The following is a 96776-nucleotide window of genomic DNA, read 5'->3' as shown; positions in this document are numbered from 1 at the left end:
GACACGCCGACGGCGACACCGCCGAACGGCTCGCCGACGCCGACCGCGACGCCGGCCGACGGGAACACGGTCGACTACTCGGAGCTGCCGCCGGCGTCCCAGGCGGCGTTCGACGACGCGCTCGACGGCCGGATATCGTTCGTGCCCGACTCGCCGTACGTCGAGGGGACCCACACCGCCGAGGCGGCGAACCCCTTCGGTGACCCCGATTTCGTCCGGAAAGACGGGCGGCTCTACCGGATCGAGACCGCGATGGACGGGCAACTGTACGCATCCTACAGCATCTACGCCGACCGTCTCGACTCCGCCGGGAACGTCTCCGCGACCGCCTACGGGGACCTCTCGAGCGAAGTCCGCGACGAGGTCCGGTGGGCCGTCGAGAACGGCTCGCACGACGTGCCGATGGGCAAGTGGCACTCGCTCCCGACGGAACTCGGGAACGCGTCGCACGTCCGATACGACGGCGAGACCTACGAGATGAGCTACGCGGTGGGCGACTACTGGGCGGTGACGATGACCGTCGAACCCGTCGAGTCGTCCGGGTAGCGCCGATCCCCGATACCCCGAACCCGCCGATTCGACGGCGTAGCGTCCTCCTGACTGTCGTGTTAGGCAGTGTGTATGTACGAAAAACATTTACAATAGGTAGCCATTGGCACACCTATGGACGACTACTTCGACAGGAAGTCGGTGCGGGTGGTCGTGATCGGCGTAGTGGCGATGGCGGCGATCGCTGTCGGCGCGGCGACGGTGACCTCGGCTCTCGACACCGGCGCGGCTCCGGTCGACCCCGGCGACGATAGAGAACCCGGGGAGCTGGATCCGCAGCCGGATCCGTCAGAGCCGTCGGACCCCGACCAGGGACCGCCGGACGAGGGGACGCCGGTCGGGACGCCCGGCCCTCCGGGTGACCCGGGCGACTTGAGCCGCTGCGTCCAGCCGCTGACGACCTGGTGGGGCGGGCTCGCCTACTTCGGCGTGTTCGCGGCGGCGGTCGGCCTGATCAAGCGCCGCTACACGTTCGGCGCCTCGTTGCTCGGGGTGTACGCGCTCGCGCCGCCCGTGTTACTGTCGTACTTCCTCTCGACGGACTGCCCGACCGTCGGCGGACGTGGGACCGGGCCGGGGAACGTCACCGGCGACATCTTCCCGGGTACCGGCGGCGACCCGCTCGTCACGAATCTCCCCGCGGAGGCGGTGCTGGGCGTCTTCGGCGTCGTCCTCGTCGGGACCGCTGCGGCGCTGTACCGCGCGTCGGGCGGCGACACCATCTCGAACATCGAGGAGCGCGACCCCGAGGCCGACGACGCCGACCCGTTCACGCCGCGGGACCTCGCCGCCGCGGCCGGCCGCGCCGCCGATCGGCTGGAGGAGCACAACGCCGACGTGGACAACGAGGTCTACCGCGCGTGGTGGGAGATGACGAGCATGCTCGACGTGGCCGACCCCGACACGGCGACGCCCGGCGAGTTCGCCGACGCCGCCGTCGCCGCCGGCATGGGCGAGGACGACGTGGCCGAGCTGACCCGGCTGTTCGAGGAGGTCCGATACGGCCAGCGGGATCCGGCCAGCCGCGAGAAGGTCGCCCTCTCGGTGTTCCGCTCCATCGAACACGCCTACGGTGAGCGAACCGACGAGTCTGACGAGGGTGGCCGTTAGCGATCAATTGCGCGCGGAATAGCAGCGGAGACCGCCACGTCGTATCAGTTTCGGCCACCAGCTCTCTCGACTGCGTTCGACAGTTCGCAGTGATCACGACTGCACTCGACGACACGCGCTGCACGCCCTCACCGCGCTCGCTAGCTGTCGAGTCTACTGGCGTATACAGCAAGCGACGAAAGCCCTCACCGCGCTCGCGGTCGCTGACCGGGATATCCGCGCTCTTTGCACTGTCCGCTCACGGCAACGCCGTTCGCTTCGAGGCGCTGCGCGCCTCGCACCGCGCGGATAGTGCCCGCTCAGACGACTACAGGCGCGAGCGCGCTTCGCCCTTTCAATCCACCAGGGACAGCAGCCCCTCGCAACAGCAACCGCCCCGCATAGCATCGCAGACGGCCACGAGCCTCCCCAGCCGATTCGCGACACACGAGTCGCGAATCCCTCGCGTGGCTCCGTCGCGCGCATGAACGCGCGCGACAGCACGCGCCGACCGCAGTACCCTTCCCTCGGTAACTCGGCACACACCTTTTGCACGCGCGACCCGAATATCGCGCATGCGCGCGATAGCCGTCGCGCTACTCGTCGTTCTCGCCGGCTGCAGCGCCCTGGCGCCCGGAACGGACCGGCCGACGGTGACGCCCGCACCAGCGCCGACCGACTCACCGCTCCCGCCGGGCGTCGAGTCGAGCGGTGTGACCGGTGCGTCGGCGCTGGCCGCCGCCCACGCGGCGGCGCTCGGGAACAGTAGCTACACGCTCGTCACGAACCGGACGGTCCGGACCGCGAACGGGTCGCTCAGGTCGGCGTTGATCGTCCGACTCGCGCTCTCGCCCGGCCCCTCCCGGGACTACCACGCGCGGGTGTCGGTCGACGGCCCGGCCGCGCCGCTCGTGATCGGCGAACCGCCGACGCGAGCGGAGTACTGGGCGAACGACGAGGTGTACCTCCGCCGCCGGACCGTCGACGACCGGACGGCGTACAGCCGCTACGACGACACCGACGCCTACGTCGGCACCTGGAGCTTCTGGCTGGGGACGGCCGCGCTCGACCTCGGACCGGAGACGGACCTGCGGTCGACGCTCCGCGGGTTCGAGACGCGAGTCGCCGCCGACTCGCCCGAACGAGAGCGGGTCCACCTCGTCGGGACGACCGCCCGGTCCGACGAGTTCGTCGACGACCCCGCCGAGGTCGAGCGCGTCGAGAACGCGACACTGCACGCGTTCGTCACGGAGTCGGGCTTCGTCGAATCGTACCACGTCGTCTACGACGCGACCCTCGACGACGGCGAGCGCGTCCGCGTCAGGCGGAGCGTCCGGTTCGAAGGCGTGGGGACGACGACCGTCGACCGACCGTCGTGGTACGACGAGGCGATGAGCGAGGGGTGAGAGCGCTGTCGCCAGCCTGGCGGTCCCGCGGCCGAACCGGTTCGGCGCCGGCCGTTTCCGGTACGGGGCCGAATCGACGGTATGAGCGACAGAGCCGCGGCCCTGTCGGCGCTCGCGGACCGACTGGCCGACCGTGAGGGCGTCGCCGACGCCTGGGCGGCAAAGAGCTTCACTGACCGCCTGTTCGTCGTCGAAGTCCCGTCGGAGGGGCGGCTGCCCGACGCGGTGCGCGATTGCCTCCACGACCACGGACTCGAAGAGGCCGACGAGGTCTACGGGATAGAGGGGGCCGACGACGCCGACTTCGCTGGCGACCTGACCGACGGGCGTCGCTACCGGTTCGTCGACGTGCGCTCGCGCGGCGAGATGCAGTCCTACGTCGTGGAGTAAACGGCGGAAAAACAGCGGGGAAGGGACGACGGGAACCGCCGACGCTCGGTTGTGATGCCTGACAGCGGTGGTTCGGGTCGGGCGTCGGGTTCGGACCGAGTGGGGTCGGCGCGCGGGCGGTTAGCCCTCGTAGCCGGCGTACTCCATGAGCTGGGAGAAGATATCGGAGTCCATGGCGTCGCGGTAGACGATGGCGCCGACCATGCCGCCGGGGTAGGAGTTACCGTTCATGGCGTGGAACACCTTGTGGCAGTGCATGAGGTAGATGCCGGGGTCGGCGTCGGCCTCGAACTCGACGGTCTTGCGCTCGGCGGGCGCGATGTTGAGCACGTCCTGCTTGTAGCGCGCCGCTTCGGGGATGGGTGAGCCGTCCTTCTCGACGACCTCGAAGCGGTGGTTGTGCGTGTGCATCGGGTGCATCATGTACCCGTTGTTGGCGAAGTGGATGCGGACGGTGTCGCCCTGCTCGACGATGACGGGCGAGCCGTCCTCGGGGTGGAGCGTCCGGGGCGCGGACTTACCGTTGATGGTGAAGACGTTGGGGTTGCGCTCCCGGGGCGAGTAGTCCACGTCCATCCCGGCCATCTGCTTGTTGAGGTCGTTGTCCCACTCTTTCATCGTCATGAACAGCTCCTGGTCGGCCTCCTCGTAGCCCTTCGGGTCGACGCGGAGGAAGCCGTACATCCCCATGTCGATGTGACGGTGAGTCTGGTAGTGACAGTGATAGAGGTGGGTGCCCGGGACGTTCGCGGGGATCTCGTAGGTGTGTTTCTCGCCCGGTGGGACGGTGATGCCCGTCGTCGTCGGGACGCCGTCGTTCTCCCAGGTCTTGCGCTGGCCGTGGAAGTGGACCGTGTGGGGGCGCTTGCCGTCCGTGTTGTCCAGCGTGACTTCCATGTCCTCGCCCTCGGTCGTTCGGAGGATGGGGCCGGGGACGGAGGGTTCGCGGTCGTCGGCCTGGAACGCCCACGTGGCCGGCAGATCGACGGGGCCGCCCATGTTTTCGAGCGGGTGGACCTCGTGGTAGGAGGGGACGCTGCGTAGCGTGACCTGGTTGCCCTGCTCGTCGACGTTGACGACCTGGGGCGGGGAGGTCTTCGGGAGGTCCGCGGGGTTGGTGGTCTGTGCGGGCGTGGAGCCCTGCGATTCGACCTCGGAGACGGTGACGCCGCTCTCTTCGGCGGGGGCGGCCTGGCAGCCCGAGAGCGCCATGAAGCCGGTCGTGCCGGCGGCGGCCTTGGCGAACTCGCGACGCGACATATCCGTTCCGGGCGCACCGATGTTGTCGGTCATGCTCACTTCGGAGTTGGCAGTGGTATCATAAAGGCCAGCAAGGGGATTCCCACGGTCTGAAAACAGCCCCCGGCATCGGGGGTCGCCGTGGTATACGCACGCCCGAACCGGTTCGCGCTCGGGGTCGGAGGACCGAACCGGTTCGGTCGGGGCAGCGAGCGCCTGTCGCGACCAGCGTGGTCCCAGGCGGGCGGACAGCGCTTTTGAGGCTGGCCCGTGGACGTAGCGGCATGTACGACGATATCCTCTTTCCGACGGACGGCAGCGACGCGGCCGAGTCCGCGCTCACCGTGGCTATCGCCGCGGCCGACGCCGACGACGCGACGCTACACGTGCTGTACGTCGCGGACACGAACCAGCCCAGCCTCGCCAACGTTCGAGGGCAGGTCACGGACGTGCTGGAGGGTGAGGGCCGCGACATCGTCGAGGAGGCGGCCGCCCGCGCCCGGAACGCGGGCGTCGAGACGGTCGACGAGGTGGTCCAGGGCGGACCCTCCCGGACGATCTGTGACTACGTCGACGAGCGGGGGATCGACCTGGTGGTGATGGGCACGCGCGGGAACCGCGACATCGAGCGGATCATCCTCGGGAGCGCCACCGAGCGGGTCGTCCGCAACAGCGCGGCGCCCGTGCTGGTCGTCCCGCCCGAGAGCGACCGTGAGTACCCGCCCGGGTCGGTGCTCGTCGGCACCGACGGCAGCGAGGGCTCCGAAGCGGCCGTCGACGAGGGGCTCGCCGTCGCCGAAGCCGCCGGCGCGACCCTCCACCTCGTCTCGGTCCTCGAATCGAACGTCCTCGGGATCGACATCGGCGACTCGCAGATCAGTGAGGCCCGCGAGCGACGCGAGGTTGAGGTGTTCGCCCCCGTCGGGGAACGGGCCGACGACCGCGGCGTCGCCGTCGAGACGGCGGTCGAGGAGGGCGACGTGGTCGACCGGCTCAACGAGTACGTCGCCACCAACGACATCGACCTCGTCGTCGTCGGTACCCACGGGCGGACCGGGATCGACAAGCGCATCCTCGGAAGCGTCACCGAGAACCTGATGCGCTCGGCGTCGGTACCGGTGCTGTCCGTGCGCGCGTCCGAGGAGTGAGGCAGGGCGAGTCCCGGGCGGACGGGGCGGTCGCGGGTGTCCGGTCGAGCATGGAAAGCGATTTAGCCGGTCGGGAGCCACCCTCCGACAATGAGTCTCTCCGACAGCGACCACGACCTGGTGGTCGAGGAACTGGGCCGCGAGCCCACCCGCGCCGAGGCCGCGCTCTTCGAGAACCTCTGGAGCGAGCACTGCGCCTACCGCTCCTCGTGGCCGCTTCTGTCGGCCTTCGATAGCGAGGGCGACCAGGTCGTCGTCGGCCCCGGCGACGACGCCGGCGTCGTCTCCATCCCCTCGGACGGCGACGAGACGTACATCACGATGGGCATCGAGAGCCACAACCACCCCTCCTACGTCGACCCCTTCGACGGCGCGGCGACCGGCGTCGGCGGCATCGTCCGCGACACGCTCTCGATGGGCGCCTATCCCATCGCGCTCGCGGACTCCCTCTATTTCGGCGACTTCGACCGCGAGCACTCCCGCTATCTCTTCGAGGGCGTCGTCGAGGGCATCTCCCACTACGGCAACTGCATCGGCGTCCCCACGGTGACGGGCTCGACGGCCTTCCACGACGACTACGAGGGCAACCCCCTCGTCAACGTCGCCTGCGTCGGCCTCATCGACGACCCCGACCGCCTCGTCACCGCCGAGGCCCAGGAACCGGGGAACAAACTGCTACTCGTCGGGAACTCCACCGGGCGCGACGGGCTGGGCGGGGCCTCCTTCGCCAGCGAGGACCTCGCCGAAGACGCCGAGACCGAGGACCGCCCCGCCGTCCAGGTCGGCGACCCCTACACCGAGAAACTCCTGATCGAGGCCAACGAAGCGCTGATCGACGAGGGTCTGATCGAGTCGGCCCGCGACCTCGGCGCGGCGGGACTCGGCGGCGCCTCCTCGGAGATGGTCGCCAAGGGCGGGCTCGGGGCGGACATCGAGCTGACGAACGTTCACGAGCGCGAGCCGAACATGAACGCCATGGAGTACCTGCTCGCCGAGAGCCAGGAGCGGATGTGCTACGAGGTCCGTCCCGGGAACGTCGAGCGGGTGAAGGAGATCGCCGACCGCTACGACCTGGGCGCCTCGGTCATCGGCGAAGTCACCGACGGCAATTACGTCTGCACCTTCGAGGGCGAGACGGTCGTCGACGCGCCCGCGGCGTTCCTCGGCGACGGGGCGCCGTACAACGACCTGCCGGCCGAGGAACCGGCGGAACAGCCCCGGGACCTGCCGGAGGGCGTCGCCCTCGACGAGGCGTTCGAAGCCGTCGTCGGCAGTCCGAACACGGCCTCGAAGGAGTGGGTCTACCGGCAGTACGACCACGAGGTGCAGGTCCGGACGGCGACCCCGCCGGGCGACGACGCGGCCGTCATGGCGGTCCGGGAAGCCGGAACTGGCCTGGCGTTCTCCTCGGGCGCCGACCCCAACTGGACGGCGGCCGCGCCCTACGAGGGCGCCCGCGCCGTCGCGCTGGAGAACGCGACCAACGTCGCCGCGAAGGGCGCGACGCCCCACGCCGCGGTCGACTGCCTCAACGGCGGTAACCCCGAGAAGCCCGACGTGTACGGCGGATTCAAGGGGATCGTCGACGGGCTCGCAGAGATGTGCTCGACGCTGGACGTGCCGGTCCTCGGTGGGAACGTCTCGCTGTACAACGACTCCGTCGCCGGCCCGATCCCGCCGACGCCGACGCTCGCTCTGGTGGGCGTCAAGGACGGCTACGAGGTCTCCGAACCGAACGATTCGGAGGGCAGTAGGGCTTCGCCCTACTCGGCACCGCCCGCCGCGCTGTCCGGCGAGGGCGACCTCCTCCTGGTCGGCGCGCGCTCGCTGGAGGGCGACGCCGAGGCGCGACTGGGTGGCTCGGAGTATCTCGCACAGTTCGGTGGCACCGACCGCTTCCCCGAGTCGCTGGACAACCCCGACGCGTTCGTCGACACGCTGGTCGACGTGGCCGACGACGAGGCGACGCTCGCGACCCACGACGTGAGCCACGGCGGCCTCGCAGTCGCGCTCGCCGAGATGATCTCGGACGAAGCCGGCGCCAGCGTCGATCTCGACGCCCCGTCGAAGGGGTCGCCCGCGGCGCTTCTGTTCGGCGAGCAGGCCGGCCGCGTCGTGATCGAGACGACCGACGCGAGCGCCGTTCGCGAGGCGTTCGACGGCGTCGCACCCGTTTACGACCTCGGGAGCGCCGACGACTCCGGGGCCCTCGGCGTGGCGCTCGCGGACGGCGACCTCTCCTACGGCGCGGCCGAGATCGCGAGCCTGCGCGACGTGATCGACCGGGAACTGGACTGACGACGGGACGGGAGTCGCCTGGCCGCCGCGTTCGGCCGGCGGGTCAGACCCGCTCGACTTTGACCCCGCCGCAGTTCCCGCACGTGCGGATGTTCATCGTCGGGTTCTCGAAGTACTCCTTCCCACAGCTCTGGCAGACGTGACTCGGCCCCACCGCCTCCCGTTCTATCGCCGATTCGTCCGCGCTCTCCCCCTCGTCGCCGAACAATCCGGTGATTCGCTTGAGTAGTGGCATTGTCTCTCTCCCACTAACACGTCGGTTAGCGACGGGAATAGGCGTTCGTGCAGTTACGTGTCGGGGTGCGTGTCAGTGGGTACCGCGTTACGGGTTCGAAGCGTGCAGGCCCGAATCGACCGCGACGGGACCACGGGGAGGAGCCGTACAGATCGCCGGCGACGGGGACGCGAGCGGGCCACCGTGGGGAAACGGCGGCACCGTCGGGCGCGATTCAGGGCAGCGCCGGGAGGAGCGCGCTACGCCGACTCGCCGAGTTCGGCGAGCGCCTCGTCGACCAGTCCGGGCACGTCGACGGACGCCTCGTCGTCGAGCAGGACGTGGAAGCCGACGCTGTCGCCGGGATAGAGGGCGATGCCGATCCTGTCTTCGGTGATGCGCACCTCGGACCTGACGCGGCTGCCGTACAGCTTTCCGCTCACCTCGGCCTGCCGGAGGTTGTACACCGCGTCTTGGTGCATCTTCTCCGGCGAGCGCGTGTCGACCTCGGCGACGAACCGCTCGAACCACTCCTCGCCGTAGAGGAACTCCGACTCCTCGTCGGTGAACCGGGTGACCGTCAGCAGACTCTCGCCCACCCGACCGCGCAGACACTCGACCAGTCCCTGGTACTTCGTGACACTCACGTTCGACGGGAAGTGAGCGGCCATGAAAACCGTTCCCACCGACTTCACCTACTGAAAGAGCCCCCCCGCAAGGGGAGTTCGGCCGGCGCCGGTCCGGCCGGCGCGGTTCCGCGTCGTCGATCGAAGCTCCGATTACCGTGTCGGACGGAGTTGGGGTATGCGACGCCGGGACGTACTCGCGACGGTCGCCGGCGCCACCGCCGTCGGTGTCGCCGGCTGTGCCGGGTCGGAGGCCGAGACGCCGCGCGCGTTCCGCGTCTCCAGCCCGGCGATAGACCCCGACGAGCAGTTGCCGACGCGGTTCACCTGCACCGGCGAGGGCGTCTCGCCGCCGTTCGCCGTCGACCGCGCCCCGGAACCGACCGCGGGGTTCGCGGTAACGGCGTCGTTCAACCAGGGCCCGATCACCGACAGGACGTTCTGGACGCTGTGGAACGTCCCGCCCGACCGCGACCGGATCCCCGCCGCGCTCCCGGGCGAGGCGGTCGTCGAGTCGCTCGGCGGGGCGCGCCAGGGGCGGCCAGAGGGCGGCGAGCCCGGCTACCTGTCGCCCTGTCCCCCTCGCGGGGAACCGTTCACCTACCGCTTTCAGGTGTACGCGCTCTCCGAACGACTGTCCGTCGAGGGCGGAGCGACCCACGACGACGCGAGCGAGGCGATCGGCAACGCCGTCCTCGCGAGCCGGCGGTTCTCCGTCGAGTACACGCGTCCGTCCTCGGATCCGGACACCGAAACCGCGTCGAACGACTGATATCGGGGGCTTCTAGACCAGCGCGATCGGCAGTGCGAGCGTGAGGGCGACGCCGACGAGCATGACGGCGATCCCGACGCCCACGTCGCGGCCGGTGTACTCGCTCTGCGGTGCCGTCGAGCGCAGCGGCGGCTCGCCGGACGGGAGATCCTTGTTCGCGGGGTCGTAGTCCGGGCGGTCCTCGTGTCCGTGCGCCGCGTCCTCGTGTTCGTCGACCATGGACGGGGATTCTTCCGGGGGCTACCTTAGCGTGTCGGAACGGAGTGGTGTGGTCGCCCGTCTCGGCGACCGCCCGCGGGGAGTCAGTACGTCTCCCGGAGGTGGCGCACCGAGAGTTCGTCTTCGAGTTCGGTCTCGACGAGCGCGTCGCGGCGACCGTCGTAGGCGTCGAAGGCGAGCGTCCGCTCCTCACCGGGCGCCAGGTGAACGAAGTTGTCGGAGAACGCGCCTGCCATCGTTCCGGGATCGAGTTCGACGAACAGCGCGGCCGTCTCCGCGGCGACCGTCACGTCGGCGCCGTCGATCTCGACTTCGAGGTCCGCCTCGGGGAGGTCGAGGCGTTTGTAATCCACGAAGAACGCGGTCGCGGGGTACGAATCGGGCGTTTCGCCGCTCGACTCTTCGCCCTCGAACGCCGCGCGGACCATCACCTCGGTCGGGTCGACGCCCTCGGGCAGGTCCTCGCGGCCGACGGTGGCCAGTTCCGCGCTCTCGTGGGGTGCGATATCGACCGCGACGGTCCCCTCGTGGACGACTTCGCCGTCGAAGGTGGCGACTTCGAGCGACACCTGGCCCGACAGCGACTCGGTCTCGTCGCTGGTGACCCACAGCGTCTGTGCGGTCACGTCGCCCCAGTCGACGCCTTCGGCGTCTTCGGCCTGGGCGTTGTCGACGCCGTCGCGGCCCTCGAAGGAGGGGTGAAAGGACAGCAGGACGGGCGCGAACTGCCGGCGGGCGGCGTACTGCTGGGCCTTCCACTTGCCGTCGTACTCGACCGACGACCACGACGCGACCGGCCACAGGTCGTTGAGCTGCCAGTACAGCGCGCCCATCGTCGTGGGTTTGCGCCGTCGCCAGTGTTCGATGGCGGTCGACATCGCCTCGGCCTGCAGCAGTTGCGAGAGGTAGACGAAATCGGAGAAGTCGAAGGGGAAGCGGAAGTAGTCGGCCATCCGACGGAGGATGGTGGTGTTGCCGCCGGGGTTGCGCTGGTGGTGCTCCATCATCGGCGACGTGGGGTTGAAGTCGCTCTCGTCGAGGACGGTTCCCAGCGAGTCAGTCGAGGGGAACGACTGGTAGCCGAACTCGGAGACGAACCGCGGCTCGGTGGTGAGGTAGTCCTCGAACGGTTGGCCCTGGTGCCACACGTCCCAGTAGTGGATGTCGCCCTTCTCGAAGACGTACGGTTCGAGCTCGTCCGGGCCGCTGGACGGGGATCCGGGCCAGTAGGTGCGCGAGGGGTCTTCCTCGCGACAGGCGGGGCCGACCGTCTCCTCGTAGAGGGCGGCGTAGTCGTCGAGGTGGTCCTCGTGGTGGTCGTGCTCGACGAACCAGTTCTGGGCGGCCTCCTCGTTCTCGTTGTTCGCGCACCAGACGGCGATGGAGGGGTGGTTGGCGAGCCGGCGGACCTGGTAGCGGACTTCCGCCTCGACGGTGTCGAGAAAGTCGTCGTTCGCGGGGTGGAGCGAGCAGGAGAACATGAAGTCCTGCCAGACGAGCAGGCCGTACTCGTCACAGAGGTCGTAGAAGGCCTCCTCCTCGTAGTAGCCGCCGCCCCAGACCCGGAGCATGTTCATGTTGGCGTCGGCGGCGCTGCGGATCAGGTGTTCGTAGCGCTCGTCGGTCACCTCGCCGTACAGCGGCGCCGTCGGGATGGTGTTGGCCCCCTTGGCGTAGACGGGTTCCCCGTTGACCTCGAAGTAGAAGGAGGTGCCCACGTCGTCCGGTTCGACCACGAGGTCGACCTCGCGGAAGCCGACGCGGTCGGAGTGAGTGTGATGATCCCGCCCGTCGCCGTCGCCGACGGTCACGTCGAGGTCGTACAGCGGCTGGTCGCCGTAGCCGTTGGGCCACCACAGCTCGACCGACTCCTCGTCGATCCCCACTGTTAGTTCGACCGTCTGTTCGCCAGCGTCGAGGTCGACCGACTCGGTGACGACGGTGTCGGCCACGTCGACGCGAAGCTCGTAGGTGCCGGCGCTGGGGGCGTCGACCCCGGCGCGGACGGTCAGGTCGATCCCGTCGCCGTCGTGGTCCTGCTCGGTCTTCGTGTAGCGCACGCGGGGTTCGGAGTAGGCGACGAGGGAGATGTCGCGGTAGATGCCCATCGTCGGGAGGCAGGGCCCCCAGTCCCAGCCGTAGTGACACTGTGCCTTCCGGATGAACGGCCGACCGGGCTGGTCGACGGGATAGCGGATACAGGGCACCTCGTAGGGGTACTCCGCGGCCCGCTCCTGGCCGTATTCGACGGGCGAGCGGAACGCGACGGTGATCTCGTTCTCGCCGGGAACGAGGGCGTCAGATACGTCGAACTCGTGGCCGACGTGCATGTTGACCGACTCGCCGACTTCCCGCCCGTTTACCGAAACCGTGGCGACGGTGTCGAGACCGTCGCACTGCAGGCGGACGCGGTCGTGGTCGAGCAGGCGTTCGTCGATGTCGACGGTGCGGCGGTAGGTCCAGTCGGACTTCCCGACCCACTGTACGTCGAGTTCGTTGTCTTCGACGAAGGGGTCGGGGATCGCGTCGGCGTTCAACAGATCCGTGTAGACGCCGCCGGGGACGGTGCCCGTCCGCCACTCGCCGCCCTCGCGGCGAAACTGCCACTCGCCACCGAGTGAACGTTTCTGCATATCCGGGAGTCGCCAGCGGACAGTAAAACCCTGCCGTCCCCGGAAGTCCGGGCCGGCGACTCACCCGGTTCGAGGGGAGGGGCTCCTCGCGGTCGCGTTTCCGGCGGTCGTGTTCCCCGCGGCCCCAGTCACTGCGTTCGCGTTCCCGTCGGCGAGGGCGTCGACGCGCTGGCGGTACTGTTCGGGCGGGACGACGCTGAGTGTCGTCCGCATCCGCGAGTGGCCGACGCCGCAGAACTCGGCGCAGTAGAGCCGATAGTCGCCCGGGTCGAGCAGGCGCGTGTGGAGCAGATTCCACTGGGCGGGGAAGGCGTCCTGTTTGAGCCCCAGGGCGGGGACGTGGACGGAGTGTAACACGTCTTCGGCCCGCACCTCGAAATAGACCGGCCGGTCGGTGGGCGCGTAGATCACGTCGGTACTCTCGACCGAGACGTTCGCGCCGGTGTAGCGAACGTCGTAGTCGAACTGTTCGGCGACGATCTCGATCTCGACGGCGTCGGCGGGTCGCTCGCCGGCCGGTTCCGGTGTCGCCGTGACGAACGGCGAGCCGAGCACGCCGTAGGAGACGACCGCGACGAACAGGAGTACGAACGCGGTCGCGACCGTCCAGCTGATCTCCAGCGTGGTGTTGTCCGGCGTCGGGACGGCGACGCCGCCGCGGAACCGCCACACGGCGTAGACGAGGACCGCCTCGACGAGCAGGGCCAGCGGAACGGCCACGAGCAGCAATCGGCGGTTGAGCGTCCGGATCAGCGCCTCCGTCGTCGAGTCGAACCCCGTCAGCGGGAGCAGCAGCCGACCGGCGACGACGAGGACGGCGATAGCGACGGTCACCACGGCGACGAGTCGGAGCGCCCCCCGCCCGCCGATCGCGTCGTCGCTGCTCGACAGGTCGAGGGCGCTCCCGCGGACCGGTTCGGCCGACGCGTCGGCACCGGCCGGGTCGCCGTCGGGGGCCGTGTCGTCGGTCGGTTCGTCGCCGTCGGTCCCGGCGTCGCGCTCGTCGCTTTCGTCGTCCTCGGGCGCCGCGTCGTCGACGGCGGGCGCGCGCTGGGTCGGACGACCGGCTGGATGGTGCCACTCGCGAGCGCGCTGGTCGGTCTCGGCGAGGTCCCAGACGTCGTCGTCGGTCACCGGCGGGCCGACGCGATAGGACTGTACCATGTTGAACACCCAGAGGACGGCGGCGAGGCCGATCAGGTACGCGCCGGCCGAGGAGACCTGGTTGAGGAGTTCGAACACTTGAGGGTAGGCGGCGTATCGCCTGGGGAGGCCCTCGGTGCCGGTGACGAGCATCGGCAGGAAGGTGACCGCGGAGCCCACCGACAGGACGAGCGCCTGGGCGACGGCGACGGGTCGGTTGTACCACCGGCCGGTGATCATGGGGAACCAGTAGTAACAGGCCGCGAACATGCTGAAGGGGATGACCCCCATCACGATGAGGTGGAAGTGGCCGACGACGTAGTAGGTGTCGTGGACGACGAGGTTGAACGGGATCGCCGCGAGGAACACGCCGGTGATACCGCCGACGACGAACAGGGCGAGGCCGCCGAGACAGAACAGCATCGGGGCGGTGAGCCGGACCCGGCCGTTCCAGAGCGTCGCGATCCAGTTGAACGTCTTGACGGCGCTCGGGACGGCGATGGCGATGGAGACGAACATGAAACTGGCCCGAACCCGCGGATCGATGCCGGTCGCGAACATGTGGTGGGCCCAGACGCCGAAGGAGAGGACGCCGATCGCCAGCGTCGAGTAGACGACGAAGCGGAAGCCGAACAGCTCCCGGCCGGCGAACTTCGGGAGGATGTAGCTGACCAGGCCGAACGCCGGCAGGACGAGGATGTACACCTCTGGGTGGCCGAAGAACCAGAACAGGTGTTGCCAGAGGATCGGGCCGCCGCCGTCGACGGCGAAGAAGGTCGTCCCGACGACCCGGTCCAGCAGGAGCATGACCATCGCGCTGCCCAGCAGCGGGAACGCGAACAGGATTATCCCCGACTGGGTGAGGATGTTCCACGAGAACAGGTCGAGGTCGGCCCAGGACACCTCCTCGCCGCGTTCGGAGACGATGGTCGCGATGAAGTTGATCGCGCCCATCGTCGTCGCGACGCCGCTGAGGTGCAGGCCGAGCAGCAGGAGGTTGACCTGCTGGTTGGGGTCCTGTATCGACAGTGGCGTGTACATCGTCCAGCCGATCCCCGGCGGCTCCAGCGCCAACAGCGGGTCGACGACAGTGCCCAGGCCGCCGAAGGGGGCCATGGCGTTGGGCGGGAGCAGTCCGAGGGCGCCTTCGAGGGTCTTGCCGATCAGTTCGGTGACGATCCCGGCGCGGGCGATCAGCAAGGCGGGGGGCAACAGCCAGAAGGCCAGCGCGTTGATCCGCGGGAACGCCATGTCGTCGGCGCCGATCAGTAACGGGATGACGTAGTTGGCGATGCCGGCGAACACCGGCGCGGCGAAGAAAAACAGCATCGTGATCCCGTGGGTGGTAAAGAGGGCGTTGTACGTCTCGGCGTCCCAGACGGAGACGGAGGCGGTCAGCAGTTCCGTCCGCATCATCATCGCGTCCATCCCGCCCCAGAGGCCGGCGACGGTCCCGAAGGCGAGGTAGAGCAGGCCCACGTCGCGGTGGTCGACGGTCGTCAGCCAGCGGAGCGGACCGAGCGGCTTCGCCCGCACCGTCCCGCCGTCGGTCGCCGGGGTGGCGTCGTCGGCTTGGGTGGCGTCCTCGGAGGGGACGGCGGGTTCGTCGCGTCGCTCCGGGGAGTCCGCGAACGGTTCCGTTCGGACCCAGACGATCGCCAGGAGGACACAGGGGACGACGACGGCGAGGCCGGCGAGGAGTCCGGACATGGGGGTGGCTATCGGGTGTTGCGAAAGGCGGGGGAAAAGTATGCGTCGGGGATCGGCCGATCGAACCGACTTACTCGCGGACGGGGTCGGCGTAGCGGTGGCTTACGCGTGTTCGTCGGCGAGGCTCGCGTACACCGCCCCGAGGACGAACCCGTAGACGAGGTGTGCGATCAGCGTGAACGCCACGAAGAGGACGACGATCGCGCCGGTGACGTCGCCGCGGCCGACGATAGCGAACGCGATCCACAGCGGGAGCGCGAACAGCATCCCCGCGACTGCGGGGTCCAGATCCAGCGGGACGTACGGCTTCAGACTCACGAACAGTAGCGGCCAGGCGACGGTGCCGACGAGCGCGTAGACGACGAACCCGGCGAAGAGGTTGTCCGGCACCCGGACGAACCGGGCGATGGCCGCGAAGATCCCGATAGCGTAGCGCGTCTGGATCTCGAAGATCGCCAGCGCCCCCGACATGACCATCGTCCCGACGGCTCCGGCGGCGATCGCGCTGACTGGCCGGTTCATCGTCCGGGCTATCGCCGATCCGCCCCAAAAGTATTCCCCGGATACCGCCGACGGACCCGGTCTCACGGTCGGGCGGCCTCGCGCCGTCAGCGTCGCGCTCGGGGCGGCGGCCCCGCCGGGGAGAGCGGATACCTTTTGCCGCTGCCCGCCCGAGTCGTACGTATCGATGGGACTGACGAAGCGGATCATCCCCTGTATCGACGTCGATCTCGACGACGACGGGGAGGCGGCGGTGTACACCGGGGTGAACTTCGAGGACCTGGCCTACACGGGCGACCCCGTGGAGATGGCCAAAAAGTACAACGAGGCCGGCGCCGACGAGTTCGTCTTCCTCGACATCACGGCCAGCGCGGAGGGCCGCGAGACGATGCTCGACACCGTCTCGCAGGTGGCCGACGAGGTGTTCATCCCCCTCACCGTAGGCGGCGGGATCCGAACCCGCGAGGACGTCAAAGAGACGCTCCGCGCGGGCGCGGACAAGGTGTCGATCAACACGGGCGCACTGGAGCGGCCGGAACTCATCACCGAGGGCGCTCGCGCCTTCGGGAACCAGTGCATCGTCATCAGCGTCGACGCGCGGCGCCGGTTCGACGAGCAGGGCGACCACTACGTCGAGGTCGACGGCGAGTCCTGCTGGTTCGAGTGCACGGTCAAGGGCGGCCGCGAGGGCACCGGGACGGACGTGGTGTCGTGGGCCGAGGAGGCCGAACAGCGCGGGGCGGGCGAGCTGTTCGTCAACTCCATCGACGCCGACGGGACGAAGGACGGCTACGACATCCCGCTGACGGGAGCGGTCTGCGACGCCGTCTCGACGCCGGTCATCGCGTCGTCGGGCTGTGGCGGCCCCGAAGACATGTACGAGGTGTTCACCGACGCCGGTGCTGACGCGGCGCTGGCGGCGTCGATCTTCCACTTCGACGAGTACTCGATCGACGAGGTCAAGCGCTCTCTGGACGACCGCGACGTACCCGTGCGCCTGTAAGATGAGCGGCGGTGACAGCGGGGGCGAGGACGGCGCGGCCGGAAGCGGTACCGGGCGGTCGGCCAAGTGGCGCTGCGCGTGGTGCGACAAGCCCCACGACCGGAACGACCCACCGTGTGACAACTGCGGCCACCACAAGTTCGAGAAGGCGGTCGTCCCGGTCGCGCCGGAGGACCCCGACCACGAGCGCGAGCCGGTGTGGGTCTGTCCGGAGTGCGGGCGGGTCCACCAGAAGAACTCGCCGCCGTGCAGCCGTTGCGGGAACGCCGAGCTGGAACGGCAGATCCCCGACGAGTCCGACTACGACGAGGAGCTGAGCGGCACGTCCTACTACGACCTGCTGGACGCCCGCTATCTCGTCGGGCTGGCGTTCGCGCTGGTCGCCGGGGCCGTCCTCGTGCTCGCGCTCCTGGGGGTTATCACGCTCCCCGGGATGGACAGCGTGCCGGGCAGCGCGGGGGAGTATCGGGGCGTGAACCTCGGTGAGACGGAGACGGCGTTGGTCGCGGCGGTGAACGACCGGCGGGCCGAGGCGGGGCTGTCCGAGTACGAGCGGAACGGGAACGTGGACGACGCGGCCCGGCTGTACAATCAGGGACTGGTGAGCGAGGTCGCGGGGACGGGGTCGATACCGAGCGGCGAGCGCCTGGGGCGGGCCCTCGACGGCACCTGCGACGACGGGGTCGAACGGATCACGCCGTTCACCCGGTCGTTCGACGAGGGCGCCGCGGCGCTCGACTCGCCCGAGGCGCTGGCCGGAGCGCTGGCCGACGGCTACACCGCCGAGGCCGGCGGACTCTCGGAGGCCGAGAGCGATCTAGTGGGGGTCGACGTCCACGCCGGTCCGGACGGGAGCGTCTACGCGACCGTGTTCGTCTGCTGACCGCCGAAAACCGAGGGCGGCCTGGGTTACTGGAGCCGACGGGCGATCCGGAGCGCGACCGAGGTGAGCGTGCCGAGCCCGGGTACCTTCGAGGACAGCGCCGCGGCGACGACCAGGAGGGCGCCGCTCTTGGGCCGGCCGCGCGCGAACGCCAGCGCGGCGTCGACGAGTGTGGAGACGATACCGACTTTGTTCAGCGAACCCGCGTTGAGATTTGCCATTGCTCTCGATAGGTGGGGCGTCCGACCGAAGTACCGCGTCCCTGCACTCGCAGGGGAGCGGCGAGCGGTCGGGCGGCGAAGCGTCCGCTATCGATCGCCAGTGAGAGGCCGCAGGTGACGGGGGGAACGGTCAGTCGGAGAGGATCGATACGTCGCCGGCGCTCTCGACGGCGGCGGGTTCGCCGCGTTCGAGGCGGTCGAGGCGGTCCATGATAGTGTGGACCTCCTCGCCCGTGGTACAGGGGGCGACGTGGCGCAACTCCTCGCCCTCGTACTCGGCCAGGCCCATCACGGGGAGGACGATGGCCGAATGGGGCTCGTCGGTCGCGTCGTTGGCGACGTCGTGTTTCTGGTAGAACGATTCCAGCGAGACGTTGTTCGACAGCGCCCACTGCTTGAACTCCGCGACGCGATTCAGGATGTACTCGCCCTCCTCGGTGCGGGCGCCCGAGGAGTCGCGGGCGATCTGCTTGCCCCAGACGATGACCGAGAATCCCTCGATCTCGTCCTCGGCGTCGAGGCGTTCGAGACGGTCGATGACCGCCTCCTGTCGGTTGTGGGCGCCGTCCGGGAGCAGCGACCGGACGTAGAGTTCGATCCGCGGCTGTGTCCCCGTCATCGTATCCTATCCAGCGACCGGGGAGATGAAAAAACTTCTGCTGTTTTTTCCGATTTACCTATGTTTGTGTTTGTCATGCCGGTAATACTCCCCCTTCGGTGAACGAACGTTAACTTCTGTTCCGGTCTGTGTTCGATATTTCGGTGAACGGATGGATTCGATTAAAGTCGTAGTATTATTCGACTATCGTCGAAATCCTCGTGATGGAGTCCCGATCGGATCCGGCGGGGTGACGGGCGGAGACGGCAGTTCGTCGCGGGAGCGTGGCCAGTCGTGGCAGTAAAGGCGGCGTACCACGCGGAAGGGACTCTGTAAACGGCGGGGTCGCGATCAGAGCGGGGGAGGACATCGGTTGGGGATCCGGAGTCGGCGGGCCGGATCCGACATTGTCGATTCGTGGGAGTGTTCGCCAAGTTTGAATAGTGTCGGCGTCGAACTCTCTGGATGGGAGATTCAGATGGATATTGCTGATATTGCCACCAGCGAGTACGTCACGGTCGACGTGGACGAGCGCTTGGGCAAAGTCCGGTCGAAGTTCGAGCGAGAGAACCCCAAGGGCCTGATCGTCACCGACGACGGCGAGTACGCTGGGATCGTCACGCAGAAGCAGCTGGTGCAGTCTCACATCGAAGACAACACGAAGGCCAGCGCGATGCTGCAGTCGGCCCCCAAGGTCGAGCGCACCGACGACGTGCGCGAGGTCGCCCGCGTCCTCGTCGAGGGCGGGACCAAAGTCGCGCCCGTCTTCGAGGCGGGCAGCCTCTGGGGGATCGTCACCGAGGACGCGATCCTCGAGGCGGTCCTCGAGAACCTCGACGCCCTCTCGGTCGTAGACATCTACACTGACGAGGTCGTCACCGTCACCGAGGAGACCAACGTCGGCCAGGCGATCAACCTCCTCCGCGAGCACGGGATCTCTCGGCTTCCCGTGCTCGACGAGGACGGGAACCTCTCGGGGATGGTCACTCGTCACGACATCGTCGACATCGTCGTCCGCGACATGGACAAGGCCACCCGCGGCGAGCGCGCCGGCGACATCGACCGGATGCTCGACCTGCCCGTCTACGACGAGATGTCCAGTCCCGTCGCCACGACGACCCTCGACGAATCGGTCCGCGACGCCGTCCAGCGCATGCTCGACAACGACTACGCCGGGCTCGTGGTCACGCCCGAGGGAACCGACAGCGTCGTCGAAGGTATCCTCACCAAGACCGACGTGCTCCGGGCGCTGACGTTCACCGAGGAGGAGCACATGGACGTCCAGATCACGAACATCAAGCTCCTGGACACGATCAGCCGCGAGGACATCCGCCAGCGCATCGAGCGCGTCGCCGACAAGTACCAGGCGATGCAGGTCCAGCACTGCCACGTCCGCTTCCACGAACACAAGGAGAAGCTCCGCGGCACGCCGCTGATCCGCGCGCAGATCCGCCTGCGCACCAACAAGGGCCAGGCTGCCGGCTCCGGCGAGGGCTACGGCGCCGACTCGGCGTTCGGCGTCGCCCTCGACAAACTCGAACGTAACGTCCTCGAACTCAAGGACGTCCAAGCCGACGAGGAGTACCGCGGCCAGCTGCTCCGCAAGCTCGGCGAGCTGTAAGGACTACACGAACGTCGACCGCGACGGCGAGCGGTCGGCCGACTCGGCGCCGAACCGATCGACGCCGCGCCGGCCTCCCGCCTCGCTGGGAACGCACGGACCCCCGCTTCTCGGTCGACCGACGACGCTACTCCGAATAGCCTTCCTGGAGGAAGGTGCCTTCCGTCTCGTAGACGTTGACCAGCTCCTCGACCAGTTCGGCGAGCGATTCGTCCTCTTCGAGGTGCCCCTCCATGCGCTCGGCGAGGTCGTCGTCGATCTCGATTGTGGTTGTCATGTGATACCGTAGCTACCGATTGGACGGCGAGGGAAAAGAACCTGATGGGGGTGACCGAGAGTGGACGGCGAGGGGGTGCCCGCCGAGTCACTCCGCGGTCGGGTCGCCGTCGGATTTCGGCACCTCGGTGGGGTCGCGGTCGCGGATCTGGGGCAGGCTCGGGTCCCGATGGGGATTGCGTCCGAACACTGCCCCGTGGAGGTCCTGCTCGTCCAGTTGCTCCCGGAGCGTCCGGGACAGCCGGTTGACGCTCGTCACGTCCAGCCCCACCAGATCCATCAGCGTCCGGTAGCGCGGGTCCTCCTTGATCGAGTCGAACCGCTCGTGGAGGTCGGCCAGCGATTCGGGCGGCTGCTCGGCGATCCACTCCTGATCCTGCAGCCCCAGGATGCGCTGGCGCTCGTCGTCGACGACGTGCTGGATCGTGACCAGCGCGACCTTCTGGATGGCTCGCTGGCTGCCGAAGACGGTCAGGTCCAGATCGGTCATGATGCCCAGCGCCCGGTCGCGCTCCCACGGCGTCAGCGCCAGCCGATTGCAAAAGGCGTGGGTGATCCGGGCCTTCTCCAGTCGGTGCATCCGCTCGGCGTGGCCCGCCATCGCCGGGTGTTGCTCGTCGTGCAGTCGCCGGAGGTTCTCGCTCACGTCCTCGTCGGGGTTCTCGGCCCGGCCGATGAGCGTCGCGCTCGGCGTCGTCACGTCCCAGCGCCGGAACGCCTCGTCTTTGACCGCCTCGACCCGTCCCAGCGACCCGTCGCCGGGTCGCGTGCTCACGTCGCGCTCCGCGCGCGGGTCGACCGGCTCGCTGCTGGTCCGCAGTCCGTGGTCGGCCGCGTCGCGTCCCCCGTTCATCTCGTCGGCCTTCGCCCTCGCGACTATAGAAACCTCCGGCTGGACGGCGGCGGAGGACGGCGAGAATCGATCGCTTCCGCTTACTATAGACCGTTGTGACGAGAACTACTTAAACAGCGACTCGAAAGGGATCCGAATCGTAATGGCCGGTCGGTGACGGAGTCTCCACTGGACGGTGTGGAACTCGACAGAACTCCTCTTACTACATCCCGTTGTGACGAGAGTGACTTAAAGGGTATCGGGCCAAGCCCGCTACACCGGTCCGCTCGACGCGGACGGACCGTCGGCTGGGGGGTCGTAATCCCCGCAGAACTCCTCTTACTGTATCCCGTTGTGACGAGAATGACTTAAAGGCCAGCAGGGCTAGCCTGTCCCACCGCTCGGATCGACCACGAACGAAGCGTCCGCCAGGCGAGATACGCTCCCCGCAGAACTCCTCTTACTGTATCCCGTTGTGACGAGAATGACTTAAAGAACTGGCGTCAACGCTCGGGATTCGTGAGGTGATAGAGGTGTTCGTACTCCCCCATGTCGCGCCCGTCTGCCAGTACCTCGCTCATGACCTGTTCGTGTTCCCGGTCTATCTCGTGGTCGGAGTCCTCGAACTGCTCCCAGACCCGGTCGATGTCCTCAGCCTCCATATAGTAGATCAGATGCGGTCCGTCGTCCGTGTGTTCGAGAAACGCCGACTCCGTCTGCACCCTTTCGTCGCGCAGCGTCTCCTCGGCCTCGTCTCGGCGGTCTCGGACCTCGGCCATCCACGTTTTCAGGCGGTCGACTTTGTCCTCCTGTACCCGCTGTTTGACCATCACGACATCGGTCATTCTGTCTCGACGATACGTCCGCTCTCACGTATCGTTTGGGTGGCTGTGCGACTCTGTATCACACATGGGGACACTGTCGCGACGCCGTGACTGTTCGGAGAGGGTTGCGTATCGAACGGCTACCCGGAGCTTCGATCCCCGAATAGTGATATTCGCCGACGGCATCTAGTGGGACATGCCGGAAGAATCTGCAGTCCGTCTCGTGAATTTTCTCGAAGAGCAGGCGGGCGAGTACTTGCGCGGCGCGATTCACTATTCCGGAGACGAGTACGTCTCACTGTACATGCGAGACGACGTCGACGCGCTGTATCCGCCCGAAAAGATGGAGGAACTGACCGAGTACTATCGACGGGAGAATCAGAGTCGAACTGTCGAAGAGCCGTTCGACCTCGGGACGAACCACTGTACGGTGAACTTCTACGACGACGCGATACTGTTCCACTTCACGCAGGGTGACGAACTGGGAACGGTGATCACCCTCGAACCCGAAGCGGGCCGGGATATCGTGACGTTCATCACGGACTGTCTGGAGCAGCTCCACTACAACTCCCCACAGGAGATCCCCAGGGCACCGAACTGGCTGAAAGGGTGACTGCCTCGCGCACGATTCACTGTCGGTAGCGTATCCGAGCGAAGCGGACGAGGACACCCGAGCGAAAACGGTGGGGTACCTACTGGAAGCCGATGCGACCGCCCGAGCGGCGCTGCTGACCCCGGTTGCCACCGCTCTTGAACTCCTCTTCCATCTGCTCGTAGTAGTCGCGGATGTCGTCGGTGATCGTGGGGCGAACGTTGTCCAGCGCCTGGCGGAAGTGGCGCATGTCGACGACCTCGGCGTCGTCGTCCTCGCGCAGGGCCTCGATGGCGGCCTCGCGGCCGATGGATTCGAGGTCGGAACCGACGAAGCCCTCGGTTATCTCCGCCATCTCGCGCAGGCTCACGTCGGGCGAGAGCGGCTGGTCCTCCGTGTGGATGCGGAGGATCTGCTCGCGGCCCTCGATGTCGGGCTCGCCGATCATCACCAACCTATCGAACCGACCGGAGCGGATGAGCGCGGGGTCGATCATGTCCGGGCGGTTGGTCGCACCGATGACCATCACGTCTTCCATGTCCTCCAGCCCGTCGAGCTCCGTGAGGAGCTGGTTGACGACGCGCTCGGAGACGTTACTGCCCACGTCGCCGCCGCGGCCGGGCGCCAGCGAGTCCAGCTCGTCGAAGAAGATCACCGTCGGGGCGACCTGCTTCGCTTTCCTGAACGTCTGGCGGATGGCCTTCTCCGACTCGCCGACCCACTTCGACAGCAGCTGCGGACCACGCACGCTGATGAAGTTGGCGTCGGTCTCGTTCGCGACGGCCTTGGCCATCAGCGTCTTCCCGGTGCCGGGCGGCCCGTACAGCAACACCCCCGACGGCGGGTCGATCCCCATCCGCTGGAACTTCTGTGGCTTGTTCAGCGGCCACTCGACGGACTCCTGGACCTTGCCCTTGGCCTCTTCGAGCCCGCCCACGTCGTCCCAGGAGACCTTCGGCAACTCGACGAGGACCTCCCGCATGGCGCTCGGACTCACCTCGTTGAGGGCCCCGCGGAAGTCCTCGCGCTTGATGATCATCCGGTCGATCAGGCTCGGTGGGATGTCCTCCTCGTCCAGATCGATCTCCGGGAGGTACCTGCGCAGCGCCTTCATCGCGGCCTCTTTCGTCAGACTCTCGATGTCGGCGCCGACGAAGCCGTGGGTCTCGTCGGCGAGCCGACCGAGCGTCACGTCGTCCGACAGCGGCATGCCGCGGGTGTGGATCTGGAGGATTTCTTCCCTACCCACCTCGTCGGGGACGCCGATCTCGATCTCGCGGTCGAACCGACCCGGGCGACGCAGCGCGGGGTCGACCGAGTCGACGCGGTTGGTCGCGGCGATGACGATGACCTGGCCGCGCGATTCGAGGCCGTCCATCATCGTCAGCAACTGCGCGACGACCCGGCGTTCGACCTCGCCGGTCACGTCCTCGCGCTTGGGGGCGATAGAGTCGAGTTCGTCGATGAAGATGATAGAGGGGGATTCCTCGCTGGCGTCCTCGAAGATCTCCCGTAACTGCTGTTCCGATTCGCCGTAGTACTTGGAGATGATCTCCGGGCCGGCGATAGAGAAGAAACTCGCGGAGGTCTCGTTGGCGACGGCCTTGGCCAGCAGCGTCTTCCCGGTGCCGGGCGGGCCGTGCAGCAGGACCCCCTGGGGCGGCTCGATCCCGAGTTTCTTGAAGATCTGGGGGTGTTTCATCGGGAGCTCGACCATCTCCCGGACGCGCTGGATCTCGTTCTGGAGGCCGCCGATGTCCTCGTAGGTGATCCCGCCGCCGGTCTTCTCGAAGCCGGAGATGGGTTCCTCGCGCAGCTCGACCTCGGTGTCCTCGGTGATGAGACAGACGCCCTCGGGCTCGGTCTCGACGGCGATCAGGGGGATGGCCTGGCCGGGCGAGCGCATGAACGGATGGTTCGTCGAGGACATCACCGGGACGATGTCGCGCTCGACGACCGGCCGCTTGAGGATCTGCCGCTTGACCATGCCGGCGGCGTCGGATCCGAACTGGACGCTGGCCTCCTCGGGCGGCGCGAGGACGAGCTTGTCGGCCTTCTCGGCGTCGGCCTTGCGGATCTCGACGCGCTCGCCGATCCCCACGTCGGCGTTCTGGCGCGTGAACCCGTCGATGCGCACGGTGTCGGTGTTCCAGTCCTGGCGGTCCGCGCGCCAGACCTTCGCCGCGGTCACCTCGCTACCCTCGATCTCGATGATGTCGCCGGGAGAGAGCTTGAGGTGGAGGAGCGTGTCGGGATCCAGCCGGGCGATGCCGCGCCCCGAGTCGTTCGGGTACGCTTTCGCCACTTCTAGTTGCACTTCGTTCATAGTGGAGTGGGAGTGTGTCTCACTCAGGTACCCCCGCGGATATGCTTTTTGCCTCCGGCGGTTCCCTCGGTGGAGCGACACCGACTCCGGAGGGGGTCTCCACCCCGACGGGCGGTTCGCTGTCGGGCGATCAGAGCGAATCGGACCCGAGTACCGCCCGAAGGTCCGCGGGGGACACGTCGCCCCGGCGGAGCAACTCGGGGTCGCCCGCGAGGCCGAGGATGGCACTGGCGCGCGTGGTCCCGCGCGCCTCCCCGTCGATGATGAGGTCGACGCCATCGCCGACGTGTTCGCGGGCGAGGTCGGTATCCACGAGGGTGTCGTCGTCGACCGTCCCGGAGCGGTTGGCGGAGGTCATCGCCAGCGGGCCGTCGACGAGCGCGGCCAGGCGTCGCCAGGTCGGATTGCCGAGACAGCCCACGGCGACGGTACCGTCGCGCTGGAGGCGCTCGTCGCTCACGCGGTCGGTGCTCGACAGGACGAGGTTCAGGGGTCCTGGCCAGAACCGGTCGACCAGCGCGTCGACCAACTCCGGGTCATCGTGAGTGCCGTAGCGGCGCCAGTCGTCGGGGTCGCGGACGAACAGCGTGAGCGGTTTGTGCGCCGGCCGGTCTTTGATCTCGTAGGCGCGCCTGACGGCTTCGGGATTCCAGGGGTCGAGCGTCAGCGCGAGGTTCGTGTCGCTGGGCGCGACGACGACGCCGCCGTCGCGGATACACTCGGCTGCCCGGCGGAGGTTCTCGTCGGTCGGGTCCAGTACCGGCGCGGTCATCTGACGACACGTCGGCGCGTCGTTTCTCTGTGCATGACGGGAACAATCCGACGGGCCGCAATTAAGGGTGGCCCACGAGTGAGAGGCTGTTACACGCTCACACTGGGCCGTACCACTCCCGGTGACCGGACCGTTTTTCCCGCCGCCGCGCGCCTGTAGTCGTATATGCGAACCCTCGCGTTCGACGGTCGGATGGGTGCCAGCGGCGACATGCTCTTGGGCGCGCTCGTGGCGGCCGGCGCCGACCCGGCGGTGCTCGACCGCGTCGAGGAGGCCCTGCCCGTCCGCTACGAGCCCCGGTCGGTCGTCAAGAACGGTATCGCGGCGACCGCCGTCGACGTGCGCCACGCGGACGAAGCCGACGAAGCCAACGAAGTCGAGGGAGACGGCGACCACGATCACGACGAGGGCGCGGCGAAAAACGGTCACGACCACACTCACGACGACGGCAACGACCACGCTCACGACCATACGCACAGCCACGACGAGGGCCACGGTCACGGCCACGCCGAGGGGGCGGGCCCGAACCGAACGTACGCGGAAGTCGTTGACCTCGTCGAGTCCATGGATCTGCCGAGCGGGGTCGAATCGGACGCGCTCGGGGTGTTCGAGCTGCTCGGCCAGGCCGAGGCGAGCGTCCACGGTACCGACATCGACGGGACGCACTTCCACGAGGTGGGGGCCGACGACGCCATCGCGGACGTGGTCGGCGTCGCGCTGCTGCTCGACGACCTCGGCGTCGAGCGCGTCGTGACGACGCCGCTCTCGACCGGTGGCGGCGAAGTATCGATGAGCCACGGCACCTATCCGGTCCCTGCGCCGGCGGTCGTCGAACTCGCCGAGCGAGCCGACTGGTCGCTGAAAGGCGGGCCGATCGAAATGGAGCTCCTGACTCCCACGGGCGCGGCGCTGCTCGCTCACTACGCCGACGGCGTCGATTCGCTTCCGGATCTGGACGTAGCGGCCTCGGGCTACGGGGCGGGCGGCTACGACTTCGAGCGGTACCCGAACGTCCTCCGGGCCGTCGTCGGCGAATCGAGGGGGGGCCTCTCGAAGGACGCCATCACGGTGCTGGAGACGAACCTCGACGACGCGACACCCGAGGTGCTGGGCGGGCTGCAGGAATCCCTCGCCGATGCGGGCGCGCGGGACGTATCGATCCTCCCGGCGACGATGAAGAAATCCCGACCGGGCCACCTCGTCAAGGTCGTCGTCAAGCCCGAAGACGCCCAGCGGGTCGCGCGCCGGCTCGCCGAGGAGACCGGGACCCTGGGCGTCCGCGAGCACGGCGCCGGCCACCGCTGGATCGCCGACCGGGAGGTCCGGACCGTCGAGCTAGCGGTCGATGGGCGGACCTACGAGGTGGCGGTCAAGATCGGGGCGGACGACGAGGGGGCGGTGTTCGACGTGAGCGCGGAGTACGACGACGCGGCGGCGGTCGCCCGTGAGACCGGACTTCCCGTCCGGGAGGTCGCTCGCCGCGCGGAGGCGGCCGCGCGGGAATGACCGAGACCGTCCTCGTCGTCGGCGCGAGCGGCTACCTCGGTCGGTCGGTCACCTGGCGGCTCCGCGAGTGCGACGACCGGGACGACCGCCGTGTCCTCGGGACCTACTGCTCGGAGCCGGGGCCGACCGCCGAGGTGGCGTTCGACTTCTGGACGGACGACGTTGCGGACCTGATCGACGAACACGATGTCGACACCGTGGTGTTCGCGGCGGCGGTCGAGTACGGGGGCGACCGCGACACCGGCGCGTCCGGTGTCGACGCGGCGTTCGCCGAGCGCGCCGAGCGGTTCGCCGCCGGCTGTTCCGACGCGCGGCTCGTCTACGTCTCCAGTGCCTCCGTGTTCGACGGCCGCGACGCGCCCTACGTCGAGTCTGACCCGCACTCGCCGCGCGACGGGTACGGCCGCCGCCTCGTCGCCTTCGAGGACGCGGTCGACGCCCACTGCGACGACGCGGCGAAGCTACGGACGAGCTACCTGTTCGGCTTCTCCACGGGGCGGCTCGACCACCGCCTCGCGCGGACCCGCGACCACCTCGACCGCGGGGAGTCGGTCGCGTACTTCACGGACATGTACAAGAGCCCGGTACTCGTCACGGAGGCGGCCGAGACGGTCGCCGCACTGGTCGACGGCGACGCGACCGGCGCCGTTCACGTCCCGACGCCGCGGATCAGCGTCTACGAGTTCCACTGCGAAGCGATGCGTGCCCTCGGGTACGATCCCGAGCCGATAGAGCGCGACTCGATCCCCGAGAGCATGGACGTGGCGCCCGACATGTCGCTGACTTCCGAGCGGTTCGACGACGTCGTCGGCTTCGAGCCGTCGGCGGTCGGTGAGGGCCTGCGATCGCAGGTCGAGGCCGGCACCTCGGAGTGAGCCGGCCGGACTCGGGAGCGGTCACTCGCCCTCGCGATGTTCCGCGAGCGCTTCGTCCATCGTCAGCTCGCCGAGCGCGACGCGGCGAGCGAGGTCCTCGTCGATGGCGCGGTTTTCGTCGCCGGCCTCGCGGGAGCGTTCCTTGATCCGCTGGAGTTCACCGGCGGTCGGTTCGATGGTGCGGGACTCGACGCGCTCGCCCGACAGGCGAGCGATGTTGACGGCGGCGAGCACGTCGCCCATGCCGCGGGCGCCGGTGCCGAGGTAGGGGGTCGTCCCCGTCTCGTCGACGAGTTCGACCGGCACGTCTTCGAGGTCGTCGATGATCTTCGCGCCCTGGAGGCGGGCGCCGTCGCCGACGCGGACCAGCGGGTCGACGGCGTCCTCGACTTCCTCGCGGACGACCTCGCCGGCGTCGGCCAGCGGGACGTGGAACGTGGCGACGACCATGTCGCCAGAGAGTACGGCGACGCCCGGGCGTTCACCGGGGTCGACGCCGACGACGGTGCGGCCGCTGCCCCCGCGGAGGATGGCGAGCACCTCGTCGACGGCGCGGCGGGGGTCGTCCGGGTCGGCGCGGACGACCGGCACGTCGTCGGGGTTGGGCGGCTCCTCGCCCGCGGCGCTGACGACGACCGTCGCACGCTCGGGCAGCGCGTCGTCGAGTTCGATCGTCGTGAACGTCACGCCGCGGTCGCGTAGCTCGTTGACCACGCCGTGGTAGACCTCGAAGTCCGCCGTCGCGACGACTATCACACCCCGAGTTGGCGGCCCGCACACCTAAGTGTTCGAGTGGTTCGCTCCGATGGTTCCCGACGGGATCGACCGGTCCCGCCGGCGTGCCCCTTTGCGAGCGTTTTTGTCGGGTGGCGGCCAACCTCCGGCCGTGAGCGAGCGTATCCCGACCGGTTGCGAGGCCATCGACGACCTGCTGGGTGGCGGGTTCGAGCGCGGCGCGGTCACGCAGGTCTACGGCCCGCCGGCCGCCGGCAAGACGAACATCGTTCTCTCGGCCGCGACGGAGCTGGCCGCCGCCGGCGACTCCGCGCTCGTCGTCGACACCGAGGGCCTCTCGGTCGACCGCATGGAGCAACTCGCGGGCGCCGGCGACCGCGACGCCGACGACGTGGCCTCCCGGCTCATCGTCACCGAGGCCTACACCTTCGAAGAGCAGGAGGAGGCCGTCCGCGACGCCGAGGAGTTCGTCGACATCGTCGACTTCGTCGCCGTCGACAGCGCCACCGGCTTCTACCGCCTCCAGCGCACCGAGCAGGAGGAGGGCGAAGCGTTGCGTGCGGTGGGGCGCCAGTTAGCCCACCTGCTCTCGCTGGCCCGGAAACACGACATCGCCGTCGCCTTCACCAATCAGGTGTACACCGACATCGACTCCGACCAGGCCCGCGCGCTCGGCGGCCACACGCTCAACCACTGGTCGGCGACGATCCTCCGCGTGGACCGGTTCCGTGGGGGCAACCGGCGCGCGACGCTGGAGAAACACCGCGCGAAGCCCGCCGGCGAGAAGGCACAGTTCAAAATAACGGACGACGGGCTCGTGAGCGGCGAATCGCGGTAGCTGGCTGGGAGCGCGTCGTCTCTTCGTCCGGTATGCGAGTGTATCGGGAGTTTCTGCTGGTTGTGTCGTGGAAGAAAGTCGAGCGACAGCGACCACAGTCACCGGGGACAGCAAACGATGAAAGCCCTCGGCGCGCTCGCGGTCGCTGAAGCGGGATATCTGCGCTCTCAGCACCGCCCGCGCGGATAGTGCCCGCTCAGGCGACTATCGGCGCGAGCGCACCTCGCCCTTTCAATCCACCAGGACAGCACAGCACCGCAAACGGCCACACACCTCCCCAACCGATTCGCTCGTTCGCTACGCTCACTCGCTCATCCCTCGCGCGGTGCTGTCGCGACACAAGAGTCGCGACAGCGCGCGCCACAGTGGATTGCTCACTCTCTCACCTGCACTGAGCATCCGCGCGCCGACGGCGCGCGGTTCACGCGAGCTGCTCAGTCGCTCGCGCTTTTTCACCCATGTTTTTGATCGACCGGTTCCCGCAGGCGCGCTCCGCGCGCCGAGGAAACCACTCGGCGAAAAAGATGGTTTTAGTAGATCAGGCCGTCGTCGTTCTCGACCATGTAGAGGGTGCGGGCGGCGATGTTGACGGCGTGGTCGCCGACGCGTTCGAGGTCGCGAACCGTCAGCAGCAGGCGGGACACGTCGGCCATGAGCTGTTCGATCTCTTCCTCGCCGGTCTCGTCGTCGACCTCGCGCTCGATGAGGTCGCGGACGATGGTGCCGGAGGCGGCCTCACAGCGGTCGTCGATGGTGTCGTCCTGCTCGGAGATGGCGAGGCAGGCGTCGGGGTCCTCCTCGTCGTAGGCGGCCATCGCGGCCTCGACCATCTCGATGACGAGCGTCCCGATCTCCTGGATGTCGACGTCGGGGTAGAGGTCGCGCTCGGCCTCGTGGGTGTACTCGCCGAGGTTCGTCGCCAGATCGGCGATGCGTTCGAGGTCGGTGATGATCTTGAACGAGGCGGCGATGAACCGCAGATCGGAGGCGACCGGCTGCTGGAGCGCGAGCAGGTCGATGCAGTCCTGTTCCAGATCGAGGTAGAGCTGGTTGACCTCGTCGTCGCCCTCGATGACCTCCCAGGCCAGGTCCTCGTCTTTCGTTTCGAGGGCGTCGAGCCCCATCCGGAGGCGTTCGAGGACGACCTCGCTCATGTAGAGGACGTCTTCCCGCAGGGCTTCCAGTTTCTCTTGATATCCTTCCCGTGGCATACCTACGACGACCACCGGCCGAGCAATGTAAGTTGTGCCATCCGCGTGAATTGCCGGGCCGTAGGGTCGAACGGAGGGGCGTGCGATCGGTCGGCCGAGGAACAGACGAGCGGTCAGTCAGTGAGCCGTTCGGCCAGCGTGGTCAGGGTCTCGACCTCGTAGGTGGGCTCGCGGTCGAGGACGGTGTCGGCGCGATGGCTCCGGCGGAGAAAGGCGCTGTCGACCCCGGCGCGGTGGGCGACTTCCACGTCCTTCGGGGAGTCGCCGACGTAGACGGCGTCGCGGGTGCCCAGTTCGTCGAGCGCGGCGTCGAGGTAGTGGGTCTCGGGCTTGCGCCGGCGGGCGCCCTCGACGGTGGGATCGCGGCCGGCGACGTGCTCGAAGTGGTCGCCCAGGCCGTAGTGGTCGACGACGAACCGGACGGTGTCGTGCTGGTTGTTGCTGACGACGGCCTTCCGGTGGGGGAGGTCCGCCAGCGCGGTCACGTCGTCGTAGAGCGGTTTGGCGCCGTCGGCGACTGCGTCGGTCTGGTGGGCGATCGCGCGGGCTTCGCGGCTGGCCCAGTAGTCGGCCAGCGGGAGGTCGAGGTCGTCCTCGATCCGGGCGAGGTCGTCGAGTTCGCCGCGTGCGGCGTGTTCGACGAGCGCGTCGGGCGGGTCGGCGACGCCGTGGTCTTCGAAGGCCGCGCGTGCGGCGCGGCGCAGCAGGTCCATCTCGGTGAGTTCGACGAGCACGCCGTCGTGGTCGAAGACGACGGCTTCGTAGGTCGTCACTGTGGACGGTACTCGGGAGTCGACGGCCGTATCAGTACCGGTGGAGCGAAGAAGAGACGGACTACCCGAACTTCCCGGTGATGTAGTCCTCGACGCGCTGGCTCTCGGGGTTCTCGAAGATCTTGTCGGTGTCGTCGTACTCGACGAGTTCGCCGCCGGTGAGGAAGACGGCGGTCTGGTCGGAGATCCGGGCGGCCTGCTGCATGCTGTGGGTGACGACGACGACCGTGTAGTCGTCGGCCAGGTCCTCGATGAGGTCCTCGATCTTCGAGGTGGCGACCGGGTCCAGCGCCGAGGCCGGCTCGTCCATGAGGATCACGTCCGGCCCGACGGCGAGACAGCGGGCGATACAGAGCCGCTGTTGCTGACCGCCCGAGAGGCCGAGCGCGTTGTCGTCCAGTCGGTCCTCGACCTCGTCCCACAGCGCCGCCTGCCGGAGCGACTGCTCGACGAGGTCGCGCTCCTCGTCGGTGTCGTCGCGGCCGAGCAGCCGGGCGACCAGGCCGGTGTCCAGGTCGCCGTGCTTGCGCGGGCCGTAGGAGATGTTGTTGCGGATCGACTTCGGGAATGGGTTGGGCGCCTGGAACACCATGCCGACGCGCTTGCGTAGCTCCACCAGGTCGACGCCGTCCTGGTAGATCTCCTCGCCGTCGAACTCGACGGAGCCGTCGATGCGGGCGGCGGAGATCCGGTCGTTCATTCGGTTGAGACACCGGAGGAACGTAGACTTGCCACAGCCGGAGGGACCGATGAGCGCGGTGACGCTCTCCTCGGGGATGTCCATCGAGACGCCCTTCAGCGCGTGGTCGTCGCCGTAGTACACGTCGAGGTCCTCGACGGCGAGTTTCGCCTCGCCGTCGAACTCGTAGTCGCTCCACTCCTCGCGGATCCGCTCGTCGGTTTCGCCGGCGGTGGTCTCGCTCTCGGCGGCCGCGTCGGTTCCGGGTGCCGGTTCCTCGGTCTGTGTGATGTCCGTTTCGCTCATTGGTCGAGTTTCCTCCTGAAGTAGATCCGCGACGTCACGCCGACCGCGTAGAAGCTCATGACGACCAGCAACAGCACCAGCGCCGTGCCCCACGCGAAGTCGAGGTTCTCCCCGAGCCCGGCGCCGATGACCGCGAACAGCTGGTAGGGCAGCGCGCTGGACGACTGGATGAGGTTCACGTCCGGCACGGCGACGAAGGGGAACGCCGACGTGAACCGGAAGCCCCCCTCGATGACGCCGGCGACCTCCGAGGGGAACGGGGAACTCGTCGTCACGAGCAGGATCGGAGCCGTCTCGCCGGCGATCCGACCGACGCCGAGGATGACTCCGGTGATGACGCCCGGCAGCGACGCCGGGAGGACGACGCTCTTGATGGTCTCCCACTTCGAGACGCCCAGCGCGGCGCTGGCGTCGCGGTACTCGTCGGGGACGCTCTTGAGCGACTCGCGGCTGGTGATCACCACCAGCGGCAGCAGCATGAACCCGAGGACGAGCTGGCCGGCGAGAATGGAGTTCGTGTTGCCGAGCCGCGGGACGAGGAACGCCAGCCCGAACAGCCCGTAGACGATGCTCGGGGTCGACCACAGCCCGTTGGTCGAGATTTCGACGAGGAAGGTGAATCGGCCCTCCTCGGCGTACTCGGTGAGGAAGACCGCCGCGCCGACGCCCAGCGGGACGGCGAAGGCGATGGCACCGGCGACCAGCCAGACGGTGCCGACGATAGCCGGCAGGACGCCGTCGATGCCCGCCCCGAGCGTGCTGTAGCCCTCCATGACGAACGGCCAGTAGAACCAGACGATCGGTCCTTCGACGACGACCCAGGTGTCGACCAGCGGTGGGTTGAACCACGTCCAGGGGCCCCAGAAGAGACCGTACTCGATCCCTTCGGTCATCGGACTGAACCCGCGGACGAGGATGAAGCCGACGATGGAGCCGAGCAGCGCCAACATCCCGGCGGCGTTCGTACCGATGAGCATGTGCGCACCGAGCTGTCGGCCCTGCGGACCGAAGCCACCGTAGACCCGGGCGGCCGTCCAGGCGCCGACGAGCGCGGCGAACAGCGTGATCACCGGGATGCCGACGACGGCGGGGACCGTGATCGAGAAGCCCTCGGGCGACCACTGCCAGCCCGGGCCGACCAGGCCCGTCAGGACGACGAGTCCGGACAGGAGGACGAACAGGCCCGTCGAGAGTGTGACGCCGAGGTCCTCGCGGGCGAACAGGGCGACGCCGCCGCCGACGCCGCCGGCGGCCAGTGCGACGACGGGCCACAGGGCCGAGAGTCCGAGCGTCTGCGCGCCGATGAGCCCGCCCACCGCGAACCAGAGCGCGCCGACGAAGGCGGCGGAGACGAGCCCGCCCGTGTGGCCGGGCTCGGTCTCGAACGCGCCCGCGTACGAAGCCGCTCCGAGGACGACGACCCCGAGACCGACGACGGCGAGCGCGCCGCCGAGGACGGTCGCCAGGGTGACCCCGCCGACGGTCGCGTCGGCCGGGACGTACTGTGCGACGGCGAGCAGGCTGAAGACGAACGACGCGAACGAAATCGCGACCAGGCCGCCGCTGAGCAGTTCCCGGGTCGAGGAGTCACCGGTGACGATGGCGCGCGCGCTGTCGGTGGTCGCGTCCGTGCCGAGGCTCATTGGTCACCACCCAGCCGTTCCCGCATCCGACGCTCGATGAGCTGTGAGCCGACGGAAAAGCCCATCACCGTGACGAACAGCACGACCCCGGCGGCGAACAGCGCGGAGAACTGGAGCCCGCTGGCGGCCCCGTACTGGCTCGCGATGAGGCTCGTGAGCGTGATCGTGCTGCCGAAGACGTTCGCGAGCGGCTCGGGCAGGTTCGTGACGTTGGCGAGGACGACCGTGGCGGCCATCGTCTCGCCGACGGCGCGGCCGACGCCGAGCAGGACCGCGGCTGAGATCCCGGAGAAGGCGGTCGGGAGCGTCACGCTCGTGGTCGTCTGCCAGTCGGTCGCGCCGAGCGCGTGCGCGCCGTCTTTCATGGGGCCCGGGACGGCGGCGATGGCGTCCTCGGCGACCGAGACGACGGTCGGCAGCGCCATGACGCCGATGACGAAGCCGACGATGAAGAGGTTGCCCAGCTGGGGGACGGCGAGTTCGCCCTGGAAGTACGGCGAGAGGACCGTGAAGCCGATGAAGCCGTAGACGATCGAGGGGATGCCTGCCAACATCTCGACGGCTGGCTTGACGATCTCGCGCGCCCAACCGGGCGCGACCTCGCTGATGAACACGGCGCCGGCGATCCCCAGCGGCGCTGCGACGAGCGTGGCGATGATCGTCGTCAGAAACGTCCCCCACATCGCGGGGACGAGCGAGTAGACGTTCGTGCCGGTGTTCCAGAAGGGGTCCGAGCCGACGAGGAGGTACAGCCCCATCTCACGGACCACCGGGACCGCGTTGATGAGCAGATAGACGGTGATGAACGCGAGGATGAGGACCGTCGACGTGGTCGTCACGAACAGGAGAAACCGGGCGGTGTTCTCCTCGTCCACGACGTAACTGAGGAAGACGAACACGCCGAACACGAGCGCGAGGTAGCCGGTCAGCGCGGGCGCGACGAGAAAGGACCCGATGGTCAACGCCAGCAGGACGGTCCCGACCCCACCGACCAGTTGCGCGCTCCGGTCGAGTCCGCCCAGTCGCGTCGCGACGCTCATGCTTCGGGCTCCGGCAGCTTCTCCAGTTCCGCCTGCTGTCGCTCGTCGGTCAGTCGGGAGTACCCCTCGGGCACGACGAAGTTCGCCTGGCCGAAGTCGCTGAGTATCATCCGGAGGAAGGCGGCCTCCTTCGCCGAGGTGCCGTCCCAGGTGTAACAGTGGAGGTCGCGCGAGAGCGGATACGACTCGTCCGAGAGGTTCTCGCCGGGGACGAAGGTCGTACCGTCGAAGGTGAGCTCGACCGCCGGCACCGAGTCGTCGGTAAAGGCCAGCGCCATGTACGCGATGGCGTTGTTGGAGCTGGAGACGGTCGTCTTGACCTGCTGGTTCTGCCCTTTCCGTGCGTCGATACCGGACATCGACGCGTTGGGGTCGCCGAGCATGTTCGCCCGGAAGGCGGTGTCGGTCCCGGACCCCTCGGCACGACCGACGGCCTGGATCTCCCGGTCGGGCCCGTCGTAACTCGGGATCTCCGACCAGTTGGCGATCTCACCGGTGTAGATGCCCCGGACCTGCTCGGCGGTGAGTCCCGTCACGCCCGCTTCGTAGACCTCGGCGCTGACGACGATGGGCTGGGCGTCGACGGCGATGACGTGGTTGGTGAACCCCGAGAGTTCCTCCTCGGAGCGGTCGGGAAACTCGGCGTCGGCCGGTGCGCTGGAGTTCCCGATGTCGATCTGCTGGTTTTCGAGCTTCTCCAGGCCCGTCCCGGAGTGGCTGAGACCGACGTTCACCTCGAACGGCGGGCTCACGTCGCCGTCGGCCTCGAAGCCGTACTTGGCGCCCCAGTAGTCGGCCAGCCGCTGGTCGGTCTCGATATCGTACTGGCCCGGTCCCCAGTACTCGCGGTCCGTCGGCGGGTAGTTGGACGCCCAGTACGACGCCGCCCGCTGGACCATCGGGAACAGCGTCGAGGAGCCGCCCGCCTTGAGTAATTCGAGCCCCGAACTCCCGCCGCCGTCGGCCCCGCCCGCGGCCTGTCCCGGCGGTGTGGGACTCGTACTGATACAGCCACCCAGCGACGCGGCGACGCCCGCCGCGCCCGCCAGCACTTGTCGGCGGGTCACAGGTCTGTCCCGCATTATAGATCAGTGCCCCCAGATTAACTAAATACGCTACTATTATGGCTATATAGACGTACATACACATGCGTACCGCTCCGTTCGAGGGCGCCCCCGGTAGGGTGAGCGTATCGTTGCGAACCCGACGAAATCCGGGTCTCAGCATCGATGGCAGCCGAACCGGAGCGGCCGCGGGCGCCGTTTCGAACCGGTTCGGTCCGTGACTGCGGGGCGACCCGCCGCTGCTACCGCGATTCCGATCGACCGGTCGGATACGACTATCATACCGAACTCTGACGGGTATATAGCGGGGGGTAGGGGACAGTACGTATCAGAGTTCGTCGCGGATATCCGCCGGAGGCGAGCCGATCCGACCGAATACATTCCGCAATATACCGGTATGTAGCTGTAAATATATAGAAAGGGGTTGATTTATTGGTCAGTGCCGACGACCCCTCCCTATGGAGACGCGCAAGGTCCAGGTCACGGGCGGGTCCACGTACACGGTGTCTCTGCCGAAGGATTGGGCGACGGAGAACGACGTGAGCGCGGGGAGCGTCGTCGAGTTCCACTCCGAGGAGGACATCCTGTTGCTCTCGCCGAAAAGCGAGGAGGAGCGCGAGAAAGGGTCGATCGACATCGACGGGCTGGAGGGCGACCGTCTCACGCGCGCGGTCATGACGATGTACGTCAGCGGCTTCGACGTCATCAACTTCGAGGCGCCCCGCGTCACCGCGGGCCAGCGCCGCACCATCCGCGAGGCCACACAGGGTCTCGTCGGACTGGAGGTCATCGAGGAGACCGGCGAGCGAGTGGTCCTGCAGGACCTGCTCGACTCCTCGGAGCTGTCGGTCCACAACGCCATCACGCGGATGCGGCTGGTCTCGCTGACGATGCTCTCGGACGCGGTGACCGCGCTCCTGGAGGACGACGACGAACTCGCCCACGACGTGATCGAGCGCGACGACGACGTCGACCGCCTGTGGTATATGGTTTCCCGGGTGTTCCGGACGGTGCTTCGCAACCCGGCCGCCGCCACCGAGATCGGGTTCCCCCGCGAGACAGTCTTCGACTACCAGTCCAGCGCCCGCCAGCTGGAGCGGATCGCCGACCACGCGACGAAGATCGCCAGTATCGCCCTGGAGATCGGTCCGGTCAACGAGTCCGTCGCCGAGGTGTTGAGCGACCTCCAGAACGCCGCTCTCACCGTTCCCGAGACGGCGATGGACGCGCTGCTCGAAGACGACCCCGACGAGGCCGTCGAGCTCGCGACCGAGGCCCGCGCCGACCTGCCGGACATCGACGAGCGCGCACGGGACGTCGACGACGTGATCCGCGACCTCGACGACCCCGAACTCGCCCAGTCGCTCGGGCTCGTCGTCGACTCCCTCTCCCGCACCGCCGACTACGGCGGCAACATCGCCGAGAGCGCCCTCCAGAAAGCGGCGCCCTCGCCCTGAGCCGACGACCGTCCCGCCCGTCGTCCGAGCGGATTCGATCGCCGCCTACAGTTCTGAATCTCCGGTATGTCGCAGGGTAGAGAGTTCCACCCGCTGGTATGCCCGTCCCTCGCGACCCTATCGTGACCGGTGGCTACGTGGGGTGCAAAAACGGGGATGGGTGCCCCGAACGAGGTGGCAGTCGTGAATGGGACGTGCGGTAACGCGTCGAACGGGGTGGCAGTGTTCGGTGCGTGCTCGGTGGTTGGTGCCGCACGCCACCGCTGTCTGGGTGACCGACCGGAATAAGGCTCGCTAAGAGTGCTACGGGCCGATCCCCACCGGAACGTGGGGAACCGGAACGCTATATAGACGCGGTCGAGGCGGGACCCGCGGCTGGCGGCGGCGAACGTATAAATTCGGAGAGAAGACCGCCGTTACTCGACGAGAACGGCGTTGATCTGGCCGTCCTGGCCGGGGCGGGACGTCACGCGGGCGCGGCCCTCGCTGGTGGAGACGATGGCGCCTTTCGTGATGATGTTCCGGCGCACGTAGTTGGGGTTCGAGGGGTTCTCCTCGACGTCCTCGATCTCGGCGGCGACGACATCGCCGTCGGTGGCGACGCTGGCGGTGTTGGCGGTGACCGCGCGGACCTTCTCGGTGTTGCCGCGGGCCTCGACCGTCTTCAGGCTCGTCTCGCCGACGCGCGTCTCGGTCGGCTGGTCGCCCAGTTCGTGCTTTTTCTTCTTCCGGAAGTTCCGGCGTCGACCGCCGGTTCGCTTGCGCGGGGAGCGTCCCTGGAACTTCATACCCGTGCAGTCGCCCAGCGTCTACTTGAACCTCTCGACTCTCGGTCGGTCTCGACGGGGACCGTTCGCACGCCGCGGGGCGACCGGGTCCCGACCGCGGCCGGCGACCGGCAACGTTACGTTCCGGGACGCGCCCATCGACGGACGATGAGTCTGCGTCGCGCCGTCGCCGTCCCCTTCCGGGCGAAGGGCCGCGAGTCCCTCTCGGAGAGCGAGTTCGTCGTCGCGCTCTCGCTCGACCGCGAGTGGTTCTCCCCCGAGCAGGCCAAGCGCCTCGTCGACGTGGCCGCCACCGAGGGGCTACTCGACCGCACGGACGACGAGCTCCGACCGACGTTCGAACCACGGGAGGTGACGGTCCCCGACGAGTTCGTCCCCGGCGACGACGTGTTGCGCCAGCGGTCGAACTTCGAGCGCGCGCTCGACGCTATCGTCCAGTCGGGCGTGGACAAACAGGACGCCGTCGCCGCGGTCAACCGCCTGCAGTCGGACCTCGGCGTCACCGTCGAGGCCGCGGCGGTCGTCTACGCCCGCCGCGAGGGCGTCGAACTCGGCGACCTGGCCGACCGCGCCGCCGACGAACTGGGGGGCGACTGATGGTCGAAGACCGGATCACCGACGGCAAGCGCGTCGCCCAGTTGCTCTCCTCGGAACTCTCCGGCCGCGACCGGGGCTCCCTGGGCGACGTGTCCGTCGTCGACGCCGACCCGGACGCAGCGCCCTCGCCCGAGGGTACGGTCGCCTACGGCGTCGCCTACCGCGACGAACGGGTCGGAACCGTCCGCCTCTACCCCGACGCGGCGGTGCTGTCGATCGGGGACGCGGGTCCGGTGGACGCCCAGCGAGTACGCGGTTCGGTCGACGGGCCAGACCTGTCCGTGACCGACGACGGAGCGGTCCGGATCGAGTCGGGGGCCGCCGTCAAGCGGGCCGTCGACGCGCTGGTCGCCGGGCTCTCGGACGGGGAGTGAGCTCGGCCGCGTCGGCGTCGCGGGCGACGGACCGCGGTTCGACGGCACCGGACCGACCGGCTTTTGGCCGCCGGGGCGCTACTATCGCGCAATGACGGGGCCAGTAGAGGCCGTCCTCTTCGACCTGGACGACACCATCTGTACGTACGAGCGCAGCGCCGACGACATCCTCGCGCTCGCCTTCGACCGCGTCGGCGTCGACCCCTTCTTCGACGGCGCCGAGTACGTCGGCCGCCTGGCCGAGTTCTCCGACGCCGGCGACGACATCCGCGACACCCGCCGCGCGGCGTTCGGGACCTTCGCCGCCGAAGCCGGCCACGGCGAGGCCGTCGGCGAGGAGATCGCCGACATCTACACCGACGAGCGCGACCAGTCGAACGTCCGCTTCCTCGACGGCGCCGAACGCGCGCTCGACGCGCTGACCGACGCCTACCGGGTCGGCATGGTCACCAACGGCGACCCGTGGATGCAGTCCCAGAAGCTCGCCGGCCTCGGGATCGAGGACCGCTTCGAGGTGGTCGTCCACGGCGGTCACGACGCGCCGTACAAGCCCGACCCCGAACCGTTCCACCTCGCGCTGGACGAACTCGGAGTCGCCCCCGACCGGACCGTCCACGTCGGCAACTCCCACGCCGCCGACGTGACCGGGGCTCACGCGGCGGGACTGCGGTCGGTCTGGCTCGCTGACGGCGACCGCTCGGCCGCCCTCGACCCCGAACCCCATCACGTCGTCGAGTCGCTCCACGACCTCGCCGAGGAACCCTGGGCCTGAGCGAGCGGGCGGCGACAGCTGGCCGCGCTCTCGATCCAGACACGTTCATCCGGAAGTCGCCCCCGCCCGTTCGGCCGCCGACTCCGCCGAGCCGCCGTCTCGCTCCGCCAGCCAGGACTCCCAGGTCACGGTCCCGACCGCGCGGTCGGGACGGGTCGCTCGCCCGTCGCGGAACCCCTTCGCGACGACCCCGGGAACCGGGAGTCGGACGATAGCTCGGCGGAGTCCCCTGGCCTCGCGATACGCGCCAGCCAGTTCCCCGAGCGTGTGGACCGCCGGGCCGCCGACGGGGGCGGCGCGGCCCAGCGGTTCGGCGGCGAGGGAGTCGACGAGTCGGTCGGCGACCTCCCGGTGGTCGACCGGCTGGATCCGAAACGTCGTCGGCAGCGGCCAGACAGGGATTTTCGCGACAGTCCCGAGGATCTCCTCGACGAACGCGTGGAACTGCGTCGCCCGCAGGACCGTCGACGGGACGGGGCTCGCCTCGACCGCCCGCTCGCCCTCGCGCTTGCGCTCGTAGTACGAGAGCGGGATCGCGTCGACGCCGACGATCGAGGGGTAGACGAAGTGGTCGACGCCCGCGGACTCGGCGGCGTCGAGCAGGCGTTCGGTCCCGCGGACGTCGACCGCCTCTGGGTCTCCCCGCGGCGCCGTCGCCGCGTGGACGACCGCGTCGGCCTCCTCGACTGCGCGCTCGATCCCGACTCCCTCGACCAGGTCCAGCTCGACCCACTCGACCGCGGCTGCGTCGTTCGCCCCGGCGATCTCCGAAGCGTCGGTCGGCGTCCGGCTCGCCGCCAGCACTCGCCACCCGTCGTCGACGAGCCGGCCGACGAGCGCCCGCCCGAGCGTCCCCGTCGCACCGGTCACCAGTACGTCGTTCATACTCGGACGCACGCGGGCGGCGTCCGTATCGATGCTGCCGCATCTGTCCGGCTGGTTTATCAAGTGTCTGGGCGAATCGTCGATCGTGAAGCGCCTCCGAGTATCGATCACCGCTCACGGCAGGGAGGGGGATATCCACCCGATGTACGGCGTCCTGACGCGAGCGCCGTTCGTCGAGCGGGCGACGGCGCTGCAGTGGAACTTCACCGGCGACGCGCTGGGCATCCTCCACTACGTCGAGGGCGACGCCGACGCCTTCGCCGCGGCGGCCGACGACGTCGACGCGGTCGTCGGCTACGACATCGAGCCCGTGGACGACGGCGCCTTCTACGTCTACGTCCGCGACGCGACGACCGCGTCGCTCGCGGAGCTGTTCGGTCCGGTCAGTCGGGGCGGACTCGTCGTCGTCCCGCCGATCGTCTACGGCGCCGACGGCACCGTCACGCTCACCGTCTTCGGCCCGGACGAGGAACTCCAGGCGGCGATGGGCGAGGTTCCGGACCCGATCGAGGTGACCGTCGAGGCGGTCGGGTCGCTCGCGACCTCCCGGGTCGCGCCGACGGCCCGACTCACCGACCGCCAGCGCGAGGCCGTCGAGGCGGGTCTCGACCTTGGGTACTACGACGTGCCCCGGACCGCCGACCACGAGGCGGTCGCCGACGCCCTCGGCTGTGCGCCCAGCACCGCAGCCGAACACCTCCGGAAGGCCGAATCGAAGCTCCTACGGGCCGTCTTGGGCGGGGAGTAGCGGCCGCGTTTCCGCGCCGTGGTCGCCCTTTCGATCGCCTGCAGACGACTCTCGGGCGCGCCAGTGCTACCGCCCGGTATGGCGAGTTCCCGATCGATCCAGGGCGTCGAGCAGACCGAGAACTACTATCACGTGCGCTATCGCGACCCCGACGAGTTCGACGAGATCCGGACGCCGGACTGGGCGGCGAACGTCGCCGGCTCCGTCGTCTCGGGCGCCGAAGTCCGTACCGGCGACGAACACGGCAACGAGGACTGGACCGCCCAGAGCGTCCTCGTTCCGGTCGACGGCGTCGGCGACGAGAGCGCGGCTCGCGACGCGGCCGACGAGATCGTCGCGAAGATGGAGTCCTGAAACCGGTCTCGCCGCTCCTCCGCGAACGTGGTTTTCCGCCAGCCGACGCTACGGGACGCCGAACTCGAAAAAATAGCCGGTGTCGCGGTGTCGACCGCCGGCGGGCGGTGGCTACCCGAAGGGCCTACTGCCAGTTCTCCTGCTGCGTCTCGGGCTGCTGGGTCTGCTCGGACCGCTGGGCGTACATCTGGCCGCCCGACTGGCTCTGTCGACCCTGTTGACTCTGTTGGCTCTGCTGGTCCTGCTGGTTCTCCGGCAGGAACCGGCCGGTCTGGGGGTCGCGGTGTCGCTGTTCGGCGAGGTCGTGCATCTGCTGTCGGAACTGCTGGGAGTGGCGTCGGTCCTGGACGCCCTGGTCGGCGCCGCGACCCTGCTGGCCGGGGAAGCCGGCCTGTTGCCCGCTGGGCTGTTGCGCCGCGGGGACGTACCCCTGCTGTTGAGTCGGCTGCTGGCCGAGTTGCTGCGTCTGGGGCCGCTGACTCGTCTGCTGGGCCTGGGGCTGCTGGTTCATCTGCTGTGGCTGGGGCTGCTGGTTCATCTGCTGAGTCTGCGGTTGCTGACCCAGTTGCTGCTGCGTCGGCTGTTGACCCAGTTGCTGCGTCTGGGGCTGTTTGGTCTGGATCTGTTGTGACTGGGGCTGCTGACTCGCCTGCTGTGTCTGTGGCTGCTGGTACTGCTGGGTCCGGGGCTGCTGGGACTGTTGACTCCCCTGGTACTGCTGTGTCGGCTGCTGACTCTGTGGCAGGAACTGACCGGTCTGGGGGTCACGGGATCGTTGCTGGGCGAGCTGACTCATCCGCTGTCGGAACTGCTGGGAGTGGCGCTGGTCCTGTGCGCCCTGGTCTGCACCGCGACCCTGCTGGCCGGGGAAGCCCGCCTGCTGCCCGCTGGGCTGTTGTGCCGCGGGGATGTACCCCTGCTGTGTCTGTGGCTGCTGGCTCGCCTGCCGGATCTGGGGCTGTCGGCTCAGCTGCTGTTGCTCGATCGGGTTCTGTCGGTTTGGCTGATTCTCGAAACTCATTGGTGATCTCCCGCGGGCGGAACCCGCCGTCCCGCACGCGTGTCGTCACCTGGATCGCACCGGTCAAAGTTACCGACCGGCTGTCCGGGTGGTAGCGCACCGGTAGCGATCCGGGGACGGAAGTTAGATCGGGCTGTCGCGAGTATCCGGGGCCTAGCGGTGTCGTAATCGGGTACTGGAGAGGAGTGAACGACGGCTACCGCGCGTAACTGCCGCCTGGCGGCGGTCCACGTCCCGGTCGGCGACCGCTACTCGTCGGGGTCCACGTCGGTGACCTTGCCGACGCCCTTGGACTGGCCTTCGCGGAAGACGAACCGCTGGCCCTCCACGACCATGTACGCCCGGAACTTGAAGCGGACGCGCGTCGTCCCGGAGTCGCCGGGGAGCAGCCGTCCGTCGTCGGGGTAGAAGGCGGCGGCCTCGCTGACGGTTTCGAGGTGGACGACCGGTTCGTACCCCTCGCCGATGCGGGTCGGGTGGTTGAGGACCATCACCTCGGCCTCGAACTCCCGGACGGGATCCGGGTCGGCGTCGCGCGGCAGGAGAACCATCCCGCGCTCGACGTCGGCCTCGCGGACGCCCTTCAGCGCGATGCCGACGATCCGGCCGGCCTTCGCTCGGTCGACTCGGTGGTAGTGCATCTCGATCGACCGGACCTCTACCTCGCGAAAGCCGCCGTCCTGCATCGGCCCGAGCAGGAGTTCGTCGCCGGCCTCGACACGCCCGGAACGGATGGTGCCGGAGGCGACGGCGCCGACGCCCGTGACCTTGTACGAGCGGTCGACGTACATCGTGAACTCGTCGTCGGTCGGCCCGGCGGTCTTGGGCAACCGCTCCAGCAGTTCGTCGAGGGCGTCCATCCCGTCCATCGAGACGGCGCTGGTCGCCAGCACGGGGACGACGTTCTCATCGATCTCCTCGACGGCCGCGCCGACGCCGTGGCGCGCCACCGACAGCGGCGTCTTGCCCACCTCCCGCAGCTGGCGCTCGACCTCCCGTTCGACCTCCTCGAGACGCTCGTCGCTCACGATGTCGGCCTTCGTGATGACGACCATCGTCGGCAGGTCCGTCGCCAGGAGGATGCCCAGGTGTTCGCGGGTGGTCTTGGTCGGGCCGTCGTCGGCCGCGACGGTCAGGAGGCCGTAGTCGAGCTTCTGACCGACGAGGCCGCGGATGGTGGTTCGCAGCCACGGCTCGTGGCCGACGGTGTCGACGAACGAGACGAGCCGGTCCGCCTCCTCGACGACGCGGGCGCGGTCGGACTTGCGGTCGGGGTTGTCCATGCGGACCGGTCCGTCGTCGTCGAAGCCGTAGACGCCGTAGGACAGATCGGCGGAGAGACCGCGTTCGACCTCGTGGGGTTGCACGTCGAGGTACGAGCGGGTGCCGCCTTCGCCGTCGTCGGACTGGCCGGTGACCAGCGTCCCGACCAGCGTCGACTTGCCGTGGTCGACGTGACCGGCGGTGCCGACGACGATGTGCTCGTCGTCCTCCAGCACAGCGCCCTCTCGCACGGTAGCGACGCCGACGATGCCTTCGGCGGGTGTTTCGCGGTTCGAGGGCGAGTCGAGCGACGACTCCGAGGCGGTCGACGACTCCGAGGCGGTCGACGAGGAGGCGGATTCGGTCCCGCCGACGCCCGCTCCGGGAGCGGGGCCGCTTCCTTTCGGTTTGGCGCGGCCGTCGGCGTCGACGCCCCAGGTTTCGACGTTCTCGATGTGGGCGTCGGCTTCCTCGGCCAGCAGGCTCAGCACGTCCATCGACTCGGTGAACTCCTCGGGTGCGATGCCGGCGAGGGCGCCGTCGTCGGTGACGCCGACGACGTAGGTGGCTTCGCCGTCGCCGGAGAGGACGCGATGGCGCAGTTGGGCGGCCAGCGACTCGCGGCGACCGTCCGCCAGGTGGAGGTCTTTCGTGAGCCGCTCTTTGAACTCGACGCTGCCGCCCTCGCGCTCACCGCGCTCGATGGCGCGTTCGAGGGCGGCCCGGTCGGGGCTCATGGGGGTCGGTAACGGTGGGCGGTACAAAAGCCTTCTCCGGGTTTGCGCCCGATTCCCGTCCGTAGCGCTCCCGAGCGTTCCGTATCGGTCCCCAGCGGTCGTGAGCGGATACGGCAGTCCCTCGCGGCCGACCGGTGTGAGCGGCCAGCGAGGTCACCGCACCCGCTCGACCGCTTCGAGGAACCCCTCGCCGTAGGCGGCGTCGAGGACCACGTCCGCGGTCTCGCGGGCCGGCTCGTCGGCGTTGGCAACCGCGAACGACCGCCCCGCGACCTCGAAGGTCGACACGTCGTTGATCGAGTCGCCGACGGCGACGAACTCCTCGGGGTCGCGGTCGAGCCGCTCGGCGACGGCCTCCAGCGCTCGCCCTTTGCTCACGTCGGGCGATTTGACGTGGTAGGCGAAGCCGGTGTCGACGACTTCGAGTCCGTGGTCGGCGGCGATCCGCTGGAGCGGTTCGAGCGGCGCCTCGCGGCTGACGGCCACCTCCGTCTCGCGCCAGCGGTTGATCAGGTCGTGGGATCCCCACCCCAGGTCGTGGCCCGTCTCGACGTACTCGTCGACGACCGACTGCGCGGCCTCGCGGTCGCCGAGAAAGAGCAGGTCGTCGGTCGCGTGGACGAACGCGACACCGCCGTTCTCGGCGACGACGGTCCGCTCGACGCCCGCGAACTCGCAGAGGGCGACCGGATACGGTAGCGCCTTGCCCGTCGCGAGCACCACGGGCGCGTCCCACTCCCGCAGGACGGGCAGGACGGGCGGGTGGACGGCGCGGTCCTCGTCGGTGAGCGTTCCGTCGATGTCGACGGCGAGCGGTGGCGTCACTGGTCTGGGCTGGGTGGCCCGTCGGCAAAAACGTGTGTGAAACCGCCGGCGAGACCTCCCTCGATGGCCGCTCGGTACAGGGTGTACACACACCACGACGTGTGTGGACTTCTATGAGATCAATCAGAAACCCGCTACAACATGGAGCGGGTGAGTTCAGTACAGTGGGCGGATTCTGTTCAGCCGAAAACGCCGTCTGCTAACGTACTGCTGGCGTTGGTGTTCGTTCGGACTTCTTCGTCGGCAGTGAGGCTTAAATATGCAAGACGACTACGGTGCGGCACGGCCGCGGGCAGTTATAGTTCGCTATCCTGCAGGTTGCGGCCAGTACCAGCATGACCACATCATCGAACGACGGATGTTCGGAGTCTCCGTCCGAGGCCTTCGAGCGAGCGCTCGCTACGCTGCTGCGGGAGTCCTTCGCTAGAGGCACCGAAGTCGAAGACACGTGGGAGGTCACCTCCCCGTCGGACTTAGTGCCGGACTGGCGAATTAGTATCGAAAAAACCAGCGGTGCTGCCCCTCCCGACAATGGCTGCGACTTTGTCGACGAGTGAGCCCCTCTGTCGGAACTATATCAGTTAATATATCTATATCTGGCCCGAATCTTTCCCCCAAACGGTAGGTTACCCTCGCGACATGGTAACATACAGTTAAGATACCCCCTTCGTGAATACCAAACGGACTCCGCGGTGTCCGTCCGCCCGAGGGCGGCGACCAGTCAAAGAGATCGCGGAGTAAGACACCGCTATGACGACCAAAACCACTGACAGCAGCCCAGGAAACATCGACGCCGAAGAATCCGTGTCGGAAGTTTTCAAGCTTCTCTCCCACCACCGTCGCCGGGTCGCACTCAAGTACCTCGCCACCCAGGCAGGCGCTACTCCGGTGAGTGACGTGGCCGACCAGATCGCGCTGCTTGAAGGCGAACACACCCGTGACCGCTACGAGCGTATCTGTACGAGTCTCGTCCACGCACATCTCCCGATTCTGGCCGACGCTGGCGCCATCGGGTATGATCACGACCGAGAGGTCGTCGAGTTGCGCGACCAGAGGACAGACATCCTTCAGTATCTGGATCACTAACGCCAACAGTCTTCGTCTGTATCTATGAATTCTATCTCGCGGACGACGGAGTGTGCTCGTGCGAGATATACACCTTCATCCTGCATCGCGGGACGAATATCATTTGCAACTGGTAGATGATCCAGCGGTCAGTACGCATTCGAATCGAACGGGGCAGCACTCAGTCGGTCAGCCGCTCGTAGGCTGACTGGACCTCCTTGAACTCCTCCTCGTCGCCGTCGGGGGAGTCGGGGTGGACCTCTTTGACTTTCTCGCGGTAGGCGGCCTTGACGGCGTCATCGTCGGCACCGCGGTCCAGTTCGAGCGTGTCGTAGGCCTCGGCGGCCGTCGGACCGCTGGGCTGGGCCGCGGCGGCCGCGCGTCGCCGCCGACGCTGGCCCCCCGCGCGTGCCTGTCGCCGTCGACCACCGGTGCGCGCGCGACCGCCGCGGGCCTGGCCGCCGGCCGCTCGCGCCCGGCGACCTGCGTCCTCGTCGCGCGGCGGTTCCCAGTCCTCGCGGGGACCGGCGCCGAAACCGCCGCGGCCGCCCCGGCCGCCGCCACCGGGGGCGGCACGTTCCTCGACGCCGCGGTAGAGCCGCTGGGCGAACCGGCCGGAGGCGTGGTACCACATGAAGTACGCGACCGCGCCGAACAGCAGCGCGACGGCGAAAAAGCCCACGTTCGCGACGACCCCGAAGATAGCGAAGAGGACGGCTATGGCCGTGAACACGGCCGCGAGCGCCGAGACGAGTCGGGAACCGTACACGCTCGTCCCTTGGCGTCGGTGCCCCCTAAACGTCTCGGACGCGGCTCCCGTTCGGGTGCGCGCCTCCGACCGCTACCGGAGCGCGTAGAGGGTCCCGTCCTCGCCGCCGCCGACCGCGAGGTCCGCACCGACGGAGAGGTCCGTGAGTTCGGTGCCGTTCTCGAACGTCCAGCGGTCGCTCCCGTCTGCCGTCTCGACCGCGAACTTGTACTGATTGCGAACGTCGGCATCGTGGTACGAGTCGAGGTAGAGGGTTTCGTCGGCGACGCCGGCCGCCGAGACGCCACCCTGTGGCGGGTCGGGCGTCCACGTCCACGCCCGCTCGCCGCCCTCGCGGGTCAGCGCGTGCAGTTCGTCGCCGCCCGCGTAGAGGCGGTCTCCGGTCAGGCCGGCGTCGGTGAGCAGACCGGGCTTGTCCACCGTCCAGGCGGCCGAGCCGTCGGCGGGGTCGATCCTGGCGGTCCGAGCGCCACCGGCGAACAGGTCGCCGTCGCCGGCGACCGTCGTGGTGACCGCCCAGGAGTCGAGCCGCCACCGCTCTTCCCCCGAGGCGGCGTCGAGTCCCAGGAGTTCGCTGTAGACGTCGTCGGCCTCCGAGCTGTCCGCGTAGACGACCGTCCCGTCGACGGCCGCGAGCGTCGAGTAGACCGTTTCGGCCGGGCGGCTCCACCGCTGGCGGCCGTCGGTGCGGTCGAACCCGTACGTCCGCCCGGATGACGAAACGACGACCGCGTCGTCGGTGAGGACCGCCTCGCGCGGGTCACCGATCCCCGCCGACCACTCCGTGTCACCGCCGACGAGATCGAGCGCGTAGAGCGTCTCCCCCGACTCCGAGAGCGCGTCGTCCGCGGTCGCGACGTACGCCGTTCCGCCCGACGCGGCCAGGACGTCGAGCCACCAGTCGGTCGGGCTGAACGTCCAGCGCTCCCGACCGGAGGCGGCGTCGAGCGCGTGAACGGTGTGGGCGGACGACAGTTCGTCCGTCCCGACCAGCGCCAGCAGCGTCCCGTCCGCGACGGTCAGGTCCCGCACCCGCGAGGGGAAATCACGCTTCCACGCGAGGTCGCCGTCCGAGCCGTAGGCGCGGAGCGTTCCGCCCTCCGACCCCGCGAACAGGCGGTCCTCACCGACGAAGGGTCGCGCCGTTACCGGCTCGTCGAAGGCGTCCCGCCACGCGACCCCCGGCGACTCCGTCGCGGGCGACCCGGTCGACGGATCGGTGGCCGTGTCGCTGGCCGTGGGTGGTTCGGTCGCCGTCGGCGTGTGCGGGTCCGTCGCCGTCGGTGACGCGGTCGGCGTCTCGTCTCCGCTGGTCGTCGAAGGCGACGCTGTCGACGCGGAGCCGGCGCCGTCGAGACAACCGCTCGCACCGGCCGCTACGGCGGCGACAGCGAGAACCCGTCGACGGGAGGGCGCGTCCATACCCTCGACCACTCCGAAGTCGGATAAGTGTCTTGTGGCCGACAGCATCGGCCACCCAACCCCTAAACGCGTCGGGACCCAACCGCGGATCATGAGCGTGTCCGGGCTCTGCGAGATCTGCCAGCGCCCCGAGGTCGACCACACCTGCGACCGCTGCGGGAACCTGGTGTGTGACCGGCACTTCGACGCCCAGCTGGGGATCTGTAGCGAGTGCGTGGCCGAGATCGAGGGCGGCGACCCCGCGGACCCGACCGGGACCGGCGACGACATGCCCGACGGCGTCGACACCTACGAGTTCTGACTCAGTCGGCGGATCCCAACATCAGTTCGGTGTATTCGCCGACCGCTCGCGCGCCGACGTTACAGGCGTGGAGGGTGAGGAACCCGAGGAGGACTCCGACAGCGGCGACCGCGACCGCACCGGGGAGCGTCGTGACCGACCAGACCCCGAAATCGTAGTGAACCTCCGGGTTTCCGTAGAGGAGCGGCGCGAGGACCATCGCGGTCGAGACGGCCGCTGCGGTCGACACCGCCGCGAACGCCGCAACGCCGACGACGAACTTCGACAGCAGGTAGACGGCCGCCCTGTAGCTTCGCGAGTCGGTCACCAGGTGCTTCGCGAACTCGACGGCGGTCTCCTCGTTCGGGCGCGGCGCTTCGAAGTTCACGTCGCTGCCGACCAGGCCGCGGGTGAGACGCGCCTCCAGTTCCGCGAGGTGGACGGCGACGGCCAGCACCGCGATCAGCAGAGGAACCCCGAACAGGAACAGCGGGACCAGCGAGACCCCCGCGACGCCGCCGCCCCAGAGCACCGTGAAATAGAGCGTCCCGAGCGGGAACGCCAGCAACAAGTACGCGATGTTCCTGTACGTCTGCAGGTCGACCGTCACGCCGACGAAGCGGCGGAACGCGGATTCTATCGTGGTCATCACGTGTAGACCGTGGACCCGCTCCTCCGTGTAAGGGGGATCACGGTTTCAGTCGCGGAACCGCTCCCCTAGATTTAAATACTGGTTTCGAGACGGGGGTCGTTGCCCGGCCGCGCTACCGGTACCGGTTCAGCCGCTTTTTGAGGCGCTTCGCCGCCTGGCCGGCGGCGTCGGCGAAGCCCTCGCCCTGGTTCTCGCCGGCGAAGATGATACCCCGCGAGGAGTTGACGAGCCCGACGCCGTCGGCGAGGCCGTACTCGACGGCCGCTTCGGCGTCGCCGCCCTGCGCGCCGACGCCGGGGACGAGGAACGGGATGTCGGGGACGATCTCGCGGACCTCTTCCAGTTCTTCAGGGGCGGTGGCGCCGACGACGAGGCCGACGTTGTCGTTGCCGTTCCACAGGTCGGCCATCGCGGCGACCCGTTCGTACAGCGGTTCGCCGGTTTCGAGTTCGAGACCCTGCAGGTCGGCGCCGCCGGGGTTAGAGGTGCGACAGAGGACGATGACGCCCTTGTCTGCCCGTGAGAGGAACGGTTCGAGCGAGTCCCGGCCGAGGTAGGGATTGACGGTGATGGCGTCGACGCCCATGCCGTCGTCGTCGTCGAGCAGGTCGGCGTACTGGCGGGCGGTGTTGCCGATGTCGGCGCGCTTGGCGTCCAGCAGGACCGGCACGTCCTTGCCGTGAGCGTAGGCGACGGTCTCGCGCAGGGCCGTCCAGCCGTCCGGGTCCTCGTAGAAGGCGGCGTTGGGCTTGTAGGCGGCGGCGTGTTCGTGCGTGGCGTCGATGATCCGGCGGTTGAACGCCCATCGGGGCAGGTCGTGGTCTGCCAGGTGGTCGGGGATCCGCGCGGGGTCGGGGTCCAGCCCGACCGAGACGACGCTGTCGACGGTCGCGATCCGGTCGGCCAGCCGGTCGAAGAAGTTCATACCTCCCGAGTCGCCGAGTCCGATAAACAATGTTGCGACTCTCGGTTCGACGCCCCCGGACTCGTAGTCCGCTCGATTCGGCGTGCTTGCTTATCAGTCCTTTCGGGTGAACGAGTTGTGGAATAAAATCGAACGACAGCGACCGCACTCACCGGGGACAGCACGCGATGAAAGCCCTCACCGCGCTCGCGGTCGCTGACCGACATATCCTCGCGGCCTGCGGCCGCTTCGGATAGGGGTCGCTCAGGCGACTGAATAAACGCGAGCGCGCCTCGCCCTTTCAGTCCGCCAGGACCGCCCCGCACAGCACCGCGGACGGCCTCACACCTTCCCAACCTCTTGCGATGCTCGCAGGCTGCGCTTCTCATCCACTGTCAGAGCACGCTCTGACAAGCCCTCGCTCACACGGTTCGCGAGGACCTCGGGCGACTGTTTCGAGCGGCCCGCGCGAGACGCGGGCACGCTCGACAGCGCACGCCGGACGCACCGCTAACTACCTCACCTGTACCGAACATCCATCGACACCGAGTCCGCGACCGACTCGTGTGCTGCGTCGGGCTTTTTGGATCTGTGCGCCCTAGTCGAGCCGTGACCTGTCCGTTCCTCTCCTATCGCGAATCCGCAGACGGGAAGTCCTTCGACGAGGCGCGCGCCTACTGCGAGGGCGCCGAGCGATTCGTCCAGCCGATGCGCGCCGACATCTGCAACGACCGGTTCGACCTCGACCACGCCGAGGACTGCGAGATCTATCGCGAGCACGCCGACGCCGACGTGGACGACCACGAATCCGAAGACGGCCACGGGGATGACGGCTCGTGAGCTACGAACGATTCCTCGCCGACGAGCCGGTCGTCGTCACGGCGGCGCTGACCGGCGGGATCCACGGCAAGGAGGCGAACCCGAACCTGCCCGAGACGCCCGAGGAGATCGGGAAGGCGGCCGGGGAAGTCGAGGCGGCGGGCGCGTCGGTCGTCCACGTCCACGCCAGGACGGACAACGGCGAACGGGCCTTCTCGACCGAGCGCTTCCAGGCGATCGACGAGGCGATCCGGCGGTACACCGACGACGTGGTCATCCAGCACACGACCGGGGCGACCCAGGCACCGACGGAGAAGCGGCACCTGGGGCTACGCACGGATCCGCCGCCGGAGATGGCGTCGCTGGACATGGGGCCGCTGAACCGCTACGAGCGGCTGACGAGCGAGAACACGCTCGCGACCATCGACGCGCTGTACGACGAGATGGCCGACCGCGGGATCAAACCCGAACTGGAGGTGTTCAACGACGGCCACCTCAACGAGGTCCACGGCCTGCTCGACCGCCGCGATCTGGCCGAGCCGGTGTACGCGACGCTCGTCTTCGGTCCCGGAACGCTGACGCGGCCGCGTCCGGGGAACTTCCTCAACGCGGTCGACAACCTCCCCGACGGCGCGCTGTTCAACACGCTCGGGTTCGGCCGCCACCAGTTGCCCTTCGCGACGATGGGAGTCCTGTTCGGCGGGAACGTCCGCGTCGGGCTGGAAGACAACGTCTACTACCGGCAGGGGGAACTCGCCGAGAGCAACGCCCAGCTCGTCGAACGCGTGGTGCGAGTCGCCGACGAACTCGGTCGGGAGGTGGCCGACACCTCACAGGCCCGGGAGATCCTGGGGCTCTGAGGCGACCGGGTGAGGGCGGGGGCGGCGAGCGGTCGACAGGTCGCCTGACACGGGTCGGTAACGCCGATGTCATCGGGTGACGCGGATGTCGGCGAGCGCCTTTGTAGGACGATGCCGTATGGACTGGCGTGACCGACCAGCGACGCACGCTCGACGTTGAGCCGACCGGCGAACGCACAGCGGACCGCGGGGAGGTGGCCTGAATGGACGGTCCCCATCAGGGACAGCAACTGGCCACGGGCGGGACGCCCCTGGAGGACGCCGAAGCGGCGATGATCCTCGTCCACGGCCGCGGCGCGACCGCCCAGAGCATCCTCCAGATGGGACGGCAGCTCCACGCGGACGGCGTCGCGCTGCTCGCCCCGCAGGCCGCGCGCAACACCTGGTACCCCAACTCCTTCCTCGAACCCGTCGAGTCCAACGAGCCCGGCCGCTCGTCGGGGCTGCAAGCCATCGAGGACGCGCTCGGCGAAGCGAACGACGCCGGGATCCCCACCGAGAAGGTGCTGATACTCGGGTTCTCCCAGGGCGCCTGTCTCGGGTCGGAGTTCGTGGCGCGCAACCCCGAGCGCTACGGCGGGCACGTCGCCTTCTCCGGCGGGCTCATCGGCGAGACGATCGATCCCGCCGAGTTCGAGGGGTCGCTGGAGGGCACGCCGTCGTTCGTCGGGTGTAGCGACGTGGACCCGCACATCCCCGAGGAACGCGTCCACGTGACGACGGAGGTGCTGGAGAAGCTGGACGCCGACGTGGAGGAACGCATCTACCCGGGCATGGGCCACGGCGTCAACGACGACGAGGTCGAGTACGTGAGCGGGATGGTCGCGGACCTGGTCGACGACTGAGGTGGCGGCCGACGCCGTGGTTCGGACCCGTCAGAGCGTCTCGGACGCGAAGCGCTCGACGATCTTCTCCTCGGCGCGCTGGAGGCGGTACTGGACCGTCGAGTGTGGCGTGTCGAGCCGCTCGGCCAGGTCGGCGACGGTGGCGTCCCGAGGGGTGCCGTAGTAGCCTGCTTCGACCGCGCTGGCGACGGCTTCGCGTTCCTCCGGCGTCAGGAGCCCAGCAGTCCCGAAGCCGCCGTTCCAGTTCTGCGGGTCCGAGACGTGGCCGAGTTCCAGCGAGATGCCGTCGCGGAGCTGGGCGTCGATCCGGTCGTACAGTTCGCCGACTGCACAGTCGTCGGAGATCAGCAGCCGCCAGACGTACTCGTCGTTACGGCGCTCGGCCTCGATCAGGAGGCCGTCGCCGACGTGGTCGACGGCGAGATAGGGGATCGAGTGGCAGTGCTGGATCTCCTCGCGGCGCGTGAAGTAGACGCGGTGTTCCGGGTCCGAGCTGATGACCTGGTACTCGCGGCTGGAGGTACAGCCTTCCACGTCCAGACACTCGTTGCAGGTCGTCTCGTCGAGGAAATGGGTCTCGACGGCGTCGAGCGCCTCGGCCGGCCCGAGCACGTGGTCGACACGCCACATCGACCGGTCGTTCGCGAAACACGCCGCCGTCTGCGCGCGCAGTCCCGACCGCTCGACGAACACGTCCATCAGCTCGTCGGCGCCCGCCCGGTAGGTGAGGACGAACTCGAACTCGCGCATATCCATCGGTTCGTTGGACATAGCTAATCTGTTTCGATCCTGTCCGTCCGTCTGCCGGCCAAGTTTTCAATGATGATAATCTGGTCGGTCGATTTATGCGGTAAAAAAAGGGGTTAGAGATGTGGCAGTAAAAACTATCGACGATACTGAGAATTACACGATAGAGTGGGACGAGGAGATCGGCGCTATCGTTTTCACGTGGGACAAGTATGTCTCGGGCGCGACGTTCAGAGAGGGCTGTGAGGCGTTGCTGGACGCGATCAAGCGACGAGACGCAGCCAAGGTCTTGACGGACACGCGCGGGATCAACGCCCACGACGCCGAGGACCAGCAGTGGATGCAGACCGAGTGGATGCCGCGTGCGCTCGACGTCGGTCTCGAGTACTCGGCGGTCGTCCACCCGGACAGCGTCATCTCGGAGATGGACGTGGAGAGCATCCTCGAAGGGATGGAACACAGCGGCGCGGAGCCGCTGGTGACTTCGGACATGGCCGAAGCCCGCGAGTGGACCGCCGAGAAGTAATCGATCCGAGCGAACGCGTCTACGACAGGCCGGCCGGACGATAGCGGTCGCCGTCGCGGACCGCGAGGTCGAACGTCACGCACCAGTTGAGCAGCCGCTCCGTTCGCTCGCGCCACTCGGCCTCCCAGTCGGTGTGGCGGTCGCGCTCCCACCGTGGGACGTGCTCGCGAAGTTCGTCGAACGCCTCCTCGACGGTCAGCGACTCGGCCTCGCGAAGCGCGTCGAGCAGTTCGTGCGCGCCGAACACCCGGCGCTCAAAGGCGTCGCCCAGGTCCACCGCTTCGACATCGACCCGACGCCGCTCGAACCCCCGCGACGTTTCCTCGACGAGTTCGAGCGCCTCGAGGAAGGTCAGGTACTCCCTGGCGGCGTCCCGCGAGGGCGCATCCGTCTCGTCGACGATCCGGAGACAGCAGTCCTCGACCGTCCCCGGGACCAGCGGGACGGCGCGCTGGGCGGCGGCGAGGAACGCCGGGTCCCGAACCGGGGGCACGATCTTGTAGCGCACGCTAGAGGCCGAAGCTCTCGGCGAGGCGCTCGTCGTTCACGTCGCCGAGGACGTGCGTGTCGCCGCCGACCACGTCGATGGTCACCTGCGCGGGCGCGAACACGGACTCGGGCACCTCGAAGAAGTCCCAGTCGGCGTCGGCGAAGATCTCGGCGAACGGCGTGTCGTACTCGTCGGTCGCGGTCGAGGGCACCTCGTCGAAGCGGTCGAACGGCTCGTCGACGACCAGGTGGGCCTGGCCGCCGTAGGCCAGCGCGTCGTTCGTCCGCGCGATGGCCGTCTCCTCGTCGTCGGCGACCGGCGCCACCGGCGCCGACCCGTTGACCGAGAGGATATCGAGCGGGTCGTAGCCCAACTCTGAGAGCCGGAAGGCCGCGAGTTCGGCCGCGCGGGCCGCCATCGCGACGCTGCCGGTGAGACTGGCCGTCGAGAACGCCTGGACGAACACGCCGCTCTCGGAGACGCCTGCCCGCTCGGCGACGTGCTCGATCACGGCCTCGTCGGGAACCGTCTCCGTCTCGACCGCGAGGACGGCGAACTCGAAGTCGTCGCGATAGCCGACCCGCTGGAACTCCTCCTCCTCGGCGACGAGCGCACGGGCGGGACCGCTGCCCAGCCCCTCGAAGCCATCGACGCTGAGTTCCCAGCCCGCCTTCTGCGAGCACAGCAGCGCCATCGCGGGGTGGTCGGTCGACAGCTCGACGTGTGTCAGCGGCGCGCCGGCCACCTCCTCCAGGCTGCTCTGGACGGTCGCCAGCCCGGCGGTCTGTATCTCCGCGAGCATCATCCCCGCCTCGACGCCGCCGGGCACGTCGACGCCGAAGTCGACGACCAGCGCCTCGCTGTCCAGCTGATGGGCCGCGACGTTCAGCTCGTCGGCGAAGTCCAGCGCTTCGTCGACCAGATCCGTCGCGGTCCGGTTGAGACTCTCCATGCCCCGCCATCCACGCCGCTGGGACTTCGGTCTTCGGTTCGCCGTCGCGGCCGCCCGGACCGCACCGGCGACCGGGCCGCCTCGGCTCACTCGGTGCGCTCTCGCCTGGCCTCGCGTCCCAGGTGTTCCTCGACGGCGTCGACCTTCTCGCTGGCCGCCTGGTCGACCGTCCGCTTGTCGTCGACCTTGAGGAACGTGCTCACGCGGTCGCCGTCGACCGCTTCGTGGGCCGCCCCAGCGGCGGCGAACAGCTCCGCGGAGTCGTCGGCCTCGATGACCGTCCCCATCGGCGTCGTCTCGTACCCCACGTCGAAGTCGTCGAGCGCCGCGACGGCCTTCGCGACTTCCTCGGACATGCTCCCCTCGACGACCGGTGCGACGCTCAGGAACCCGATAACCGTCATAGTCAGACCTACGCCAGCGCGGGCCAAAGGTTCTCCGCTGCAGCGACCGCTCGACGCCGCAGAGACCGAGTGCCTGCCCACTGGTTGCGGAGTTCTCAATCGAGATATTCAGACCGAAAGGTTAAGTACTGAACTCAGATGTTCGTACGGTATGACGAGCTTACCGGACTCGCCCTCCTACGACGAGGACGAGACGCTCGCGAAACTGCAACAGGCGCTGGACGAGGCGACCGGCGTCGACCTGCGCGCCGCGCTCGAAGGCGCCATCGAAGACCGAAAGGCCGAGATCCGAAACGACGCTCGAACCGCCCGGAGCGCGGACTGACACTCGGTCACGGCCCCGGCGTCCCGGTCGGCGTAAAGAGCGACTACTCTCTCCTGTCGGCGGTAGGGAACTTGTTACGATAGCTCACTCGCCGTGGTCCGCCGAGGAGACCCCTCCGGGACGCGCTCGCGGGAGAGGCGTGACGACGGGAGCGCGGCTCGCGACGTAGCGAACGGAGACGAGCACGCGCGACGCAGTGCTCGCCGGGTAGTTCGCGGAAGAAGTGCGACGGGCGAGATTTGAACTCGCGTTAGGACCGTGGCAGGGTCCTGTGATACCACTACACCACCGTCGCATGCACGTTCGGCGTCCACCGGTCGACCCGGCGCGCCTCACATCATAATCGAGTGGCGGATAGGGATAAAAGACTTCCGAAACGGTCGGACCGTTCGCTGGGACCGGCGTGCCCCCTGTCGATTATCGGGGCCAGCCAGGGTCACTCGTCGGACCGACACCACGCTTTTCCGACCGGCGACGCGTGTGCATACGCGTTATGCCGGGCGACCCAGTTCAGTGTCCAGTCTGCGGGTGGACAGGCCAGCCGAACGATCTCGACGCCGGGCAGGGGCGGGGTAGCTGCCCGGTCTGCGACGAGACGATACCGAGCCACGACTGACCGACCCGGACGCACGACGTGCGCACTCGACTGCCGGTCACGGCGATATCTACCTCGACGCCACCCGGCGACCACCCGGTGAGTATCGAAGGGCTTCGAGCGGCGTATGTGTGAACGGTGGCCATGTGAAGGCCTCTCCTCCGCGCGCGTGAAGCGCGCTTTTTTTAAGGGTGGGCTGGGGATGTATCGCTACAGTCTAGTGGCGCGGCGCGGAAGCGTCACGGCATGACCACCAGCGTGCTCGTGCCGGCATCCCTCACCCGGGAGGCCGAAGACAAACGCGAGGCCACTCGCAAAGTCGGTTACGTGGCCCGCGCGGCAGCGATCTTCCGGGTGGACCGCCTGACGGTCTATCCCGACCCCGACGGGGTCGAGAAACGAGGTGCCGGGTTCGTCGAAACGGTGCTGCGGTACGCCGCCACACCCCCCTACCTCCGAAAGGAGGTATGGGACAGGCGGGGCGAGCTAGAGTACGCGGGGGTCCTGCCGGCGCTCCGGGTCCGCTCATGGACCGGCTCCGGTTCGGACGAATCGGGGTCGTTAAGACAGGGAATCGTGACCGAGGTCGGTGCTGATGAACGCGTACGGGTCAATTGCGGCCTGCAACACCCAGTCTCGCTCCCCGTGCCCTCCGGAATGGAGGTCGGGGAGGGGGAGCGCGTCTCCGTCAGGGTCTCTTCGCGACGACCGGTACGGGCGAAGCTCGTCGACGAGCCCGCGGCAGGGTTCGTCGTCGACTCGACCGATATCGACGACGCACTCGCGCGTCCGGACGCCGGGCTGACCATCGCGGCCTCTCGCTACGGCGAGGAGCTGACCGTCACGAAGCTCGACCAGCTGGTCGAACGGCTTCGTGGCGGAGACGATGGGAACGCATCCGGTGTCGAGACGGGCGGATCCGACGAATCTGACGCATCCGACGACGAGGCGGCGCCCCTGGGTGACCTGACAGTCGCCTTCGGTGCGCCCGAGCGGGGGCTCCCCCCCATCCTCGGCGAGGACCCGGACACCGTCGCGGCGGAGACAGGCGACGACAGGTTCGACCTCTGGCTCAATACGGTTCCGAACCAGGGAAGCGAGGTCGTGCGAACGGAGGAAGCGGTGTTCGCCACCCTCGCGCCCCTCAGGCTGACGAGGTAAGACACATGCCAGGAAAGAACAGACCACGCAAAGGCTCGCTGGGCTTCGGCCCGCGTACGCGAGCGGCGAGTGAGACCCCGCGGTTCAACAGCTGGCCCGACGACGACGGCCAGCCGGGTCTCCAGGGCTTCGCCGGCTACAAGGCCGGCATGACACACGTCGTGCTGATCAACGACGAGCCCGACTCCCCCCGCGAGGGGATGGAGGAGACCGTCCCGGTGACGGTCATCGAGACGCCGCCGCTGCGTGCGGTCGCGCTCCGAGCCTACGAAGACACGCCGTACGGCCAGCGTCCCCTCACGGAAGTGTGGGCCGACGAGTTCCACGGTGAGCTCGACCGGACCCTCGACGTACCGGAGGACCACGACGCTGACGCCGCAGAGGAACAGATCCGACAAGCACACGAGGCCGGCGACCTGGGCGACGTGCGCGTCATCACGCACACCGTCCCCACCGACATCGCCGGCGTCCCGCGCAAGAAGCCCGAGGTCATGGAGACCCGAGTCGGCGGCGGCTCCCTTTCGGACCGCCTCGACTTCGGGCTCGACCTCGTCGCAGAGGGCGGCGAGCACTCGATGACCGACGTGTTCCGCGCCGGCGAGTACGCCGACGTGGCCGCGGTCACCAAGGGGAAAGGGACCCAGGGTCCCGTCAAGCGCTGGGGCGTCCAGAAGCGGAAGGGCAAACACGCCCGCCAGGGCTGGCGCCGACGCATCGGCAACCTCGGTCCGTGGAACCCCTCGCGCGTGCGCTCGACGGTCCCCCAGCAGGGCCAGACCGGGTACCACCAGCGCACCGAACTGAACAAGCGCCTCATCGACATCGGTGAGGGCACCGACGCCACCGTCGAGGGCGGCTTCGTCAACTACGGCGAGGTCGACGGGCCGTACACGCTCGTCAAGGGCTCGGTCCCCGGTCCGGACCAGCGTGTCGTGCGCTTCCGGCCGGCGGTCCGCCCGAACGACCAGCCGCGCCTCGACCCCGAGGTCCGGTACGTCTCGACCCAGTCCAACCAGGGCGGGCGCGGGACCGCCGCGACCACACAGGAGGACTAACGTATGGAAGCAACAGTACGCGACCTGAACGGCGACGACGACGGGAGCGTCGACCTCCCCGACATCTTCGAGACGGACCTCCGCCCGGACCTGATCCGGCAGGCCGTCAACGCCGCGCAGGCCAACCGCAAGCAGGACTACGGAGCCGACGACTACGCCGGGATGCGCACGCCCGCCGAGTCCCAGGGGAGCGGCCGCGGCATGGCCCACGTCCCCCGGGAGAACGGCCAGGGGGCGCGCGTCCCCCAGACCGTCGGCGGTCGCCGCGCGCACCCGCCGAAAGAGGAGAAAGATCAGGGCCTCGACATCAACACGAAAGAGAAGAAGCTCGGCGTCCGGTCGGCCATCGCGGCCACGACCGACGCCGACGTGGTGGCCGAGCGCGGCCACGACTTCGACGACGACGCCGAGCTTCCCCTCGTCGTCTCCGACGACTTCGAGGACCTCGTGAAGACTCAGGAAGTCGTCGACGTGCTCGAAAGCCTCGGTGTCGACGCCGACATCGAGCGCGCCGACGAGGCGACGATTCGCGCCGGCCGCGGGACGACCCGCGGGCGCAAGTACCAGCGCGCGAAGTCGATCCTCTTCGTGACGAGCGAGGAGCCCTCGACGGCCGCCCGCAACCTCGCGGGCGCGGACGTGACGACCGCACGCGAGGTCAACGCGGAGGACCTGGCGCCCGGCGGCGACGCCGGCCGCCTGACGGTCTGGACTGAATCCGCCGTCTCGGAGGTGGCCGAGCGATGAATTCGGTCATCAAGTACCCGAACATGACGGAGAAGGCGATGGACGACCTGGACTTCCAGAACAAGCTCCAGTTCGTCGTCGCCGGCGACGCGAGCAAGCCGGAGATCGCCGAGGCGGTCTCCGAGCAGTTCGACGTCACCGTCGTGAACGTGACGACGCAGGTCCAGCCCGACGGCGAGAAGAAGGCGTACGTCGAGCTCTCGGAAGACGACGAGGCCGAGGACGTGGCCTCGCGGATTGGGGTGTTCTGACCATGGGACGACGAATCCAGGGACAACGACGCGGTCGCGGCACCTCGACGTTCCGGGCGCCGTCGCACCGCTACAAGGCGGAGCTGTCGCATCGGACGGTCGAGGACGGCGACGTGATCGGCGGGACCGTCGTGGACATCGAACACGACCCGGCCCGCTCGGCCCCCGTCGCGGCCATCGAGTTCGAGGACGGCGACCAGCGCCTCGTCCTCGCCCCCGAGGGCGTGGGCGTCGGTGACCACATCCAGGTCGGCGTCAGCGCCGAGATCGCCCCGGGCAACACGCTCCCGCTGGCGGAGATCCCCGAGGGGATCCCCGTCTGCAACGTCGAGGCCAACCCCGGCGACGGCGGGAAGTTCGCCCGCGCATCGGGCGTCAACGCCCAGCTGCTCACCCACGACCGCAACGTCGCGGTCGTCACGCTCCCGTCGGGGGAGACCAAGCGGCTGGACCCGGAGTGCCGAGCGACGATCGGCGTGGTGGCCGGCGGTGGCCGCACGGAGAAGCCGTTCGTCAAGGCCGGCAACAAACACCACAAGATGAAATCGCGAGGGTCCAAGTACCCGACCGTTCGTGGTGTCGCGATGAACGCGGTCGACCACCCCTTCGGTGGGGGCGGTCGCCAGCACCCCGGCAAGCCCAAGTCCGTCTCGCGGGACGCCCCGCCGGGCCGGAAGGTGGGTGACATCTCCTCGCGCCGTACCGGCCGAGGTGGCAACAAATGAGTTCGGAATACCAGATCGGCCACGAAGGTGAGTTCACCTACCGTGGTCACACGCTTGAGGAACTGCAGGACCTGAGCCTGGAGGACGTCGCGGAACTGCTGCCCGCTCGACAGCGGCGAAGTATCACGCGCGGCCTCTCCGTGGAGAAGGAGAAGCTGCTCGAGGAAGCTCGCGAAGCCGGCGAGGAGGAGACGGCCAACGACCCCATCCGCACGCATCTGCGCGACATGCCGATCGTGCCGGAGATGGTCGGGATCACCTTCGCCGTCTACACCGGTCAGAGCTTCGAGCGAGTGAAGGTCGAGCCGGAGATGCTCGGTCACTACCTCGGCGAGTTCCAGCTGACACGGAACTCCGTCGAGCACGGCCAGGCCGGCATCGGGGCCACGCGTTCCTCGAAGTTCGTACCGCTCAAATAACATGGGAATCAGCTACTCAGTCGACGCCGACCCGGAGACCACGGCGAAAGCGATGCTTCGGGAGCGTCAGATGAGCCACAAGCACAGCAAGGCCATCGCCCGCGAGATCAAGGGCAAGACGGCCGCCGACGCCGTCGAGTACCTGCAGGCGGTCATCGACGAAGAGCAGTCGGTGCCGTTCCGCCAGCACAACTCGGGCGTCGGTCACCGAAACGACATCGACGGCTGGGACGCCGGCCGCTACCCCGAGAAGGCCAGCGAGGGCTTCCTCGACCTGCTCGAGAACGCCGTCGGCAACGCCGACGAGCAGGGTTTCGACGGCGAGAACATGGAGATCATGCACGTCGCCGCCCACAAGGTCGGCGAGTCCCAGGGCCGCAAGCCCCGCGCGATGGGTCGCGCGAGCCCCTGGAACTCCCCGCAGGTCGACGTCGAGTTGATCCTCGAAGAGCCGGAGGAGGAGCAGTAATGGCGGACGAACAGCAGTTCATCGAGGACGGCCTCCAGCGCACCCAGATCGACGAGTTCTTCGCCGACGAGCTGGGCCGCGCGGGCTACGGCGGCATGGAAGTCGCCAAGACCCCGATGGGCACGCAGATCGTCCTGAAAGCCGAAAAGCCCGGCATGGTCATCGGCAAGGGCGGGAAGAACATCCGCAAGGTCACGACGGAGCTCGAGGAGCGCTTCGACCTCGAGGACCCGCAGGTCGACGTCCAGGAGGTCGACGAGCCGGACCTCAACGCCCGGATCGTCGCCGACCGCCTGGCGAACGCCCTCGAACGCGGCTGGTACTTCCGCAAGGCCGGCCACACCACGATCGACCGGATCATGGAGTCCGGCGCGAAGGGCGCCGAGATCGTCCTCTCGGGGAAGGTCACGGGCGCCCGCTCGCGCGTGGAGAAGTTCAACCGCGGGTACATCAAGCACAACGGTGAGCCGGCCGAGAACATCGTCGACCACGGGGTCGGCACCGCGGTCATGAAGCTCGGTACCATCGGCGTGCAGGTGAAGATCATCCCGCCCGAGGCCGAACTCCCCGACGACTTCGAGGTCTACGAGGACATGGAAGTCGAGGACTACGTCGCCGACGTCGAGGACGAGTCCGTCGAGGAGCTCCTCGAAGGCGAGCCCGACGAGGGCGACGGCGAGCCGGTCGCCGAGTCCGAGGCCGACGACGAGTCGGCCGAGCCCGACGTCGACGAGGAGGTCATCGAAGAGGCCGCCGAGGAGACCGAGGAGTTCGACGACGTGGACGTGCCCGACGACGACGGCATCGACGAGGAACTCGAGGACCTCGACGAGGCCGTCGACGAGGAGCTCGACGAGGAGACCGAGGCGGAAGCCGAGGAGCTCGTCGAAGAGATGGAAGACGCCGAGGACGACGAGTCCGAGGCGGACGCCGACAGCGAGGAGGGTGACGACGAATGACCGTCCTCTACACCGAGGAGATCCGCGACATGACGCCCCCCGAGCGGGAGTCGGAGCTCGAAGAGCTCGAGACGGAACTCCTGAACGACCGAGCAGTCAAGGCCGCGGGCGGTGCCCCGGAAAACCCGGGTCGCATCAAGGAGCTCCGCAAGGCCATCGCGCGGATCAAGACGATCCAGCGAGAAGAAGGCGACCTCGAGGAGTCCGAGTAACGATGCTGACACCCGAAACGCTCACGAGACACGAACTGGTCGGCCTGTCGGCCCGCGTTCGCGCGGGCGACAACCCCGACCTGCTCGACATCGAGGGCCGCGTCGTCGCGGAGACGACGAACACCCTCGGAATCGAGCGCGGGGGCGGCGAGCCCACCGGCCCGAGGGCCGGCGAGCGAGCGTCTCGGGTGGCGACGGTCCCCAAGGCGGGGACCTCCTTCGAGTTCGAGCTCGCCACGGGCGAGCTCGTCACCGTCGAAGGGCGCAGGCTGGTCGCACGGCCTGCACGACGAACGGAGAAATCTGGTGATAGCAAATGGCGCTAGGATTGAACGTACAAGAACCCGACGCGGTCTGTGACGACGATAACTGCCCGTTCCACGGCACGCTGAGTGTCCGCGGGCAGACGATCGAGGGCACAGTCGCGTCGACAGACATGGACAAGACCGTCGTCGTCGAGCGAGAGTACGACGTGCCGGTGCCGAAATACGACCGCCTGATGAAACGGCGGAGCCGTGTTCCGGCCCACGCACCGGAGTGCCTCGACCTCGACGAGGGCGAGACAGTGACGATTGCGGAGTGTCGACCGCTCTCGAAGACGAAGAGCCACGTGGTCGTTTCCCGCGAGGGAGGTGACGACTGATGGAGGCGATGAAGGCAGACGTGACCCAGGGCCTGGAGAAGGGCTCGCTGATCAACTGCGCCGACAACACCGGCGCACGCGAACTGAAGGTCATCTCCATCGCCGGCTACTCGGGAGCGAAAAACCGCCATCCGAAGGCGGGTATCGGTGACAAGATCACCGTCTCGGTCACGAAAGGGACCCCGGAGATGCGGCGGCAGGTGCTGGAGGCGGTCGTCGTCCGCCAGCGCAAGCCGATCCGCCGCCCGGACGGCACCCGCGTGAAGTTCGAGGACAACGCGGCGGTCGTCGTCGACGACAACGAGGACCCCCGCGGTACCGAACTGAAAGGACCCATCGCCCGCGAGGTCGCGGAGCGATTCGGATCGGTCGCCTCGACGGCGACGATGATAGTATGAGCAAGCAACCACGCAAACAGCGGAACGACGACGCTGCGGCGCCGCTGCACGAGCGCCACGAGAAGGTCCGGGCGACGCTCGCCGAGGACCTCCGTGACGAGTACGGGCAGCGAAACGTGCGCGTCAACGAGGGCGACACGGTCGAGGTGCTGCGCGGCGACTTCGCCGGCGAGACCGGCGAAGTGGTCGACGTGGACCTCTCCGAGACCGCGGTCAGAGTCGAGGACGTGACAGTCGAGGCGGCGGACGGCGAGGAGGTTCCCCGTCCGGTCGACGCCTCGAACCTGCGCGTCACCGACCTGACCCTCGAGGACGACCTGCGCCAGGAGCGTCTCGAATCTGAGGAGGACAGCGCATGACGAAGCATCAGAAGCGACTCTCGGTGCCGAACAGCTGGCCGATCGAGCGCAAGACCGAGACGTTCACCGTCAAGGCCGACGCCGGTCCCCACGGCGAGGCGGGGGTTCCCCTGCTCATCGTCCTGCGGGACGTACTCGGCTACGCGGACACCCGCAAGGAGGCTCGCTACGCCCTCGACCAGGACAGCGTCCTGATCAACGGCAAGGCGGTCTCCGACGAGGAGCGTCCGGTCGGGATGTTCGACATCCTTGCGTTCGTCGAGCGCGACGAGTACTACCGCGTGTTCCCCGGCGACGGCGGTCGGCTCGCGCTGACCCCGATCGACGCCGATGCCGCGGACTCCGCGCTTGGCAAGATCGTGAACAAACAGCACGTCCCCGGCGGGGACGTGCAGCTGACCCTGCACGACGGGCAGACGCTGACCGTCGACGAGGGCGCCCCCTACGACGGCGGCGACTCCGTGGTCGTCTCGAACGACGACGGCGAGATCGTCGCCCACTTCGAGTACGAGGAGGGCGCGCTGGTGACGGCCGTCGACGGCGCCCACGCGGGCGAGGTCGGCACGGTCGAGACCATCCAGGTCACGCCCGGCAGCGCCTCCAACAACGTGCTGGTCGAGCAGGACGGCGACGACGGCTTCGAGACGGTCGAGGAGTACGTCGTCGTCATCGACGAGAACTTCACCGACGACGAGGGCGAGAGCCCCGAGGACGCGACCGAGGAGGCCGCGGCCGACGTCGAGGACGGAGGTGACGACGAATGAGCTCGGAGAGCGACTCCGGCTCCGGTTTCCACGAGATGCGCGAGCCGCGCGTCGAGAAGGTCGTCGTCCACATGGGCGTCGGCGAGGGCGGCCGCGAACTCGCGGACGCCGAGGAGATCCTGGAGAACGTGGCCGGGCAACAGCCCGTCCGCACGCAGGCCCAGGCGACCGTCGGCGAGTTCGGCGTCCGCCAGGGCGACCCCATCGGTGCGAAGGTCACGCTGCGCGACGAGGACGCACGCGAGTTCCTCGAGACGGCGCTGGACCTGGCCGACCTCTCGGAGTCGCAGTTCGACGACACCGGCAACTTCAGCTTCGGCGTCGAGGAACACACCGACTTCCCGAGCCAGGAGTACGACCCCAACACCGGTATCTACGGGCTGGACGTGACGGTCAACCTGGTCCGGCCGGGCTACCGCGTATCGAAGCGAGACAAGGCGTCCCGACAGATCCCGTCGAGCCACCGGCTGGACGTGGCGGACGCGGTCGCGTTCGTCGAGGGGGCGTTCGACGTGGAGGTGAGCGAATGAGCGAGAGCGAATCAGAGCCCGAAACCGGCGAGCAGGTAGCAAAGCGGACCGGCCAGCTGGAGTCCTGTCAGCGCTGCGGTCGCGAGCAGGGACTGGTCGGCAAGTACGACATCTGGCTGTGTCGCCAGTGCTTCCGAGAGATCTCGCGAAGCATGGGCTTCAGGAAGTACTCATGACAGGAAACGACCCACTCGCCAACGCGCTCTCGGGCATCGACAACGCCGAGAGCGTCGGGCATCTCGACCACGAGGTATCACCCGCCTCGAACGAGATCGGCAGCGTGCTCGAGGTCTTCTACGACCGCGGGTACATCGACGGCTTCGAGTTCGTCGACGACGGCAAAGCCGGTCAGTTCGAGGTCGAACTGAAAGGAGCGATCAACGAATGTGGCCCGGTCCTGCCCCGCTACTCCGCTGGGGCCGACGGGTTCGAGAAGTGGGAGAAGCGATTCCTCCCCGCCCGTGACTACGGGACGCTCGTCGTCACGACCAGCCACGGGATCATGAGCCACTACGAGGCCCGCGAGGAGGGCATCGGTGGCCAGGTCATCGCCTACGTATACTGACAATGCCACGCACAGAACTACAGATTCCAGACGAGGCGAGCGCCGAGATGGACCACCTCGAACTCACAGTCGAGGGGTCTAACGGGAGCGTGACCCGACGGCTCTGGTACCCCGACGTGTCCGTGACGGTCGAGGACGGCTCGGTCGTCATCGAGAGCGACGAGGACGACGCGAAGACGATGTCGACGCTGGGGACCTTCGAGAGCCACGTTCGGAACATGTTCCACGGCGTCACCGAGGGCTGGGAGTACGAGATGGAAGTCTTCTACTCTCACTTCCCGATGCAGGTCGACGTCGAGGGCGAGGAAGTCGTCATCGAGAACTTCCTCGGTGAGCGCGCGCCGCGCCGCACCGAGATCCACGGGGACACCGACGTGTCCGTCTCCGAGGAACAGATCACGCTGTCGGGCCCCGACGTGGAAGCGGTCGGCCAGACGGCGGCGGACATCGAACAGCTGACCCGCGTCACGGACAAGGACGTCCGCATCTTCCAGGACGGGGTCTACATTACACAGAAGCCGACACGAGGTGACGCCTGATGGCAGACGACGACCAAGACACCGAGGAGGCGGCCGACGCCGAGACCGAGGAGTTCGAGGAGCTGGAGGACATCAGCGGGGTCGGACCCTCGCGAGCCTCCGACCTCGAAGAGGCCGGTTACGACACCGTCGACGACGTGCGCGGCGCCAGCCAGGAGGAGCTCGCCGACGTGGTGGGCAACGCCCTGGCGGCCCGCATCAAAGCCGACGTGGGCGGCCTCGAAGTCGCCGAGGAGACCGAGGCGGAGGTCGAAGAGGAGGAGACCGAAGAAGCCGAGGAGACCGAGGAGCCGGCCGAAGACGTCGAGACCGAGATGCGTCCGCGCATCGAGGTCGACTTCGAGCCGGACATCGACGAGAACACCGAGCGGCTGCTCGACGAGCGACGGACGACGAGCATGCCGCAGTTCAACCGGCAGGACTACCACAAGAAAAAGCGCGTCTCGACCTCGTGGCGCAAGCCGCGCGGGACGCTCTCGAAGCAGCGGATCGGCATCAAGGGCAAGGGCGACACCGTTCAGGCGGGCTTCCGCACGCCGACGGCGGTGCGCGGCCTGCACCCCTCCGGCTTCGAGGAAGTCCGCGTCCACAACGTCGACGACCTCGAGGGCGTGGACGGCGACACGGAAGCCGTCCGCATCGCCTCGAAGGTCGGCGGCCGCAAGCGCGAGCGCATCGAGGACGAGGCCGAGGACCGACAGATCAAGGTCCTCAACCCCACCTACGAGGAGGTCGAAGTCGATGACTGACCTGAGCGCACAGAAGCGAATGGCGTCGGACGTGCTCGACGTCGGCGAGAACAAGATCTGGCTCGACCCCGAACGCCAGGGCGAACTCGCGGACGCCATCACGCGCGACGACATCCGCGAACTCGTCGACGAGGGCGCTATCCGCGCCGAGTCGCCGAAAGGCAACTCGCGCGGTCGCGCCCGCGAGCGCCAGAAGAAACGCGCCTACGGCCATCAGAAGGGCCAGGGCTCCCGGAAGGGGACCGCGGGCGGCCGCGAGAACCAGAAGGAGAAATGGGAATCGCAGATCCGCGCACAGCGCGCGAAACTCCGCGAGCTGCGCGACTCGGGCGAGATCTCGAAGTCGCACTACCGCGAGCTCTACGACCGCGCCAGCGGTGGGGAGTTCGACAGCGTCGCGGACATCGAGCGGACACTGGAGGACAACTAATGGCGACAGGACCACGCTACACGGTGCCGATGCGGCGTCGCCGCGAGGCCCGGACCGATTACCATCAGAGGTTGCGCCTGCTGAAATCCGGCAAACCGCGCCTGGTCGCTCGAAAGAGCAACCGGCACGTCACGGCGCAGCTGATCATCACCGGAGCCGAGGGCGACGAGACAGTTACGAGCGCGCATTCGAGCGACCTCGAGGAGTACGGCTGGGAAGCGCCGACGGGCAACATGCCCGCGGCGTACCTGACCGGCGTCCTCGCGGGACTGCGCGCGGTCGAAGCCGGCCTCGACGAGGCCGTCCTCGACATCGGTCTCAACTCCCCGACACCGGGTAGCAAAGTATTCGCGGTACAGGAAGGCGCAATCGACGCCGGACTCGACGTTCCCCACAACGACAGCGTGCTGGCCGACTGGTCGCGCACGCGCGGCGAGCACATCGCCGAGTACGCCGAGCAGCTCGACGACGGGCTCTACGGCGGGGACTTCGACGCAACAGACCTACCGGAGCACTTCGACGACATGCGAGAAACACTGCTGGAGGCGGATGAACTATGAGTAGCGGCTGGGAGCCGCGGACACGGCTCGGCCACGCGGTCGCCGAGGGCGAGATCGACTCGATGCAGGACGCCCTCAACTCCGGCCTGCCGCTCAAGGAACCGGAGATCGTCGACCAGCTCGTCCCCGGACTCGAGGACGAGGTGCTCGACATCAACATGGTCCAGCGGATGACCGACTCGGGCCGCCGCGTGAAGTTCCGCTGCGTGGTCGTCGTGGGCAACCGCGACGGCCTCGTCGGCTACGCGGAGGGTCGGGACGACCAGGTCGGCGGCGCCATCCAGAAGGCCATCGAGGTGGCGAAGCTGAACCTCATCGACGTCTCGCGGGGCTGCGGGTCCTGGGAGTGTGGCTGTGGGCGCGCCCACACCGTCGCGCTCCGGACGACCGGCAAGGCCGGGAGCGTCGAGGTCGAACTGCAGCCCGCGCCGCGCGGGCTCGGGCTCGCGGGCGGGGAGACGGTCCGCCACGTGCTCGAACTCGCTGGCATCGAGGACATCTGGACGCGCTCGTCGGGCAACACGCGCACGACGGTGAACTTCGCGAAGGCGACGTTCAACGCGCTCCAGAACACCGCCGAGGCCCGCGTCCCCCAGGAGACCTGGGAGAAGCGCGAGGTGATCGAGTGATGCAAGCGCTCGTTCAACTCCGCGGCGAGGTCAACATGAACCAGGACGTACGGGACACGCTGGAGATGCTCAACGTCCACAACGTGAACCACGCCGCCCTGATCCCGGAGACGGACGCCTACCGCGGCATGGTCACGAAGGTCAACGACTACGTGGCCTACGGCGAGCCCAGCGTCGAGACGGTCGCGCTGCTGATCGAGCGGCGCGGCGAGCCGCTGGAGGGCGAGGCCGACATCGACGACTCGTGGGTCGTCGCCAACACCGACTACATGAGCGTCGAGGAACTCGCCGAGGCGCTCGCCGACGAGGAGACGACGCTGCGCGAGCAGGGGCTGGCGCCGACGCTGCGCCTGCACCCGCCCCGCGGCGGCCACGACGGCATCAAACACCCCACCAAGGAGGGCGGACAGCTCGGCAAGCACGACACCGAGGCCATGGACGACCTCCTGGAGGCGATGCGATGACATCCAAGAAGAAACGACAGCGCGGTTCCCGAACGCACGGTGGCGGGACTCACAAGAACCGCCGCGGCGCCGGCCACCGCGGCGGCCGGGGCAACGCGGGCAGCCGCAAACACGAGATGCACAACCACGGCCCGTGGGACAAACACGGGTTCAAACGACCCGACGACGTCCAGGACGATGTCGCGGAGGTCGACGTCCGCGAGCTCGACGAGGACGCCGCGCTGCTGGCGGCCGACGGCGTCGCCGACGAGGAAGGCGACGGCTACGGCATCGACGCGCGCGACGTGGTCGAAGACGGCCACGAGGTCGACGTGGTGAAGGTGCTCGGTGCCGGCCAGGTCCGTAACGAGCTGCACCTGGTCGCCGACGCGTTCTCCGACGGAGCCGAGGAGAAAGTCGAGGACGCTGGCGGTTCGGTCGAGCTGACAGAAGCCGGTCAGGCTCGCGCCGAGGAAACCGACAAGGATACACCCGACGAGCAAGACGAGTCATAACCATGGGCTGGAAGGACACCGCCGAACCGGTACTCACCCGCATGCCCACCGTCCAGCGACCGGAGGGGCACGTCCCCTTCAAGCGCAAACTCGGCTGGACGGCCGGCGTGCTGGTGCTGTACTTCTTCCTGACGAACGTCTTCCTGTTCGGACTACAGGGCCAGGGAAGTGAGGCATTCGGACGCTTCCGTTCGATCCTGGCCGGTGGCCAGGGAACGATACTGCAACTCGGCATCGGACCGATCGTCACGGCCAGCATCGTGTTGCAGTTGCTCGGCGGTGCCGACCTGCTCGGCCTCGACACGCAGAACAACCCCCGGGACCAGGTGCTGTATCAGGGGCTCCAGAAGTTCCTGGTGCTCGTGATGATCTGCCTGACGGGCCTGCCGATGGTGTTCGCCGGCAACTTCCTGCCGGCGAGCCCGGCGCTGGCCCAGTCGTTCCCCGGCGGCGCGTTCGGCGTGCAGTGGCTGCTGTTCGCGCAGATCTTCGTCGGTGGTGTCCTCATCCTCTACATGGACGAGGTCATCTCCAAGTGGGGCGTCGGCTCCGGGATCGGCCTGTTCATCATCGCCGGCGTGAGCCAGCGACTGATCGGCGGGCTCGTCTCGACGAGCTTCATCGGCAACCCCGAGCAGCTCGGTATCATCCCGACGTGGATCGGCATCGTCACCGGGAGCGTCGACGTGGGTCCGATCCTCGGGAGCGGGCTGCAGACGCTCGTGTTCGGCCAGGGACAGATCCTCGCGCTGATCACGACGGTCATGATCTTCGTGATCGTCGTCTACGCCGAGAGCGTCCGCGTCGAGATCCCCCTCTCGAACACGCGCGTCAAGGGCGCCCGCGGTCGCTTCCCCGTGAAGCTCATCTACGCGAGCGTCCTGCCGATGATCCTCGTCCGCGCGCTGCAGGCCAACCTCCAGTTCCTGGGCCGCATCCTCTACGCCCAGTTGGGGAGTCTGCCCGCGTGGCTGGGCACGTATCAGGAGTCGGCGAGCGGCGTCGCCAACCCGGTCGGCGGCCTGTTCTACTACATGGCCCCGGTCCGGAACCCCGAACAGTGGATGTGGTGGCTCGGCCAGACCAACGCCGCGCCGTGGCAGATCATGCTGCGGGTCGGCGTCGACCTGACGTTCATGGTCATCGGTGGCGCCATCTTCGCCATCTTCTGGGTCGAGACGACCGACATGGGCCCGGAGGCGACCGCCCAGCAGATCCACAACTCCGGGATGGAGATCCCCGGCTTCCGCCGGAACACCAGCGTCATCGAGAAGGTGCTGGAGCGGTACATCCCGCAGGTGACCGTCATCGGCGGGGCCTTAGTCGGCCTGCTGGCGGTCCTCGCTAACATGATGGGCACCATCGGGAACGTCTCCGGGACGGGCCTGCTGCTGACGGTGTCTATCACCTACAAGATCTACGAGGAGATCGCCGAAGAGCAACTCATGGAGATGCACCCCATGATGCGCCAGATGTTCGGCTGACGACGCCGACCATCCGATCGCGACCACATTTTTCGACGCTCGACGTGGAACCGGACAGCGATAGCGCCGCTGGCCGGCCGGCGTGCCGAGATTGATGTTCATACGACGATAACTTCCCGGCACGTCCCCGACCGAATCCCCTCCCCGAGTCGGTATCGGACACCTGGCGGTACGCGCTCGTCGGCGGCGTGCTCGCGCTCGCGGGCGAGCTCGGCGCGTGGATCGGCGGTCGGCTGGCCGGTTGGGAGATCCGACGGAATCGGTCGGACAGTTCCGGCGGGGCCGCGAGCGATGGCCGGGTTTAAGACGGAGACCGACCACCGTCCGGTCGATGGCGAAGCCGGTACTGAAATGGGCTGGCGGCAAGCGCCAGCTGCTGGACGAGCTGTACGCCCGCTTTCCAGCGTCGTTCGGCCGCTACCACGAGCCCTTCTTCGGCGGGGGCGCGGTCTTTTTCGACCTCGAACCGGCGGCGGCGACGGTCAACGACACCAACCCACGGCTGGTGAACTTCTACGAGCAGGTGCGGGACCGACCCGAAGCGCTGATCGACCGGCTACGTGAGTTTCGAGACCCCGAGGCCGACCCGGATCCCGACCTGCCGTTCGACGACGAGACGCGGCGCGGAAAGGCAGTCGAACAGTACTACTACCAGCAGCGCGCGCGGTTCAACGAGCGCGCCTACGGTGACGGCTGGCCCGCGACCGGCGAGGAACGGCTCGAAGAGGCCGCGCTCCTCCTGTATCTGAATCGCACCTGCTACAACGGGCTGTATCGGGAGAACGGCGACGGTGGATTCAACGTCCCGATCGGCCGCTACGCCGACCCCGACTGGGCCCAGGCCGACCGGATCCGGGAGGCCGCTGAGGCACTCGCCGGGACCGAGGTCCGTAACGGCGACTTCTCGTACGTCCTCGACGCGGTCGAGCCCGGTGACCTAGTGTACTTCGACCCGCCGTACGAGCCGATGAGCCCGACGGCGGACTTCGCGGAGTACAGCGCCGCGGGGTTCGACCGGGCGGATCAGGAACGGCTGCGAGAGGTGGCTACCGAGCTGGGCGAGCGGGGCGTGTGGGTCGTCCTCTCGAACAGCGGGGTCACGTACGACCGCTACGACGAGGCGGGCTTTGCCGTCGAACGGGAGGGCGCCACGCGGGCGATAAACAGCGACGCGAGCGCCCGCGGCGAGGTCGACGAGATCGTAGCGACGAACGTCCCAGAGGACGAGCGGTGCGGGCCCGACCAGCAGGCGCTCGACGACTACTGACCGCTTTCCCGTGTCGAAATCGTCGTCGCCCGATCTTCTCGATCGTCCGGAACCTCGTCGCGGATCGGTAGCGGCCGAACGAATTAAGGAATTGTTCCGCATTCCCTCCACGTATATCAGGTCGAACGCCATTCACGGTGACCGAACGCGTCGAGTCGGGCGTCCGACTGGTGATCTGACGTGTCGGGTTCACTGTTCGAGCGGGTGGTCGTTCCGGTCGCTCCCCGAGACCGTCGGCGAGCGGGTCGACCGAACGGTCGTCATGGCGCGCGGACCGGAGGAGTCGGCGACGTCCGTCCGTGCGGCCGTCGCTCGACGGCTGGAAGTGTGACGGGGCGGTCCGTCGATCAGGGTCAGGCCGCCTCACAGTAGTCGAGGGCGTCGCGGACGGCCGCCCTCCGACCGATGAACGTCAGGTGGTCGCCCCGTTCGATCCGGTCGTCGGGGTGGGGTAGTCGGTTGTTCCCGTCCCGTGTGACGAGCGCGAGGTGGCAGTCGTCGGGCAGTTCCGATCGGAGTTCGGTCACGGTCTCGCCGACGATGCCGTCGCTCGTGACTTCGACCTCCTGCACGTCGCCTTCGCGGTCGAGTTCGGTCATCCAGCGGGCGATGCCGGGCCGCTCGATGACGTTGTCCATCGACCACGCGATAGACATCCCGCTGGAGATCGCCTCGACCTCCAGGTCCTCGAAGGCCTCGACGTTGTCGGGGTCGTTGACCCGCGCGACGACCGTCTCCACGCCGAAGGTGTTGCGCGCGAGCTGGCCGACCAGCAGGTTCGTCTCGTCGTCGGCGGTCGCCGCAGCGATCACCTTGGCGTTCCCGGCCCCCGCGGCTTCGAGCGCCTCTCGGTCGGTGCCGTCGCCGCGTCGAACCGAGAAGCCGTCGCGTCTGAGCCGTTCGATAGTCCGCTCGTCGCTCTCGACGATCAGGACCACCTCGCCGCGGTCTTCCAGCCGTTCGGCCAGCGCCCGGCCGACCCGGCCGCCGCCGACGACGATGGCTCGCATGGGGATCACGTCCAGTGCCTGTGCGATGTGACGGGCCAGTCCCCCTTCAAACACGACGGTCGCGAAGATGACGAGGAACACCGCGCCCACGAGCGTCGCGGCGGCCTCGGGGTTCTGGGGGCGGAGTTCGAGGGCGAACAGCGTCGCCACGCTCGCGGGGATGATCCCGCGCGGACCGATGGCGCTGACGAAGACTCGCTCGGCGGTCGTGAACCGTCCGCCCACCGTACAGAGGGCGACGAGCGCGGGCCGGACGACGACGGCGATCGCGACCACTGCGAGGAGGCCCCTGAGCCCGAGCGCCGCGAAGTCGTCCAGCGTGAGGAGGGAGGCCAGCGTGATGAACACGAAGGATAGCACGAGCAGCGTGAGATCGCCTTTGAACTGCTCGATATCGTCGCGGTAGGGGAGCGAGACGTTCCCGAGGACGAAGCCCGCGGCCGCGACCGCCGCGATCCCGGCCTCCGACCCGAGCGGGCCGGCGAGTCCGCTGGTCGCCGCGGTGACCTCGGCGAGTCCGTAGGCGCTCAGCGCGGCGACGAGCGCGACGAGGCGGGCGTTCTGCGGGGCGTTCTCCGTCGAGAGGCTGACGTGGGTGAGCAGGTACCAGACGAGTCCGGCGACCAGACAGCCGACTGCGACCCCGAGACCGAGCCGCGCCGCGAAGGTCCCGACCAGCGCGGCCACGCCGCTCGACCCCAGTACGACGGACTCGAACACGACCAGTGCGAGGATCGCCGCTGTCACGTCGTTGACGACCCCCTCGGTCTCCAGTGTCGAGGCGACGCGTTCGCGGACGGGCACGACGTTCATGATCGGCGTGATGACCGTCGGGCCGGTCGCGACGAGCAGCGACCCGACGAGCAGGGAGATCCCCCACGACGCACCGACGACGAACCGGACGACGACGGCCGTCCCGACCAGCGACAGCGCGGCGCCGACCGTGACGAGTCGCAACGTCTCCCGGGGCGCCTCCCGCAGGCGGTCGACGTGGAGGTGGAAGGCGCCCTCGAAGACGATGATCGCGACGCTCAGTCCGACGATAGCGGGAAGAGACTCACCAAAGACCGTGGGATCGACCAATCCGACCCCCTCCGGACCGACCGCGACGCCGCCGACGATGAGAAAGAGGACGCTCGGGATCCGGAGGCGGTCGGCGACCACCTGCGCGGCGACGCCGACCCCGGTTATCGTCACGACGATCCGGACGATATCGGTCGCCGCGCTCATCGCGTGCTGATATCGAGCTCGGCGAGTCCTGTCACGGTTCTCCCGTGGGACGGTGGGCCCGAAACCGACTAAAGGGTTTCCACGCCGCGGTCGTCACCGACGCCAGAAGGCGCCGGTGAACAGCACCAGCACCGGGATGATCTCCAGGCGACCGATCAGCATCAGGAACGACATCAGCAACTTCGAGGTCCATGGGAAGTCGATGTAGCTGCCGAACGGACCGAGCAGCCCGAAGCCGGGACCGATGTTCCCGATGGTCGCGACGCTGGCGCTGACCGCTTCGAGCGTCGTCAGCTCTATATTCGGATGTCGGCCGGCGTCCAGGGCGATGAGCACCGCCGAGAGGCCGAACAGGAGCAGGTACAGCAGCGTGAACCCGTAGATCGCCTTGATCACTTCCTCGTCGATGACGAACCCGCCGAGTCGGACCGGCTTGACGGCGTTGGGGTTGGCGGTGGTGAACAGCTGGCGACGGATCGACTTCAGGACGACCAGCCACCGGATAATCTTGACGCCGCCGCCGGTCGACCCGGCCGAGCCCCCGATGAACATCGCGAACAGGAGCACGATCTGGGCGGTGGTGCCCCAGTCGGCGAAGTTGCTCGTCGCGTATCCGGTCGAGTTCAGCAGCGACGCGACCTGGAAGGCGGCCTGTCTGAGTGAGTTCTCCAGTACTCCCTGAGTCTGTCCGCCCAGTTCCAGCGTCGGCGCCGATCCCAGGTACAGCAGGACGAACAGGACCAGCGTCACGACGACGTTGGCCCCGATGTACGCCTGGAACTCGCGGTTCTCGAAGAACGAGCCGTACTCGCGCTGGAGCAGGTAGTAGAACAGCGCGAAGTTCGTCCCGGCGACGATCATGAACGGGATGACGAGCCACTGGACCGCCGGCGAGAACGCCGCGATACTGTCGGCCTCCGGGGAGAACCCGCCGGTCGGTAGCGTCGTGAACGCGTGGGCGACAGCGTCGTACACCCCCATCTCCGGCGCCAGGCCGCCGTAGTGCAGCGCCAGGAGCAAGACGACGTACAGCACCGTGAACCCGAGGTAGAACAGCCACAGCAGGCGGGCGGTCTCGGCGATCCGCGGCGTGAGCCGCTGGAGTTCGGGGCCGGGCGCCTCGGACTCGATGAGCTGGGCCCCGTTGACGGCGACTTCCGGGAAGATGGCGACCATCAGGACGATGATCCCCATCCCGCCGAGCCACTGGGTGAGCTGGCGCCAGATCATGATCGCGTGGGAGTGTTGCTCGACGGAGATCGTCCCCATAACGGTCGCTCCCGTCGTCGTGAATCCGCTCACGCTCTCGAAGAGAGCGTTGACCGGGTGGGCGATGGTCCCGGTGTCCCCGAAGAGATACGGGATCGTCCCGACGAGCGGAATCAGAAACCACGAGAGGCTCACGAACAGCAGCGCCTCGCGCGGTCCGAGGTCGCCGGCGGAGCCGACCCGTTCGAGGAGGAGACCGAGCGCGAGCGTGACGAGCATCGAGAGGAGAAAGACCCCGATGTCCTCGCCGTAGACGACCCCGACGCCGAGCGGGACCAACATCGCGACAGTGAGGTACTTGACGACGGTGCCGGTCAGCGCGACGCTCCGGCGCCATTCGACGGTCACCATGGTCGCGGGCACCTCCGACGGTCACACGACGCGGTCGAGAGACGGGACGAGCCGCCCGTCCGTGGCGACCGGGCCGCGGTTCGCGTCCGATCGCCGAGCCGCTCGCTCCAGAACACGTTTTCGGAACGAAGGGACGGACACCCACTAGATAACTGCTGTGGTCCGTCCCGCCCGCCCTCCGGAAGGAAATTCACTTGCCGGTGGGACAGAAAGACGGGCGTATGCATCTGGAGTGTCGCGCGTGCGGATCGTAATCATCGGCGCGGGGGAGGTCGGCTCGACGACGGCAGAGAGCCTCTGCGGGGAACACGAGGTCGTCGTCGTCGACAGAGACCCCGAACGAGTCGAGACGCTGACGTACGAACTCGACGTGCTGCCGATCGAGGGCGACGCTTCCGAGATCGAGACGCTGGAGGAGGCCGACGTCGGGGACGCCGACCTCTTCATCGCCAGTACGGACGACGACGAGACGAACATCATCGCCTGCGGTATCGCGAAAGTCTGCGGGGACGTGTTCACGATCGCTCGGACCAAGAGCCCGAAGTACCTGCGCCCGTGGGAGCGCGACGAGCGGGCCTTCGGCGTCGACTTCATGGTCTGTACGGACCTGCTGGCCGCCAAGGCCATCGCCGGCGTGACCGGCCTGCCCTCGGCGCAGGACGTGGACACGTTCGCCGAGGGACTGGTCCAGATGACCGAGTTCGAGATCCCGTCGGACAGCCCGGTCGCCGACCAGACCGTCGCCGAGGCCGACCGGTTCGATTCGCTGACGTTCGCCGGCGTGATCCGGGACGGGGACGTGATCATCCCTCGCGGGGGGACCGTGCTCAAGGCCGGCGACGACGTCATCGCGATCGGGAGCCCCGAGAGCATGCGCGCGTTCAGTCACGCCATCGCTCCCGACAGTGACGACCCCAAGAGCGTGGTGATCGTCGGCGGCGGCCAGATCGGCTACCAGACCGCGCGCCTGCTCGAAGAGGGGGGGTTCTCGCCGCGACTCATCGAGGGGGACGACGACCACGCGCGCTGGCTCGCCGAACAGCTCCCGCGGACGACGGTCATCAACGGCGACGCGACCGACCAGGACCTCCTCTCCCAGGAGCGAGTCGGCGACGCCGACGTGCTGATCTCCGCGCTCGAAACCGACCAGCAGAACCTGCTCGTGACGCTGCTGGGGAGTCGGCTCGGCGCGAAACGCTCGATCGCCGTCGTCGAGACGGCCGACTTCGTCGACCTGTTCGAGACGGTCGGCGTCGACGTCGCCGTCAGCCCGCGCAACGTCACCGCCGAGGAGATCACCCGGTTCACCCGCACGCGGCGCGCGGAGAACGTCGCGATCATCGAGGGCGACCAGGCGGAGGTGCTCGAGTTCGAAGTCGACGCCGACAGCATCCTCGTCGACCGCACCATCGGGGAATCGGCCGCCGACTTCCCTGAGGGCGCGGTCATCGGCGCGATCGCTCGCGGCGGCAGCCACATCACGCCGCGCGGGGACACCGTGGTACGAGAGCGCGACCACGTCATCGTCTTCGCCGACACCGACTCGTTCGAGGAAGTCGCCGACCGGATGTGACCGCGTTCGGGCCGGTTGCGCGGGGTCGAGCGCGCGACCGGTCGCCGCGTGGGCGCTACCGCGCGACCACGCCGTTGTAGACGACGTAGCCGCCGAACGAGAGGACGTACAGTCCGACGAGAGCGGTGGTCACGGGCGACCGGCCGCCGAGGATCATCGCGAGGACGACCAGCGGACCGGCCAGCAGCATCGCGTCCAGTACGCGGTCCTGTGCGCCGAACTCGAGCACGAAGCCGACCAGCGGAATGTCTTTCGGATCCATGGTTACCGGTAGAAGTCGAAGGTGTCGAGCAGGCCCCGCAGCAGGACCAGCACGGGGATGATCTCCAGGCGGCCGATCCACATGTTGAACAGGAACATCACCTTCGCGGGCGTCGGCATGGCCGGACCGGTGATGCCCGACGAGAGGCCGACGTTGCCCTGTGCGGAGGTGATCTCGAAGATCGCGTTTTCGAGCGTGAACGATCCGTCGACAGTCAACAGCAACACGGCGAGGCCGACGCCGAGGAACAGGACCCAGAGGAAGGCGATGATGGACGCCTCTTCGAGTTCCCGGCTGACCTCCGACTCGCCGAGCTTGCGGTCGTCGAGTTTCAGATACCTGACGGCCGACTCCGGGTAGAAGACGCCGCGGATACTGAAAGCGGTCCCCTTGACCAGCGTGATCAGCCGGATGAGCTTGATACCGCCGACGGTCGACCCCGCCGCGGCGCCGAGAACCATCGCGCCGGACATCGTGAGCTGGGCCGGCGCCGACCAGTCGCCGATCCCGGTCGTCCCGAAGCCGGTACAGGAGGCGGCCGAGACGAACTGGAACAGGCCGTATCGAATCGTCTGGAACAGCGACGCCGTCGACCCAGTCAGGACGACGCCGTTCGTGACGGCGACGCGGCCGGTCTCGAAGGTCCCGTCGATCCACAGCAGCCCGACCAGCGCGACCGACCCGAGCGAAAAGTAGCCCCAGAGCCAGCGGGTCTGGGGATCCGTGTAGAGGTTCTTCAGGTCGCCCCGCAGCATGAGGTAGTGGATCGGGAAGGCGATGCTCCCGAGGACCATCACGGGGACCATCGCGAAGTCGATGATCGGGTCGTTGTACTCGCCGATACTCGCGTCGGTGACGCTGAACCCGCCGGTCGCGAGCCCGGTCATGCCGTGGTTGATCGAGTCCCAGATCGGCATCCCGGCCAGCCAGAGGAGGCTGATCGAGACGAACGTGAAGAGGATGAAGATCCACCAGATGGTCCGCACCGTCGAGACGATGCTCGGGTGGATCTTCTCCGAGCGCGCCTCGCTCTCGTACAGCGTCAGCGATCCCGAACCGGGGCGCGCGAGGATCGCTGTCGTGAGGACGATCACGCCCACGCCGCCGACCCACTCGATGATGGTCCGCCACCACTGGACCGTGCGCGGGAGCGCGCCCTCGTCGTCGGTCATCGTCAGCCCCGTGCCGGTGAACCCGGACATCGACTCGAAGAAGCCGTTCAGCGGGTCGCGAAACGCCGCCAGCGTCGGGGTGTCGAGCGCCGCGGGCGCGGCGAACGGCGCCGGAAACGGGTCGACGGCGACCGTCCACGCGACGAGTACGAACGGGAGCGTCCCGAACACGGCGACCAGAAACCACCCCGAGGCCGCGATCATCATCCCGTGGAGCTTCCCGACCTCGCCCGTGTCTCCGTAGCGGGTACTCAACAGGCGGCCGAGCCCCAGAGGGACGAGCCCCGAGACGACCAGCGCCGGGACCGCGAACAGCTCCCCCCAGGCGAGAGAGACGACGACAGAGGCGAACATGACCCCAGACAGTGCCATCAGGATCCGCCCGAGGTCGCGCGCCAGCGGCTGCAGTCGCTGTCTCATTCGAATCGGAGTTGTGTGGCCCCCGTTGTATAATCCGGCGATCCGACGGCTCCCGGTCGCGGCCGCAGCGGGGAGCGTCTCGGCCGCGCGCCAGACACGCTCAGTGGTCCTCCTGGTGGCCGAAGATATCGGTCACCTCCGGCGTCGCGCCCTCGCCGGAGTAGACGGTGACCAGGTCGCCGGCCTCGATCACCGTCCCACCGCGCGGGGTGATCGGGTCGTCGCTACCCGGCCGCTCGACGGCGACGATGAGGACCTCTTCGGTCAACAGGCCGACATCGTTCGCCTCCTGGAGGGTCTTGCCCGCTATCGGCGCGCCGTCGTCGACGTCGATCTCGAACACCTCGGCGTGTTCGCCGATCCGCATGTAGTCGATGATAGACGGCCGCTTGACGGCGCGATAGAGGTACTCGGCGATCAGTCGCTGGGGGTTCTGCATGACGTTCACGCCGATCCGCTCGAAGAGATCCATGTGTCTCGGACTGTGGACCACCGAGACGATGTTGGGGACTTCGAACTCCTGGGCGAGCAGACAGACCATGATGTTCGTCGCGTCGCGGTCGGTCGTGCTGATCAGCGCGTCGGCGTCCTCGATACCGGCGTCGATGAGCGTCTGGTTGTTGGTCGCGTCCGCGTTGAGGACCAGCGCGTCGAACTCTGAGGCGGCGAGTTCGGCCCGTTCCTCGTCGCTCTCGATCACGACGACCTCGTTCCCCCCGCGTGTCGCGATCTCGATCAGGGGGGTGCCGATGTCGCCGGCACCGACGATGACGATGTACATTCTGTTGCCGCCTTCAGTCGGCCGATAAGAAAGGTTACCGTTCCGTCGACGAGCGCGTTCGGACGAGGCCGCCCGGAACGCGTAAACGCGTCGACTGCATACGGCGCGCGTGGAGCAGTCGTGGCCCCCAACGACTTCGACCGCGCTGGGCCTGCTCGTCGCCGTCGTGCTGGTCGCGGGCGCGGGATCGCTCGTCCTCTCGGCGACGGGCCCCGCCGACCCCGCGGCCGGGACGACGCCGGCGACACTGGTCGAACCCCGCCCGGGCGAGAACGTCTTCTGGCCGTACACGAGCACCCGCCGGTCGGCGGACGGGCGGACCCTCGCGATCAACCTGGTCGTCTACGCGGACGCCGAGACCGTCCGGTACTTCCTGACCGAGCGAGGTGACGCCACCTGGAACGAGACGGCCGCCGAATGGGAGGACGTGGGCCCCGACACCGGCGGCGGCGCCGTCGATGCGGCGAACGGCACGGTCGTCGATTGGGCCGGGGCGCGCGGCGCGACCCGGTACCTCTACGTCCACAACTACGTGCTGACCGAGCCGGGGCCCAACGAGACGCGCCGACCCTACCGCGCGGCGCCGTTCACCGGGCACCTCGAACCCAATCCGGGCGGGCGGTGGATCGACGAGACCTACCAGTTGCACGACGGGACCTACTTCGGCGCCCGCGACCACCTCCGGCTGTACGAATCGCCGTTCGAGTCCGACGACTGGGTGGCCGTCCAGGCTCACAGCGACCACTGGGACTGGTTCCGGCTGCGCCACACCGTCCACGCGACCGACGGGACGCGCGACCGGCTCGAAGCCGAGTTCATGGGCGAGCCCTCGGTCGACACCGTCTGGCGGATGTACCTGAGCAACCGCCGGGCGCTGGGCTCGGACGGCTGGGCGACGGTCGTCGACTTCGCCGGACTGCTCGGCGTGCCGAATCTCGGGTCGGGACTGGCCGCGATGGGGCTGGTCGCCGGCCGGGACGCGGCGGCGCTGGCCCGGCGGCGCCGGTCCGGCGGTGCGCCCGCCGGCCGCGCGTTCGGGTCCGGGGGCGCCCGAGGGCCCGGGAGCCCGACGACGGGCCCCGTCGTGGCCGCGAGGCGCGCGCTCGTCTCCGGGCTGCTCGCCCGCGGGTGGCTCGACCACGAGCGGTCGCTGTTCGTCGTTCGCGGACTGTCGTACCTCTCGCTGTTCGCGGCGCTGTTCGGGCTGTACCTGTCGGTCAGGTTCGGCGGGCTCGCGCTCGAACACCGGTTCGCTGACACCTCGCCGAAGGTCATCGCCGCCCTGCTGTACCCGGTACTGGCGCTCGGGCTCCCGGCGGCCGCACAGGTGTTCGGGCGGAATCTGGACCCCGTTCGGAGCTTCGCGGTCGCGGCGCTCGGCGTGGGGTCGGCCATCGTCGTCGACTATCAGTCGCTCGGCGTCACGGCCCTGTCGCTCGACGTGGCGGTCCACCGGGTCGGGATCGTCGTCGCCATCGGAGTCCTCGCGGCGGGTTCGGTCAGCCCGCGCGCGTCGACCGAGACTGTCGACCGACTCGTCGCCGCGGGCACACTGCTGTGGGTCGTCCTGCTGCTCGCGCCGCTGGTGGGCTGGCTGTGAGCCGGTCGGGTCGGTCGCGCGCTCGGCCGGCCACCGCGACTCGGTCGGTCGCGGTCGGGAACGGTTGGGCGATGTCGGCGACAGCAGCCACCGCTGCGATGTCGACCAGCGAGCGGCCGGTGTCGCGAGGTACTCGGTTCGGGCGCCACACCGGCGACGATGTCGCTCTACTCCCCGCTGGCGGTCACGACGACATCGGCTGTCGGGCGTTGCCCGAACCGTGAACTGCTTGGGCGTCCGGCCGGGATTATACGTTCGTTTCGGGGGTGTCAAGCAACCCATAACTATCCGAGCACCGGCGAAACCACGGGCGTGAACGCTCGGCAGGACGCCGTAGCGACTAGCCATGAGATATCTCGTTTTCACGAACACGCCCGCTCACGTCCACCTGTATCGCAACGCGGTCGACCGCCTCGAAGCCCGCGGCCACTCCGTGCTCGTCCTCGCCAGGGACTACGGCTGTACGGTCGATCTCCTGGAGTGGTACGACCTCCCCTACGACGTGTACGGCTACTGCGACACCTCGAAGGGGTCGCTGTTCCGGCAACTGCCGCGTCACTACGCCCGGATGCTCCGGCTGGCCAGGCGCTACGACCCCGACCTGATCTTCGGGATGGGGTCGTACTCGGCCCACACCGGCCTCGCCACGCGAACGCCGACGATCCTCATCCTCGACTCGGAGCCCACCTCGGTCGACCACCTGATCTCCCAGCCGTTCGCCGACGCCGTCGTGACGCCCGACGCCTTCCGGAAGGACCTGGGCGAGGACCACTTCACCTTCGCGGGGTTCAAAGAGTGCGCCTACCTCCACCCGGAGGAGTACACCCCGCAAGCGGACATCCGCGAGCGGTTCGGCCTCGACCCAGACGAGCGGTACGCGATCGTGCGGTTCAACGCGTTCGGTTCCCACCACGACGTGGGGAAGGGCGGCTTCGCGCCCGCCCAGCGGGCGGAACTGGTCGAGCGACTCGCCGACGAGGTCACCGTCTTCGTCTCCGACGAGGGGGGCGAGATGGACCTCTCGGCGCTGCCCGCCCGCCAGTTCGACGTCCATCCGGCGCTCATGCACGACGCGATCAGGGAAGCGGCACTGCTCGTCGCCGACACGCAGACGATCGTCACGGAAGCGGCCCTGCTCGGGACGCCGGTCGTCCGGTCGAACTCCTTCGTCGGCGCCGACGACATGGGTAACTTCCTCGAACTCGAAGGCGCGGACCTCGTCCGCAACCTCGCCGATTTCGAGGCGGTGCTCTCGACGGCCGAAGACCTCGTCGCTGACCCCGACGCGAAATCGCGGTGGCGGCGGCGTCGCCGGCAGTACCTCTCGACGAAGGCCGACCTCACCGATATCATCGTCGACGTCGCGACCAGCGGGTCCGTCTCCGGGAGCGCGGACCTCGTTCGCCACTCGTCCGACGAGACACCGGTCGAACCGCTGGCCTCCGCCCGGTAACTCGGCCGCCGCGTCGCGGTCGAGGGAGAGGCGCGATCCGGGCGCTTCCGAGACGGTCGGAACCTCCTCTCGAACGTCACCGCCGGAGACCGGCGGCTGTCGGCTATCTCCGGGCCGAGACCGCCGGCGGGGAGCGGATACAGGCGGTTCATAACAAAACCGGTTCCCGTCCGAACTCGAGGAGATGGGAGTCAGAACCGCTGTCATCGGTGCGGGAACGGTATCGGACGCTCACCTCTCGGCGGACGCGGCCAACCCGAACGCGGACCTCGTCGCGGTGTGTGACCTCGACGAACGGCGGGCGCGGGCGGCGGCCAGCGAGTACGGGATCACCCCGTATTTCGACCTGGACGAGCTCCTGGCGGGCGAGGACCTCGACCTCGTCCACGTCTGCACGTCCGTCCAGACACACCTCCCGCTCGCGCGGTCGGTGATCGAGGCGGGCGTCGCCTGCGTCATCGAGAAACCGATCGCCGAGTCCGTCGCGGAGGTCGAGGAACTGCAGTCGCTCTCGGAGCGCCACGACGTGCCGGTCACCGTGATCCACCAGGGGCTGTTCGGGCCGGCGATGCGGAAGGCGCGCCGGCTGATCGACGCCGGTGAACTCGGCGAGCTCCAGTCCGTCCAGCTGGTCAAGAGCGGGCTCACGTACCCCGACGAGGCCCAGCGCGGCGAGTGGGTGTTCGAACTCCCCGGCGGCGAGTTCGAGGAGGGGCTCCCCCACCACATCTATCCCGCCCTCGCCGTCGGCGGGTATCCCGAGGACCGAGACGCCGTGGACGTGGTCACGAGCCTCCGAGGCACCTACGAGGAGGCGTTCACCTACGACAGCGCGCAGGTCCAGTACACGACCGAGTCGGGGACGCTCTGCACCGCGAGCATGACCGCCGGCGGCCAGCCCGAACAGCTCCTGCAGGTCCAGGGCACCGACGGTTCGATAACCGTCGACATGATGACCCAGGTCGTGCTGCAGTCACGCGGCACCTACGAGGGCTCCTCGGTCGGGAAAGTGAAGAAGAACGTCGACGCCTGTTTCGACCGGCTCGCCGGGACGGCGCGGAACGCGAAGATGGTCGCCGAGCGACAGTTCGACGAGGGCTGGGAGACCGAGAAACGCATCAACACCCACGCCTACCAGCTCGCGGCGGTCGTCGATGCGGTCTCGACGGGCGGGCCGATGCCCGTCCCGCTCGAAGAGGGCTGGTGGACGATCGCGATCATGGAGCTGATCCGCGAGGAGGGGGCGGAGCCGCAGAAACAGGCCAGCGTGGCCGACGATTAACTCGCCGGTCGAGGGTCGCCCGCTCTTTCTTTGTACCGGCGTCCGGTTTCGAGACGACGAGCGACGCGTCGCCGCGACGGGGCTAAACCACGTTCGCGAGGACGGTCTCGACGTCGTCGAGGTCGACGAACCCGCCGAGCAGCGCGAGGACGGCCCACACGACCGCCCCGGCCGTGACGACGGCCAGCAGCGACGGGATACCGGAGACGAACGGTAACGCGACCCAGACGACGCCGCCCATGACGGCCGTGATCGCGGCGACGCGGACCGTCGTCGCGCCGAGGTGCCACGGCGACAGGTCGAGTTCCTGGGTCACGAGGTAGACGTTGACGGCGACGACGCCGGACGTGGTGAGGACAGTGGCGACCGCGGCGCCGGCGACGCCCATCACGGGGATGAGCGCGACGTTCAGCGCGAAGTTGCTCACGGCACCCAGCGACTTGATGACCGCCCGCGCGCGAGCGCGACCGAGGTAGTCCAGCCCGTCGTTCGTGATCTTGTCGACGGCCTTGACGACGATGAACACCGAGAGGATCTGGACGACGGGGACTGCCCCCAGGTAGTCGCTGCCGACGATCAGCCGGATCGTGGGCTCGGCGACGAGCGCCAGCCCGCACGCGGCCGGGACGTACAGCAGGACGATGTTCTCGAAGCTCTTCTCGTAGATGCGGCTCGCCCGCTCGGGGCGGTCGCCGGTCTGCTCGCTGCTGTAGGCGGGCGAGATGACGAAGCCGAGCGACACCGCCGGCATCATCACGAACTCGGAGATCTGCTTGCCGAGCGTGTAGAACCCGACGGCCGCCGGCGTCAGGAAGAAGCCGATGAGGAGCTGGTCGACCTTCCCGGTGAGGACGCCGGCACCCCGGGTCGCCGCGAGCGGGAAGTTGTAGCGTAGCACCCGGCGCTTGAGGCCGTCTTCGGTGGACTCCGCCTCTGGGAGCCGGCTGTAGAAGCGCCGATACAGGACCGCGAAGCCGACGATCGACGCGAGCGCGGCGGCGCCGATGTAGCCCGCGAACGCGCCGACGACACCGTAGTCGAGCACCACGAGCCCCACGACGAGGGCGAACTGGGTCACGCTCGACACCGTCGACACGAGCGCGCTCCACCACACTTCGTTGAACCCCTGGAAGACCGTCCGGGTGAACGTGCGAAGCGAGGTGAACAACACGAACAGCGGCCCGAGTACCAGCAACGGCGCCAGCGCCGGCTCGTCGAGGAGGACCGCGATCTCACGGTCGAACCCGACGAGGACCGCCCCGACGATGGCGACCGTCGTCAGGTTGTACAGCAGCCCCGCGCGGACGACGTGTCTGATCTGCGACTCGTCGGTCTGCGAGTAGTCGGAGACGTACCGCGCCGTCGACTTCGCGAAGCCGAGGTTCGCACCCAGTTGCGCGACCGCCAGAGCGGACATCCCGAAAAACAGGAGTCCGAACTCCTCCGGCGTGAGCAGGTACCGAGTGAGCACCAGCAGCAACAGCCCCTTCGAGGCCGTGCGGAGCACGTCGGCGCCGAGCTTCGCTTGCAGGCCGGCGACCAGCCGTCGAACGGTGGTTCGGTCGCTCATTCGAGTTTACCCGCTCACGTAGTACAGCTCGAAGCCGCCGTTGTCGACGACGCTGCTCACGCCGCGCTGGGTGCGGACGAGCGCGAAGCTCTCGCGGGAGTACCGCAGCTGGTCGTAGGCGAGCACCTCGCGTTTGCGGTCGGCCTCACTGACCGCGAGGTACCAGCCCGTCCCGTGATACGTCGAGAGGCTCGTCCGCATCGCCGTCTCGTTGACGGACCCGAACGGCGTGTTGGGTACCTTCCGGGCGTAGTGAGCGTCGGCGAAGCGGTCGGCGTCCCCGCGAACGCTGTAGACCCCGTCGCTCACGGTGGCGTGCTCGAACGTCGTCTCGTACCCGGACATGCTCTGCTCGGAGACGTGCTGGGACGGCAAGTAGATCCACGGCGAGGGGAAGACCGTCAGGGCAGAGACGACGATCGCGACCGCGAGGAAGACCGCGACCGCAGACCCCACGGGCGCCCTCGGCAGCCGGTCGGAGAGCAAGCGCCACCCTCGGCCGATCCCGACCGCCCCGACCAGCGTGACGAAGACCAGCAGGAATCCGAGGTGACGGAACGCCTGTGTGCTGACGCTCCCGAGTACGTAGAGGCCGAACAGCGCCGCCACCGGGACGAGCGCCCCTGCCATGTAGCGGTGGAACGACGGCTCGATATCGTCGTCTCCGCCGAGTCTCCCGAACAGGGCGACGAGTAACAGGGCGGCGGTGACCGCGCTGTATACGCCCGCCACCGAGAATATCTTCAGGAAGATCTCGAACAGGCCTGACCCGATCTCCGTCAGCGACCCCCCTCGCTGGGCGGTGTCCGCCGCTACTCCGCCTCCGCCGGTGAGGGCTTTCGAGATCTCCCCTACAGCGTTGGTCGCGCCCGACCGGAACCGTTCGTGGCCATGGGACCAGGCCATCCAGAACACCGCGAGGAACCCCGTCTGTGCGTACACCCGACGCGGTTCGGTCACCGACGGGTGCGAGATCCACCGGCGGGCGACCAGCTGCAGACCGCAGATCGTCGCCAGCATCAACAGGAAGTTCAGCGCTTGCTGGGGGTGATAGACCACGAGTGCAGCCAGTGCGACCGCCAACAGCGTCCCCGCGCCGGTCGGCACCAGCGTTCCCCCCCGGTCCGAACGCAGGTACCGGACGAGCAGGTAGACGACCACCGGCGCGAACAGCACCGTCTGGGTCGTCGTGTGGGGGACGAGCTGCGTGCTGATGTTGGTGATCGGCAACAGCAGGAATCCGGAGAACGTCGCGACAGCGGTCGTCCGGAGGTCTCCGGTGAGTGCCCAGGCGCACATCGGGACGAACAGCGCGAACACCACCGCGAACGCGAAGACGACGTAGAGCAGTGACCGAGTGAGCGGGAGTCCGGTCGACTCGCCGACGAATATCGCGAACGTGTGGATCCCGGGGTAGAACATCGAGAACACCTCGTTGTTGCCGACGAGGAGTCCCCGGGTCCATCCCAGGTGAGTCATCCCGTCGCCGCGTCCGAAGTAGTGGTACCCCCGCAACAGCGGCAGGCCGACGACCGCGGCGTAGGAACTCACGCCCAACACGAGTCCGAGCACGCGACTGGCGGCGGGCCTCGCGAACAGCGAGGTGACGAGTCCGACGGCCGTCGCCGCGCCGACGCCGACCCAGAACGCGTCCGGTGTCTGCGCGTAGATGGAGAGTTCGTACCCGGTCGCCGGGGTTGTTCGGGCGGAAACGACCGCGACTAGCAACGCGAGATACCCGACTGTCAGTAAGACCTTCGATACCGTATCGGAGCGATGTCGAACCGATCCGGTCCCCGTGAGCATAGCGAGATGTCAGCGACTTGCTCCTTTGTTATGGCCCGTCGATTCCGTGTTATACCTCGCATACTCGGCTCCCGTCCCCCGTCGGTCGGGGTCCGGTCTCGGTCCGGTCGCCGGGCGGTCCGGGCGGCCGTCACTGGAGATACCCCAGTTCGCGGAGCTGCGCCTCGGTGTTCTCGTCGAAGTCCGCGCGCCCGGTCTGGCCGACGGGCTGCCCGTGCTCCGCCAGCCACCGCTGGCACTCCTCGCGCAACTCGGCCGTCACCGTCGGCCGGGTGTCGCTCACGTCGGCCTCGTCGGTACCGCGGGCGACGAGTTCCTCGTCGTCGTCGGTGCGTCGGTAACACCACTCGGGGGTGAACAGGGCGGTGACGTCGTCGGTGTGGTACTCCCCTTCGGGGAACGCCCGATTGTGCTTCGTGATCTGGGCGAGCTTGTTCCGCGTTCGGGCGCCGCCCCGTTGTACGACGGTGAACTCCCGCTCTTCCTCGCGCAAGTCGCGCCCGACCGGGACCGGATGGTCGACGTCGAGGTCGCGACAGAGCATCTTCATGACGTCCGCGTGTTGTATCGGTCCCGCTTCGGGGAACTCGTTCGCGCCGGCGACGACCAGCGGGACGTTCGCGACGGCGGCGTTGTTGACGAGCATGTGCGCGAGCAGTCCCCGCTCGCCGAACAGCTCGCCGTGGTCGGCGGTCACGACGATGACCGGGTCGTTCAGGCGCTGTCGGGCCGCCGAGACCAACTCGCCGGTCAGGTGGTCGACGTAGGCGATGGCCGTATCGTACAGCGTTCGCAGCGCCGTCCACTCGTCGTCGTCGAACGGGTCCGTCGCGGCGATGTGTTCGTACATCCGGTCGGACATATCGAGGGCGATGTCGACCGCCTCGTCGACCGGCATCGGGAGGTCGTCCGCGAACCGGTCGCGCCAGGCGATCGGCGGCACGTACGCGTGGTGGGAGTCGCCGTAGTGGACGTAGAGAAACAGCGGCTCCTCGCCCGTCGAGGCCCGGCGGATGTGTCGCTTGGCCACGTTCGTACTGAGGTATCCGAGGCAGTGCTGGTTCCCGTCGCGCGTGATCCCGCCGGAGTGTCTCCGGAGGTTCGCGGCCCACCGCAGGAGCGACGGGAGTCCCGCTTCGCTCACCAGCGTCGACCTGGTGAGGTAGTGGAAGTCGTCGAACCCCCGGTCGAGCCCGGTTCCCGGCCCGAACTGGCCGTTGGGCGAGATCCCGACCGTTCGATAGCCCGCGTCGCCGAACGCCTCGGGGATCGTCGCGATCGAGTCCGGGAGAGCCGCGTCGTTCGACCAGGTTCGATGGGCCGACGACGCCCGACCCGTGAGGATAGACGCCGTCGAGGCCCGCGTCCAGATGTCGTGAGAGAAGCAGTCGTCGTAGCTCCGCCCCTCCGCCGCGAGTCGGGACAGCGTCGGCGTCGTATCGCGAGACCGCTCCGAAAGCGACGTATGGTCCCATCGGACGCTCTCGAGCGTCACCCAGACCACGTCCTGTCGGGTCATGCGTACGGACGCACCCGCCAACACCAATGTAATGGAATCCATACTTCGACGGCCAGTCCATCCAGGCGGTGCCGGACGCGAGCCGGGACCGTTTCGACCGGCCGACGCCGACCGCCGGGCGGCTCCGTCCCAGTCCCGGTCGACGACACGGTCCCGCGACGCAGCGAAAACGGGCCCTACCGGGCGGTGTCTCTGGGTATAACAATGTGCGTACCACCGGGATGTCCGACGATGAAATGAATCGGCGCCAGTTCCTCGGACTCGTGGGTGTCGCCGCGACGGGTGGTGTCACGGGGTGTAACTGGCTGGGATCGAACGACCGTCCGGAGCGGTCACGGACGTCCAGTCCCAGCGCGACACAGCCCGCACCGACGGAAGCGGAGTCGCCGTCCACCTCGACGGCCTCGCCCGCGGCCTCACCGACGCCGACGGCCGAACCCGAATTTCGGACCGTCGTCGACGTCGTTGCCGACTACGGGTGCGTCCCCGACGGGTCGGAGCCCTGTAACGACGCCATTAACGAGGCGATTGCGGACGGGACGCTGATCGAGTTCCCGCCGGGGGAGTACCTGGTGACCAGGCCGATCGAGGTCGACGGTGACATCACGTTCGGCATGCGGGGAACGGGCGAGACCAGACGCGACGTGCGTTTCGTCCACCCGGAGGGGTACAGCAGTCGGTTGCTGCACGTCACTTCGGGCAGCGGCTCGCTGTTCGAGAACTTCACCGCCGACCAGACCGACGACAGGGTGACCAACTCCGGCCTGTTGATCCACCAGCGGGACGGACTCGTGGTCCGCGACGTCGAGGTCGCGGGGTTCACGCCGACCGACAACGGGACCAAGGACCTCGTCGTCCAGATCACCGACTCGTCCGGGGTGGGCACGGTCGAGCGGTACGTGAACAGGGGCGGCGGGGAAGTCGGCGTGTATCCGGACGCGTTCGTCGGCTTCTACAGCGGACGCCACCACTACGGCACCCTTCGACTGCTCGACTGTCACATCGAGCAGTGCGGAAGCAACGGCGTGTACGCCAGCAGAACCAACGGCCCGGTCCAGATCAGCGGCGGGACCTACAGGAACAACGCCGTCTCCCAGATCAGAGTCTGCGGCCAGGACTCCTTCGTCAGGGACGCCACCATCGAGATAGACACGGACGCCGCCGACCGCGTCGACGGCACGTACAACGCCGTCCGTGGCATCTGGTGGGAGTCCGGGTGGCAGGGCAAGAGCGGCGGCGCCATCGAGAACTGCGAGCTCGCGGTCCGCTCGGCGGAACTCGCCCGCGGACTCGTGGAGGTCGACGGCACCGCGGGGCACCTGGCCGTGCGGGATTGTGCCTTCGATGTCGACCGAGACGGCTTCCGAGCGATACAGGTCGCGCCGCCGGGCGTCAGCGATATGGGCGGAACGCCGGACCGACCCTGGGACGTCACGCTCCGGGACGTCGAGATCGATACGTCGGCGTCACGGGCCGTCGACGTGCTCGTCGACGGCCGACCGGGCTCGGAGATTGACGGGCTGACGATCTCCCAGAGGGACTCCCGCGAGCGCGACGGCCTCTTCCTGTCGAACTCCTCGGGGTCGCGGGTGACGCGGTACGCTTGCGAATCGAGTCGATACCCCCTCTGGGTGTACACCGACGACTCGTCGGACGCCGCCGACGAACTGATCTGTCTCGGTCCGGGGGTTTCCATCGCGACCAGCGCATCGGTCGGGTCCGAGCAGATCCCGGTGTTCGGTACCGACGAGTCGGCCGGCGGCTCGAACGTCTGCGTCGAGACCGCCGTGAACACGCCGTACTCGGTCGCCTCTACCCGCAACGAGGACGGGACATACTTCGGGCGGGTGTTGGACCGGTCGCCGGCGTATCTCGAATACACCCAGGCGTGACCGGGGACGCGACCCCGCCGGATCGTCGGACCGATCGATTCAGGCCGGTTCGACGGTGACCCACAGGTGGAGATCGCGGTACGCGGTCGACCGACTCGGCCGCTCCGGTGGCTCGCCCTTGTAGACGTAGTAGGAGAGCATGAGGGAGTCGCCCGTCAGGTCGGAAGCGACCTCCCGTTCGAGCCGTTCGGTCGATCCGCGCGGAAGTGTCACTTGCTCGCGACCGAGTTCCGACCGTTCGACGACGTCGATCCGGGAGTCCCGCGTCCTCACCCGTTCGACCGTTTCGACGACCGTGTACGTCGTCTGGGCGTTCTCGCTGTTGGTCAGCTGGAGCGTCAGCGACTCCGCTTCACCGGCGGTGAAATTCGTCGGATAGCCGTCGGCCGTCAGCTCGCCGCTATGGTTTGTGAGCAGCGCGGCCGTGGAGTACGTCTCGCCGTCGGCGGGGAGCGCGACCCCGTACGTGAACGCTCCCGCCGCCAGGAGGACACTGGCGACGAGAAACGCGTTCGTCGCCGTCTCAGCGGTCGACGAACCGGGGAGCCACCGGCCGAAACGCCGGACCTGGGTCCGGGGTCGCGTGACCAGCCGTCGGTCCGGCGGAAGATTGTAGCGACGGATAACCGTGGCCGGGAGCAGCAGGCCGACGACGCTCACGAGACCGGCGAGAACGAGTACGGGAGTGAACTCACCGAAGGCCGCCCAGACGACCAGACCGAGAAGCGGAACTATCGCGACGCTGAGACCGACCGAGAGGACGACCCGTTCGAGCGGGTGGAGCCCGTCTCCGTCCCGCTGGTCCCAGCCGCCGGTCAGGAGCGCGTCACCGTACCCGCCAGTGTACTGTTCCGGATATATCGCGGTCACGAGCATGTACCCCGGAGCGAAAAACACCAGCGGCAGCGCGACGACCGTCCGCACGGATCGCGGTAGCACGTCGAACTGAATCACGAGCCCGGCGGCGGCGACGAACACGGCCAACGCCGTCGGGTGGCTCATGGCCGCCTTGAGGAACGATTTCACTTCGGTTTGAGAGCCGCCTACGTCGGTGATGAAAGACATTGCTGAAGTTGTCACCCGGATACCGTCCGATCTGTCGACCCGTAACGGTCTTGTTATTTTGATCCTAAACGAACCGTTTCGACGTCTGTGGAGTCCCGCCGCTGTAGTCGAGCGTCGCCGCGGCGGACCGGGCCGGACGACTCTCGGCGGGCGTTCGGGTGAGACGAGCGGGGCGACCGCGTATTGAGTCGTTAACAATGGGTGACCGCGGGGTACGGAACGCCGATGCAACTCGGTGGGATCCGGAATCAGGTCGGCTACTGCGCGGCGGGCCGTCGTGTCTCGGCCTGGCGGCCGGGGAGCGGGATCACCGACCGCGGGACGATCCCGTGTCCCGGGCGCGGGCTGGACCGGCTGCGCTTTCGCGTCCTGAACGCGGGGCGGACCAAGCGCCTGCTCGGACCGCTCGTCGGTGCGTACACGACGACGAACGTCTGGCCGGTCGGCGCCGAGGGACTGGTCGCGACCGTCGGGCGGCGGGCGTTCGTCTCGTCCGACGGCGGTCGCTCGTGGTCTGTGACCCGCGAACTGCCGGCGTCGTCCGGCCCGATGGGCGTGCTCCCCACGTCGCTGTGCGAGCACGACGGGGAGCTGTACCTCGCGGAGTACCCGCTCGGCGACGAGGACGCGCGCGTCCTCGCCAGCGACGACGACGGCCGGTCGTGGTCGCCCTACCACGTTCAGGAGGACGCGCGTCACTTCCACGGGCTGTTCCACGACCCGTACGGCGGGCGCCTGTGGGCGACCACCGGCGACACCGACCGCGAGAGCGCCGTCGGGTACTTCGACGACGGCCGATTCCGGCCCGTGGGGAGCGGGAGCCAGCGCTGGCGCGCGGTCGGGCTGGCGTTCACCCCGGACGCGGTCCTCTGGGGGATGGACTGCCCGTACGTCGACACCGTCGAACTGCTCGCGCTGCCCCGCGACCGCATCGGCGCCGCGGAGCCGGAGCCGGAGACGGTCGGGACGACCACGGAGTCGGTCTACTACGTCGAGACGCTGTCTGTCGGCGGCGAGTCGGTGGTCGTCGCCGCGACGGCCGCCGAGTGCGGCACCGACAGCACGGCGCCGACCGCCGAGCGGGCCGACTCCGGAAGCCGAACGGCCCGCGTCCTCGCGGCCACGTCGGCGACCGGCTACCGCGAGTGGCGCGAGCTGTGCTCGTTCACTCGTCGGTCCTCGGTCGGCGAGTCGCTGTCGGCGCTCCCGGCCGCGAGCGCCTACGTGTTCGTCCGCGCGAACGACGAGCTCGGGCTGGTGATCAACCCGTACAACACGAGCCGCCACCACGGCGAGATACTTCAGGTCCCACCGAGCGACCTCGAACGACTGCTGTTCGACGACGACCCGGAGGCCGTCCCGACGGTCGGCGGCCCCGGGAGGAGCGAGCGAACCCATGACTGAGAACACGATCCGAGTCGGGGTTCTCGCGAACCCCATGGTACTGCACTGGCAGGAAGCGGCGCTCGAAAACGTCGAGGCCGTCGACGGCGCGAGCATCGAACGCGTCGTCGTCGACGCCTCGGTCAGGGACGACTCCTCCGTCCTCAAGCAGGGCGCGAACGCCATCAACCGCGGCGCCAGCGTCTCCCCGTCCGACATCAGCCTCTTTTTCGACGTGCTGCGCGAGGAGAAGCTGAAGGCGTTCATCTACGCCGACCGGAAGCTGGGGTGGATGCTGTTCGACGAGCGCGACCAGATGGAGGCGCGCCAGTCGAAACCCATCGAGTCGGTCGACGTCCTCTCGGACGTGCGGACCCACGAGGTCGACCCGGTCCCGGCCGGCGGCGCCTGGAACACGCTGCCCGAGGACGTCACCGAGACCCTCGGCGAGGAGTGCGACGTACTCGTCCGCTTCGGATTCGGCCTTCTCAAGGGACCGGTCCTCGACGCGCCGAAGTACGGCGTCCTCAGCACGCACGGGTGCGACATTCGCGACTACCGGGGGATGGGGCCGAAGCTCACGTTCGTCAACGACGACGACAGGGTCGCCGTGACGCTCCAGCAGCTCACGGAGGACATCGACGGCGGGCGGATCGTCGAGATCGCGTCTCGAGAGCTCCGGCCCGACCCCACCTACGCCGACATCAGCGAAGCGACCGCGGCCATCCAGCGGGACATCTTCGCGACCGGCGTCGAGAAGCTCCGCTCGCCGGAGTTCGAGCCGTGGGAGCCCGACGAACTCGGGACGTATCACAGCCACACGAAACAGCGCGAGGAGCCCGGCTTCGTCGGCCGGTTCCTCCTGAAGAACAACTATCGCCGCGTCAAACGTCGGATCTCGGAGTGAACGGGGACGACCGCCTCGGTCAGTTCTCGGCCGCGCCGGTCACTCGGCGTAGCCCAGGTTCCTGAGCCGCTCGGCCACCACGTCGTCTTCGACGGCGTCGCCGCTCTCCGTCTCGTCGACAGGCGCCTCGGCGACGACTTCCCGTCGCGGGCCGCTCTCGTATTCGAGCCACGGGACGGTCACCAGCTCCGGGGTGTAGACGCCGTCGGGGTGGCCCCACTCGCGGATCGGGATCGGTCGGGCCCGTTCGCCGAGCATGTTCCCGTGGTCGGAGGTGACGACGGTCTTGCCGGAGAGTTCGCCGAGCAGTTCCTTCACGCGGGGCTG

Annotated in this window: 102 protein-coding genes, 1 tRNA gene and 2 pseudogenes; 60 read left to right on the top strand and 45 right to left on the bottom strand. The window is 68.2% G+C overall.

Annotated features, from left to right (window positions below; all coding sequences use genetic code 11):
• From C475_RS23965 to C475_RS16000, 4 genes and pseudogenes are all read left to right on the top strand, one after another.
• A pseudogene (locus C475_RS23965) lies at nt 1-546 on the top strand (hypothetical protein); the annotation flags it as partial.
• 117 nt (nt 547-663) lie between these two features.
• The gene (locus C475_RS16010) at nt 664-1659 is read left to right on the top strand and encodes a DUF4129 domain-containing protein (RefSeq protein WP_006884904.1); all 996 of its coding nucleotides are present in this window, start codon (nt 664-666) and stop codon (nt 1657-1659) included.
• 554 nt (nt 1660-2213) lie between these two features.
• A complete protein-coding gene (locus C475_RS16005) occupies nt 2214-3044 on the top strand; it encodes a DUF7537 family lipoprotein (RefSeq protein WP_006884903.1) in 831 nt (276 codons plus the stop codon).
• A gap of 81 nt (nt 3045-3125) precedes the next feature.
• On the top strand, nt 3126-3434 hold the full coding sequence (locus C475_RS16000; protein ID WP_006884902.1) for a hypothetical protein: 309 nt from the start codon (nt 3126-3128) through the stop codon (nt 3432-3434).
• Nucleotides 3435-3554: 120 nt separating this feature from the next.
• Here the strand turns inward: C475_RS16000 and C475_RS15995 are convergent, their stop codons facing one another.
• Nucleotides 3555-4727: a multicopper oxidase domain-containing protein gene (locus C475_RS15995; RefSeq protein ID WP_006884901.1), complete on the bottom strand. Its 1173-nt coding sequence runs from the start codon at nt 4725-4727 to the stop codon at nt 3555-3557.
• A 230-nt stretch (nt 4728-4957) separates the two neighbouring features.
• Between C475_RS15995 and C475_RS15990 the strand changes: the two genes are divergently transcribed.
• Both C475_RS15990 and purL read left to right on the top strand, forming a co-directional pair.
• Nucleotides 4958-5821: a universal stress protein gene (locus tag C475_RS15990; protein WP_006884900.1), complete on the top strand. Its 864-nt coding sequence runs from the start codon at nt 4958-4960 to the stop codon at nt 5819-5821.
• Between the two features lie 90 nt (nt 5822-5911).
• Nucleotides 5912-8119 (top strand): phosphoribosylformylglycinamidine synthase subunit PurL, encoded by a 2208-nt coding sequence (purL, locus tag C475_RS15985; protein WP_006884899.1) that lies wholly within the window; start codon nt 5912-5914, stop codon nt 8117-8119.
• A gap of 43 nt (nt 8120-8162) precedes the next feature.
• Here the strand turns inward: purL and C475_RS15980 are convergent, their stop codons facing one another.
• Nucleotides 8163-8354, bottom strand: coding sequence for a hypothetical protein (locus C475_RS15980; protein WP_006884898.1), 192 nt, complete (start codon nt 8352-8354; stop codon nt 8163-8165).
• 239 nt (nt 8355-8593) lie between these two features.
• On the bottom strand, nt 8594-8980 hold the full coding sequence (locus C475_RS15975) for a hypothetical protein (protein ID WP_152436462.1): 387 nt from the start codon (nt 8978-8980) through the stop codon (nt 8594-8596).
• A gap of 157 nt (nt 8981-9137) precedes the next feature.
• On the opposite strand from C475_RS15975, the gene C475_RS15970 reads away from it, so the two are divergent.
• Entirely contained in the window at nt 9138-9731 is a 594-nt protein-coding gene (locus C475_RS15970; protein ID WP_006884896.1) for a YbhB/YbcL family Raf kinase inhibitor-like protein, read from the top strand.
• A 12-nt stretch (nt 9732-9743) separates the two neighbouring features.
• On the opposite strand, the gene C475_RS15965 is transcribed toward C475_RS15970, so the two are convergent.
• The 4 genes from C475_RS15965 to C475_RS15950 form a co-directional block, all read right to left on the bottom strand.
• Complete coding sequence (locus tag C475_RS15965) at nt 9744-9950, bottom strand: DUF7550 family protein (protein WP_006884895.1); 207 nt, start codon at nt 9948-9950, stop codon at nt 9744-9746.
• An 83-nt stretch (nt 9951-10033) separates the two neighbouring features.
• Nucleotides 10034-12583, bottom strand: coding sequence for a beta-mannosidase (locus C475_RS15960; RefSeq protein ID WP_006884894.1), 2550 nt, complete (start codon nt 12581-12583; stop codon nt 10034-10036).
• Between the two features lie 60 nt (nt 12584-12643).
• Complete coding sequence (coxB, locus tag C475_RS25265) at nt 12644-15436, bottom strand: cytochrome c oxidase subunit II (protein WP_006884893.1); 2793 nt, start codon at nt 15434-15436, stop codon at nt 12644-12646.
• 102 nt (nt 15437-15538) lie between these two features.
• Nucleotides 15539-15958 (bottom strand): DUF6789 family protein, encoded by a 420-nt coding sequence (locus tag C475_RS15950; RefSeq protein ID WP_006884892.1) that lies wholly within the window; start codon nt 15956-15958, stop codon nt 15539-15541.
• Nucleotides 15959-16124: 166 nt separating this feature from the next.
• On the opposite strand from C475_RS15950, the gene hisF reads away from it, so the two are divergent.
• Both hisF and C475_RS15940 read left to right on the top strand, forming a co-directional pair.
• Nucleotides 16125-16940: an imidazole glycerol phosphate synthase subunit HisF gene (gene hisF / locus C475_RS15945; protein ID WP_006884891.1), complete on the top strand. Its 816-nt coding sequence runs from the start codon at nt 16125-16127 to the stop codon at nt 16938-16940.
• A gap of 1 nt (nt 16941) precedes the next feature.
• Entirely contained in the window at nt 16942-17823 is an 882-nt protein-coding gene (locus tag C475_RS15940) for a hypothetical protein (protein WP_006884890.1), read from the top strand.
• 26 nt (nt 17824-17849) lie between these two features.
• Here the strand turns inward: C475_RS15940 and C475_RS15935 are convergent, their stop codons facing one another.
• Together C475_RS15935 and C475_RS15930 are read right to left on the bottom strand one after the other, a co-directional pair.
• Nucleotides 17850-18044 carry a hypothetical protein gene (locus tag C475_RS15935; RefSeq protein WP_006884889.1) on the bottom strand — a complete coding sequence of 65 codons (195 nt, stop codon included), beginning with the start codon at nt 18042-18044 and terminating at the stop codon, nt 17850-17852.
• Between the two features lie 130 nt (nt 18045-18174).
• The gene (locus C475_RS15930) at nt 18175-18663 is read right to left on the bottom strand and encodes an HTH domain-containing protein (protein ID WP_006884888.1); all 489 of its coding nucleotides are present in this window, start codon (nt 18661-18663) and stop codon (nt 18175-18177) included.
• A gap of 457 nt (nt 18664-19120) precedes the next feature.
• Between C475_RS15930 and C475_RS15925 the strand changes: the two genes are divergently transcribed.
• A complete protein-coding gene (locus C475_RS15925; RefSeq protein WP_006884887.1) occupies nt 19121-20263 on the top strand; it encodes a CBS domain-containing protein in 1143 nt (380 codons plus the stop codon).
• A gap of 127 nt (nt 20264-20390) precedes the next feature.
• Here C475_RS15925 and C475_RS24425 read toward each other — a convergent pair whose 3' ends face one another.
• The 3 genes from C475_RS24425 to C475_RS15915 all read right to left on the bottom strand — a co-directional run bounded on the left by C475_RS24425 (nt 20391) and on the right by C475_RS15915 (nt 22216).
• Complete coding sequence (locus C475_RS24425; RefSeq protein ID WP_006884886.1) at nt 20391-20540, bottom strand: DUF7557 family protein; 150 nt, start codon at nt 20538-20540, stop codon at nt 20391-20393.
• An 87-nt stretch (nt 20541-20627) separates the two neighbouring features.
• Complete coding sequence (locus C475_RS15920) at nt 20628-21392, bottom strand: hypothetical protein (RefSeq protein WP_006884885.1); 765 nt, start codon at nt 21390-21392, stop codon at nt 20628-20630.
• 482 nt (nt 21393-21874) lie between these two features.
• Nucleotides 21875-22216: a DUF6176 family protein gene (locus C475_RS15915; RefSeq protein ID WP_006884884.1), complete on the bottom strand. Its 342-nt coding sequence runs from the start codon at nt 22214-22216 to the stop codon at nt 21875-21877.
• Between the two features lie 175 nt (nt 22217-22391).
• Between C475_RS15915 and C475_RS15910 the strand changes: the two genes are divergently transcribed.
• Nucleotides 22392-22808, top strand: coding sequence for a hypothetical protein (locus C475_RS15910; protein WP_082223341.1), 417 nt, complete (start codon nt 22392-22394; stop codon nt 22806-22808).
• Between the two features lie 79 nt (nt 22809-22887).
• Here C475_RS15910 and C475_RS15905 read toward each other — a convergent pair whose 3' ends face one another.
• Nucleotides 22888-25113 (bottom strand): CDC48 family AAA ATPase, encoded by a 2226-nt coding sequence (locus tag C475_RS15905; protein WP_006884882.1) that lies wholly within the window; start codon nt 25111-25113, stop codon nt 22888-22890.
• A gap of 130 nt (nt 25114-25243) precedes the next feature.
• Nucleotides 25244-25885 carry an L-threonylcarbamoyladenylate synthase gene (locus C475_RS15900; RefSeq protein ID WP_006884881.1) on the bottom strand — a complete coding sequence of 214 codons (642 nt, stop codon included), beginning with the start codon at nt 25883-25885 and terminating at the stop codon, nt 25244-25246.
• A 165-nt stretch (nt 25886-26050) separates the two neighbouring features.
• Between C475_RS15900 and larC the strand changes: the two genes are divergently transcribed.
• Nucleotides 26051-27391 carry a nickel pincer cofactor biosynthesis protein LarC gene (gene larC, locus C475_RS15895; protein ID WP_006884880.1) on the top strand — a complete coding sequence of 447 codons (1341 nt, stop codon included), beginning with the start codon at nt 26051-26053 and terminating at the stop codon, nt 27389-27391.
• Nucleotides 27388-28266: a sugar nucleotide-binding protein gene (locus C475_RS15890; protein WP_006884879.1), complete on the top strand. Its 879-nt coding sequence runs from the start codon at nt 27388-27390 to the stop codon at nt 28264-28266. The genes larC and C475_RS15890 overlap by 4 nt, the downstream gene beginning before the upstream one ends.
• A 21-nt stretch (nt 28267-28287) precedes the next feature.
• On the opposite strand, the gene C475_RS15885 is transcribed toward C475_RS15890, so the two are convergent.
• Nucleotides 28288-29022 (bottom strand): hypothetical protein, encoded by a 735-nt coding sequence (locus tag C475_RS15885; protein ID WP_006884878.1) that lies wholly within the window; start codon nt 29020-29022, stop codon nt 28288-28290.
• A gap of 130 nt (nt 29023-29152) precedes the next feature.
• On the opposite strand from C475_RS15885, the gene radB reads away from it, so the two are divergent.
• Nucleotides 29153-29839: a DNA repair and recombination protein RadB gene (gene radB, locus C475_RS15880; protein ID WP_006884877.1), complete on the top strand. Its 687-nt coding sequence runs from the start codon at nt 29153-29155 to the stop codon at nt 29837-29839.
• Nucleotides 29840-30369: 530 nt separating this feature from the next.
• Here the strand turns inward: radB and phoU are convergent.
• From phoU to C475_RS15850, 6 genes are all read right to left on the bottom strand, one after another.
• A complete protein-coding gene (phoU, locus tag C475_RS15875; protein ID WP_006884876.1) occupies nt 30370-31050 on the bottom strand; it encodes a phosphate signaling complex protein PhoU in 681 nt (226 codons plus the stop codon).
• A 113-nt stretch (nt 31051-31163) separates the two neighbouring features.
• Nucleotides 31164-31823, bottom strand: a complete 660-nt coding sequence (locus tag C475_RS15870) for an HAD family hydrolase (protein WP_006884875.1) — start codon at nt 31821-31823, stop codon at nt 31164-31166.
• 61 nt (nt 31824-31884) lie between these two features.
• Nucleotides 31885-32808, bottom strand: a complete 924-nt coding sequence (pstB, locus tag C475_RS15865; protein WP_006884874.1) for a phosphate ABC transporter ATP-binding protein PstB — start codon at nt 32806-32808, stop codon at nt 31885-31887.
• On the bottom strand, nt 32805-34451 hold the full coding sequence (gene pstA / locus C475_RS15860) for a phosphate ABC transporter permease PstA (protein WP_006884873.1): 1647 nt from the start codon (nt 34449-34451) through the stop codon (nt 32805-32807). The genes pstB and pstA overlap by 4 nt, the downstream gene beginning before the upstream one ends.
• On the bottom strand, nt 34448-35491 hold the full coding sequence (gene pstC, locus C475_RS15855; RefSeq protein ID WP_006884872.1) for a phosphate ABC transporter permease subunit PstC: 1044 nt from the start codon (nt 35489-35491) through the stop codon (nt 34448-34450). Before pstC ends, pstA begins: the two co-directional genes overlap by 4 nt.
• The gene (locus C475_RS15850; RefSeq protein WP_082223340.1) at nt 35488-36573 is read right to left on the bottom strand and encodes a PstS family phosphate ABC transporter substrate-binding protein; all 1086 of its coding nucleotides are present in this window, start codon (nt 36571-36573) and stop codon (nt 35488-35490) included. Before C475_RS15850 ends, pstC begins: the two co-directional genes overlap by 4 nt.
• Nucleotides 36574-37013: 440 nt before the next feature.
• Here C475_RS15850 and C475_RS15845 point away from each other — a divergent pair, with 440 nt between their 5' ends.
• On the top strand, nt 37014-38012 hold the full coding sequence (locus C475_RS15845) for a phosphate uptake regulator PhoU (RefSeq protein ID WP_006884870.1): 999 nt from the start codon (nt 37014-37016) through the stop codon (nt 38010-38012).
• A gap of 416 nt (nt 38013-38428) precedes the next feature.
• Here the strand turns inward: C475_RS15845 and C475_RS15840 are convergent, their stop codons facing one another.
• Nucleotides 38429-38800: a 30S ribosomal protein S8e gene (locus C475_RS15840; RefSeq protein WP_006884869.1), complete on the bottom strand. Its 372-nt coding sequence runs from the start codon at nt 38798-38800 to the stop codon at nt 38429-38431.
• 147 nt (nt 38801-38947) lie between these two features.
• Here C475_RS15840 and C475_RS15835 point away from each other — a divergent pair, with 147 nt between their 5' ends.
• From C475_RS15835 to C475_RS15825, 3 genes are all read left to right on the top strand, one after another.
• Entirely contained in the window at nt 38948-39397 is a 450-nt protein-coding gene (locus tag C475_RS15835) for a DUF2240 family protein (protein ID WP_006884868.1), read from the top strand.
• On the top strand, nt 39397-39771 hold the full coding sequence (locus C475_RS15830) for a hypothetical protein (RefSeq protein WP_006884867.1): 375 nt from the start codon (nt 39397-39399) through the stop codon (nt 39769-39771). Before C475_RS15835 ends, C475_RS15830 begins: the two co-directional genes overlap by 1 nt.
• A 91-nt stretch (nt 39772-39862) precedes the next feature.
• Nucleotides 39863-40543, top strand: coding sequence for an HAD family hydrolase (locus C475_RS15825; RefSeq protein WP_006884866.1), 681 nt, complete (start codon nt 39863-39865; stop codon nt 40541-40543).
• Between the two features lie 45 nt (nt 40544-40588).
• Here the strand turns inward: C475_RS15825 and C475_RS15820 are convergent, their stop codons facing one another.
• The gene (locus tag C475_RS15820) at nt 40589-41428 is read right to left on the bottom strand and encodes an SDR family oxidoreductase (protein WP_006884865.1); all 840 of its coding nucleotides are present in this window, start codon (nt 41426-41428) and stop codon (nt 40589-40591) included.
• Between the two features lie 85 nt (nt 41429-41513).
• On the opposite strand from C475_RS15820, the gene C475_RS15815 reads away from it, so the two are divergent.
• Entirely contained in the window at nt 41514-42176 is a 663-nt protein-coding gene (locus C475_RS15815) for a helix-turn-helix domain-containing protein (protein ID WP_049930765.1), read from the top strand.
• Between the two features lie 78 nt (nt 42177-42254).
• Nucleotides 42255-42530 (top strand): hypothetical protein, encoded by a 276-nt coding sequence (locus C475_RS15810; RefSeq protein ID WP_006884863.1) that lies wholly within the window; start codon nt 42255-42257, stop codon nt 42528-42530.
• Nucleotides 42531-42654: 124 nt separating this feature from the next.
• Here the strand turns inward: C475_RS15810 and C475_RS15805 are convergent, their stop codons facing one another.
• From C475_RS15805 to C475_RS15795, 3 genes are all read right to left on the bottom strand, one after another.
• Nucleotides 42655-43551 carry a hypothetical protein gene (locus C475_RS15805; RefSeq protein WP_049930755.1) on the bottom strand — a complete coding sequence of 299 codons (897 nt, stop codon included), beginning with the start codon at nt 43549-43551 and terminating at the stop codon, nt 42655-42657.
• 248 nt (nt 43552-43799) lie between these two features.
• Nucleotides 43800-45551: a GTPBP1 family GTP-binding protein gene (locus C475_RS15800; RefSeq protein ID WP_006884861.1), complete on the bottom strand. Its 1752-nt coding sequence runs from the start codon at nt 45549-45551 to the stop codon at nt 43800-43802.
• 153 nt (nt 45552-45704) lie between these two features.
• Nucleotides 45705-46376 carry a phosphoglycolate phosphatase gene (locus C475_RS15795; protein WP_006884860.1) on the bottom strand — a complete coding sequence of 224 codons (672 nt, stop codon included), beginning with the start codon at nt 46374-46376 and terminating at the stop codon, nt 45705-45707.
• A gap of 750 nt (nt 46377-47126) precedes the next feature.
• Between C475_RS15795 and C475_RS15790 the strand changes: the two genes are divergently transcribed.
• Entirely contained in the window at nt 47127-47462 is a 336-nt protein-coding gene (locus tag C475_RS15790; RefSeq protein ID WP_152436461.1) for a DUF7344 domain-containing protein, read from the top strand.
• A 160-nt stretch (nt 47463-47622) separates the two neighbouring features.
• Here the strand turns inward: C475_RS15790 and C475_RS15785 are convergent, their stop codons facing one another.
• Nucleotides 47623-48210 (bottom strand): J domain-containing protein, encoded by a 588-nt coding sequence (locus tag C475_RS15785; RefSeq protein ID WP_006884858.1) that lies wholly within the window; start codon nt 48208-48210, stop codon nt 47623-47625.
• A 72-nt stretch (nt 48211-48282) separates the two neighbouring features.
• Nucleotides 48283-49632, bottom strand: coding sequence for an outer membrane protein assembly factor BamB family protein (locus tag C475_RS15780; RefSeq protein WP_006884857.1), 1350 nt, complete (start codon nt 49630-49632; stop codon nt 48283-48285).
• Between the two features lie 91 nt (nt 49633-49723).
• On the opposite strand from C475_RS15780, the gene C475_RS15775 reads away from it, so the two are divergent.
• Complete coding sequence (locus C475_RS15775) at nt 49724-49933, top strand: hypothetical protein (RefSeq protein ID WP_006884856.1); 210 nt, start codon at nt 49724-49726, stop codon at nt 49931-49933.
• Between the two features lies 1 nt (nt 49934).
• On the opposite strand, the gene C475_RS15770 is transcribed toward C475_RS15775, so the two are convergent.
• Both C475_RS15770 and pyrF read right to left on the bottom strand, forming a co-directional pair.
• Complete coding sequence (locus tag C475_RS15770; protein WP_006884855.1) at nt 49935-50561, bottom strand: sensor domain-containing protein; 627 nt, start codon at nt 50559-50561, stop codon at nt 49935-49937.
• 115 nt (nt 50562-50676) lie between these two features.
• The gene (pyrF, locus tag C475_RS15765; RefSeq protein WP_006884854.1) at nt 50677-51489 is read right to left on the bottom strand and encodes an orotidine-5'-phosphate decarboxylase; all 813 of its coding nucleotides are present in this window, start codon (nt 51487-51489) and stop codon (nt 50677-50679) included.
• A gap of 588 nt (nt 51490-52077) precedes the next feature.
• Here pyrF and C475_RS15760 point away from each other — a divergent pair.
• From C475_RS15760 to C475_RS15750, 3 genes are all read left to right on the top strand, one after another.
• Entirely contained in the window at nt 52078-52308 is a 231-nt protein-coding gene (locus tag C475_RS15760) for a hypothetical protein (protein WP_006884853.1), read from the top strand.
• On the top strand, nt 52305-53147 hold the full coding sequence (locus C475_RS15755; protein WP_006884852.1) for a BKACE family enzyme: 843 nt from the start codon (nt 52305-52307) through the stop codon (nt 53145-53147). The genes C475_RS15760 and C475_RS15755 overlap by 4 nt, the downstream gene beginning before the upstream one ends.
• 203 nt (nt 53148-53350) lie before the next feature.
• Nucleotides 53351-53992 carry an alpha/beta hydrolase gene (locus C475_RS15750; protein ID WP_006884851.1) on the top strand — a complete coding sequence of 214 codons (642 nt, stop codon included), beginning with the start codon at nt 53351-53353 and terminating at the stop codon, nt 53990-53992.
• Between the two features lie 30 nt (nt 53993-54022).
• Here the strand turns inward: C475_RS15750 and C475_RS15745 are convergent, their stop codons facing one another.
• Nucleotides 54023-54742, bottom strand: a complete 720-nt coding sequence (locus C475_RS15745) for a helix-turn-helix domain-containing protein (protein ID WP_049930763.1) — start codon at nt 54740-54742, stop codon at nt 54023-54025.
• Nucleotides 54743-54863: 121 nt separating this feature from the next.
• Between C475_RS15745 and C475_RS15740 the strand changes: the two genes are divergently transcribed.
• The gene (locus C475_RS15740) at nt 54864-55265 is read left to right on the top strand and encodes a hypothetical protein (protein ID WP_006884849.1); all 402 of its coding nucleotides are present in this window, start codon (nt 54864-54866) and stop codon (nt 55263-55265) included.
• A gap of 19 nt (nt 55266-55284) precedes the next feature.
• Here C475_RS15740 and C475_RS15735 read toward each other — a convergent pair whose 3' ends face one another.
• From C475_RS15735 to C475_RS15725, 3 genes are all read right to left on the bottom strand, one after another.
• Entirely contained in the window at nt 55285-55758 is a 474-nt protein-coding gene (locus C475_RS15735) for a hypothetical protein (protein WP_235728468.1), read from the bottom strand.
• Between the two features lie 16 nt (nt 55759-55774).
• Nucleotides 55775-56707, bottom strand: a complete 933-nt coding sequence (mch, locus tag C475_RS15730) for a methenyltetrahydromethanopterin cyclohydrolase (RefSeq protein WP_006884847.1) — start codon at nt 56705-56707, stop codon at nt 55775-55777.
• An 86-nt stretch (nt 56708-56793) separates the two neighbouring features.
• Nucleotides 56794-57111, bottom strand: coding sequence for an MTH1187 family thiamine-binding protein (locus C475_RS15725; RefSeq protein WP_006884846.1), 318 nt, complete (start codon nt 57109-57111; stop codon nt 56794-56796).
• A 151-nt stretch (nt 57112-57262) separates the two neighbouring features.
• Between C475_RS15725 and C475_RS23960 the strand changes: the two genes are divergently transcribed.
• The gene (locus tag C475_RS23960) at nt 57263-57436 is read left to right on the top strand and encodes a hypothetical protein (RefSeq protein ID WP_161625205.1); all 174 of its coding nucleotides are present in this window, start codon (nt 57263-57265) and stop codon (nt 57434-57436) included.
• Between the two features lie 224 nt (nt 57437-57660).
• On the opposite strand, the gene C475_RS15720 is transcribed toward C475_RS23960, so the two are convergent.
• Nucleotides 57661-57731 (bottom strand) — tRNA-Gly (locus C475_RS15720).
• Nucleotides 57732-58277: 546 nt separating this feature from the next.
• On the opposite strand from C475_RS15720, the gene C475_RS15715 reads away from it, so the two are divergent.
• From C475_RS15715 to C475_RS15590, 26 genes are all read left to right on the top strand, one after another.
• On the top strand, nt 58278-59192 hold the full coding sequence (locus tag C475_RS15715) for a putative RNA uridine N3 methyltransferase (protein ID WP_006884845.1): 915 nt from the start codon (nt 58278-58280) through the stop codon (nt 59190-59192).
• A gap of 5 nt (nt 59193-59197) precedes the next feature.
• A complete protein-coding gene (rpl3p, locus tag C475_RS15710; RefSeq protein WP_006884844.1) occupies nt 59198-60247 on the top strand; it encodes a 50S ribosomal protein L3 in 1050 nt (349 codons plus the stop codon).
• 3 nt (nt 60248-60250) lie between these two features.
• A complete protein-coding gene (gene rpl4p / locus C475_RS15705; RefSeq protein WP_006884843.1) occupies nt 60251-60994 on the top strand; it encodes a 50S ribosomal protein L4 in 744 nt (247 codons plus the stop codon).
• The gene (locus C475_RS15700; RefSeq protein ID WP_006884842.1) at nt 60991-61245 is read left to right on the top strand and encodes a 50S ribosomal protein L23; all 255 of its coding nucleotides are present in this window, start codon (nt 60991-60993) and stop codon (nt 61243-61245) included. The genes rpl4p and C475_RS15700 overlap by 4 nt, the downstream gene beginning before the upstream one ends.
• A 2-nt stretch (nt 61246-61247) precedes the next feature.
• The gene (locus C475_RS15695; RefSeq protein WP_006884841.1) at nt 61248-61970 is read left to right on the top strand and encodes a 50S ribosomal protein L2; all 723 of its coding nucleotides are present in this window, start codon (nt 61248-61250) and stop codon (nt 61968-61970) included.
• The gene (locus C475_RS15690) at nt 61967-62389 is read left to right on the top strand and encodes a 30S ribosomal protein S19 (RefSeq protein ID WP_006884840.1); all 423 of its coding nucleotides are present in this window, start codon (nt 61967-61969) and stop codon (nt 62387-62389) included. The genes C475_RS15695 and C475_RS15690 overlap by 4 nt, the downstream gene beginning before the upstream one ends.
• A 1-nt stretch (nt 62390) precedes the next feature.
• Complete coding sequence (locus C475_RS15685) at nt 62391-62858, top strand: 50S ribosomal protein L22 (protein ID WP_006884839.1); 468 nt, start codon at nt 62391-62393, stop codon at nt 62856-62858.
• Complete coding sequence (locus tag C475_RS15680; protein ID WP_006884838.1) at nt 62858-63817, top strand: 30S ribosomal protein S3; 960 nt, start codon at nt 62858-62860, stop codon at nt 63815-63817. The genes C475_RS15685 and C475_RS15680 overlap by 1 nt, the downstream gene beginning before the upstream one ends.
• The gene (gene rpmC, locus C475_RS15675) at nt 63814-64029 is read left to right on the top strand and encodes a 50S ribosomal protein L29 (RefSeq protein WP_006884837.1); all 216 of its coding nucleotides are present in this window, start codon (nt 63814-63816) and stop codon (nt 64027-64029) included. Before C475_RS15680 ends, rpmC begins: the two co-directional genes overlap by 4 nt.
• 2 nt (nt 64030-64031) lie before the next feature.
• Nucleotides 64032-64355 carry a ribonuclease P protein component 1 gene (locus C475_RS15670; protein WP_006884836.1) on the top strand — a complete coding sequence of 108 codons (324 nt, stop codon included), beginning with the start codon at nt 64032-64034 and terminating at the stop codon, nt 64353-64355.
• Nucleotides 64346-64672, top strand: a complete 327-nt coding sequence (locus C475_RS15665; RefSeq protein ID WP_006884835.1) for a 30S ribosomal protein S17 — start codon at nt 64346-64348, stop codon at nt 64670-64672. Before C475_RS15670 ends, C475_RS15665 begins: the two co-directional genes overlap by 10 nt.
• Nucleotides 64672-65070 (top strand): 50S ribosomal protein L14, encoded by a 399-nt coding sequence (locus C475_RS15660; protein WP_006884834.1) that lies wholly within the window; start codon nt 64672-64674, stop codon nt 65068-65070. The genes C475_RS15665 and C475_RS15660 overlap by 1 nt, the downstream gene beginning before the upstream one ends.
• Nucleotides 65067-65429, top strand: a complete 363-nt coding sequence (gene rplX, locus C475_RS15655; protein ID WP_006884833.1) for a 50S ribosomal protein L24 — start codon at nt 65067-65069, stop codon at nt 65427-65429. Before C475_RS15660 ends, rplX begins: the two co-directional genes overlap by 4 nt.
• Entirely contained in the window at nt 65426-66193 is a 768-nt protein-coding gene (locus C475_RS15650; protein ID WP_006884832.1) for a 30S ribosomal protein S4e, read from the top strand. The genes rplX and C475_RS15650 overlap by 4 nt, the downstream gene beginning before the upstream one ends.
• Nucleotides 66190-66723 (top strand): 50S ribosomal protein L5, encoded by a 534-nt coding sequence (locus C475_RS15645; protein WP_006884831.1) that lies wholly within the window; start codon nt 66190-66192, stop codon nt 66721-66723. Before C475_RS15650 ends, C475_RS15645 begins: the two co-directional genes overlap by 4 nt.
• Nucleotides 66720-66899, top strand: a complete 180-nt coding sequence (locus C475_RS15640) for a 30S ribosomal protein S14 (protein WP_006884830.1) — start codon at nt 66720-66722, stop codon at nt 66897-66899. The genes C475_RS15645 and C475_RS15640 overlap by 4 nt, the downstream gene beginning before the upstream one ends.
• Entirely contained in the window at nt 66896-67288 is a 393-nt protein-coding gene (locus tag C475_RS15635) for a 30S ribosomal protein S8 (protein ID WP_006884829.1), read from the top strand. Before C475_RS15640 ends, C475_RS15635 begins: the two co-directional genes overlap by 4 nt.
• 2 nt (nt 67289-67290) lie before the next feature.
• Nucleotides 67291-67827, top strand: a complete 537-nt coding sequence (locus tag C475_RS15630; protein ID WP_006884828.1) for a 50S ribosomal protein L6 — start codon at nt 67291-67293, stop codon at nt 67825-67827.
• A complete protein-coding gene (locus C475_RS15625) occupies nt 67827-68576 on the top strand; it encodes a 50S ribosomal protein L32e (RefSeq protein ID WP_006884827.1) in 750 nt (249 codons plus the stop codon). Before C475_RS15630 ends, C475_RS15625 begins: the two co-directional genes overlap by 1 nt.
• Nucleotides 68569-69006 carry a 50S ribosomal protein L19e gene (locus tag C475_RS15620; protein WP_006884826.1) on the top strand — a complete coding sequence of 146 codons (438 nt, stop codon included), beginning with the start codon at nt 68569-68571 and terminating at the stop codon, nt 69004-69006. Before C475_RS15625 ends, C475_RS15620 begins: the two co-directional genes overlap by 8 nt.
• On the top strand, nt 69006-69566 hold the full coding sequence (locus C475_RS15615) for a 50S ribosomal protein L18 (protein ID WP_006884825.1): 561 nt from the start codon (nt 69006-69008) through the stop codon (nt 69564-69566). Before C475_RS15620 ends, C475_RS15615 begins: the two co-directional genes overlap by 1 nt.
• Nucleotides 69563-70195, top strand: coding sequence for a 30S ribosomal protein S5 (locus C475_RS15610; protein ID WP_006884824.1), 633 nt, complete (start codon nt 69563-69565; stop codon nt 70193-70195). The genes C475_RS15615 and C475_RS15610 overlap by 4 nt, the downstream gene beginning before the upstream one ends.
• Nucleotides 70195-70659 carry a 50S ribosomal protein L30 gene (gene rpmD / locus C475_RS15605; protein ID WP_006884823.1) on the top strand — a complete coding sequence of 155 codons (465 nt, stop codon included), beginning with the start codon at nt 70195-70197 and terminating at the stop codon, nt 70657-70659. Before C475_RS15610 ends, rpmD begins: the two co-directional genes overlap by 1 nt.
• Nucleotides 70656-71153 carry an uL15m family ribosomal protein gene (locus C475_RS15600; protein WP_006884822.1) on the top strand — a complete coding sequence of 166 codons (498 nt, stop codon included), beginning with the start codon at nt 70656-70658 and terminating at the stop codon, nt 71151-71153. The genes rpmD and C475_RS15600 overlap by 4 nt, the downstream gene beginning before the upstream one ends.
• 2 nt (nt 71154-71155) lie before the next feature.
• Nucleotides 71156-72637 (top strand): preprotein translocase subunit SecY, encoded by a 1482-nt coding sequence (secY, locus tag C475_RS15595; RefSeq protein ID WP_006884821.1) that lies wholly within the window; start codon nt 71156-71158, stop codon nt 72635-72637.
• Nucleotides 72638-72968: 331 nt separating this feature from the next.
• Nucleotides 72969-73904 carry a DNA adenine methylase gene (locus tag C475_RS15590; protein ID WP_006884820.1) on the top strand — a complete coding sequence of 312 codons (936 nt, stop codon included), beginning with the start codon at nt 72969-72971 and terminating at the stop codon, nt 73902-73904.
• Nucleotides 73905-74257: 353 nt separating this feature from the next.
• Here C475_RS15590 and C475_RS15585 read toward each other — a convergent pair whose 3' ends face one another.
• A complete protein-coding gene (locus C475_RS15585; RefSeq protein WP_006884819.1) occupies nt 74258-76144 on the bottom strand; it encodes a cation:proton antiporter domain-containing protein in 1887 nt (628 codons plus the stop codon).
• Between the two features lie 93 nt (nt 76145-76237).
• Nucleotides 76238-77764: a TrkH family potassium uptake protein gene (locus C475_RS15580; protein WP_006884818.1), complete on the bottom strand. Its 1527-nt coding sequence runs from the start codon at nt 77762-77764 to the stop codon at nt 76238-76240.
• A gap of 241 nt (nt 77765-78005) precedes the next feature.
• Between C475_RS15580 and trkA the strand changes: the two genes are divergently transcribed.
• Nucleotides 78006-79337, top strand: a complete 1332-nt coding sequence (trkA, locus tag C475_RS15575) for a Trk system potassium transporter TrkA (RefSeq protein ID WP_049930760.1) — start codon at nt 78006-78008, stop codon at nt 79335-79337.
• Between the two features lie 55 nt (nt 79338-79392).
• Here the strand turns inward: trkA and C475_RS15570 are convergent, their stop codons facing one another.
• The 3 genes from C475_RS15570 to C475_RS15560 all read right to left on the bottom strand — a co-directional run bounded on the left by C475_RS15570 (nt 79393) and on the right by C475_RS15560 (nt 81972).
• The gene (locus C475_RS15570; protein WP_006884816.1) at nt 79393-79599 is read right to left on the bottom strand and encodes a hypothetical protein; all 207 of its coding nucleotides are present in this window, start codon (nt 79597-79599) and stop codon (nt 79393-79395) included.
• A gap of 2 nt (nt 79600-79601) precedes the next feature.
• Entirely contained in the window at nt 79602-81191 is a 1590-nt protein-coding gene (locus C475_RS15565) for a TrkH family potassium uptake protein (protein ID WP_006884815.1), read from the bottom strand.
• A 100-nt stretch (nt 81192-81291) separates the two neighbouring features.
• Complete coding sequence (locus tag C475_RS15560; protein ID WP_006884814.1) at nt 81292-81972, bottom strand: potassium channel family protein; 681 nt, start codon at nt 81970-81972, stop codon at nt 81292-81294.
• A gap of 109 nt (nt 81973-82081) precedes the next feature.
• Here C475_RS15560 and C475_RS15555 point away from each other — a divergent pair, with 109 nt between their 5' ends.
• The 3 genes from C475_RS15555 (at nt 82082) to C475_RS15545 (ending at nt 86307) form a co-directional block, all read left to right on the top strand.
• Nucleotides 82082-83572 carry a hypothetical protein gene (locus C475_RS15555; protein ID WP_006884813.1) on the top strand — a complete coding sequence of 497 codons (1491 nt, stop codon included), beginning with the start codon at nt 82082-82084 and terminating at the stop codon, nt 83570-83572.
• A gap of 346 nt (nt 83573-83918) precedes the next feature.
• Complete coding sequence (locus C475_RS15550) at nt 83919-85025, top strand: DUF354 domain-containing protein (RefSeq protein ID WP_006884812.1); 1107 nt, start codon at nt 83919-83921, stop codon at nt 85023-85025.
• A 184-nt stretch (nt 85026-85209) separates the two neighbouring features.
• The gene (locus C475_RS15545; protein ID WP_006884811.1) at nt 85210-86307 is read left to right on the top strand and encodes a Gfo/Idh/MocA family protein; all 1098 of its coding nucleotides are present in this window, start codon (nt 85210-85212) and stop codon (nt 86305-86307) included.
• Between the two features lie 82 nt (nt 86308-86389).
• Here the strand turns inward: C475_RS15545 and C475_RS15540 are convergent, their stop codons facing one another.
• The 3 genes from C475_RS15540 to C475_RS15530 form a co-directional block, all read right to left on the bottom strand.
• Nucleotides 86390-87877 carry a flippase gene (locus C475_RS15540; RefSeq protein ID WP_006884810.1) on the bottom strand — a complete coding sequence of 496 codons (1488 nt, stop codon included), beginning with the start codon at nt 87875-87877 and terminating at the stop codon, nt 86390-86392.
• A 6-nt stretch (nt 87878-87883) separates the two neighbouring features.
• Complete coding sequence (locus tag C475_RS15535; protein WP_152436460.1) at nt 87884-89605, bottom strand: MFS transporter; 1722 nt, start codon at nt 89603-89605, stop codon at nt 87884-87886.
• Between the two features lie 208 nt (nt 89606-89813).
• Nucleotides 89814-91202 carry a sulfatase-like hydrolase/transferase gene (locus C475_RS15530; protein WP_006884808.1) on the bottom strand — a complete coding sequence of 463 codons (1389 nt, stop codon included), beginning with the start codon at nt 91200-91202 and terminating at the stop codon, nt 89814-89816.
• Nucleotides 91203-91438: 236 nt separating this feature from the next.
• On the opposite strand from C475_RS15530, the gene C475_RS15525 reads away from it, so the two are divergent.
• Complete coding sequence (locus C475_RS15525; RefSeq protein WP_006884807.1) at nt 91439-93094, top strand: hypothetical protein; 1656 nt, start codon at nt 91439-91441, stop codon at nt 93092-93094.
• A 39-nt stretch (nt 93095-93133) separates the two neighbouring features.
• Here the strand turns inward: C475_RS15525 and C475_RS23955 are convergent, their stop codons facing one another.
• Nucleotides 93134-94159 (bottom strand): DUF1616 domain-containing protein, encoded by a 1026-nt coding sequence (locus C475_RS23955; protein WP_082223337.1) that lies wholly within the window; start codon nt 94157-94159, stop codon nt 93134-93136.
• 225 nt (nt 94160-94384) lie between these two features.
• Between C475_RS23955 and C475_RS23950 the strand changes: the two genes are divergently transcribed.
• Both C475_RS23950 and C475_RS15510 read left to right on the top strand, forming a co-directional pair.
• Nucleotides 94385-95563, top strand: a complete 1179-nt coding sequence (locus C475_RS23950; RefSeq protein ID WP_006884805.1) for a WD40/YVTN/BNR-like repeat-containing protein — start codon at nt 94385-94387, stop codon at nt 95561-95563.
• A complete protein-coding gene (locus C475_RS15510; RefSeq protein WP_006884804.1) occupies nt 95556-96449 on the top strand; it encodes a hypothetical protein in 894 nt (297 codons plus the stop codon). The genes C475_RS23950 and C475_RS15510 overlap by 8 nt, the downstream gene beginning before the upstream one ends.
• Before the next feature lie 39 nt (nt 96450-96488).
• Here C475_RS15510 and C475_RS23945 read toward each other — a convergent pair.
• Nucleotides 96489-96776: pseudogene (locus tag C475_RS23945) on the bottom strand (hypothetical protein); the annotation flags it as partial.

This window comes from Halosimplex carlsbadense 2-9-1, from assembly GCF_000337455.1.
In the GTDB taxonomy this organism is placed as follows: domain Archaea; phylum Halobacteriota; class Halobacteria; order Halobacteriales; family Haloarculaceae; genus Halosimplex; species Halosimplex carlsbadense.
Note: the sequence above shows the minus strand (reverse complement) of the source record. Positions and strands in the feature narration are given on the sequence as shown.

Coding starts and splice junctions, on each gene's coding strand:
- C475_RS15545 (WP_006884811.1), top strand. CDS start 85,210: ATGGGAGTCAGAACCGCTGTCATCGGTGCGGGAACGGTATCGGACGCT.
- C475_RS15680 (WP_006884838.1), top strand. CDS start 62,858: ATGGCGGACGAACAGCAGTTCATCGAGGACGGCCTCCAGCGCACCCAG.
- larC (WP_006884880.1), top strand. CDS start 26,051: ATGCGAACCCTCGCGTTCGACGGTCGGATGGGTGCCAGCGGCGACATG.
- C475_RS15560 (WP_006884814.1), bottom strand. CDS start 81,972: ATGTACATCGTCATCGTCGGTGCCGGCGACATCGGCACCCCCCTGATC.
- pstA (WP_006884873.1), bottom strand. CDS start 34,451: ATGAGCCTCGGCACGGACGCGACCACCGACAGCGCGCGCGCCATCGTC.
- C475_RS15805 (WP_049930755.1), bottom strand. CDS start 43,551: ATGAGTTTCGAGAATCAGCCAAACCGACAGAACCCGATCGAGCAACAG.
- C475_RS16010 (WP_006884904.1), top strand. CDS start 664: ATGGACGACTACTTCGACAGGAAGTCGGTGCGGGTGGTCGTGATCGGC.
- C475_RS15920 (WP_006884885.1), bottom strand. CDS start 21,392: ATGAACGGGGGACGCGACGCGGCCGACCACGGACTGCGGACCAGCAGC.
- C475_RS15590 (WP_006884820.1), top strand. CDS start 72,969: ATGGCGAAGCCGGTACTGAAATGGGCTGGCGGCAAGCGCCAGCTGCTG.
- C475_RS15670 (WP_006884836.1), top strand. CDS start 64,032: ATGCTGACACCCGAAACGCTCACGAGACACGAACTGGTCGGCCTGTCG.
- C475_RS15770 (WP_006884855.1), bottom strand. CDS start 50,561: ATGACCACGATAGAATCCGCGTTCCGCCGCTTCGTCGGCGTGACGGTC.
- C475_RS15695 (WP_006884841.1), top strand. CDS start 61,248: ATGGGACGACGAATCCAGGGACAACGACGCGGTCGCGGCACCTCGACG.
- C475_RS15820 (WP_006884865.1), bottom strand. CDS start 41,428: ATGAACGACGTACTGGTGACCGGTGCGACGGGGACGCTCGGGCGGGCG.
- C475_RS15745 (WP_049930763.1), bottom strand. CDS start 54,742: ATGCGCGAGTTCGAGTTCGTCCTCACCTACCGGGCGGGCGCCGACGAG.
- C475_RS15540 (WP_006884810.1), bottom strand. CDS start 87,877: ATGAGCGACCGAACCACCGTTCGACGGCTGGTCGCCGGCCTGCAAGCG.
- C475_RS15565 (WP_006884815.1), bottom strand. CDS start 81,191: ATGAGACAGCGACTGCAGCCGCTGGCGCGCGACCTCGGGCGGATCCTG.
- C475_RS15530 (WP_006884808.1), bottom strand. CDS start 91,202: ATGACCCGACAGGACGTGGTCTGGGTGACGCTCGAGAGCGTCCGATGG.
- C475_RS23955 (WP_082223337.1), bottom strand. CDS start 94,159: ATGTCTTTCATCACCGACGTAGGCGGCTCTCAAACCGAAGTGAAATCG.
- C475_RS15940 (WP_006884890.1), top strand. CDS start 16,942: ATGAGCGGCGGTGACAGCGGGGGCGAGGACGGCGCGGCCGGAAGCGGT.
- C475_RS15790 (WP_152436461.1), top strand. CDS start 47,127: ATGACGACCAAAACCACTGACAGCAGCCCAGGAAACATCGACGCCGAA.
- phoU (WP_006884876.1), bottom strand. CDS start 31,050: ATGCCACGGGAAGGATATCAAGAGAAACTGGAAGCCCTGCGGGAAGAC.
- C475_RS15925 (WP_006884887.1), top strand. CDS start 19,121: ATGGATATTGCTGATATTGCCACCAGCGAGTACGTCACGGTCGACGTG.
- purL (WP_006884899.1), top strand. CDS start 5,912: ATGAGTCTCTCCGACAGCGACCACGACCTGGTGGTCGAGGAACTGGGC.
- C475_RS15725 (WP_006884846.1), bottom strand. CDS start 57,111: ATGACGGTTATCGGGTTCCTGAGCGTCGCACCGGTCGTCGAGGGGAGC.
- C475_RS15630 (WP_006884828.1), top strand. CDS start 67,291: ATGCCACGCACAGAACTACAGATTCCAGACGAGGCGAGCGCCGAGATG.
- C475_RS15690 (WP_006884840.1), top strand. CDS start 61,967: ATGAGTTCGGAATACCAGATCGGCCACGAAGGTGAGTTCACCTACCGT.
- C475_RS15830 (WP_006884867.1), top strand. CDS start 39,397: ATGGTCGAAGACCGGATCACCGACGGCAAGCGCGTCGCCCAGTTGCTC.
- C475_RS15570 (WP_006884816.1), bottom strand. CDS start 79,599: ATGGATCCGAAAGACATTCCGCTGGTCGGCTTCGTGCTCGAGTTCGGC.
- rplX (WP_006884833.1), top strand. CDS start 65,067: ATGAGCAAGCAACCACGCAAACAGCGGAACGACGACGCTGCGGCGCCG.
- C475_RS15960 (WP_006884894.1), bottom strand. CDS start 12,583: ATGCAGAAACGTTCACTCGGTGGCGAGTGGCAGTTTCGCCGCGAGGGC.
- C475_RS15900 (WP_006884881.1), bottom strand. CDS start 25,885: ATGACCGCGCCGGTACTGGACCCGACCGACGAGAACCTCCGCCGGGCA.
- C475_RS15915 (WP_006884884.1), bottom strand. CDS start 22,216: ATGACCGATGTCGTGATGGTCAAACAGCGGGTACAGGAGGACAAAGTC.
- C475_RS15965 (WP_006884895.1), bottom strand. CDS start 9,950: ATGGTCGACGAACACGAGGACGCGGCGCACGGACACGAGGACCGCCCG.
- C475_RS15715 (WP_006884845.1), top strand. CDS start 58,278: ATGACCACCAGCGTGCTCGTGCCGGCATCCCTCACCCGGGAGGCCGAA.
- C475_RS15525 (WP_006884807.1), top strand. CDS start 91,439: ATGAATCGGCGCCAGTTCCTCGGACTCGTGGGTGTCGCCGCGACGGGT.
- C475_RS15660 (WP_006884834.1), top strand. CDS start 64,672: ATGGAGGCGATGAAGGCAGACGTGACCCAGGGCCTGGAGAAGGGCTCG.
- C475_RS15800 (WP_006884861.1), bottom strand. CDS start 45,551: ATGAGCCCCGACCGGGCCGCCCTCGAACGCGCCATCGAGCGCGGTGAG.
- C475_RS15585 (WP_006884819.1), bottom strand. CDS start 76,144: ATGAGCGCGGCGACCGATATCGTCCGGATCGTCGTGACGATAACCGGG.
- C475_RS15840 (WP_006884869.1), bottom strand. CDS start 38,800: ATGAAGTTCCAGGGACGCTCCCCGCGCAAGCGAACCGGCGGTCGACGC.
- C475_RS15700 (WP_006884842.1), top strand. CDS start 60,991: ATGAATTCGGTCATCAAGTACCCGAACATGACGGAGAAGGCGATGGAC.
- C475_RS15640 (WP_006884830.1), top strand. CDS start 66,720: ATGAGCGAGAGCGAATCAGAGCCCGAAACCGGCGAGCAGGTAGCAAAG.
- C475_RS15645 (WP_006884831.1), top strand. CDS start 66,190: ATGAGCTCGGAGAGCGACTCCGGCTCCGGTTTCCACGAGATGCGCGAG.
- pstC (WP_006884872.1), bottom strand. CDS start 35,491: ATGAGCGTCGCGACGCGACTGGGCGGACTCGACCGGAGCGCGCAACTG.
- C475_RS15600 (WP_006884822.1), top strand. CDS start 70,656: ATGACATCCAAGAAGAAACGACAGCGCGGTTCCCGAACGCACGGTGGC.
- C475_RS15995 (WP_006884901.1), bottom strand. CDS start 4,727: ATGACCGACAACATCGGTGCGCCCGGAACGGATATGTCGCGTCGCGAG.
- rpl3p (WP_006884844.1), top strand. CDS start 59,198: ATGCCAGGAAAGAACAGACCACGCAAAGGCTCGCTGGGCTTCGGCCCG.
- C475_RS15990 (WP_006884900.1), top strand. CDS start 4,958: ATGTACGACGATATCCTCTTTCCGACGGACGGCAGCGACGCGGCCGAG.
- C475_RS15665 (WP_006884835.1), top strand. CDS start 64,346: ATGGCGCTAGGATTGAACGTACAAGAACCCGACGCGGTCTGTGACGAC.
- C475_RS15930 (WP_006884888.1), bottom strand. CDS start 18,663: ATGACGGGGACACAGCCGCGGATCGAACTCTACGTCCGGTCGCTGCTC.
- C475_RS15580 (WP_006884818.1), bottom strand. CDS start 77,764: ATGGTGACCGTCGAATGGCGCCGGAGCGTCGCGCTGACCGGCACCGTC.
- C475_RS15835 (WP_006884868.1), top strand. CDS start 38,948: ATGAGTCTGCGTCGCGCCGTCGCCGTCCCCTTCCGGGCGAAGGGCCGC.
- C475_RS15950 (WP_006884892.1), bottom strand. CDS start 15,958: ATGAACCGGCCAGTCAGCGCGATCGCCGCCGGAGCCGTCGGGACGATG.
- C475_RS15615 (WP_006884825.1), top strand. CDS start 69,006: ATGGCGACAGGACCACGCTACACGGTGCCGATGCGGCGTCGCCGCGAG.
- C475_RS15620 (WP_006884826.1), top strand. CDS start 68,569: ATGACTGACCTGAGCGCACAGAAGCGAATGGCGTCGGACGTGCTCGAC.
- rpmC (WP_006884837.1), top strand. CDS start 63,814: ATGACCGTCCTCTACACCGAGGAGATCCGCGACATGACGCCCCCCGAG.
- C475_RS15825 (WP_006884866.1), top strand. CDS start 39,863: ATGACGGGGCCAGTAGAGGCCGTCCTCTTCGACCTGGACGACACCATC.
- secY (WP_006884821.1), top strand. CDS start 71,156: ATGGGCTGGAAGGACACCGCCGAACCGGTACTCACCCGCATGCCCACC.
- rpmD (WP_006884823.1), top strand. CDS start 70,195: ATGCAAGCGCTCGTTCAACTCCGCGGCGAGGTCAACATGAACCAGGAC.
- C475_RS15780 (WP_006884857.1), bottom strand. CDS start 49,632: ATGGACGCGCCCTCCCGTCGACGGGTTCTCGCTGTCGCCGCCGTAGCG.
- rpl4p (WP_006884843.1), top strand. CDS start 60,251: ATGGAAGCAACAGTACGCGACCTGAACGGCGACGACGACGGGAGCGTC.
- C475_RS15910 (WP_082223341.1), top strand. CDS start 22,392: ATGCCGGAAGAATCTGCAGTCCGTCTCGTGAATTTTCTCGAAGAGCAG.
- C475_RS15635 (WP_006884829.1), top strand. CDS start 66,896: ATGACAGGAAACGACCCACTCGCCAACGCGCTCTCGGGCATCGACAAC.
- C475_RS15810 (WP_006884863.1), top strand. CDS start 42,255: ATGGCGAGTTCCCGATCGATCCAGGGCGTCGAGCAGACCGAGAACTAC.
- C475_RS23960 (WP_161625205.1), top strand. CDS start 57,263: ATGACGAGCTTACCGGACTCGCCCTCCTACGACGAGGACGAGACGCTC.
- C475_RS24425 (WP_006884886.1), bottom strand. CDS start 20,540: ATGACAACCACAATCGAGATCGACGACGACCTCGCCGAGCGCATGGAG.
- C475_RS15650 (WP_006884832.1), top strand. CDS start 65,426: ATGACGAAGCATCAGAAGCGACTCTCGGTGCCGAACAGCTGGCCGATC.
- mch (WP_006884847.1), bottom strand. CDS start 56,707: ATGGAGAGTCTCAACCGGACCGCGACGGATCTGGTCGACGAAGCGCTG.
- coxB (WP_006884893.1), bottom strand. CDS start 15,436: ATGTCCGGACTCCTCGCCGGCCTCGCCGTCGTCGTCCCCTGTGTCCTC.
- C475_RS15905 (WP_006884882.1), bottom strand. CDS start 25,113: ATGAACGAAGTGCAACTAGAAGTGGCGAAAGCGTACCCGAACGACTCG.
- C475_RS15775 (WP_006884856.1), top strand. CDS start 49,724: ATGAGCGTGTCCGGGCTCTGCGAGATCTGCCAGCGCCCCGAGGTCGAC.
- C475_RS15970 (WP_006884896.1), top strand. CDS start 9,138: ATGCGACGCCGGGACGTACTCGCGACGGTCGCCGGCGCCACCGCCGTC.
- C475_RS15685 (WP_006884839.1), top strand. CDS start 62,391: ATGGGAATCAGCTACTCAGTCGACGCCGACCCGGAGACCACGGCGAAA.
- C475_RS23950 (WP_006884805.1), top strand. CDS start 94,385: ATGCAACTCGGTGGGATCCGGAATCAGGTCGGCTACTGCGCGGCGGGC.
- C475_RS15550 (WP_006884812.1), top strand. CDS start 83,919: ATGAGATATCTCGTTTTCACGAACACGCCCGCTCACGTCCACCTGTAT.
- hisF (WP_006884891.1), top strand. CDS start 16,125: ATGGGACTGACGAAGCGGATCATCCCCTGTATCGACGTCGATCTCGAC.
- C475_RS15980 (WP_006884898.1), bottom strand. CDS start 8,354: ATGCCACTACTCAAGCGAATCACCGGATTGTTCGGCGACGAGGGGGAG.
- C475_RS15625 (WP_006884827.1), top strand. CDS start 67,827: ATGGCAGACGACGACCAAGACACCGAGGAGGCGGCCGACGCCGAGACC.
- C475_RS16000 (WP_006884902.1), top strand. CDS start 3,126: ATGAGCGACAGAGCCGCGGCCCTGTCGGCGCTCGCGGACCGACTGGCC.
- C475_RS15935 (WP_006884889.1), bottom strand. CDS start 18,044: ATGGCAAATCTCAACGCGGGTTCGCTGAACAAAGTCGGTATCGTCTCC.
- C475_RS15610 (WP_006884824.1), top strand. CDS start 69,563: ATGAGTAGCGGCTGGGAGCCGCGGACACGGCTCGGCCACGCGGTCGCC.
- C475_RS15510 (WP_006884804.1), top strand. CDS start 95,556: ATGACTGAGAACACGATCCGAGTCGGGGTTCTCGCGAACCCCATGGTA.
- C475_RS15890 (WP_006884879.1), top strand. CDS start 27,388: ATGACCGAGACCGTCCTCGTCGTCGGCGCGAGCGGCTACCTCGGTCGG.
- C475_RS16005 (WP_006884903.1), top strand. CDS start 2,214: ATGCGCGCGATAGCCGTCGCGCTACTCGTCGTTCTCGCCGGCTGCAGC.
- pstB (WP_006884874.1), bottom strand. CDS start 32,808: ATGAGCGAAACGGACATCACACAGACCGAGGAACCGGCACCCGGAACC.
- C475_RS15850 (WP_082223340.1), bottom strand. CDS start 36,573: ATGCGGGACAGACCTGTGACCCGCCGACAAGTGCTGGCGGGCGCGGCG.
- pyrF (WP_006884854.1), bottom strand. CDS start 51,489: ATGAACTTCTTCGACCGGCTGGCCGACCGGATCGCGACCGTCGACAGC.
- C475_RS15750 (WP_006884851.1), top strand. CDS start 53,351: ATGGACGGTCCCCATCAGGGACAGCAACTGGCCACGGGCGGGACGCCC.
- C475_RS15845 (WP_006884870.1), top strand. CDS start 37,014: ATGGAGACGCGCAAGGTCCAGGTCACGGGCGGGTCCACGTACACGGTG.